Genomic DNA, 110,601 nt, shown 5'->3' on the forward strand with positions numbered 1-110,601 from the left:
ATCGAGGCCCAGCACCTCTGCGGCACCGTTCTCGCGCGCCCAGCGGGCAAACCAGCCAAAACCGCAACCAAGATCCACGGCGCGCAGGCCGTGAAGGTCTGGCATCAGCGCCTGCAGGGCAGGCCATTCGGCAGCGCTCGCAAGACCGCCCACCGAGCGGCCCAACTGGCTGTAGCCTTCGAAGAAGGCCGGCGTGTCATAGATATTCTGTGTCATCGTGTTCTCCATCTTGATGCCGATGGACGGCGCGCACCATAAAAAAGCCCCGTCCGTTGCCGGCGGGGTTTGCTGGTGACGCGTTGCGCTTTTGGATCAGCGTGCACGAAGTCCCTGCATCCCGCCTGTTGGGATGCCGGCAACCCGCGCAACAATCAAAACGTCATGCTCGATCATGGAACCGATATCCCATGCTGGCGGTGATGATGTCAAGAATGGCAAGTTTCCGCGCATCGGATGATTGATCGCAGCGGGACGATTCAGCTAGAACTGCGGCGCAACCAGCTTGGGAGAGAATGATGAGTGGCGTTGAGCCCGATTACACCCTTCACGGGGAAGCACCATCCGTTGACGACTATTGCCGGTTGCGGGTGATTTCCGGTTTGAGTCCGAAGAGCCGTGAGGCGGCTCTCATCGGTCTTCCCAACACGGTCTGCGGCGTGACGGTGACACTGGACGGCAAGGCAGTCGGCATGGGCCGCATCGTCGGGGATCGCGGCTGCTTCTATCAGGTAGTGGACATTGCGGTTGATCCCGCCCATCAGGCGCGCGGGCTTGGCAAGAAGATCATGGCTGCGCTGATGGACCATGTGGCGGCGGAAGCGCCTGATGGCGCCTATGTCAGCCTCATCGCCGATGGCCCGGCCAAACATCTCTATGCAAAATTCGGCTTCGAGCCGGTGACGCCGGATTCCATCGGCATGGCGTTCCGAGTGTCGCGCACCTGACGTCAGGCGATCGTCTTCAACACCAGATCGAGCGCCGTTTCGACGGCGTTTTGCCGGATGCCCGCGCGCCCCTGATCGGGAAAAACATGCCGCACAGCCTGCGGCGCCTGACCCTTGAGAGCGACGCCGAACCAGACGAGACCAACCGGCTTGGCCGCCGATCCGCCGCCCGGACCTGCAACACCCGTCACCGCCACGGCAATGCCGGCGCGGGAGTGTTGCAATGCGCCCGCGGCCATGGCCAGCGCCACTTCCTCCGATACGGCGCCATGGGCAGCGATCACTTCCATGGGAATGCCGAGCATCGCGTGTTTGGCTTCGTTGGAATAGGTGATGAAGCCGCGATCCACCACATCGGATGACCCGCCGATATCGGTGAGCGATGCCACAATCAGCCCCCCGGTGCAGGATTCCGCCGTGGCCAGCAGAATGCCCCTGGCGCGGCAGGCTTGCAGAACCGCGATGGCTTTTGCCTCTGCAATCAGTCCGCTCATTCCGGCAATCCTCCCGGATAGATCACCGATGCCGTGGCGATGGCGGCGATGCCTTCCTTGCGGCCGATAAAGCCCATCTTTTCATTGGTCGTCGCCTTGACCGACACGCGATCGGGCGTAATCCCGAGCATTTTCGACAGGGCCGCGGTCATCGCCTCGCGGTGCGGGCCGACTTTCGGTTCCTCGCAGATCAGGGTGATATCTGCATTGGCGATGCGCCCGCCCGCCGCCTTGACGATTTTCACGGCATGCTCGACGAAAATATGCGAGGCGGCACCCTTCCATTGCGGGTCGGACGGCGGGAAATGCGTGCCGATATCCCCCGCGCCGCGCGTGGCCAGCAAAGCATCGGTCAGTGCATGCAAGGCAACATCCGCATCGGAGTGGCCATTGAGCTTGCGGTCATGTTCGATGAAGACGCCGGCGAGCGTCACGCCATTGCCGGGCTCGAAAGAATGCACGTCATAGCCGTTGCCCGTGCGCACATCCGGGAAGGCGGCATGCCTTTGCGACAGACGGTCATCAGCCATATCGATATCCTTTGCCCAGGTGAGTTTGGTATTGTCAGCCGATCCCTCGACAATCCGCACCGGCAGGCCCTGCCACTCGGCAATGGCGGAATCATCGGTGAAATCGGAACGGCCGATGGCAAACGCCGCATCATGCGCCGCCATGATCGGCCCATAGGGGAAGGCCTGCGGCGTCTGTGCCGCATAAAGCCCGGCGCGCGGCACCGTGGCGCTGACCATGGCATCATGGCCCGCTGCTTTCAGCGTATCGGAGACGGCAAGCACCGGCAGGACACCGATATGCGGCGTCAGGTTGAAAATAACCCGCTCGAGCAGGTCGGCGGAGATGAACGGCCGCACGCCGTCATGGATGAGCACGTGGTCCGGCGCCTGGTCCTTCAGGGCGAGCAGGCCAAGCCGGGTTGATTCCTGCCGCGTCGGCCCTCCGGTTACGCATGTGACCCGTGCCGCATAGTCTCCTGCCGCCTGGGCGAAGAGGGATTCGTCTTCCTTGTGGATGACCACGACGACATCGTCGATGAACGGGCAGCCGAGAAAGGCCCGCAGCGTATGCGCCAGAACCGCTTCACCGCCGATCTTGCGGTATTGCTTTGGTCCTTCAACGCTTTGGCCCGCGCGTTCCCCGCGACCAGCCGCCACAATGACGGCTGCCACCCGCATCTGCTTGTCGTTTGTACCTGCCGCCACACTTCTCTCCGTAACTCCAGACTGCGTTACCTCTTGCCGAGGCGAAAGACCAGAGGTTTAAACGAAATCTCGTCCATTCGAGGTGCTCTTTGCCTTGCCTAGTCCGGTGTTCCTGTCTAAAGGATAGGCGATTGGAAAATTGCATACGAAACAGGCAATAGTGACGTGATCGATCTGAATCAACCACTCGAGATAGGCGGCGTGCAGCTGCGTAACCGGGTGTTCCTTGCGCCGATGTCCGGTGTGTCCGACCTGCCGTTCCGCCAGCTGGCGTGGAAGGCCGGCGCAGGCATGGTCGTGTCCGAAATGGTTGCCAGCGCCGAGCTGTGCACGCGCGAGCGCGGCAACCTGCTGCGGCTGCGCGGAGACGGTCTCGGCACCCATGTGGTGCAGATCGCCGGACGCGAAACGAAGTGGATGGCGGAAGCCGCGCGCATTGCCGAAGGCGAGGGCGCGCATATCATCGATATCAATATGGGCTGCCCGGCCAAGAAGGTGACGGGCGGTTTTTCCGGTTCAGCCCTGATGCGCGATCTCGACCATGCCCTGACGCTGATCGAGGCGACCATTGGTGCGGTAAATATTCCCGTGACGCTGAAAATGCGCCTGGGCTGGGATGACGACACGATCAATGCGCCGGAACTTGCCGCCCGTGCCGAACAGGCAGGTGTGCAGATGGTGACGGTGCATGGGCGCACGCGCTGCCAGTTCTATGAGGGCAAGGCGGACTGGCATGCCATCCGTGCCGTCAAGGCGGCCGTCTCCATCCCGCTTGTTGCCAATGGTGATGTGTTGAACCGCGACGATGCCAATGGCATTCTCGAGGCGTCGGGAGCCGATGCGGTCATGGTCGGACGTGGCTCCTATGGGCAGCCCTGGCTGCCCGGGACGATCGTTCATGGCGTGCAGACCGGGCAGAACACAGGCTTGATCGCCGATTATGCGGTCGCGCATTACGAGGCGATGCTGGCCCATTACGGCGAGCCGACCGGCATTCGCCATGCGCGCAAGCATCTCGGCTGGTATCTGGAAAAGCACGGTGTCGATATCAGCGCGGCTGAACGCGCGTCGATCATGACCGAAACCAATCCGCGTCTGGTTGCCGGGCGCCTGCATGCCGCACTCGCGCGGCCGGACGAACATGACATGAAGAAGGTTGCATGATGACATCGGCAGACAATGTTGCGATGGACGACAAACTGGCCGGGATCGTTCTCAATGCGATCCGCCATCCGGTGATCATGCTCGATGAAAGCGGGCATATTTCCTATGCCAATTCCGATGCGGAAGCGTTTTTCCGCTCCAGCGCCAGCATATTGAGCCGTAACACGCTGGAAATGCTGCTGCCATTCGGCAGCCCGTTGCTGGCTCTGGTCAAGCAGGTGCGGGAAAGCCCGTCGCCCGTCAATGAATATCGCGTCGATGTTTCGTCGCCGCGCCTCGGACAGGATCGCATTGTCGATCTCTACGTCACGCCGGTCAGCGAAGCGCCGGGATCGATCGTCATCCTGTTCAAGGAGCGGTCAATGGCGGAAAAGCTCGACCGGCAGATGACCCATCGCGGCGCTGCCCGCTCGGTGACCGGCCTTGCATCCATGCTGGCGCACGAAATCAAGAACCCGCTGTCGGGTATTCGCGGTGCGGCGCAGCTGCTGGAAACCGGTCTCAACGATGATGACCGCGCGCTGACGCGGCTGATCACCGACGAGACCGACCGGATCGTCTCGCTTGTCGACCGCATGGAAGTGTTTTCCGACGAGCGCCCGATCGAGCGTGAGGCCGTGAACATCCATGTCGTGCTGGATCACGTCAAAGCCATCGCCAGAAACGGTTTTGCCAGCCACATCAAGTTCCATGAGGATTATGATCCGTCGCTGCCTTATGTTTTTGCCAATCGTGATCAGCTGGTACAGGTGTTCCTGAATCTGGTGAAGAATGCGGCGGAATCCATCGGCACGAGCGAGCCGGGCGAGATCACGCTGTCGACCGCCTTTCGCCCCGGTATCCGCCTGTCGATTCCGGGCATCCGCAACCGGGTATCCCTGCCACTCGAATTCTGCGTGCAGGATACCGGTTCAGGCGTTTCACCGGATATCATGCCGCATCTCTTTGATCCGTTCATCACGACCAAGCCGAACGGCTCGGGTCTCGGCCTGGCGCTCGTTGCAAAAATCGTTGGCGATCATGGCGGTGTCATCGAATGCGATTCCGTACCGCGCAAGACGACATTCCGCATTCTGATGCCCGCATGGCAGAGCGATCCGTCGGACGACGACCATGCGGATGAAATGATTATATCGAAAAAGGCAGGATTCTGATCATGAGCTTGGGCAGCATTCTCGTTGCGGATGACGACGCGGCAATCAGAACAGTCCTCAATCAGGCGCTGTCACGTGCCGGTTACGATGTGCGCATCACCTCCAATGCAGCCACCCTGTGGCGCTGGATTTCCGCCGGTGACGGCGATCTTGTCATCACCGATGTGGTGATGCCCGATGAAAATGCTTTCGACCTTCTGCCACGCATCAAGAAATCGCGCCCCGATCTGCCTGTTATCGTCATGAGCGCGCAGAACACTTTCATGACGGCGATCCGCGCTTCCGAGGCGGGGGCCTATGAATATCTGCCAAAGCCATTCGATCTGACCGAGCTTGTCAGCATTGTCGGCCGTGCCTTGGCTGAACCGAAGAAAAAGCCGGAAAAATGGGCCAATGAAGAACAGCCGGATACCATGCCTCTGGTGGGCCGCTCCCCTGCCATGCAGGATATCTACCGCGTTCTTGCCCGCATGATGCAGACCGACCTGACCGTAATGATTTCAGGTGAATCCGGCACGGGCAAGGAGTTGGTGGCGCGGGCGCTGCATGAGTATGGCCGTCGCCGCAAGGGGCCGTTCGTCGCCATCAACATGGCTGCCATTCCGCGCGACCTGATCGAATCCGAACTGTTCGGCCATGAACGGGGCGCGTTCACCGGTGCGCAGAACCGGTCGAGCGGCCGCTTCGAACAGGCGGATGGCGGCACGCTGTTCCTCGATGAAATCGGCGATATGCCGATGGAAGCACAGACACGCCTGCTGCGCGTACTGCAGCAGGGCGAATATATGACGGTGGGCGGGCGGACGCCGATCAAGACCGATGTACGCATCGTGGCCGCGACAAACAAGGATCTGCGGACGCTGATCAATCAGGGCATGTTCCGCGAGGACCTCTATTATCGTCTGAACGTGGTGCCGCTGCGCCTGCCGCCGCTGCGTGAGCGCGGCGAGGATATTCCCGATCTCGTCCGGCATTTCTTCAAGATGGCGGCAAAGGACGGCCTGCCGGAAAAACGCATCACCGCCGATGGCCTCGACCTGATGCGCCGCTATCCCTGGGCCGGCAATGTGCGCGAGCTGGAAAATCTGGTGCGCCGTCTCGCCGCGCTTTATCCGCAGGAAGAAATCAATGCGGATGTAATCGAGGCGGAACTCAAGGCCGACCTGCGGCCGGCGGAACCGTCCTCGACGTCGATGTCCAACGAGGACATCACTATCGCTCAGGCGGTGGAACTCAACATGCAGCGCTACTTCCTCTCCTATGGCGATGATCTGCCGCCGGTCGGGCTCTACCAGCGCGTGCTGGAGGAAGTGGAATACCCGCTCATCCTCTCATGCCTGACCGCTACCCATGGCAACCAGATCAAAGCAGCGGAACTGCTCGGGCTCAACCGCAACACGCTGCGCAAGAAAATCCGCGAGCTGGGTGTGAACATCTACAAGAACACCAAGAACGATCTGGGCCGTTGATTCATCAGTTCGCTGATTGAGCGGCGGATTTAAATGTTGGTTTTCCCAGAGCTTGCTATTTTGTACAAACGGGATCGTACGCGTGTACGATCCCGTTTTTGCATTTATTCAGCCTTGAATGTCTGATCAACTGAAAGCTCTACTCTTTCATCGCAGGCCATTGTGGCGAAGTATCGTCCTATGCGCTTGCCATCACTTTTAACGTAAACCGTGACTTCCCAGCCGCGGATGCCAGAATTGTATCCAAAATCCTCATCCAGTTCGAGATCATCGTACTGAAAGCCATTTTTTGCAATTTTAGTGACGTAAGAAAGTATGCCGTACTTAACTGTTGCGGTTGGCATCTCCGGGCATTGCGTTGTTCTGTCCCTGAGCAATGGGATGCCATAGACGACAAATACGGCAAACAAGAACACCACCGCCACGATGGTCCCCGTTACGCCCAGGACCCATTTCAATAGTTTCCGCATCAATGCCCCTCCCAGGAGATGGGAATGGAGCCTGGCATTGATATGTCATAGTTCGTGCCCGGCAAGAGATTTACTGTTCTTGTGAACAACTCTTGCATCATCCTGTGGTGCGTGAATCATACGTGTCGTTCCACGCGCGAACTTCCCCCTGTCTACTCCCCGCCCAACCGGTGAATGAATTGCCGGGACTACTGTCTTCCCAAGCTTTAATGATGATTGGTTTCAAGACTATCGTTTCAGGCATGCTCAAATCTCCTTGTTAAAAATAAAATCATCAAAATGAAAATCCACTTCGCCAATTCATACGGGACAGACGCAAAAAACAAAGGACGTCATCACGTTTGAATCAGGCCGGGAGAATGGGATTCTGCGTATTAAATGCTCTAAATATCACACATTATTGATAAATATGATTATAATAGTCAAGAAATAAATGCGGCGCGTTGTTGATGACTTCCTTTGTGGGGAAGAATGCCGGCCGAGGCGATCGGCGGGCTTCCGTGAATCCGGTTGAAATCGGTTCTATCCTCGCTCCGCATTTCCAGAAAATAGCCGCAATCGCACGCCGCACCACGGATAGCAAGTGGTCTTTGCCCGTTATCGATCGTATAATTATCTGACTAACTATACTTCCTGCTTGAGCCATCAAGCCCAGCACGGCCACTTGATCCTAGAGCGGCCCCTTGAACACGAAGAATGCGCCGCCGCAGATCATGGCGAAGCCGACGAGGTGGTTGATCGTGATTTTTTCACCAAGATACATCACTGAAAACCCGGCAAAGACCAGAAGCGTGATCACTTCCTGGATGGTCTTCAACTGGGCGGCCGAATAGATCTCGTGACCGTAGCGGTTCGCCGGTACCGCAAGGCAGTATTCGGCAAAGGCGATCATCCAGCTGATGAAGATGACCAGGAAAAGCGGCCGGTCCGCGAATTTGAGATGGCCATACCAGGCAAATGTCATGAAAACATTTGAGCCGAGCAGCAGCAGGATGGGGCGGATATAATCAAAGGAGGGCATGAAGTGTCCTTGGTTCTCAGCGTCTTTGGGCAGGGAATGCAGTAACGTTCAAACGGTCAAAACGATCTGGACAGCAGGCTTACGTCAAGTCGCGCACAGCGGAAAGGGCGATCTGGGGTTTGGCGGCAAGACATGCGCGGTGTGACCTAAAGGCCATAGCCTTGATCAGGCGTTGACGGGCTGTCGTGGCGGGCGTGTCAGACGGATGAGGGCAAAAACCGCCGAAGCAAGCAGCATCGCGAATCCCAGGAAGGAAAACAGGCTGGTCAGGTGTCCAGGCACATCGCCCCAACGCGGTCTGATGATGTCAGCCGTGTTGTAGGGATCGCCGCTATACTGGCACATGACGAAAGAGCCGCCATTGTGCACAAGTGTGGCATCGAGATCGGAGACCAGGGTACTGACGGCGTCCCGGTGTTCAGGCATGTCACGCATATACACAAGCACAGCCTTCGTCGCAGCAAGATAGGCGTGCGAACAGGCATTGAACGGGCTTTGCTCATCCGCAATGCTGCCGGGGACAATGCCCCAGAGACAATAGCTGTATTGGATATTGGTGTAGTTCAGCAGCCGCCGGAATTTCTCATCGGTGCGGGTCATGCGGGCCGCCAGATCGAGGATCGGCTTGCGGTAGTCGGCGATAACCGCCATTTCACCATGGGACAGGCTTGGAATGGAAATGCCCGACGTATCGGTACCGGCGCTGCTGCGGTGCGCCCATCCGCTTGCGGTTTGCAGCATGAACAGGCATGCGACCAGAGCCAGAAGCCAGCCTGCCGGGCATCCCATGGGGATATCGAAGCGTTGCGGTCTCATGACAGTCCCATCGGCAGCGGAAGCCTGAACGCCCGCGGGCGTTCAGAAATGGCGCGACTGCGCTCAGCGTGCCGCATGCAGGCGATAGCGCGGACGCTGTCCGGCCAGAACCCGTTCAGCCAAAGCGCCGAAGAGCAGACCAAGCGTTGTCCAGACGATCACATGGATGCCCAGCGATGCGACGCGGAAATTCCAGAGAACGGTCGGTGAGAACTGTTCGGGAACTTCATTGATGGCGGGAAGCGCGTATTGCACCAGCGCAATGAACACGACATAGGCTGCACCGGCCATCAATGTCGCGTTCCATGCGCCGTGCTGGGCATAAAGGCGCTTTGCCAGACCCACAGCCGCCGCAAGGGCACCGAGCGAAACCACCAGCATGACGAAGAACAGTTCCGTTCTGGCCCCGATGGTATCCGGGCTGCCAACCGCAGGCGGATTCATCGGGTACTTGATGCAGGGAACGAGAACAATTGCCACAAAACCTGCGAGCGCCAGCAGGGCCGCCGTACTACGCGGGCTGAGGGAACTGACCCGGCCATGCACGAAGGCAAAGACCAGGGAGAACAATCCGCCAAGTGCGGCACTGTAGACGACAATGCCGGTAAACAGGCCGATGCCGGCCTGTGTCGCCCGTGTGACAAGCTCCGGTTCAGCCGCTGCGCCGGCCGCCTGGCTCATCTTTTCCTCGAAGGCAATGGCATGATCAACCTGCGGTTCGCCGAATACCCGGGCAAACCCGAACGCCAACAACCCGGCGATGACCCCTGCGATCATGCCGCGGATCAAAAGATCTCTTGTCATTGTTTCGTTTCCTCAGTGGCAGGGAAAACCGAGGAGATGGCGGCCGTCATGAACGAATTCGTGCACATACATGCCCGAGAAGAGCGACATCGCACCTTCTTCCGCACCAATGAAATAGATTGCGAGCAGCATGATCAGCCCGCCGAAAATGGCCCAGGGCAAGACTTCGCCAAGAGGAATGGGCGTGACGCCTGCTGACGGCGTAAGAGCGATATCGGACATGAATTTTCTCCCAGAATGACGCGTTCACTAACGGAATAAATGATGTTGCGGCCAGGGTCTGGCTTTCAATCAGTGAAAAAGGACTGATTAATTACAGTGGCGCGACCGCTCCGGAATTTCACCGGCTTCCAAACTCGCAACAGCACGGTTATATCTGTGCGCGCCGCAGACTGTCAATGAACGGTCTGCAGGCTGTTTACGGTTTTCTCCTGAGGGTTTTGAGGGATATTTTGGCCAGAGCCACGCGGTTGACCCTTGTTTGCCATGGCGCCACACCGGCGGTCCGCACAGGTGCTTTCCCCGCCGACGAAGCGCTTGAACCCGGGGAAGCCCAAAACCTGCAGGCCATTGCCGGGCATTTGCGCCGCGCGCACCATGTTTTGACCAGTCCGGCGCTGCGCGCCCGGCAAACCGCCGATGCCCTGGGTCTGGAATCCGTTGTCGATGCGGCGTTGGCGGATATCGATTACGGGAAATGGGCGGGGAGGACACTCGCCGCTGTCCACGAAGCTCACCCGGACGATGTGACGGACTGGATGAACAATCCCGCCTCGGCCCCGCATGGCGGCGAATCCATCCATGATTTTCTCGTCAGGATTGCAGATTGGATGAGCGCGCATATGCATGATGGCGGTCACACAGTCGTGGTAACACACGCTTCCGTCATTCGCGCCGCTGTTCTGAGCGTGTTGCAGGCACCGGATTCCGCATTCTGGCGCATCGATGTCGAGCCGCGCAGCTGTACGGAAATGAGCAGCGACGGCCGCCGGTGGATGCTACGCGCTGCCGCCTGCGTGCCGTCGCGCCCCACAGGGATTCTGCCATGATCCCGGCAAAAATCAGGCTTAGCTTTCGCCGCGCGGTCGCACCCTTTCTCCGGATCCGTCAAATCCGCCCGCTCACAGGAGTTCTCATGTCACGGCTCATTCGTATTTTTGCTGTCGCAACGGTCCTTAATGCCGGCCTGTTGGGGCAGGTATTGGCGCACGCCCATCTTGAATCGGCAGTTCCGGCCGAAAACGCCATCATGAAGGTCTCGCCCGTCGAGATCGATCTGACGTTTTCCGAGGGTTTGAACCTGAAATTCTCAGGTGCAACGATCACCGGCCCGGGCAAGGCGACCATATCGACGGGGCAGGCCAAACTGTCGATCAACAACCACAAGACACTGGTCATTCCGCTGTCGGCACCCCTCGCGTCGGGGGAATATACCGTGAACTGGACCGCACTTTCCACCGACGGTCACAAGACCAAGGGCAGCTATACATTCACCGTCAAACCCTGATGGGGTTGGAGACCACGCTTGTTCTGTGCAGGTTCGTGCACAATACGTCCACGATGTTCCTGTGGGGCGCGTTTGCCTACCTCGCACTGCTTGTGCCCAAACCCCTGGCGCTGGAGATCGGGGAGCGCCTGCGTCCTGCGAGCGGGATCGCGGTCTTTCTGGCTATCGGAACGATCTTTGCCGCGCTGCCGCTGCAGGCTGGAATGATCGGGCAGGGCTGGAGCGATGCCGTCGATCTCGGAACCATCCGGGACGTGCTGCTTGAGACAAGTGTCGGCCGCGGCTGGGCGATACAGGTCGCGGCGGCGCTGCTTTTGTTGCCCGCATTGGCTCTGTCGCCACCCCGCGCGCGCATCGCTCTTGCCATGGCTTCGGGGCTGCTCCTGGCAAGCCTGGCATTTTCCGGCCATGCCACAATGCGGGAGGGTTGGATCGGCGCGGCCCACCGTTTCAACGATATGGTGCATGTGCTCTCGGGCGGCGCGTGGATCGGAGCGCTGATACCGGTCGTGCTGATCCTTGGCCGGTTGCGCCAGGTGGAATGGCGTGGGGCCGCGCGAACGGCGCTCATGCGGTTTTCGTCGGCCGGTCATGCGGCCGTCGCATTGGTGATCGCATCCGGCGTGGTCAATACCACGCTTGTCCTTCGACGTCTGCCGGCTGATTGGACATCCCCCTATCAGGCCTTGCTGGTGCTGAAGATCATTCTGGTTGTGGTGCTGACCGGACTGGCCCTGATCAACCGGTATGTTTTCGTGCCGCGCATGCGCACCAGCGAGGCAGGTTCCATACGCGCCATACGGCTCGGAACCCTGACGGAGATCGCACTGGGCATTGTCGTGCTCGGGCTGGTTGCCTGGTTTGGCATGCTCGAACCCGTCTAGGTCGAAAAGTGTGAGGGGCATGTCACGTTCGATTGGGCTGTCTCGTCTTGGTGGCGCAAGACGAATTGCAGGCAATGACAGGAGACAGACACATGATCAGGAAAATCTTTCTCGCAGGCGCCAGCGGCGCGGTTGGCAGGCGGCTTGCACCGCTGTTGGTGGAGGCCGGATATGTGGTGACCGGCACCACGCGAAGCGCCGAGAAGGCCGCTTCCTTGCGCCAGATCGGGGTTGAGCCGGCCATTGTCGATGTTTTTGACGCCGAAAAACTCAAATCCGTTGTTGCTGAGGCCGAGCCCGATGTGATCATACATCAGCTCACGGATTTGCCGCATGGTGTCAGTCCAGCGGCGATGAAGGATTTCATCAGCCGCAATGCCCGCATCCGCAGCGAGGGAACCGCCAATCTCGTACAGGCGGCAAAAGCCGCGGGTGTCGGGCGTATCATCGCGCAGAGTATCGCCTGGGCCTACGCGCCGAAACCCGGTGTGTTCATCGAGACGGATCCGCTTGATCTGCACGCGGAAGAACCCCGTGCAACGACTGTCGCCGGTGTCGCGGCCATGGAACAGGCTGTGTTGAACGAGCCCGGCATGGAGGGCATTGTCCTGCGCTACGGCTTTTTCTACGGGCCGGGGACCGGCGTCGACATGCCGGCCAATCCGGATTTGCGCGTCCATGTCGATGCGGCCGCCAGCGCAGCACTCAAGGCTATCGAGCGCGGAGCAAGCGGTGCCTACAATGTTACCGAGACGGACGTTGTCGCCAACAGCGGGAAAGCCCGCCATGCGCTCGGTTGGGACGCCGCATTTCGCATTGACCGCCGCCCATAGACCCTCGCGATGACAGGCGCGAGGCGAATCGACAGACCGCCTCCCACAGAGTTGGGAGACGGGCAAAGCGCAATCTGGTTCTAGCACAGGTGGCAGAACCGGAATCCGGTGCCCGTTTTGACGGGAGTTTTAACCGTGCTTTCGTTTCAGCATGGGGTGCCATGCCCTATGCTGTGGCCAATCGTCAAAGAATGGCCCATGAAAAACGTGTCCGACCTGAACAGCAAATCTGCCGGCCGCGCCGGCAAGAATACGTTGGAAGAGCAGAGCAGGCAGGCTTTGCTCTCCAGCGCAGCCGGGCGTTCATCGAAAGCGGTAAAGCGCACAATGAGCCAGTATTTCAAGAGCTTGTCGGATGTTGATGCGGCCAGACATCACGTGGAGAAGGCCAGGCGCACCGCCGATGACAGCTTGAACCGGGCTAAAGCTGCACCAAAACCGCATGAAATCACCAACCCGGCCTTTGTTGCGCTGTTCGAGGCGCACCAGCATGATCGGGAGGTGCTTTTTGCCGCCATGCGCGCGCTTGACCGGGCTCAGGAAGTGCTGCAATCAGAGGCAGAAAAGACGGCATTTTTTGCCAGGGATGACGATCAGCCACGCTGAAAGTTGCAATCTATAGGTGAATAAACACACCACAAGATTGTATTTTACAGACTTTTGCTTTCCGCCGGCCTATCAATCCGCTGTTCGATGTCATCAACAACGGAAAATCTGCGTGAAAAAACTCATTTCCCTGATCATGGCGGCAAGTTTTGCCTGCTTCGCTTTTTCAGCAGCAGCGCGGGCGGACAATGCCGCGACCGAGCTGTTCCAGAAATATCTTGCCAATGGCCGTATCGGCGAGGCCGATGAGCAACTGCTGGCCTTGGCGGCGAAAGCGACGAACAATGCCGATGCGCAGCTGGGCCTGGGCCTTGTGCGCACCGCCCGCGCGTTCGAAAAGCTGGCGCAATCGCTTTTCAAACATGGATTTGGTTCGAAATCGGATGGCTATGAATTGTATCTGGGGCTGGGCGCCAGCCAAATCGCCAGAAACGGCAATCCGGAACCCATCACCTATGAGCAATTCCGCGGTATTCTCGCAACGTTCATTGCCGATCTCGATTCTGCCGACAAGGCACTTGCCGCCGTTGGCGACAAGCCGGCAAAGTTGAAGGTCGATCTTTCTGTTGCCCGGTTTGACTGGAACGGCGATGGCAAGGTTGGGCCGGAAGACCATATCGGCCGTGCCATTTCGGATACCAATGAAAACGGCGATCCCCTGCCTTTCATTGTCGGCTTCGACACCGCCGATGCGAAATGGCTGCAAGGTTATGACAATCTGCTGATGGCCGTCGCCAAGGCATGGCTTTCCCATGATTTTTCCGAAAGCTGGAACAGCAGCTTCAGCGTGGTGTTTCCCCGTGCTGTCTCGACCATGTCGGCCGTCAATGGCAGGGGCGCGGACGAATATACGATGTTCGGGGTGAACAAGGCACAGGCCGATGACATCGCTGATTTCATAACCCTCATTCACACCATCCGCTGGCCGGTTGCCGACAAGGCGATGTGGAGCGAGGTGCGCGTTCATCTGAAGAAGGTGATTGCACTCAACCGGGAAACCTGGGCCCTCATCGACAAGGAAACCGACGACGACCACGAATGGCTGCCCGGCCCGAAGCAGAAGAGCGGTGTGCTGCCATCCTTCAATGTCACGCAGGAGCGCATCCAGGCCTGGCTCGCGGTATTGTCGCAATTCGAGGCGGCCCTGGATGGCAAGATCCTCGTTCCCCATTGGCGCTTTGACAAAGGCATCAATCTGGCCAAGGTTTTCGACGATCCAGGGCCGTTTGATTTCATCCTCTGGCTCACCGGTCCGGCTGCCGTGCCGTATCTTCAGGACGGCCCGGTGATGAGCAGCGGCGAATGGAACCAGATCACGGCGATCTTCGAGGGAAATTTCGCCTCTTACGCCTTCTATTTCAATTAGAATGAAGCCGTTCGGGTGTCGGCCAATGGCAATTGTTGGCCGATCTCGTGACGAGTAAAGAGAGCGGGCGCTTCTTCAAACCTTAAACTTTTGCCGTTGCGGTCTATATGTATCAAGGACGCACCGTGGCGTGCGTTCACGATCTTGCGCGCATTCCGTGCGCAACCGACGTTCCTGACTTTCATCGAATACTCCAATTCAAACGAAAGAACTGTGACAATGTCCCAATCCATTGCATCCCAATCCGGTACATTCAGAATTGGCGGTGATATCGAAATCAATCGTCTTGGCTTTGGCGCCATGCGCGTCACTGGCCGTGGTATCTGGGGGGAGCCTGCCGACAAGCCGGAAGCCATTCGCACCTTGCAGCGCCTGCCGGAACTTGGCGTGAACTTCATCGATACGGCAAATTCCTATGGTCCGGATGTTTCAGAACTTCTGATCAAGGAAGCCCTTCATCCCTATGGCGACATTCTCGTTGCCACGAAGGCTGGTCTTACGCGCGAGGGACCGGACCGTTGGACGCCGAAGGGCGATCCGAAATACCTGATCGACGAGGCGCATAAGAGCCTTCGCCAGCTTGGTGTTGATCAGATCGGTCTCTGGCAATTGCACCGGATCGACTCGAAAGTACCGCGTGACGAACAGTTCGGCGCTGTGAAATCGCTGCTCGACACGGGTGTGATCCGCCACGCCGGACTGAGCGAGGTGTCCGTTGAAGAGATCAAGGCCGCTTCGAAATTCTTCAAAGTGGCAACGGTGCAGAACCGCTACAATCTCGTTGATCGCGCAAGCGAGGATGTCGTGGAATACTGCACGCAGAACGGAATCGGCTTCATACCCTGGTTCCCGCTGGCTGCGGGTGACCTGGCAAAGCCAGGCTCGTTGCTGGACACCATCGCTGCCCGTCACAAGGCGACGCCGGGCCAGATCGCCCTGGCATGGGTGCTCAAGCGCAGCCCGGTCATTTTGCCCATACCGGGAACATCCAAGGTCAAACACCTTGAGGAAAACGTCGATGCCGCAAGGATCAGCCTTTCCGATGAGGAATTCAGCGCGCTTGACCGGGAAGGCAAGGCACTCGCCGGACGATGAATTTTCTTGGGAGAACGCAGAAAAGGCCCGGTTTTCCGGGCCTTTTTCCTTTGCTTCTTGTAAACAGCATTCGCCCGTCTAAAGTGCGGCAAACAACAGGAGAAACGCCATGAAGATCAGTGCACGCAATCGGCTGAAAGGGACAGTTGTCGAAGTGACCAAGGGAGCAACGACGGCCCATGTCCGCATCGATGTCGGCGGTTCAATCGTCACGGCATCAATCACCAACGAAGCCGTTGACGAGTTGCAGCTGAAGGTTGGCGACAATGCCTATGCCGTCGTCAAGGCTTCCGACGTCATGGTCGCCGTTGACTGATTGACCAGTCACGCCGGCAATGAAGGTGCCCGTTCGCGGGCACTTTCCGTTTGTGCACGACAACCGCTTGCCTTTTAATGTTGACTGAGTCAATACTAAAGCCAGTCAACAGCAAAGGAATGGGCCGATGTCGGAACCGGTCGCAGAAATACGCACGTTCAATCGCTTCTATACCCACATTATCGGCCTGCTGGATGAGCATCTGACCGACAGTCCGTTTTCGCTTCCCGAAGCGCGCATTCTCTATGAACTTGCCAACAATGACACCGTCAAAACGGCTGCCGACCTCTCGCGGATACTCGATATGGACACCGCGCAGATCAGCCGGATACTGGCACGGTTCAAAGCGCGCCAGCTTGTCAGCAGCACGGTGAGCACCGATCACGCCAAGCTGCGTATCCTCTCGCTGACGCCGGAGGGGCAGGCTGCCTTCGCAGCGCTGGACCGAAGCGCTATCGAGAGGGCCAATGCCGTGCTTGCGCCGCTCGATACAGCCCGTGTCAGCCGCTTGACCCAATCCATGCGCGAGATCCGCTCCATACTGGGCAATCGATCCGAAACGGTCAGCCCGGCGCCGGCCTACACGTTGCGGGCTCCCAGGGCAGGTGATCTTGGCCTGGTCGTTCACAGGCAGGCCTATCTTTACAACAAGGAATACAATCTGGATTGGACGTTTGAAGGTCTGATTGCCGGCATCATGTCCGGGTTCATCGCAAATTTCGATCCGGCGCGGGAGCAGGCGTGGATTGCCGACCGGAATGGTGAAATTGCCGGGTCTGTCTTTCTCATGCGCACGGACGACCCGCAGGTCGGCAAATTGCGCATGCTCTATGTGGAACCGTCAGCGCGGGGATTGGGCATCGGCTCGGCGCTTGTTGCCGCCTGCATCGAGCGGGCGCGGGCGGTCGGCTATCACAAGCTAACCCTCTGGACAAATGACTTTCTGCTTTCAGCCCGGCGCATTTATCAGGAAGCCGGATTCAAGCTCGTGGAGGAAGAACGGCACCATTCTTTCGGCCACGACCTTGTTGGACAGACGTGGACACTTGATCTGCGACCGGAGTGAAGCCGTCTAGGACTTGACACGGCGCAGAAGCTCGCGGGCAATCTGCAGCACGTCCTTTTCCCGGATGCCCACCGTAACATCTTCGACATCATCGATGGTTTCGCCGGCAACCAGCCGGATCGGGTTATGGCCCTTGGCAACAATCATTGTCTGCACCCGGCGCGGAATGGCCGGCAGCAGGAAGCGTTTGACGCATTCGACCAGCACCTCGCGCTTGTTGGGCGCCAGCTTGCCGAGTTTTTCGCGCAGCAGCGCGCCGAACATATTGCCGTCAGCAAAACCAAATTTGCTATCAAGATCAAAGGCATGCAATTGATATTCAAAGTGAGCCATGTTGCTCTCCCATGGGCGTCCGTCCGTGGTGCCAGATTGTGACGCCTGATCGTTTCCAGAGATATGGTGCGTGACCCGAAGGTTTTCACGTTCTTTTTGCCAATCGACACCAGATATTACAATGAGCCGGAAATCTTGATAATTCAATTGGTCTTTAGACGGGGCTTTCATTGTCACGGCGAGCCGGGTAGGTTACAGGAAGTCTATCTGCGGCGCTGCGTGATGCGGTGCGTTGTAGCGTAAACGGCAGGTGCCGGGCGCGCCTCCGGCAGATCCAAAACGACCCATACAAGGACTACCCCGGTTTGAAACATCTCAATGAATTCGCTGATCGCCGCAAAGCGGCGGCCGAGGCCAAGCAACTGCTTCTCAAAAAGTTCGAAAAAGCACCAAAGCCCACTGATCCCGAGGTGCAGGCAAAACGTGCGGAACGGGAAGCCATTGCGGCGGCACGTGCGGCACGGCAGGCAGAGCGCGAGCGCGTAAAGCAGGAAGAACGGGACCGCAAGCTTGCGGAAGCGGCAGCCGTGGCAGAAGCAGCAGAAGCCGCCGCAAAGGCGCTTCAGGCCGAGTCAAGCAACCGGATCGCCCGCGTCGTTGCCGATGAGGCCGAGCGCAAGGCGGAACGCGATCGCCGCTACGCTGCCCGCAAGGCAAGACAGCGCTAACGGCTTCTCTTTTAGTTGCTGTAGGCGCCCAGATAATCCAGCTTGCCGATGGGAACCCCATTGTGCCGCAGGATGTCATGGGCGGTGGTGACGTGGAAAAAGAAGTTCGGCAACGCGAACTGCAGCATGTAGTCATGGCCGCCCAGATGCGCCTTGTGCGGACCAAAGCTCAGGATAACCTCGCGGTTTTCGCTGTCATCGAGCACTGATGTGTCCAGGCCTTCCAGAAAGGCGACGGTCTTGTCTATCCGCGCCTTCAGATCGGCAAAGCTCACTTCATCGTCGGGGAAGCTTGGCACTTTGACGTCGGTCAGTCGGGCAATGGTCGCCTTGGACGTGTCACTGGCCCGTTGGATCTGTCCCGAAAAGGGCAGCATGTCGGGGGCCAGGCGCGCGCTGACAAGCACGGAAGGGTCGATCTTCTTTTCCTGCGCATAGGATTCGGCCTTGGCAATCAGCGCCGAGACGATCGAAAACCCGCGGATAAAGACCGGGACTGAAATCTGGTACATGGAGAGCGGCATGGGTGTTCCTTCCGGGAGCATGCTTGTTTAAGCAGTTGCGCTTTCCGATTCCGGAACAGCAACCGCATCAAGCAAATATATGCGGCTCGCCAAGGACTTCAATGCGCACATGATCCCCGGTTGCAGGAAGATTGACTGCGGAACATCTTATCAGCACCGGCGCGGCCCTCTGGCCATTGCAAGAACCGTGGTCTCCCATGATGGCAAGCGTCACCGTGCACACCGCCCCGCCGAATTCGATGTCAACGACCTTGCCATACCCGGCATTCCCGTCAGGGGCGGCCACGGCGTCGCTCTCGGTGACGGAGACAAGTTTCAGCTGTTCCGGGCGCAGCATGATTTCCGCTGTGCCCAGCCGTTCGGCTGTCCGCGCCTTCAACCGGCCAAACGCGCAATCGATCCAGCCGTTGCCGATCTGCGCCGGAAGCAGAATTGCATCGCCGAGAAACGAGGCCGTCGTGCGGTCCGACGGGTTTAGATAGAGCGAGCGCGGCGGTCCGGCCTGAACCAGTTTGCCCTGCCGCATCACGGCGACCTGATCGGCAAAGGACAGGGCTTCCGCCTGATCGTGGGTGACCAGAATGGTGGTAATGCCGGCTTTTTTCAGAACCGCAGCAACAGCCTTGCGCATGTTTTCGCGCAGACCGGTGTCGAGCGCGGAAAACGGCTCGTCCAGCAGCATCAGCTTGGGCTGGCGTGCCAAAGCCCGGGCAAGCGAGACCCGTTGCTGCTGTCCGCCGGAAAGCTGATGCGGCCGGCGGTTCAGCATGACGGGGTCGAGCTCGACCATATCCATGAGGGCAAGGATACGCTGGCTGCGGTCGGGACTGCGCTTGTCCAAGCCAAAGCCGATATTGTCGGCGACGGTCAGGTGCGGGAAAAGCGAGCCATCCTGGGTCACGAACCCGACACTGCGGCGATGCGCCGGAACGATCGCCGCGCCCTCGGCCAATACGTCGCCATTCAAAGTCACCTGGCCGCTGTCCGGGGCTTCGAACCCGCCGATGAGACGCAGCAGGGTGGTCTTGCCCGATCCCGATGGTCCGACAACCGCCGTGCGGCTGCCCGCCGGGACTGACAGCGTGACGTCATCGACGGCGGTGGTGACACCGTATCGTTTTGTTACACCGCGAATGTCGAGAAAGGTCATCGTCCAATTATCCGTTTCGATTGGGCATGCAGCAGGAGCGTGAGGGGCAGGGACAGCACCACCATCATCAGTGCATAGGGCGCGGCCGCCGCGTAATCAATCTCGCTGGTCAACGACCAGAATTCCGTCGCCAATGTACGCGTGCCATTGGGCGCAAGCATCAGCGTGGCCGTCAATTCGTTGGTAATGCCGAGTGCCACCAACGCTACGCTGGCGGCGGCGCCGGGCGCGGCCAGCCGCATGGTAATGCGCGTGACCGCCTGCACCGGCGTGCGCCCGAGCGCCATGGCGGCCCGCTCCAGTTCGACAGGCGCCTGCGCGATGCTGGCCCGCAGTCCGACGAGGGCGCGCGGCAGGAAGAGCAGCCCGTAGGCAAGCAGCAATGTCGCCGCCGTCTGATAGAGCGGCAGGACAACACGCACTGTGATCGTCACAAGCGCCAGCGCGACCACGACCCCGGGCAGGGAGCCGACATAATAATGGCAGGCCTCGAGGGCTCGCTGCATGCGGCCGGGAGCCCGCACCGAAAGCCATGCCATGGGCGTCGCTGCAACGGTGGCCAGCAAGGCCCCGGCAACGGCCAGCAGCAGTGTTGTCCCGAAGGCAGTGCCGATTTCGTTCAGCTGCCACACCGACGTGCCGCCGGCAATCAGCCAGCGGCCAAGGGTCACGAACGGAACGCCCAGCGCCAGCGCCGTGGTCATCAGCGGAATGAGCAGGCAGGGCAGGGCAAGCCAGCCCAGCCGGTACTTTGTGATCGGACGGGCTGATCCCGAGCCGACGCGGGCATAGCGTTCATTGCCGCGGATCAACGCTTCCAGCGCCAGCAAACCGGCGCAGCACAGCACCAGAACACCGGCCAGCATGTTGGCTGCAGGGCCGTTGAAGGTTGACTGGAACTGGTCGACGATGGCTGTCGCAAACGTATCGAAGCGGATCATGACGAAAAGGCCGTATTCCGCCAGAAGATGCAGGCCGATCAGCAAGGAGCCGCCGCAAATGGCAAAGCGCAGCTGCGGCAGGAGCACCCGGAAGAAGACCCGCCATGGCCCGAGGCCAAGCGATGCCCCGACATCTTCCATGGCCGGATCGACACGCCGCATCTGCGCCGCGACCGGAAGATAGAGAAACGGGAAATAAGCCAGAACGGAAACCAGCACGCCGCCGAACAGGCCGTGCAGGCTGGGGGCCATGCTGATCCAGGCATAGCTGTGGACAAATGCCGGGACGGCAAGCGGCGCAACCGCCAGCCACGCCCACAGGCGGGCGCCGGGCAGGTCGGTGCGCTCGGTCAGCCAGGCAAGGCTGACCGCCAGAACGATGGAAAGCGGGATTGTCCAGACTTCCAGCAGCACCGTATTGATCAGGAGTTCGCCGACGCGGGCGCGGAACACCAGGGTGACGACCGTATCCCAGCCGGTCTGGATGGTCACCCAGATGACGAAGCCGAGCGGCAGAAGGCTGAGCAGGGCAACAAGCCCCGCAAGGCCGAAAACGGATAAAAACGGCAGGCGACGCACGGCATGATGCGGGACCAAGGCCAGCTGCGCAGCAGCTGCATCGGGACGTTGGCCGTTCATTGATCCGGTAGACAACAATTCACATTTGCTTTCATATGCACGAACACCCGCCGGCGGCCAGATTGGCCTTCATACCCGAAGGGGAATCGAACAACACCCCCTGCAAGATCAAATGTCTGTGCAGGAGGTGTCCAGAGTTATTTCATTGCCGGCTAACCGGCATTGTGGTTACAGCAGGCCCGCTGCCGTCATCAGGTCCGTCACCTTCTTGCTGTTCAGCTTCGAAGGTTCGACCTTCGGCGCCTGCAGATCGGCCAGAGGCACCAGAGCGGCATTGGATGCTGCATCCTTGCCAACGGCATATTCAAAGGAATCCCCGTCCTTCAATACTGCCTGGCCAGCCTTGCCGGTGACCCACTTCAGGAACGCCTGGGCATCTTCCTTGTGCTTGCTCGAAGCGAGAACACCGCCGCCGGAAATGCTGACGAATGCGCCCGGATCCTCATGCTTGAAGTAGTGCAGGGACACGTTCTTGGTGTTTTCGCCGGTTTTGGCCTTATCGCCGAAATAGTAATAGTGATAAATCACCGCGCCTTCGATTTCTCCGGCATTGACGGCCTTCATGGCAACGCTGTTGCCCTTGTAGGCCGTCGCATTTTCCTTGAGTGCCTTCAACCACTTGGCAGTGGTTTCCTCGCCCTTGAGTTCCAGAAGCGCGCTGACGATCGCCTGGAAATCCGCGCCAGCCGGTGCGGCGCCCCAGCGGCCCTTCCAGCTTGCATCGGCAAGGTCGAGCAGCGACTTCGGCAGCTTGTCTTCCGTCAGCTTGTTCTTGTCATAGGCGAACACGGTGGAACGGGCGGCAACGCCGGTCCAGCGGCCATGTTCCGGGCGGTAATTGGCCGGCACCTGATCGAGCACTGCCTTGTCAAGCGGTGCGAACAGCTTGGCATTGTCGACCAGAACCACTCCCGGGGAATTTTCCGTCAGGAATGCGTCAGCCGGGGAAGCAGCGCCTTCCTGCACGATCTGGTTGGCCAGTTCCATGTCCTTGCCGTTGCGGATCGTCACCTTGATGCCGGTTTCCTTGGTGAAACCGTCGGCCCACGCCTTGGTGAGGCTTTCATGCTGCGCATTATAAACAACGATGCCATCGGCGTTCTGCGCCATCGCCGGCGCGGCGATCAAGGCAACAGCGAGCGCCGCGGCACTTGCAAAAGTCGGAAAGTTGATTTTCATGAAAACCTCTTTGATTTGTATGGCTTGCAGAGCAAATTTCGGTTGCGCCAGCAATGGACCCCGGAACAAGTGAGCCATACAAAACATGAGCGCTCTGGTCAACAAAAAATGGTTGGCGCTTCTAACCCAAAATACCTATCACAAAATAGTTATCACCAGCTTTGTCGGGTGTGATTTGCGTTCCGGCGCAAAGAGGAATCTACTCGTTTTGTCCGCGATTTTGGCGTGCCTCAGGCACGGAAGTGCGGCATTGCAAAACTTCAGTCATATCCAGGGAGTGTGTCATGCCTTTTTCAAGCAGGGACCAACGTATTCACTCCACGACGGATTGGGATATCATGCAGCAGGCCCATGACCGGGCTTCCAAAATGCTCGATCGCTGCCCGAAAACCCACGCTCGCTGCAACCAGCTCGCCCGGATTGTCATTGCGATCTATGAAAGCGGTGTGCGCGATGTGGATGAGTTGGCCGTCATGGCGGCAAATCGCGAACTGAACGTCTTGGCGGAGAGAGGGCATTTTCAGAAGCCGTTCCGCTTCACGCCAGCCGATGAACGGCCGCAAACACTGCATTCGTGAGACTTTGCTCCGTTAATACGACATGAGTATGCGTGAATCACGAAAGCCATCGCGCGCGACGGCTTTTCGAGGCATCGATGAAAATGTTGCCGCTCTTATCGCGCATCTCGACTTTCAGTGACCGTAAGATCAGAAATCGGCACGTTTCAGCACCTGCCACAATCTGCTACACCGCATCTGCCGTTTGAGGCCGGATTCGCGTGTGGAGAGAGTGATGACTGATGCGTTCAACTGGCTCAATGCGCCGCCGTCCCATCACGGCGATGCCCGTCTGCTCATGCTTGCGACGGCTGAGAACACCGATTTCTGGCAGCACACCTTTTATGGTTTCGAGCGCGACAACGGCCATGCCTATCTGACGCCGGTCAGCGGCGATTTCAGCGCCCGCGTGACGGTGCGCGGCGATTACCGGGAACTCTATGATCAGGCCGGTCTGATGCTGCGGATCGACGCCCGCAACTGGATCAAGACCGGCATCGAATATACCGACGGCCTCATGCATTTCAGCGTTGTCGTGACCAACCGCATATCCGATTGGTCCGTCATTCCCCTGCACAGCGCCCGCGTCGACGACGCGGTGCACATCCGGCTCACCCGCCATGATGATGCGGTGCGGGTCCAGTATGCCATCAATGATGCGCCATGGCAGCTGGCAAGGCTCGCGCCATTTCCCAAAGACGATGCGTCGGTCGGTATCATGGCCTGTTCGCCGCAGCGGGATGGCTTTGCGGCGGAATTCCGCGATCTCGAGGTCGGTCCGGCAATCCCGCGCGACCTGCATACGGACTAGGCCGCGGCGAGGGGCGGTTTGCTAATCGGCAAACAGCTCCGGCCGTTTGGTCTGCAGCTGCAGCAGCATTTTGCCCATCTTGGAAATATGCTCTTCCATCGCCGCCGCCGCGCGCTCGACGCTGTTTTCGGCAATGGCATCAACAATAGCCTGGTGCTCTTTCAGCGTTTCGACCATGCGCGTTTCGTAGTGCAGGAGCAGCCGGCGCACGCGGTCAATCTGGCTGCGCTCCTTGGCGGCAATTTCGCGCAATCCGACCAAACCCGCCGCATCGCAGATCATGTCGTGCAATTCCTCGTCGAGCGCATAAAACCCTTCGAAATCCCTGGAGTCCGCCGCCTTGCGCTGCCGGTCGAGATTATCGCGCAGGCGCTGCACGATATCAGCCGAGCTGCGCTCCGCCGCCCGCCGGATGGCGGCCGTTTCCAGGGCAATGCGCACGAACTGGGCGGTCTCGATCTTGTCGAGGCGCAGCCGGGCAACGAAGGTGCCGGTTTGCGGGTAAATCTCGACCAGGCCTTCGTCGGCGAGGCGGTTGATGGCATCGCTGACCGGGGTGCGCGATACACCGAGTTGCAGCGCCACCAGTTCCTTGCGGATGGCTTCGCCGGGCGCGAGCTGCGATGAAATGATGGCTTGACGCAGGATGGAATAGACCTGGTCTTTGCGTGTGACCGCAACGACTTTCTGTTCCTTGAAGCTCTTGCCGCCTGACCCCAATTGCACGTCCAAAGCTCCCCGATAGGCCCTGTTGCATGGCGGGAGGCTGAATTCCATTTCTCCGAATGAAGCATTTGACTCCTGCCCAATAACATCTAACATGTTACATATTAACTTGAAAGAATGTTTTGGGAGGAACATTTTGGATAGTCAGCTGCCGATCGTCTCGATGCGCGGCATCAGCAAGTCATTCGCTCATATTGTTGCCCTGCGAAGTATCGATCTCGACATCTATCCGGGCGAGATTCATGCCATCATGGGGGAGAACGGTGCGGGCAAGTCGACGCTGGTGAAAATCCTCAGCGGCGTGCATCGCCGCAGCGGCGGTGACATGCTTGTCCGGGGGCGGGCGGTCGACTTCGCCTCGCCGCGGGAAGCCGAGCATAACGGCATCGCCATCATCCACCAGGAACTCAATCTCATTCCAAGCCTCAGCGTGTCCGAGAATATTTTTCTGGGGCGCGAGCCGCTGATCGGCGGCCTGTTCATCGATCGCAGGAGCATCGAGACGAGGAGCGCGGAACTGCTCGACCGCTTCGGCATCGATATCGATCCGCGTGCCGATGTGGAGAATTTGCGTGTCGGCGAGCAGCAGCTTGTCGAGATTGCCCGCGCATTGTCCCTGAATGCCGATGTGCTGGTTCTGGACGAGCCGACCTCGGCGCTGTCGGAGGCCGAAGCCCAGAGACTGGCCAGTTTTGTGCGGGAACTCGCCCGTAACGGCGTTGCCATTATCTACATTTCCCACCGGATGAATGAAATATTCTCGCTGGCCGACAAGATCACCGTGTTGCGCGACGGCAGCTTCATCGCCACGCGCCGGGCGCAGGATGTAAGCGAGCGTGATCTCATCCGCATGATGGTGGGGCGCGATCTGGCAGCCCCGGAACCCAAGGCGGATAGATCGGGCAGGCCGATTGTGCTTGAAGCGCGCCATCTCGGCCTGCGCCGCCCGAATTCGCGCGGCAGCATGCACAATGTCGTTGACGATGTGAGCTTCGATCTCCACGCCGGTGAAATTCTCGGGATCGGCGGGCTGCTCGGTTCCGGGCGCACTGAAGTGCTCGAACTGATTTTTGGCGCAGCGACTGGAGAACGCTCTGGTACGATCACCCGCAACGGCACCCGCCTTGCCGCCGCTTCCCTGACCCCGCGCCGGTCGGTGGCGAAGGGCATTGCCTTCCTCACCGAGGACCGCAAGGGAACGGGTCTTCTTATGGATGCGGATATCCGGGCCAATGCCGTGCTGCCGTCCTTGCCCTGGCTCGCGCCATTCGGCTGGATCAGCCGCCGGCGCGAGGACCCCGTTGCGGGCCGGATCATCAAAGCGATGCACGTGCGCTGCGATGGGCCGGATCAGAAGATCGATCAGCTGAGCGGCGGCAACCAGCAAAAGATCGTGCTGGGCAAATGGCTGGAAACCCGGCCCAGCGTCGTCCTCTTGGATGAACCGACCCGGGGGATCGACGTCGGCGCCAAGGATGAGATCTACGAGCTCCTGAAAAAGCTCGCCCTGTCCGGCGTTGCGGTGATCATGGTGAGTTCCGAATTGCCGGAACTCCTTGCGCTGTCGAGCCGCATCCTCGTGATGTGCGAGGGCAGGGCGGCGGGCATTCTTGAGAGCACAGCGTTTTCCGAAGAACAGGTGATGGAACTGGCGACACCCCTTGGCACGGCTCTGACAAGGGACGCGGCATGACACGAACGAGCGAGCAGACCATGCAGTCACCCCAAGGCAATCTTAGCCGGATCAAGCTCCTGCTGAATGCAACCAAGCTCTACTGGGGATTGGTGCTGCTCTTTCTGATCGGCATTTTCTCATCGCCGATCTCGTCCAAGGGGCACAATATTTTCCTGTCCTATGGCAATCTGTCCGATGTTTTCCGGCAGATTTCGGTTACCGGCATTACTGCCGTGGGCATGACGCTGGTGATCCTCATTGCCGGAATTGACCTGTCGGTCGGGTCCGTGCTTGCGCTGGGTTCCGTCGTCTGCGCCATGCTTCTGACCAATGAGGGCTGGTCGGCGGCCTATACCATCGGCGTTCCCGCCATTTTCGTGCTGGCATTCCTTGTTGTGCTGGGGGCAGGGCTGTTCCTTGCCAAGGTGCCCGGCCGCTCGGTTGGCGAGCCCGAAAATGACCGGACGCAACTGAACCGCATCATCGCCCTTGTGGCTGTGGTCGCCGCGGCTGCTGTCGCCTGGTGGGTCGCCTCCGGCGCTGATGCAAAGGCCGGCGTGCTGCTGGTGCTCGTGGTGGTTCCGGCCGTCGGCTTCATGCTCGGCATGGTCAACGGCCTCGTCATCGTCGGCGGTCGCCTGCAGCCCTTCATCGTGACACTTGCCATGATGGTAGCAGGATTGGGGATTGCCCGCCTGACGGCGGGCCAGAACACGGCGGTCTGGCCGGTCTATACCGGCAGCAACGCAACGGCGAATTTCGAATTCCTGCGCGCGCTCATTTTCGGGCTGATTCCGGTGCCGGGTCTGATTTTCGCCGGCATCATTCTCCTGTTCTGGGTGATCCTGAAATACACCAAGTTCGGACGGTACATCTATGCCATCGGCGGCAATGAAGAGGCGGCGCGGCTCGCCGGTGTGCCGGTCTGGCGGGTAAAGATCAGCGTCTATGCCATATCGGGATATCTCGCCGCGCTGGCGGGCATTCTCTACGTCGCGCAATACAGGCAGGGAAAGCCCGATGCGGGCATGGGGCTTGAACTCGATGCCATTGCTGCCGTGGTGATCGGCGGCACCAGCCTGATGGGCGGTCGCGGCTCGATGATCGGCACCCTTGTCGGCGTCCTCATCTTCGGCTTTCTCAGCAATATCCTGCAGCTCAACAATATCGACAGCAACACGCAGCTGGTGCTCAAGGGCATCATCATCATCGTGGCGGTGCTGCTGCAGGAGCGGCGCTCCAGCGGATGGCTGTTTTTTCTCTCCCAGCTCATGACAGCCACGCCGTCCAAGAAATCCATGCCCGGCAAGCCAGAAAACCGGCAAGGGCAGGGGGGAATGAACTGACAACAAGCAATATCAGGGAGGATATGATGAATCTGACACGCAGACATTTTGCCAGATTGGCAATGGCAACCGCTTTCATCGCGCCGCTGGCGCTGCACATGCCGGGCGCATGGGCCAAGGATAAGTATGTCATCGGCTTCAGCCAGACCACGACCGTCGAGCCTTGGCGCGTCCAGTTCAACAAGGATCTGGTTGCCGAAGCCAAAAACCATCCGAATGTGGAGCTGCTTGTCGCCGATGGCCAGGACAAGACGGAAAAGCAGGTGGCCGATGTTGAAAACTTCATCCGGCAGGAGGTGGACGCAATCCTGATTTCACCCAAGGAATCCGCAGGCCTGACCGGTGTCGTGGAAAAAGCGATGGATGCCGGCATTCCGGTGATCGTGCTTGACCGCAACGTCGATACCGACAAGTTCACCCAGTGGATCGGCGGCGACAATGTGGTGATCGGCGAAGCGGCGGGACAACATGCCGTGGAACTCCTCGGCGGCAAGGGCAAGGCCAAGGGCACCGTGGTCGAAATCTGGGGTGGCCTCGGCACGCAGGCAAGCCATGACCGCAGCAATGGTTTCCACAAATACACCGACGCGGAGAAGGGCATCACCTATCTCCTGGACAAGCAGTCCGGCGACTGGAAGCAGGATCAGGCCTACAACATCATGGCAACCGCGCTGCGCAACCATGAGGACATCAAGCTGGTCTACGGCCACAATGATCCGATGGCCTATGGTGCCTATCTCGCCGCCAAGGATGCGGGGCGCGAGAAGGACATCCTGTTCCTTGGTGTCGACGGACTGCCGAATGAAGGCGTCCAGTGGGTCAACAAGGGGGAGCTTGCCGCAACATTCCTCTACCCGACACCCGGAGCGGAGGGATTGCGCCAGGCGCTGAAAGTTCTGGCGGGTGAAAAGGTGGAAAAGAAGATCGTTCTCGGCACTGAAACCATCACCAAGGCGAATGCGCCGGAGATTCTCAAAAAGAACGGTCTTTGACCACTGAGAGCAAAGAAGTGGAGTAACCGCTTTAGAAAGAGCGGTTACTCCATTGTTATTTTGTCAGTATTTCATTTTCAAGTTTTGATGCATGGCTGTTGCACAGGGTGTGCAATCCAGCGGTATCGCGCAATGATTTGACATGCAACCAAAAGGTTGCATAATGTGGATATGACCATAGACGCGACATTCCGGGCCCTTGCCGACGTGAGCCGGCGCCAATTGCTGGACAATCTCTTTGCCAGGAACGGCCAGACGCTGGGCGAACTCTGCGAGGGCATCGACATGACGCGTCAGGCCGTAACCAAGCATCTTGCAATATTGGAAGAGGCCAATCTCATCGCAACGGTCTGGCGGGGCAGGGAAAAGCTGCACTACCTCAACCCGGTGCCGATCCATGAAATTTCCACGCGCTGGATCCACAAGTATGAACAGGGTCCGCTGCGCACCCTCGATGAACTCAAGAAAACCCTGGAGGAAGACGGCCATGACTAAACCCAGATTTGTGTACGTGACCTATATCCGCACAACGCCGCAAAAGCTCTGGCACGCGCTGATCGATCCGGAATTTACCCGGCAGTATTGGGCGGGAACCTGGCAGGATTGCGATTGGCAGCCGGGTTCCTCGTGGAAACTCATGATTCCGGACGGGCGGGTCGGCGATGCCGGAGAGGTTGTTGAAATCGATCCGCCCAAACGCCTCGTTCTATCCTGGCGCAACGAATTCATGCCGGAATTGAAGCAGGAGGGATTTTCGCGCCTCACCTATGAGCTTGATCCGATGGGCGATATGGTGAAACTGACTGTAGTCCATGAGATGGACCGGCCGGAATCCAAGCTGATCGAACAGGTTTCCACCGGATGGCCCGGCCTTCTCTCAAGCCTCAAGAGCCTGCTTGAGACAGGTGAATCGCTTGAAGCGACGCGCCATTGGCCGAAAGATATGTAAGCGCCCGAATAAAAACGGGAACGATGTAGAATGTCGGCCCGTTCAATCGTCCTAGGGCCGTTGAACCGAATGAGGAGGATATGATGACCTATGTTGATGGATTTGTGCTTGCCGTGCCGAAGGACAAGATCGATGCCTACAAGGCCATGGCGCGCGTGGCTGGTGACGTCTGGAAGGAACATGGCGCGCTGGCCTATGTAGAATGCCTTGGCGATGATGTTCCCTATGGCGAACTCACCTCGTTTCCGCGCGCCGTGCAGGCGAAGGACGATGAAATCGTCATCTTTTCGTGGATTGTTCATGCGTCGCGAAAGCAGCGGGACGAAACCAACAAGAAAGCCATGGCGGATCCCCGACTTGCCAGCGATAAATGGGAGATGCCCTTCGATGGCAAGCGCATGATCTATGGCGGATTCGAGTCCTTTATGGAACTCTGACAACCATAAAAGGGATTTCAGCGCAATCGGGGTGACCTACCGCGCGACGTGCTTTTGAACCAGTCGATACTCGTGCCAGATGAGCAGCATGACAAACAGGTCGAAAACCGTCAGCACGATGAGCGCCGGACTCTGCGTGTAGGAGTAGCGATAAAGCTGATAGGCGATGAACAGCCCCAGAACCACGAGGGACAGCGGATAGGCCCACAGCTTGTTGCGCAGCAGCGCAATGACAAGCAGGGCTTTGACGAGGCCGTGGCTCAGCAGATAAAAGGCATAGAAATGCTGGCTGCTGACGGAGAAATCGCCGGCAAGCCTTGCAAGGTGCGTGGCGATATAATCATCGGGATCGTCCAGGAGTCTCGTCTGTGTGAAGGTGTTCACCATCAACCGGATGGAGGCCGTGTTGACAAAAACCAGGATCAGACCGCCGATACACTCGATGAGCGCATGTGCGCCCTTCAACAGGATGCTGATCTCGAAAATCCGGTGAATGCGCTTCTCGTTCATCAAGGCTTCCCGTTTCGCCGCTACGCCAGGATATTGACGGCGCGTGCTGCGACAAGGGCGATGGTCAGCAGGGAGAGCGACGCTTCCGCCATCATGAGCAGTTTTGCCCGTGGTGACAGGGGCATCGTGTCGGTCGGCGAGAAAGCCGTCGCGTTGGTGAATGACAGAAAGAGGTAATCGATGAAGCCGGGTGACCAATTCTTCAGCCGTTCATCCTGAATGACCATTTGCGGGAACTGGAAATCGCCATAGGTTTTCGATGTCAGCCCGCGGCTGGCGGGGCCGCCGCGGTCGATGCTCCAGTACCAAAGCGTGAAGGCGATGACGTTCGTCACCCATATGTTGACCGCATCGATCAGCAGTGTCTGCGCCGATCCGGCGTGACCGCCGAGAAGGGCTCGTACAAGAAAGTACAGCGCGACAAAGTTCATGAACGTGATCAGGATTGTCAGGCCGAGGGCGGCGCGGCGGATCAGGCGCCGCGAACGCCCGACCAGATGAAAATGCTCGTCTGTCATTGCCTGCCTTGCCCGCGTCTGCACCCATGCGGTTGCCATGGACAGCGGCGCCAGCAGCAAAAGCTCGATCACCGGCGCAAGCCAGCGCGGCCCCCACGAAAAATCATTCACCAGCAGGAACTGCAATCCGGCAACGACGAGGACGGCGGCGCGCGCCATCCAGAAGTCCAGTGCATGGGTCCGCACCGCCATATGCTTCTGACGGATATCCGTGTGAGCTGTCTGCACTTGTTTTCACCCCGTTGCTGAAAGACCGCTGCATCCACTGCCGCGCCGAAACAGTGCGCGGACAATTATGTCCCTGAAGCGGCGGCGACTGTCAAACGCCTGCGATTTCGGGCACGGGAGTTCTGGAACAAATGCGAGGGATAGTGCACTGTCCACAGGCTCAAACCGGAGTAACACCCTCTCATGCCGTTCAGTCCCGTTGAAACAACCCGCCTTTACCACGCTGCCATCAATGCCCTCGACTTTGAGGCACTTGCCGGTTTTTTCGCCACCGATGCCGTCTATGCATCGAGCGGTATCGGTGAGATTGCCGGGCAGGAGGCTATCCTGGACGCATTCAAGGTCTATTTTGCAAGCTATCCCGATCAGGTTGCCGAAGACGATCTGATCGAAGAACTGTCGCCCCGATCAGCGAGGTCTGTTTGGCGTCTGGTCGCAACGCACCGCGAGACGGGTGAAGTGTCCCGGCGTTCCGGCGAGGAAGTCATTCTGTTCGATGAAGCCGGGAAAATTCTGCGCGTGACGGTTCAAGACCGCGATGCCTCCTGAGAAGTTCCGGGAAGCACCGCGGCAAACCGCATTTATGGCTGTCACCAGACAGCCTGATCGGATCAGGCTGTCTTCTCTTCAGCCGTGTTCGGTCGCCATTTGATCAGCCGGTTCTCCACAACGTCGAGCACGCGGTCGATGACGAGAACAAAGACGGCCAGGATGATGATACCGGCAAAAACGCCGACTGCATCGAAATTGCCTTCCGCCTGCGCAATCAGATAGCCAAGGCCTGCCGACGCGCCAAGGTATTCACCGATGATGGCGCCAACGACCGCGAAGCCGACGGAGGTGCGCAGGGAGGAAAGAATCCAGCTGGCGGCAGCAGGAAAGTAAACGTGGCGCAGGAGTTCCGATCGCTTTGCACCGAGAATACGGGCATTGGCCAGAACCACCGGATTGACTTCGCGCACGCCCTGCATGGCGTTGAAGAACGTGATGAAGAACACCAGGGTGACGGCGAGCGCCACCTTCGACCACAAACCAAGCCCGAGCCACAGCACGAAAATCGGCGCAAGCACCACGCGCGGAATGGCATTGAGGCCCTTGATGAACGGATCGAGAATGCGCGCGGCACTGCGGCTGAGGCCGAGCCAGACGCCGGCGGCAACGCCCAGTCCTGTTCCGATGACATAGCCAAGAACGGTTTCCGTCAGCGTGATCGTGACGTGGCGATAAAAATTGGGATCGATGACCCAGTTGACGATCTGGTTGAAAATGTCGACGGGTGCCGGAAAAAAGAACACGTCGATGACACCGGTCGATACGCCAAGCTGCCAGCCGCCGAGGATGGCAACAAGCAGGCCCAGTTGGATAAGTCGTTCAGTCGCGACGTTCATAGCTCTTCTCCACTTCGCCGCGCAGCGACGCCCAGATATTGCGGTACAGATCCATAAAACGCGGATCCAGTTTGATTTCAGCGACGTCGCGCGGTCTTGCAAGGTCCACGTCGAAGCTGTCGATAACTCGGCTGCGCGGTCCGGCGGCAAGCACTGCCACCCGGTCGCCGAGCGCTATCGCTTCCTCCAGGTCATGGGTGATCATCACCACGGCGCGGCGCTCCTCCTGCCACAGGCGCAGGAGCTCATTCTGCATCAGATGCCGGGTATGGATATCAAGCGCCGAAAACGGCTCGTCCATTAGAATGACTTTCGGGCCGGTAATCAGCGCCTGCGCCATCTGCACACGTTTGCGCTGGCCGCCGGACAGCTGGTGCGGGTATCGCTGCTCAAAACCCTTCAAGCCCACCTTGGCCAGCCACATCATAGACCGCTCGCGACGTTCCGCCGTTGCGACACCTTTGAACAGCAGCCCGAGTTCAACATTCTCGATAGCGGTTTTCCAGGGCAGCAGGGCGTCCTGCTGGAACAGGTAACCGATATCGTTCTGGATGCCCGATACCGGATTGCCGTCAATCGAGACGCGGCCGCCGGACGGCTTGAGCAGTCCGGCAATGGCGTTCAATATCGTGCTCTTGCCGCATCCGGTGGGACCGACGATGGCAAGAAACTCCCCATCGGCCACCGTCAGATTGACGTTCTCCACCGCAACGAACGTGCCGAATGACATCGTTACCGAATCGATGGACACCATCGCTTTTCGCGGTTGTTCAATGGTTGCGGCCGCAACCGGTTTTACCATTGCCAAGGCCATGGTTCTCTCCCTCAGTTCGTGCCTTCGTGTGGCGCTTTGTCGACGAAATTGTTGGTGTATGTCTTCTTCAGGTCGATATCCGTTGCTGCCACCTTGTCGTTGAAGCTTCTCAGGACTGCCAGCGGCGTTTCGACTTCGGCCTCGTTGAAGCGGCCATCGATGGAGAAGATGGGCTTGGCGTTTGCCACGGCCTTTATGTAGGTTTCCTTGTCTCCGGAAATGAAGGCTTCAGGAAGTTTTTGAACGATTTCCTCCGGAGCGCTCTTGTTCATCCACTCCAGGGCCTTGACTGTTGCATTGACGACCTTCTGGATCGTCTCCGGATTCTTGTCGATGTAGGTCTGCGTGGCGTAGAGAACCGAGGTCGGATAGATGCCGCCGTAGATCTCCTTGGCGCCGTCGTCGCTGCGGGCGTCGATCAGAATTTTGCCGACGCCCTTGGCTTCAATGAAGGTCGCCGCCGGATCGTAGTTCACCAGGAGGTCCACCTTTCCCTGTTCGAGAGCGGCGACGGCTGCCGAGCCGGAACCGACGCCGATGAGCGAAACGTCATCCGCCGAAAGCTGGTGGCGCTGCAGATAGTAGCGAACGAAGAAATCCGACGAGGAGCCGGGGGCGGTAATGCCGATCTTGGCGCCCTTGATGGTTTCGGGCTTTGCGGGATCGAATGTGCTGTTCTTGCCGCCTGCAAGCACCAGCCCCGAATTGCGCGCCAGCAGCACAATGCCCACAACGTTCTTCTTTTGCGCCTGCATCTGGATCGTGTGATCGTAGAAGCCGACGGCTATGTCGGTCGAACCGGCGACGAGCGCCTGCAGCGTCTTCGAACCGCCCGAGGCAAAATTCTCGACGGTGACATCAAGCCCTTCCTTTTCATAAAGGCCCAGACCCGAGGCGACCGGAAACGGCAGGTTGTTGAGATTGTAAGAGCCGACGCTGATGCGGACAGGTTCGGCAAACGCCGATCCTGCGAATGCAACCGTCGCCGCCAGCGCGAGCATGAGTTTATGCATGGTATTTCCTCCCAGATGTGCGATGCCCTCCCGGCAACCGCGTTCAATTATGCTGCGCAAACCATTTGCGCTACAGGTTTGGCAAAGACTTGACCCTCGAACAGGCGACGGGCGGTCCGCAGTATGCCGGCGACCGTTGTGCCATTGCGGGATTCCAGCTTGACTTCCAGACGGCCGCTCGGATGTTCGAGAACAAGATTGACCGGAAGCTTGCGTCCTCCGATCAGGCGTGATGCAACCGTGGCATCGCTGATGCACGCCGTGGCGATGCCGACTGCTCCCGTCGTGGCGAGGGAGGGATGGCACTGGTGCGGCATGAAATAACGCACATTCAGGTCACCGCCGGCTTTCGGTTTTGAGATGAGGACGGGTTTGGGCGTGACCTGCATCCGCACGTCGCCCATGCCCATGCGCTGGCCCGCCTGCAGCCGCAGCCTTTCCAGCCGCTCGAGGAGGGCATGGTCGGCGTTGAGTTCGGCAGCACTCTCATAGCCTGTTGCCCCGATGGCTGCGGCCTCGACTATCATCATCGGCATGGCACAATCGATGCAGGTGACGTCGATACCGTCGATGATTTCGCGTGGATGGCCCGTTGGAAACAGCCTGCCCGTCCGTGCGCCGGCGGCGTCCATGAATGTCAAGGCAATCGGCGCGGCGTGCCCTGGCACCCCGTCAATCGACGCATCGCCGAGATAGGCCACACGGCCATCCGGCGTCGGTACCTCCGCCTCGATAAGCTTGCCGGTGTTGACATTGTGTATCCGTACCCGCGTTACCGGTCCTGTCGTTTTGATCAAACCGGCTTCGATGGCAAACGGGCCAACGGCAGCAAGCATGTTGCCGCAATTGGGTGATGTGTCGACCATCTGCTGATCGATCCGCACCTGGGCAAAGAGATAGTCGACGTCGGCACCTGTTACCGTGGACGGGCCAACGATGGCAACCTTGCTGGTGACCGGGTTGCCGCCGCCGATACCGTCGATCTGCAGGGGATGACCGGACCCCATCACCGACAACAGGATCTGGTCGCGTTGGCGTGGATCGGAGGGAAGATCCGATGCCAGAAAGAACGGTCCCTTGGATGTACCGCCTCTCATGAGGACGCAAGGTATGCGAAGGAGGTCATTCATGGCGCAGCGCTCTTTATTCATGCGTTCAACAGAACAATCTGTCGGTTTCTTGCATTTTGCGGTAAGGTGATTGATATGTGAAATGCAAAGTTTGCGAGGATTGATGTGATATGAGCATTAATTGTGAGATTCTGGATCTGCGGGCTTTTCTCTCGGTGGTGGAGCTGGAAAGTTTTCACCGGGCGGCGGAAGCCTTGAATCTCTCGCAACCGGCGTTGAGCCGGCGCATCCAGAAGCTGGAGGCAACCATCGGAGCGCCGCTTCTGGAGCGGACCACGCGCCATGTCTCGGCCACGGCGGTGGGAAGCGAACTCATTCCGCTCGTTCAGCGGATGCTGGAGGAATTTGACGGCTCGCTCTTTGCAGTGCGGGATATCGGCGCCCAGCGCAGCGGGCTCGTGACCATCGCGTGCCTGCCCACCGCCGCCTTCTATTTCCTGCCGACGGTGATCAAGCAGTTCAATGCCGAATACCCGCACATCCGCTTTCGCATCCTGGATCTTCCCGCCACCGACGGGCTTTTGGCCGTTGCCCGCGGCGAGGTGGAATTCGGCATCAACATCATGGGTGCCGCCGACCCCGATCTGATTTTCGACCGGCTGATCGAGGACCCGTTCGTGCTTGCGGCACGCAAGGATCACCCGCTTGCCGCCAAAAGCGAACTCGGATGGGAAGACCTGACGCCCTATCCGCTGATCACCGTGCACCGCTCCAGCGGCAACCGGACCCTGCTCGACGCGGCACTGGCAAAATCCAACCTGAAATTGCGCTGGTTCTACGAGGTGACGCACCTGTCGACGTCGCTCGGCCTCGTCGAGGCGGGACTGGGGATTTCCGTGCTGCCCAAGTTGGCAACGCCGCAGGAGGAGCATCCGTTTCTTGTCACCCGGCCGATCCGCAATCCGGAAATTTCACGAACCATCGGTGTTGTACGGCGACGGGGAGGAACATTGTCACCCGCTGCCGAGCGATTTCTCAACATGCTGATTGGCACATGGTCGGAAGGTTAGGGCGGCGCGAAAACTGCTTCTTCAAGGGAAGCTGTGATCTGCAATATGCTGACCATTGACCGGGTCAACCCGAAGGGATCAACCGTGCCAAACGTGCGGTGTTGAACCAATTCTGCACAGGTTTCGACGAGAGGGCGTTGCATTTCCGCCACAATGTGTTGCATGAGTGCAACTTGGTTGGGATGACGTAAGCAATGCTCTTATCAAATTCGGTCAATCAGTTGGGAAACTCGCTCACGGCTGCCGCTGGCGGCAACACGCAGCGTTTTTACTCCCGTATCGGCGTTGTCACGGTTGTTCTGGCGCTTTTGACGACGGGCATAACGTTTTTCATCCTCACGGGAATGACCCCGGTTCAGCCCGAGAGCAATCTTACATTCATCCTGACCGGTCTCAATGCGCTGCTGATTCTCGCCCTGATCGTGCTCATTGGCCGGGAAGTCTACCGCATCAGCCAGGCCAGGAACCGCGGGAAGGCCGCTTCCCGCCTGCATGTGCGCCTCGTCGTGCTGTTTTCGCTTGTCGCTGCGGTACCGGCCATGCTGGTGGCCATCGTTGCATCGGTCACGCTCGATCTCGGGCTCGATCGCTGGTTCGAAATGCGGACCACGACGATCGTCAACTCGTCGATCAGCCTGGCCAATTCCTACATTCAGGAAAGTGCGCGCAACCTGCAGGGCACGACGCTTGAAATGGTCAGCGATGTCGACGCACAACGCTCGCTGTACAATCTGGACCGCACGAGCTTCACGCGCTTCCTGACCCAGCAGGCGCTCGGCCGCGGCCTGATCGGCGCATTCATCATCCGCTCCAACGGTGACACCTCCGTTCGCGCCGACATACGCACGAATTTTTCAATTCCGCCGGTCGCGAAATCCATTCTCAACACGGCACAGGACGGCAAGCCGGTGCTCATCCCGCCGGAACGGACCAATCTGCTCAGTGCCGTCGTGAAACTCCAGCAGATACCGGATATGTTCCTCTATACGGTCCGCCCGGTCGACGGGGATATTCTCAATTCCATGCGCGCCATCGAGGGCAACAATCTCGATGCGGGTAAACCGGTTGCCAATGGTGTGGACACGCAGATTCTGTTTGCTCTGCTCTACTTCGGCCTGACTCTGACTTTGCTTCTGTCGGCCATCTGGACCGGTATCGCGGTCGCGGACCGGCTAGTGCGCCCCATCCGGCTGCTGATCGGTGCAGCGGATGATGTTGCAACCGGCAATCTGGATGTTGCGGTGCCGGTGCGCCGTTCCGACGGCGATGTCGGGTCGCTGTCCCAGACATTCAACACCATGGTGCGCCAGCTGGGAACGCAGCGCCGTGACCTCGTTGCCGCCAAGGACCAGATCGACGAACGCCGCCGTTTTTCCGAAGCGGTGCTCTCCGGCGTGACGGCAGGGGTCATCAGCGTGGATGCTGATGGGGCAATCGGCATCATGAACCGTTCCGCCGAAGCAATGTTCGATCTGGACCCCGTCACGACCGTCGGCAAGAATCTGACGGCGCTCGTCCCGGAAATCGGGCTGGTGTTCGAGGTTGCCCATGCCACGGGCCGGTCGGTTTACCGCGAACAGGTATCGATGTCGCGCCGCGGCAGCGCCCGGACGTTCAATGTCCAGATTACCGTGGAGGACGCGGAATCCGCTGACCACTCCTATGTGGTCACCGTCGATGACATCACCGATCTGGTGGAGGCGCAGCGTTCGTCCGCCTGGGCCGATGTCGCGCGGCGTATCGCCCACGAAATCAAAAATCCGCTCACGCCCATTCAGTTGTCGGCGGAACGCATCCGCCGGCGCTATGGCAAGGTGATTACCGAAGATCGCGAAGTCTTCGACCAGTGCACGGAAACCATCATCCGGCAGGTGGGTGACATCGGGCGCATGGTCGATGAGTTTTCATCCTTCGCGCGCATGCCGAAACCGGAAATCAAGGCGATGGATTTGCGTGAGGCGTTGCGCGAAGCCTCGTTCCTGGTCGAAGTCAGCCGCAGCGATATCCGCTTCGAGCGGGATTTCGGCAACGTGCCGCTCATCGGGCAATTCGACGGCCGGCTTATCGGGCAGGCGTTCGGAAACGTTATCAAAAATGCTGCAGAAGCAATTGAATCCGTTGTGAAAGATGGACTGGGTGATGGACATATCCGTATCCGGTCGAGGCAGGAGGGAGACGCTCTGATTGTCGAAATTTCCGACAATGGCAAAGGCTTGCCGCGTGAACACCGGCAGCGTTTGCTTGAACCCTACATGACGACGCGCGAGAAAGGCACGGGCCTTGGCCTCGCAATTGTCAAAAAGATCGTTGAAGAACATGACGGTCAAATTGAACTGCACGACGCCCCCGCGGACTTCCACGGCGGGCGGGGTGCAATGATCCGCATGGTTTTTCCCACGACCCATACCAATACACAGACAGCCGACAATTCCGATCCATCGGCGAAACAGGTGAATTCAAATGGCATCTGACATTCTTGTCGTCGACGATGAAGTCGACATCCGCGAGCTTGTTGCAGGAATATTGAGCGACGAGGGGCACGAAACCCGCGTAGCCTCGGACGCGGACAGCGCATTGGCGGCGATTGATGATCGCATTCCCCGCCTGATCTTTCTGGACATCTGGATGCAGGGCAGCCGGCTCGACGGTCTTGCCCTTTTGGACGAGATCAAGAGCCGCCATCCCGATATTCCCGTGGTCATGATTTCCGGTCACGGCAACATCGAAACCGCGGTTTCGGCCATCCGGCGCGGCGCCTATGATTTCATCGAGAAGCCGTTCAAGGCTGACCGTCTGATTCTCATCGCCGAACGGGCGCTCGAAACATCCAAGCTGCGGCGCGAAGTTTCCGACCTGCGCAAGCGCTCGACGGAAAGCTCGGAACTGCTCGGCACGTCGCTGTCGATGAACCACCTGCGCCAGACCATCGAGCGTGTCGCGCCGACCAACAGCCGCATCATGATCACCGGTCCGTCCGGTGCAGGCAAGGAACTCACGGCACGGGCCATCCACGCCTTGTCGACCCGTTCCAAAGGACCATTCGTCAACCTGAACGCTGCGACGATCACGCCGGAACGCATGGAAGTGGAGCTTTTCGGCACGGAATCCGATGGCGGCGAGCGCAAGGTGGGGGCGCTGGAGGAAGCCCATGGCGGCATTCTCTATCTCAATGAAATCGCCGATATGCCGCGCGAAACGCAGAACAAGATCCTGCGTGTGCTCGTCGATCAGCAGTTTGAACGGGTAGGCGGCACCAAGCGCATCAAGGTGGATGTACGGATCATCTCCTCGACCGCGCAGAACCTCGAAGCGATGATTGCCGAGGGCCGGTTCCGCGAAGACCTGTTCCACCGGCTGGCAGTGGTTCCCGTGATTGTTCCGCCCTTGGCGGACCGGCGCGATGACATTCCTGCGCTTGTCGAATTCTTCATGACGCAGATTGCCGAACAGGCGGGCATCAAGCCACGCAAGATCGGCCCGGATGCCATGGCTGTGCTGCAGTCCCATTCCTGGCCGGGCAATATCCGCCAGCTGCGCAACAATATCGAGCGCCTGATTATCCTGGCGCGCGGCGATGATCCGGAAGCGGTCATCACCGCCGATTTGCTGCCGGCTGAAATCGGCGACACGCTGCCGAAGGCTCCAACCGAATCCGACCAGCACATCATGGCCCTGCCGCTGCGCGAGGCACGTGAGCGCTTCGAGAAGGAGTATCTCATCGCGCAGATCAACCGGTTCGGCGGCAATATTTCCCGCACGGCGGAGTTTGTCGGCATGGAGCGTTCGGCCCTGCACCGGAAGCTGAAATCGCTCGGGGTCTAACCGCTTCACGCAATCTCCAAGGCTTCGGAGGAATACGTTGGTAGCCGACAGTATTCGGTTGCGACTCTCCGGATTTTACGGGAAAGTCGGCGGCCTTTGCCCTGCGGCATCGGTCTTCATCATGGGAGTGAGGAATGTTTCGCGCTGTCAATCCGCAAGGCCCGCCGGCCAGCAGTCTCGTTGACGTGGACGCAATGGTTGTGATTGCCGAAGGCAAAGCCAGCTGATGCGTGTGATCATCTGCGGCGCAGGGCAGGTTGGATATGGCATCGCCGAACGCCTGGCCGCCGAAGACAACGATATTTCGGTCATCGACACGTCGGCCGAGCTCATTCAGGTCATACGCGATACGCTCGATGTGCGCGGTTTTGTCGGTCACGGCGCCCATCCGGATGTTCTGGCGGCCGCCGGTGCCGAGCAGGCGGACATGATCATTGCCGCGACACTGTACGACGAAGTGAACATCGTCGCCTGTGAAGTGGCGCATGCGCTGTTCAACGTGCCGACCAAGATCGCCCGCATCCGCGCGCAGGCCTATCTGCAGCCGCACTACCAGGACCTGTTTTCCCGCGATCACATGCCGATCGACGTCATCATTTCGCCCGAGCTTGAGGTCGGGGAAATGGTGCTGCGCCGCATCGCCTTGCCGGGCGTGAGCGACGTTGTCCGCTTTGCCGACGAGACTATCGTGGTGATGGCGATCGAATGCCTGGAAGACTGTCCCGTCATCAACACGCCGCTCATTCAATTGAGCAATCTCTTCCCCGACCTGCCGTCGACCGTGATGGCCATCATCCGCAGTGACACGTTGCTCATTCCGCGCTCCGCCGATCATCTCTTGGCCGGTGACATCGCTTATGTCGCGACAACCAAGTCACAGGTGCGCCGTACGCTGGCGCTGTTCGGTCACGAGGAACCCGAGGCAACACGCATTGTCATTGCCGGCGGCGGCAATGTCGGGCTCTACGTCGCCCAGACGATCGAAGCCAAGCAGCCCAAGACCAAGGTCAAGCTGATCGAACCCAATTTGACCCGCGCCAATGCCATCGCAGACGGGCTTCGGCGGTCCATGGTGCTGCATGGCAGTGCGCTGGATCAGAAACTGCTGCTGGAAGCGGAAATCCAGGATGCGGACCTTCTGGTCGCGCTGACCAATGACGACCAGGTCAACATGCTCGCTGGCGTCATGGCCAAACGCCTCGGCTGCAAATCCAGTCTCGTCCTCATCAACAACCCGGACTATCTCGACCTCAGCAAATCCCTCGGCATCGATGCCCATATCAGCCCGCGCAGCGTCACCATTTCGCGCGTGCTGCAGCATGTGCGGCGTGGCCGTATCCGGGCCGTACACAGCGTCCAGAAGGGCCGGGCGGAGATTATCGAGGCTGAGGCGCTCGAAACCTCGCCGCTTGTCGGCGCCCCGCTGCGCGACCTCGACCTGCCGGACGGACTGCGGATCGGCGCGATCTACCGCAACGGCGAAGTCATCCGCCCTGACGGTTCGGTCCGCATCAAACCGCAGGACCGGGTGGTCATCTTTGCCACGGCCGAAGCGGTCAAACAGGTCGAGCAGATGTTCCGCGTCAGTCTCGAATTCTTCTGATCAGCAGAAAGATGCACCGACATGAAACTGCAACTTCTCCGCAATGCCACGCTGAAACTCGATTATGCCGGTTCAACCGTCCTGATCGATCCATTTTTCGCTCCCAAACACAGCCGTCCGTCCTTTACCGGCCGTTCGCCGAATCCCATGACGGATCTGCCGGTTTCAACCGACGAGATCCTTGATGGCGTCGAGCTTGTACTCGTCTCGCATCTGCATGCGGATCATTTCGACCCCGTGGCGCAGGAACTTGTTCCCAAGCATCTGCCGCTGATCTGCCAGCCGGGCGATGAAGAGAAAATCCGCTCCTTCGGTTTCACCGACGTCACGCCACTGACCGGGGATCTGACGTGGAAGAATATTCGCCTGACCCGCCGCGATGGCAATCACGGCACCGGGGCCGTGCTTCAGCTGATGGGCAATGTCATCGGTTTTACCATCGAAGCGGATGGCGAACCCTCGATCTATTGGGCAGGGGATACGATCCTCTATCCGCCGGTGCGCGAAACAATCGAAGCGACGCAGCCCGATATCATCGTCACCCATTCCTGCGGTGCCAAATGGGACGGTGTTCTCATCGTCATGGATGCGGAGCAGACTGTCGAGGTCTGCCGCATTTCACCCCTGAAGACAAAAGTCATCGCGACGCATATGGAAGCCCTTGACCATGCAACGGTCACCCGCGACGATCTGAAGGCCCATGCGCAGGCAGCGGCTATCGATTCCCACAAGCTGATCATCCCTTCCGATGGAGAAACCCTCCATCTCACAGCCCCCAACCCATGAGACCAACCATGCCAAAGACCTATGCTTTTGTCGGCAACCTGAATCGCAACGCTCTGCCCAATGCAGGAAAGGGGATCAGTGTCTTCCGCTTTGACGACAATACAGGTGATCTCACACTCGTCAGCGAATACCTCGCAATCGACAATCCCGGTTATATCGCCATCGACGAAAAGCGCCGGCGTCTTTACGCGGCAATGGAAATCCCCGAATGGAACGAGGGGATGGCTGTCGCCTTTGATATCGATCCGGCCTCGGGAGCCTTGTCCTATATCAACATGCAGCCGACCCTTGGCAACACCACCTGCCATCTCGGCTTCGATCAGTCGGGCGAGACGATCTTTGCCTCCAATTATACCGTTGCCGCGCTGGGCGAACGCCCCGGCAATGCCGTTGCTGCCTTCGCCATCCGCGCCGACGGCGGGCTGGAACCGGCGTTTGCCGCTGCCATTCACGAGGGCAAGAATGCGGTCCTGCCGACGGACAAGCGGCAGCATGGTCACTGCGCCGTCGTCAGCCCGGATAATCGGACCGTGTTTGTCTGCGATCTCGGCCTGGACCGGATCATGGCCTATAAGCTGCCGTCAGAGGGCGGGAAACTGGAGCTGGCGGCTACGCCCTTCACGACCTTGCCTGATGGTGCTGGACCGCGCCATATGACATTCCATCCGAATGGGAAGATTGCTTATGTTATCAATGAATTGAACAGCACTGTTTCAGTTCTGCATTACAATGCCGAAACCGCCGAGTTGGCGCTTGGCCAGACGCTTCCGTCCATCCCTGCGGACTTCACCGCGACCAATACCTGCGCAGAAATCGCCGTCAGTGCCGACGGCCGGTTCCTTTATGGCTCCAACCGTGGCCACAACAGCATCGTCAGCTATGCCATTGCCGCAGACGGCAGCCTCGCGCTGATCGGCTGGACGCCGTCGCAGGGTCTCGGCCCACGCAACTTTGTCATCGATCCCACGGGTAGGTTCATGCTCGTTGCCAATCAGAAAGGCGGAGGCATCGCCGTGCTCAAACGCGATATCGAAACGGGTGCATTGGAAGATACCGGCAAGCGGGTGGATCTGCCAACGCCCATGCGCATGGTCTTCGGCCAGTTCGAATAGGAGGCTCTACCGATGTCCCGTATCGCCTATGTCAACGGCCAGTACATTCCCCATGCCAATGCCGGTGTTCACATTGAAGACCGCGGCTACCAGTTTGCCGATGGCGTTTATGAAGTCTGCGAGGTTGCCCGCGGCAACATCATGGACATGACGCGCCATCTCAACCGCCTCGACCGCTCGCTTTCGGAGCTGCGGATCGGCTGGCCGATGAACCGGAAGGCGCTGCAGAGCGTGATCGCCGAGGTGGTCCGGCGCAATCGTGTGTACAATGGCATGGTCTATCTGCAGGTGACGCGCGGTGTCGCCAAGCGCGACCACGTCTTTCCCGCGGCCGATACACCGCCTTCCATCGTCATCACTGCCAAGCGCACGGATCCCGTCATGTTCGCTGCCCGGGCGGCAAAGGGTGTGAAGGTCATCACGGTGCCGGAAAACCGCTGGGAGCGGGTGGACATCAAATCTATCGGCCTTTTACCAAATGTTATGGCGCGCCAGCTGGCCAAGGAGCAGGGCGCTCAGGAAGCCTGGTTCATCGATCCGGATGGCACCGTTAGGGAAGGTGCGGCAACAAATGCGTGGATTGTCACCATGGACGGCGTTCTGGTGACCAGACAGGCGGAAACCGGCATTTTGCGCGGTATTACCCGCACAACCATCTTCGATGTGGCCAAAAAGCTGGGATTGACCATCGAGGAACGCGGCTTTTCTGTCGAGGAAGCCAAGCGGGCGCGTGAAGTTTTCATGACCGCAGCCACAACTGTTGTGATGCCAATCGTTGCGATTGACGGCGAATCGGTGGCAAATGGGCACCCGGGAACGATCGCACTTTCGTTACGGGAAGCGTTTTTTGACATTGCGGAAAAAACGCCATCCTGTTAACCGGAGTATGAGGGGACTAACAGAAACTATTTTTCACCTCCTGCAGGAGCAGGTTTTCTGCTCCCGTTGCCGAAATTTGTATGAGACACGTTTGCTGATCGCATAAAAGGACAAAAACAATGGCTGAACGATCGCAGAATCTTCAGGACCTATTTCTGAATTCAGTCAGAAAACAGAAGATTTCTCTGACAATTTTCCTCATCAATGGCGTCAAACTGACCGGTATTGTCACCTCGTTCGACAATTTCTGCGTCCTGTTGCGCCGCGACGGCCATTCTCAGCTCGTCTACAAACATGCCATCTCGACCATCATGCCGAGCCAGCCTGTGCAAATGTTCGAAGCTGAGGCCGAAGACAGCGACTGAGATAACATTTGACCAAAGAAACAAGGCGTAACGCGCAAAACCCTGGCGGATCAACCGATAATGGTGAGACCGCCAGAGAAGCCACGCGCGCAATCGTCATTGTGCCGGTTTTGCCGACGCGCTTTTCCGATGGCGGCAAGGCCGACGATCACGGCCGCATGAAGCACCAGCCCGAATTCCAGCGCAGCGACGATGCGCGGCTGGAAGAGGCCGAAGGCTTGGCCCGCGCCATCGATCTGGACATTGTCCATTCCGATATCGTGCAGGTTTCTGCGCCGCGCCCGGCAACCTTGCTGGGGACGGGCAAGGTTGAAACGATTCATGAGCTCATCGAGGCTTCCCATGCGGAGCTCGTGATCGTCGATCATTCCCTGACACCGGTGCAGCAGCGCAATCTCGAAAAGGCATGGAACGCCAAGGTTCTTGACAGGACCGGGCTCATTCTTGAGATTTTCGGACGGCGAGCCCAGACGAAAGAGGGCGCCCTGCAGGTGGAACTTGCGCACCTCACCTATCAGAAGGGGCGGCTGGTCCGCAGCTGGACCCACCTTGAGCGCCAGCGCGGCGGCGGCGGCTTCCTCGGCGGTCCCGGTGAAACGCAGATCGAGGCCGACAGGCGCGCACTGCAGGAAAAGATCCTGCGCATCAAGCGCGAACTGGAAACGGTGGTGCGCACCCGCACCCTGCACCGCAGCAAGCGCAAGAAGGTGCCGCATCCGGTCGTGGCGCTCGTCGGCTATACCAATGCGGGCAAATCAACACTGTTCAACCGGCTGACCGGAGCAGGGGTCGTAGCCGAAGACATGCTCTTTGCCACGCTTGATCCCACCTTGCGCCGTATCCGGCTGGAGCACGGTGAGACGATCATCCTCTCCGACACGGTGGGTTTCATCTCCAACCTGCCTACGCATCTCGTTGCCGCCTTCCGGGCGACGCTGGAAGAGGTGGTCGAAGCCGACCTCATCCTGCATATCCGCGATATCTCCGATCCCGATACCGCAGCCCAGTCGGAAGACGTCCATGCGATCATGACCAGCCTCGGCATCGAGCGCGGCGATACGAAGCGCATTCTCGAAGTGTGGAACAAGATCGACAGGCTTGACGATGCGGGCCGCGAGTCGGCGCAGCGTCTCAGCGCGGCGGTGAAGGGCGACGAACATCCGATTCCGGTGTCGGCGATCACGGGCGAGGGCGTCGACGCCCTGCTGAAGGAAATCGAGAACCGCATTGCCGGCAAGCTGAAGCATGTCAAAATCACCCTGCGGCCGGACCAGATGCGGCTGATGGACTGGATCTACCAGCACTCCAGCAATGTGAAACGCAAGGATCTGGACGACGGGTCGGTATCCCTCACCATGGACATGACCGTCGCGTCCCACGCCAATCTTGACGAGAAATTGCTGCGCCGGACCAACGGCTAAGACGGGTTACTTCGCGGTTTTGGCTTCCTGCCAAAGTGCTTCCATTTCATCGAGTGTCGCCGCGTCGAGCGTCTGTTTCTGCTCGTTCAGCTTTCGCTCGATATAGTGGAAGCGTGACCGGAACTTTTCATTGGTGCCGCGCAGGGCGCTTTCCGGTTCAAGCTTCAAATGGCGGCCGAGATTGACCATGGCAAACAACAGGTCGCCATATTCTTCTTGCGTATTTTCGCGATCACCATTGGCAATGGCCTGTTTCAACTCGCCGATTTCTTCCTCGATCTTGTCGAGAATGGGCGCGGCTTCCGACCAGTCAAAGCCAACCTTGGCCGCTTTCTGCTGCAGTTTGAGAGCGCGCATCAGGGCAGGAAAGCCGTGCGGAATGTCGTCGAGGAAACCGGTCGGTTCCACGGCGCCGAGATTGAGCGCAGCACGGCGCTCGCGCCGCTCCGCCTTTTCCTCGGCCTTGATCTTGTCCCACATGCCCTTGGCCATGCCAGCGCCACGGGCGGACTCCTCGCCAAACACATGCGGATGGCGGCGGATCATCTTGTGGGTGATCGCCTGGACCACGTCACCGAAATCGAATGCCTTCATCTCTTCCGCCATCCGCGCGTGAAACACCACCTGCAGGAGCAGATCGCCCAATTCTTCGCGCAGATCGTCGATATCATCGCGTTCGATGGCATCGATCACCTCGAAGGCTTCCTCAAGTGTATAGGGGGCGATGGATTTGAAATCCTGCTCAAGATCCCACGGACAGCCGGTCACCGGCGTGCGCAGGGCCTGCATGATCTCAAGAAGGCGGGTGATGTCGCGTGATGGTTTCATAAGAAATATACTAAGACAGGAGCAGGGCGGCTGATATGACCGAGCTGAAATGCCGGTGGCTTGTCCACAGGATCGGTCAGCGTTTCCCGGCCGCCTGCAGCGATATGGGCCCGATCACGTCATATACCACCCTGACGCCATCCACCGTTTCCGGAAGTTCGGTCGTTTCGGGGACCTGATCGCGCAGATTGATCTTGATGGCGTAGGAGTCACCGATGCGGATCAGGCCGACACCAATGACGGTGCCGCATGATCCGGCCAGTTCCCTGGCTTTCGGTTTGGCAAGTCGCGCCTGTTCGATGGAGGTGCTCATGGCTTTAATTTAGTGCATCCCGGCCAGTCCCGCTAGTGGTCCGAATTTGACATTCGCTTGGTGCGCGTGATGTGAAACGGAATACGAATGTCAAATTCGTTCCACTAGGGTCAAACCGGCATCGTCAGCCCCATTTTCTCCAGCACGATGGAAAGGTCGTTGGCAAAGGTGACACCCTTGCCATTGGTGCCGCCCTGGTCGCTGCCGGCAAACAGCAGGGCGCAGGCATAGCCCTTTTCGTCCATGATCATCGATCCGCTGTCGCCGCCGGAGCTGAAAGGACCGCTGCCTGTGGTCTGGATCTCGATCTGGCTGTCAAAACCGATATCGCCGAATTCATAGCTGACCACCACGTCATCGACTTCGATTGCCGTGACAACACCTTGCGTCACGCCGGTTGTCCTGCCGATCTTGAACACCTTGTCGCCGGGACGGAGCGGGGTCTTGCGCAGGCCCTTCAATTTCCCCGCACCCATCAGGGTCACCGCGTCGAAGTCGATATCCGCATCGATCGAGGCGATGGCCGCGTCGACCAGATTGTTTGCGCCTGATACTACCGGCTCGAAAGCCAGCAGTTCGCCGACCTTGTCCTTGCTTTTCCTGCCGCCGTCATAGGCGGCGGGCTGCAGGATCGCATCGCCGATCTTCGCCTTGTTTTCATTGGCCAGCACATGATTGTTGCTCAGAATGACGGCCTTGCCGCTGGCTGTGTGCTGCGCAAAGCCGCCAAGCGTGCCCGCCGTAATCGAATAATGCCCGACCGACGCGCCGATCAGCAGCGGCCTCTGACGCAGCTGATGCCAGGGCAAGACTGCCGGCGCTGCCACAGCGCCGCCTTTGAACACGGTGCCGATATAGGTGATATCAGCCTTGTTGCGGGCTGCTTCCTCGATCTGCTGGCGCAGATTGGCATTTGTTTCGAGCGCACGGCGCTGGACGCGGACGGCGAGCCGGTAATCGTTCTTTCCGTCGCCGGCGGCAATGCCAAGCGCGATACCGCCTTCGACGCCGGTCAGACGCCGTATTGCGGTGGAGCGGACAATGCGGCGCTCGGCGCGGATTTCAGTGACAAGCGGTCGAATGATCTGTTCTGCGATTTCGTTTTTCAGCGCGCGTACAGTTTTCAAATCCACGGTGGTCATCCTTCTTGTATCTACAAGTTCAGGGCACGTGTGCGACTCGATGATGAGCTTAGCGGTGGAGATATGGTTTGGCGAGCGATGACGGAGAGGCCCGTCGGTTCATACGAGAAAGGGGCCGTTGCTGTTGAAAATAGAATGTAGCCTACAGCAATATAAAGATCGCATAAGATAGATTATGGAACCAGAAGATGGACCGGAATGGCTCGATCAGCCCGTAATATCGGCTATTTCAGCCTTTGCGGCCGTCATCAAAGCATGTGGCTCTGCCGGGAAAACAAAGTTGGTGCCGCCTGCTGCGGCCCAGACGACATCGAACTGCATCAGTGTTTCATCCGCATAAGCCTTGATGTGGATCAGATGCCCCAATGGCGATACGCCGCCAATGGCAAAGCCGGTCTCCTTGCGGATGTGCTTTGGATCAGCCCGGTGCAGCGTTTCTCCGGTCAGCCGCGCAGCCTTGGCAAGATCAAGCTGGCGCGGTCCGGAAACCAGAAACAGATAGAGCTGCTGCGTATCGGTGCCTTGAAAAATCAGCGACTTGACGATCTGTGCGACTGTGACACCGCATTGAACCGCTGCATCTTCCGCCGTGTGGGTTGAATCGGCCATCTGGCGGATTTCGATCTCCAGCCCAGCCGCATGAGCTGCATGACGGACACGTTCAACGCTCTTGCTCATGCTTCAACCTCAAAGGACAGGCCGTCAAAGGCCGGTTCGACATGTTCCGGCGTATCGCGCAGGACAGTTCCATAATCCAGTGGCACATGCATATGGGTCAGAATGGCTCGACGCGGCTTCAGCTTTCCGATCCACTCCATTGATTCATCGAGAGAAAAATGGCTTGGGTGCGGACGGTACTGCAACGCGTCGATGATGAGTATATCGAGCCCATGCAGCTTGGCCGCTGTTGTTTCCGGAAACGCGCTGACATCGGAACAATAGCCCACATCGCCGATGCGGAAGCCCAGCGACAGGATATCGCCATGCACCTGCGGCAGCGGCAGAAAGCGGATCGGACCGCCCGCGCCGTCAACCTCAAAAGCCTCGTGATGCACGATCTCATGCGGCCGCAGGATCGGCGGATAGCTCGAACCTTCCGGCGTCTTGAAACAATAACCGAAGCCTTCGACGAGCCTGCGCTGGGTCGCCTGATCGGCATAGATGTCCACCAGATCGCGCCGGTCGATGACAAAGGTCCGGAGATCATCGAGGCCGTGAATATGGTCCGCATGCGCATGGGTATAAACGACGGCATCAAGCCGACCGGAGCCGAAATCGATCATCTGCGAGCGGAAATCCGGTCCCGTATCGATCACAACAGTGGTCACGCCGCCGTGCGCGGCAATGCGTTCCACCAGCATGGACGCCCGGCGGCGGCGGTTTTTCGGATTGTCCGGATCGCAATTGCCCCAGTCACCATTGATGCGCGGCACGCCCGGAGACGAGCCGCAGCCCAGAATGGTAAAGCGCAGGCGATCAGGCATGGGCGGGCCTTGGCATCTTGGTGAACAGGCGGAATACATTGTCGGTGGTCAAAGTGCCGATTTCCTCGACGCTGACACCGATGGTCTCCGCCAGCACGGCGGCCGTATGGGTGACAAAGCTCGGCTCGTTGCGCTTGCCGCGATGCGGCATCGGCGCAAGATAAGGCGCGTCGGTTTCAACCAGCAGCCGGTCGCGCGGCACGTTTCTGGCGATGTCGCGGATTTCCGGCGAATTCTTGAATGTCAGAATACCGGAAAACGAGATGTAACCGCCAAGCTCGACGCCAACCCGCGCCAGTTCGGCGCCGGAGGAGAAGCAATGCAGGATGAAGGGGAAGGCCCCCTTCCCTGATTCCTCGCGCAGGATCGCAATCATGTCCTCATCGGCACTGCGCGCGTGAATGACCAGCGGCAGGCCGGTGACGCGTGCTGCGGCGATATGGGTGCGAAATCCCTGCTGCTGTGCTTCCGGCGGCGCATAATCATAGTGATAGTCGAGCCCGGCTTCACCGATTGCCACCACCTTCGGGTGTTCGGCCAGCTTGATCAGGTCATCGGCGGTGACGTCGAGTTCCTCATGCGCATTGTTCGGGTGCGTCCCGACCGAGGCAAAGACGCTGTCATAGCGTTCGGCAATGCCGATAATGCCGTCAAACTTGCGAACGCGCGTGCAGATGGTGACCAGCCGCACGACACCAAGATCCAGCGCGCGCTGGACAATGGCGTCACGTTCTTCGGCAAAATCCGGAAAATCCAGATGGCAATGGCTATCGACAAGCATGAAAAAGATCCGGGTTCCTGATCAGGCGCCTTTGTCTGCCTCGACATAGCGCGGGAAGATCGGCTGCGGCGCGGGCAAATCGGCGCCGGGCACCAGTTCGCTGCCGCCGAGAAGATCGGTGAAGTTGCGCTTGTCCGCGGGCACGGCCAGGATATCGAGCAGTTTGGCCGCCGATCCCGGTATGAACGGCAGGCAGAGAATGCCGACACGCCGGATCACTTCCGCCGTCACGTAGAGAACCGTTTCCATCCGCGCGGGATCGGTCTTTTTCAGCGCCCATGGCTCCTGCGATGCAAAATAGCGGTTGGCTTCCGCCACCACGGCAAAGATCGCCCCAAGCGCCAGATGCATGGCCTGCGTGCCGACGGCCTTGCGGGCTGTCTCCAGCGCTGCGACCGCCTGATCGAGGATTGCCTTGTCGACATCGGTCAATGCGCCGGGTTGCGGAACCTTGGCCTCGCAGTTCTTGTTGATCATCGACAGCGAGCGCTGCGCCAGATTGCCAAGGTCGTTGGCAAGATCCGCATTGGTGCGGTTGACGATCGCCTCATGGCTGTAATTGCCGTCCTGACCGAAAGGCACTTCGCGCAGCAGGAAGTAACGCACCTGATCCAGGCCGTAATGCTCGACCAGGGAGAACGGATCGATGACGTTGCCGACCGATTTCGACATTTTCTCGCCGCGGTTGAACACGAAGCCGTGGCCGAAGACGCGCTTCGGAAGTTCGATTCCAGCGGACAAAAGGAAGGCCGGCCAATAGACGGCGTGGAAGCGAATGATATCCTTGCCGATGATGTGCACGTCGGCGGGCCAATAGCGCCAGCGCTCGGCCTTCTCATCGGGATAACCGGCCGCCGTGATGTAGTTGGTCAAGGCGTCGACCCAGACATACATGACGTGCTTCTCGTCGCCGGGAACCGGAATGCCCCAGTCGAAAGTCGTGCGCGATACGGACAGGTCCTTCAGGCCGGACTTGACGAAGGAGATGACCTCGTTGCGGCGCTCGTCCGGCCCGATAAAACCGGGATTGTCCGCATAAAGCTTGAGCAGGCGATCCTGATAGGCGGACAGGCGGAAGAAATAACTTTCCTCTTCCAGCCATTCGACGGGCGAGCCCTGCGGGCCGTAGCGCACGCCATCGGCACGCACTTCCGTCTCGTCTTCCTGATAGTAGGCTTCATCGCGCACGGAGTACCAGCCGGCATAGGAATCCTTGTAGATATCCCCGGCCTCGACCATTTTTTTCCAGATCGCCTGCGACGACGCGTAATGCCGCTCCTCGGTGGTGCGGATGAAGTCGTCATAGGACGCGTTCAGGAGATGGCCCATGTCACGGAAAAGCTTGGCATTTCTGTCGGCAAGCTCGCGCGGCGTGATGCCTTCCTTGCGTGCTGTTTGAAGCATCTTGATGCCATGTTCGTCCGTACCGCTGAGGAAAAACACATCCTTGCCGTCATGGCGGTTGAAACGGGCAATCGCATCCGTCGCGATCAGCTCGTACGCGTGACCGATATGCGGGCTGCCGTTCGGATAGGAAATGGCTGTGGTGATGTAAAATGTTTCGCGGCTCATACGTAACCTGATTTGCTTCGGAATTGGCATCTTGGGAAGGCGTCAGGCTGACATAACCCATGTCCGGCCTGATTGCTATACCGGTCGTAAACGCATGAATTCAATTGAAATACTATTCCGCATTCATGTGGTGTGACCGGGTGGCGGATCAAGATGCACGCAGGGCGCGGTGCATCCTGTCAAGAAAGATAAGAACGGACTGTTTGCGGTCAAGATTAAAGGCATCGGCTTCACGGGCTTCGCCCTGCATTTCCTGCCACAGCGTTGACCAGTGATTGGCCTCGGCCACGGCACCCTTCTCCGCAGCCTCCCCTGCCTTTGCCGCGATCCGCGAAAAAATGTCCTCAAGGAAGAGATCAAACTGAATTTCCGAATCGCGTCCCGACAAGGCTGTGCCAAGCGCCTGCGCCTTGGGGACATCGAATACCGCCTTTGTCAGAATAGCGTCGATGGTCTGCGATATCTCCAATCCGCCAAACGCCACAAGCAGTGCCGCCTTGCGCACGCTGCCGTCCGCATGCGTAACAAGTGCTTCGGTATCAGGCATCTGCTCCGCACCAAGGCCGATGGTTGCCAGTGCCGACAGGAGGTCGCTGCGCTGCAGCCCCTCGAAACGGATGGACTGGCAGCGCGAGCGGATCGTTGGCAGCAAGCGCCCGGAAGAATGCGAGATCAAAATAAACAGCGTTCGCTGCGGCGGTTCTTCAAGAGTCTTCAGTAACGCATTGGCAGCATTGCGATTCATGTCATCTGCCGGGTCAACGATAACAATGCGCCACGCGCCGTCATGTGCCGTCCGATTGAGAAAATGCGTCACGCGGCGAATCTCATCGACCGTGATCCCGGTCTTGAATTTTCCCGTCTTGGCATCGAGCGGGCGGCTGATATGCAGCACGGCCAGATGTGTCCCGGTGGCAATCTGCCGGTACGGCGCGACGGAAAAATCGGGCACGGCCAGTTCCAGCGGCGCATCGCGCTGCACCGGATGCTTGAGCATGTGTCCGGCGAGGTGAAAGGCCAGCGTGGTCTTGCCCACCCCCTGCGGCCCCTCGAGCAGAAGTGCATGGTGCATGTGGCCGGATTGATAGGCCTGCGCCAGAAATGAACGGATGGACGGGTGGCCGAACAGCGCGGGATTGGCCGACGGAGCGGGAATGCCGTCAATCGTATCGTGCGTGGCTGGCACGTCGGGAAGCGTATCGCTCATTGTGCCGCTCCCGCTCTGGCCGTTTCCTTTATCGCCCGCCGCGCCTTCAGGCGATCGACGAGGCGGGCAATATCCGCCGCGATATCGTCAACCGGCCGGTCCGCAGGCACCACCTTGCACCGCCCCGGCTCAGCCTTGGCGATGGCCAGATAGGCATCCCGGCGCTTGCGGTGCATCTCGATGGTTTCCTTTTCGAAGCGATCGGCGGTGCCTGTTCCGCGGCGCGCGTTTGCGCGCTCCAGACCGATTTCCGCCGGCAGATCGAGAATGATGGTCAGATCAGGCATCAGTCCGTTGACGGCTGCCCTCTCAATGGCGCGCATCAGACCGGCATCGAGATCGCCGGTGACCCCCTGATAAACCCGGCTGGAGTCGATATAGCGGTCGCAGAGCACCATGCTGCCCGTGTTGAGCGCGGGGCGCATGACCTGCTCGACGTGATCATTGCGCGCGGCGGCAAACAGCATGGCTTCCATGGCAGGACCGAAGGATTCGGCAGCGCCGCTCAGGATGACATGCCGCACTGCCTCGGCACCGGGCGAGCCGCCCGGCTCGCGGGTCACCACCACATCATCGCCGGCTGCACGCATATGCGCTGCCAGACGGGTGATCTGGGTGGATTTGCCAGCGCCCTCGCCGCCTTCAAAGGTAATGAACAGTCCTTGTTGCACGCCGTCAGCCGTCTTTCGATAAAGAGTCGCTTTTGATCTCTAGACGAGGTTCTAACGGGCGGGACTGAAAAGGTCGAGCCGGGAAAAGCTTAAAGCTTCAGGCGGCGCGTCCAGCCGGTGGTGAGTTCCAGGACCGCATCGAGCGTGCGCTTCTGCAGATCACCGGGTTCAACGGCTTCGCCCGTGTAAACCGGCGTTTCCTGCGCCAGGGCATCGCCGATCCAGATCCGCAGCACGCCGACCTGCTCGTCCGCCTTGACCGGGGCCAGCAGTGGGCCCTTATACACGACATGGGCCTTGAGGCGATCCTTGTTGGCCGTCGGGACGAGAAGGCTGATCCTTTCGTGTGCCTTGAGCGGGACGCTGGATTTGACACCGCCGAACACGCTGGCTTCCGCGATGGTCTCGCCTTCGGCAAAGATATTGACTTCCTCGAAGGCGCTGTAGGCCCATTCAAAGATTTTCTTGGCTTCTTCCGCCCGCTCCTTGTCTGTCGCCAGACCGCTCAGGGCGGCGATGTAACGGCGCCCGTTATGTTCGGCCGAACCGACAAGACCATAGCCGGATTGTTCGGTGTAGCCGGTACCCATGCCGTCAGCGCCAATATCCAGCTTCAGCAAGGGATTGCGGTTGCGCTGGAAAATATTGTTCCAGGTGAAGCTCTCCTGCGCATAGGTGCGATAATATTCCGGATATTCGTGCTTGATGTAGCGGGCCAGCGTGACAAGGTCCGTCAGCGACACCTTTTGCTCCGGATCGGGCAAGCCGGTCGAATTACGGAACGTCGAATTCTTCAGGCCGATTTCCTTCGCCCGTGCGTTCATCATCTCGGCGAATTTTTGTTCCGACCCGGCAATGCCCTCGGCCAGAATGATGCAACCGTCATTGGCTGACTGTACGATAACGCCCTGGATGAGGTCACCGACGCTGATCGACGACTTGAGCTTGGCAAACATGGTGGAGCCGCCGGACGGCGCCCCGCCCGTGCGCCAGGCATTTTCGCTGACGGTATACTGGGTATCGATCTTGATCTGGCCGGTCTTGAGCGCATGAAAGACCAGTTCCATGGTCATCAGCTTGGCCAGCGCGGCTGGTTCGATCAGCGTATCGGGTGTTTTGGCGTAGAGAATGGTGCCTGTCTGGTCTTCAAGCATCAGGGCCTGCTTGGCCTTGGTGTCGAACAATGCTTCCTGCGCGTGGACCGGCGACGCGGCAAGCAGCACGACGGCAAGACTGGCGGCAAGCTTACGGAATGGCTGTAACGGCAATGTTCTTTGACGCGGGAAATCAGTTTCCGTCATCGCGTACGACAAACGCATCACCCGCTCCCGCTTTCCAGGCAGCCTGCAGCAAGGCATCGGTGTTCTTTCCCGCGCTGGTCCGTGCAATCAGAGCAATGCGCAGGCCATCCGGGCTGTTGACCTCGGACAGATCGACCTTGCCCAATGGCGCCAAGGCGCTCATGACACGGCCCGCTTCGGACCTGTCGGCAAAAAGGCCGACATCGACATATTCACCCGCCGGTGCCGCTGCGGATTCACGCAGCTTGTTTTCATTCTTCCACGCGTCGGAAATGGCCTTCGGCGATATCAGACTGTTCATCGCCACCGCCGTGGCATTGGCACTTGCCACACGCTCGCTGGCGTAGGAACTGACGAATGGCGATGCGCGCCGTGGGCCGCCCTTCAGCGATCCGAGCAGGATCGCCGGCTTGTCGTCGATATAGGGACCAACAAGCGGCAGAACCGGCTGTATATCATAGCCGAACGGCATTGCACCCATGGCGGCATTCATCTGCGGCTGCGCGGGCGCACCAAGACTGACCGCCTGATCATTGAACGATACCGGCGCCACATTCAGGCTCGCCACCTGAACGCCCTGCACCTTCGGCTGCCGCATGCCGGGAATGGAAAGGGCATTGCGCTGGGTGGGTGTCGGTCCATTCATGGCAATCATGGTGCCTGAATCCGGCTGCATCAGACGATCACGCGTGCCGGGCGCACGATACGACGCGAGCAAAAAGCCGTCATCGCGCCCTTCGAGCGGCGCGCGGCCCACATATTCCACCTTCACGTCGGCCGTACCCGTATGCTGATAGTCCAGCATCGTCGCAGCCTTTTGCGACAGATCGATCACGCGATCGCTGTGATACGGCCCGCGGTCGTTGACGCGCACGATCACGGAACTGCCATTGGCAAGATTGGTCACGCGCGCATAGCTCGGCAGCGGCATGGTCGGGTGTGCCGCCGACAGGTGGTTCATGTCGTATACTTCGCCATTGGCGGTCAGGCGGCCATGAAAGGCCGAGCCGTACCAGGATGCCCGCCCCTGACGCTTGTAGCCCAGCTCTTCCCTGGGATAATACCACTTGCCGCGAACCTGATAGGGCCTGCCGATCTGGTTGCGCCCGCCGCCGCGCGGCATGTTGCGGAAATCGGTGACGACGCGGGGGCTGGCTTTGACGCCATACTCCGATTCAGCGAAATATTCCTTGCCGTGGCTTCGTTTAGCAACCTTTGCCGTGGGTGACGCGCAGGCTGCCATCAGGGCGCCCATCGCAACAACTCCCGCAATTCGAAAAGCTTTGGCTTTTGACAATGCAAACTACCGGCTGGATGCCGTCCCCACACTTTTTACGCAACGATACCGAACAGAACACGGTGCAGCCCCAGAACCCATCATGGAGTATTGCACCAGAATTATAACTCGCACCGATAGGTTGACAGCAGCTTAACAGAGCGGGGAGACATTGCCTGTCATGGCTAACTTTGGTTAACGGGCGCCTTATCCGCAAAGGAAGGTTTGATGCGGAGACGTGAAGCGCGTTCGGCGCAAGCGCCGTTAGAGCCAACCGCCGAAGATGTAGGTCAGAAGCGCCGCGGCGGCCACGCCCCCGATGAATATGGCGATATACCAGACATTCGAGCTGTAGCTTGGCCAGACCTCTTCGTCATCGTCATCAAAATCGTCGATCATTCTCCTTGCATCCTCCTGTGGGCCCGGCTTGTCAGAAGCTGCACACGTCCTCCAGGCCGAGCCCTGCCAACGGGGTTTCGCCAGCGTTCTTCAACTCGGATTGCCGATGAAAGTTCCAATCAAGGCGCCCAGTCTCGCTGGCGATGGACCTTCAGAGCATGCCGGGACACGCCGAACGCGATATGCAGCAGCGAAACAACTGCGCGGTGCTTTCTTTTCGCGGCCCGGTTGTATTCCGGCTTCATACAACTAAGTATATCTCAAAGAATTTCGGGGGTCTTCAAGTATGTATATAATCAAGCACGGTGTGCGAAACACGCTTGGTGATGTTTTATGGGACGAACCCCTTCCCCTGCAATTTGAAACAATTGAAGATTGCAAGCTTACTATCAGCTCGCTGATCGAGCGCTATGATCATAGTGAGTTTGAACAAGAAAACGACCGGTGGTGCACGTGGAACGATAGCAAGCAGAACGAGTTTCACTATTGGTGGATCGTTGCAGTGGCGCCATTGTCTTAGGAAAAGCCAATGCATTACCATGGCACCTTACGCATTCCTGCCAGTCATCATGCTTGAATTGTCCGCATGCGGTAGGTGCCGCGATGATACCTATTTTTCGCGAGACGAGCCTGTTAAAACCCCACGCATGGACCACGCGAATGTAAAAATTTCCAAAGTTCTGATCATCGAAGATGATTATTTTTATGCGGATTCGCTGAAGCGGCACTTCAAGACAGCAGGTCAGCACGTGGCGACCGCCGAGACCTTCCATGCGGCGCAGATGGCTATCGAGGCCGATGAATTTGACCTGATCATCATCGATCCGGGGCTTCCAGACTATGGAAGCGAGATGGAATCCCGCGATGTGCGCCTGAAAATCATCGAGTCCATCATCAATTCCACTCCCGCAGCCGTTCACCTGGTCATTACCGGCCGGTATTCGACCGATGAGGCGGAAACATGCAGGAACCTCGGCGCGAAGGGATACCTGGGCAAAAATCGGCTCAATGCTCCCACCCTCGCCAGCATTCTAGAACTCATGACCCGTTCTGAATTTGTCGTGCATCGGGGGAGCGAGACGATCAGCGATGCTTTTCCGGGCTATTATTATCCGTTCCTGTCATTGTCGGAGGAAGAATGCCTCCAATGGGTGGAAGACCGCCCGAAGGGCATGAAACGCAATGAACTGTTTGTGCTTATGGCAAAGCACTTTAAGATGAAAAGTGCCGAGATGGCCGAGCAGAAATACAAACGGGCGCGAAGCAAAGTCCTGGCTCATGGCCGCAAAATCACTGCCGACAATGATGATCCTGCAACCGATTGAGGAAAAGGCCGTGGAAATATACAGCGGTTGGCGTGCCTGCTTCTTGGGCCTTGTGCTCTTATGCGCGGTTCCCGCCGCTTCCGCCGGCATAGTCGACCCGTATGTTCTCCAGATCGAACGCCAGAGCGGAAAACCCATCGTCTCCTACAAGGAGGACGATCTGGCAAAATCATTTTCCTACCGGGAGATCCAAACCAAGACGCCTTGGACCAACGACGTACAGCGCACCTATCGCGGTTTTTCGCTGATCGAGATTTTGGCAAAGAACGGATTGGCCAATGCGAAGGTTATAAAGGGCATAGCGCCCAACGATTATTCCGCCAGAATCGATATGGACGAAATCAAACGCTACAATCCGATCGTTGCCTCACAGATTGCCTGCAATAACGTCGAAGCCAAGGCAGGAAAATGCCATGAGGGCGAATTCCGCCCGCTTGAGGCCGACGATTTTGGGCCATTCTACATTGTCTGGCCTTTTGACAGCATGCCCAAGGCCTATGACCCGGGAGATCATTCAAGATGGATCTGGTTTCTCACCGAGCTGCAATTTGAGCAATAATTTTTGATCGCGTATCAAGCCGCGTGATCCTTAGACGATGAGTGGGATTGATTTCAGACACGTGGTGGACAGGTGAGACAGATACTCCGCGCAAACGGTACGTACATCCTTGCCATTTCCTTTGGTCTCTTTGTGCTGATCGGCCTCGCCTCGTTTCTGCAAACGGACAAGTATCGCAGTCAGGCCTATGACATCATCGGGGAAGTCAACGAGGTTCAGTGGCGTTCAACCCAAGCGCGCGAGAAGATGGTCAGCATCATGGGATGGGCCCGGCTGGCTACACTCACCAAATCCCAGGAGTACCGCGCCAAAATCCTGTCTGAAAGCACCTATCTCGCCATCAATGCCAAGACGCTGATCGCTTTGCCCTATACCGAGAAGATCATGCCTAAAGTGGATATCGATCTGATCAAGACACTGCTCGATTACATAAACAATGAGCTGATGCCGCAGCTTGCGCTAGCCGATCCAGACTACAATCTGATTGTGGCCCGGTTTGAAGACTTCTGGCCGGCCATTGTCTTGACGACGACGGGTAACCTCGGAAACACCCAGAAGCGCACCGCCGATCTCGAGCAAAAAGCGCTCTACGACAATTTCCTGTACGCCTTCGTGTTTGCGACCGCGATCATGGTCGTTCTGTTTGCCATGGTCGCCTACAGGAGCAAGGCGCTCTACAACAATCAGGTCCGTCAGTTCGCGCTGCTCTTCTCCCACATGACCTTCACGCGAATCAACGGACTGTCCATGTGGATGCACGAGACACTTTCGCCCGAGGAAAACCCCGATCCAAAACTGCTCGACATGGCCCGCAAGCGGATCACTGATCTGTCGGTTGTGACCGATTGGCTGGCCCGGATCGCCTATCCCAAATTTGATCAGGACAATACGCCGATCGTGACGCTGGGAACGATCCTCGATCAGATCACGCGTCCCGACGGATCGACCATTCCCATCGTGCGCGCCGATGTGAAAGCAATGCAGCTGCTTGTACCGCAGGGCCAGTTCCATCTCATGCTCCACGAGCTTTTGCGCAACGCCAAGGACGCCGTCGAGGATGAGCAGCACCCGCACATTGTGATCAAGGTGAATATCGCCAGGCGCTGGCCGATTGGAAAAGACCTGATTGTCGCCATCGAGGATTCCGGCGTCGGCATGTCACGGGAACAGATCAAGAAGGCCACGACACCGTTCTTCTCGACGAAGGGCGAGTCGCGCGGCCATAGCGGACTGGGCTTGACGGGTTGTGCGCGTCTTATTCAGACAATGGGCGGCTCTCTTGCGATTCAATCATCAAAAGGCAATGGTACGACTGTTACACTTGCCTGCCCGCTATCGAATCTCCCAGTTATAAAGTGGAACCACGCATGACCAGTTTGCCGCAACAGGAACGAAGCTACGGACTAGACCAGGTGATCGCCGAACTGCAGGACCGGCTGGATCGGTATGAGCAAACGAATGTCGCTCTTGCCCAACAGGTCGAGTATCTGCAAACGCGTCTCCTTGCACCGAACAGGTTCAGGTGGGACGTCATCGACAAGGTCACCGATTACTTCAGGGGCGCTCAAATCAAGGGAGACTATCTCGAATTCGGCGTCTATCAGGGCGAGACCTTTGCCTATGCGTGCAACGTGATAGGGCGGGAAAATCCGGAGATGCGCTTTGTCGCCCTGGATTCGTTCGAGGGCTTGCCGCAACCAAAGAAGGGAATCGACGAGTCCGGCGGCTACAGCGGCGGCTTCTTCGAAGGCCAGTTCTCGTGCAACGAGGCGCAGTTCAAGGAAAATCTCAAGCTGCGCAATGTTGATCTGGCGCGGGTTACAACCATCAAGGGCTGGTACGACCAGACGCTGCAACCAGGACATGCGCAGTCATCGCCTATCCAGACCGTTGCGTTCGCATGGGTCGATTGTGATCTCTACGAGTCCACAGTGCCTGTGCTGGATTACCTCACCTCCCGTTTGACGGTCGGGTCTGTCATGCTGTTCGATGACTGGCGTTGTTTCAGGAATCTCCCGGAATTCGGCCAGCAAAGAGCATGCAGGGAGTGGCTGGAGAGAAACCCCCAGATCAAGCTGAATCTGCTTATCGACAACGACTATCACGGTTACGTCTTCTCCGTGGCCGCCTGTTAGTAATACCCGTGATGTGAAGTAAAAAATCGACGAATTTATTTAACGAATATTTTGGTTCAGCGTTGTTGCTTGCGGGGCTGTCGAAGCGTATTCTCTCCCCCATAGTGCCGAAGAGCACGGGGGAGAAAAAATGAGTAAATTGGGCCGTGATCCAGAACTCAATAAACTTGCAAAATATCTCATTCACCAATCGCTTCCTCTTGCCATAAGTACCTCCGGTTACAATCCGACCACGAGGGACCTGGACATGATCGAAGAAGCATTGAAGGCCCGCTACGGTACGGATCTTGCCAGTGTCTCCGTTCGGGAAATCGACGAGTTTCTGCATCGGCGCTTCAGCAGGCTGAGCGAACGGCCGAATCGGCGCACAATTCACCGTTTCCTCAAGATACTGGCAGGTAAAGACCGGAAACGAAGCTGAATGGCTGTTCGGTTGTCTCAGAAAGACACACGAAGGTCATTCAGTTGCATTTGACGTAGCATCCCATTGGGGCAGAACTATTATTCCTGAAACAGCAATGGAGAGTTGAATATGCGTGCACTTATAGCGATCGCACTTCTGGCGTTGGCAGCAAGTCCGGCCTTGGCGGATGGCACCTGTAAAAGCCAGGCCGAGGCCAAAAAGCTTTCCGGCGCTGCTTTGACCAATTTCACGAAGAAATGCGCGGCAGATGCGGCAACAACCTGCGATACGCAGGCCGCCGCCAAGAAGCTTGCCGGCGCCGCAAAAAACAGTTTCGTCAAGAAATGCGTGAGCGACACAACGGGCTAGGTCAGGCAGCTCTATTCAACGCGGAAGACCGCAAGCCGGCTGAGCCGGTTTTCATCGCCGGACAGCCGGATTGTGTCACCGGCTGTCGGAGTCGTCACCGGTGTGCGTCTGGGGGTTGAGATTGTGATCGCCCGCATTTCTGAAATCGGCCCCCATTCTGCCGAGAAACAGCACCATCATCGAAACCGCCACGAATGCAAATAGAACCGGCCAAACCGACATCACATAGGGTTGGTAGTCTATTTTTGTATTTTCGCCATCCTGATCCACAGAGCCCCCTGCCCGTAAACGACGTCATTCCCACCTTAACGCCGGCACAAAGATGCTACCTGCAGATTAATATCATCTGAACAAATGAATGCTTTGCATTGTGTTTGTACAAGCGATCCGGCCCGCGCGCGCAAGCGCTGGCGCTTCATGAAAAAGCCCAACTCCGGTGCTCATGATATCCCTGTTGCTACTCTCCATGAGGCAATGGGAGGCTCGGTGATATTCTTCCCCCGTCAATGCCCCAACCGAGCCTCACCCGCCCTCCCATTCAAATGCTGCGCAAAGAAGCGCGGGATTTCGCACAGCCCCCATTCGCCGATCAAGGTTGCAATACTGGTTATTGTCCGTGAGATGGATTACGACTCGCTGATCGAACGATCGGAGTAACAAGTGTGACGGCCATCCGATGGACTCGCTGATCAACGCCGCAGCGCACGCCCTTGCGACAGGTGATACTCTCGGCGCCTTGAAACGGGTGGCGCTGCGTGATGACGCGCCCGCCCTTGCATTGCGCGGCATCGCCATGGCGCAACTTGGCGAATTCCCGCGCGCCAGGACCCTGTTGCAGAGCGCGGCACGGGCATTCGGCACAAAAGAGGAAAAAGCCCGCGCGCGATGCATCGTCGCCGAAGCGGAAATTGCACTTGTCTCGCGCGATCTGGGCTGGCGCGTAAAGGCACTGGACATGGCGCGGGCAACACTCGAAGCCCATGGCGATCACGTCAATGCCGCCCATGCACGGACCGTGGATATTCGGCGGCTGCTTCTGGTCGGTCATGTCGACGCGGCCGAGCGCGCCCTCGCCAAGCTTGATCCCGCGCCGCTGCCGGCAACGTCGAGAGCGGCGCTCGCCCTCGTGGCTGCCGGAATTGCCATCCGGCGCCTCAACACGTCTGCAGCGCGCGAGGCACTCAGGCAGGCCGAGAAAGCCGCGGCTGAAGCGAAGATCCCCGCCCTCATCGCGGAGGTCGAGCAAGCCTCCCATGTCCTGAAAACACCCGCCGCCCGTCTGATCCAGCGCGGCGAGGAACGTCCGCTCTTGCTGGAGCAGATCGAAACGCTGCTCGCATCCGGAGTGCTGGTCGTCGATGCGTGCCGGCATGTCGTTCGGGTCGGGGATCGGGTGATATCACTGGCCACGCGCCCGGTTTTGTTCGCGCTGGCCCGCGCGCTGGGCGAAGCCGCGCCCGGTGACGTGCCAAGAGCCGCGCTTCTCGCCCGTGCATTCGGGGCAAAGCATGCCGATGAATCGCATCGCGCCCGCCTGCGGGTCGAAGTCGGCCGGTTGCGCGAGGAACTGCGAATGTTGGCAGATGTGTCCGCAACAGCGCGGGGCTTTTGCATGACACCGCTCGACGCCAGCGGCATCGTTGTCCTTGCGCCGCCTATGGAGGAAGCGCATGGCGCGGTTCTCGCCTTTCTTGCCGATGGCGAGTCATGGTCAAGTTCCGCTCTGGCAATTGCCCTGGGGGCCAGTTCCCGGACCGTGCAGCGTGCCCTTCTGATACTTGCGGAAGCGGGCAAGGTGCAATCGTTCGGTCGCGGACGCGCCCGCCGCTGGATCAGTCCGCCCGTGCCGGGTTTCCCGACAATCTTGTTACTCCCCGATCTCCTGCCAAGTGAGTAGGGTCAGGAGGAAATGTTCAGCAGTCAGGTGACAAGGATGAAATCATGAAACAATCGGCAAAAATTCTCCGCGAATATGGCCCGTTTCCCGGCACCGACCAGGTGGCCGGGGTTACCTTCGATGGCCGGAATGTCTGGTTTGCATCGGGAGAACGGCTGAATGCCCTTGATCCGGCGAGCGGTACGGTGCTGCGCTCCTTGGACATCGCTGCGCATGCCGGAACCGCTTTCGATGGCCAATATCTCTTCCAGATTGCCGAAGATCGCATCCAGAAGGTCGACCCGGAGACAGGCCGCGTACTCTCGACAATCCCGGCGCCCGGCGGCGGCGGCGATTCAGGGCTTGCATGGGCAGAAGGGACGCTTTGGGTCGGGCAGCATCAGGGCCGGAAAATCCACCAGATCGATCCGCAGACAGGCGCTATTCTGCGCACCATCGAGTCCAAGCGCATGGTCACCGGGGTGACCTGGGTTGACGGCGAACTCTGGCACGGCACGTGGGAACAGGATCAAAGTGATGTCAGGCGCATCGATCCCGCGACCGGCAATGTCCTGACCATTCTCGACATGCCCGCAGGCACCGGCGTGTCGGGGCTCGAGTCCGACGGCGGCGATCAGTTTTTCTGTGGCGGCGGCAAGAGCGGTAAAGTGCGCGTTGTCGCGCGGCCCAGATAACACGGCGGGGCGAACACCGGCTTGCACGGCCTGCATGGCAAGGGCTTTCGGCAACAGCCAGTAAAATGGAGAGAGCAATGAGCAATGCTTCGTATCGCTGGGTAATCGTTGCAGCCGGCGGCTTGCTGGGCTGCATGGCCATCGGCGCCATGTTTTCCCTCCCGGTTTTCCTCCAGCCCATTGCCCGGGACACGGGCTGGTCCGTCACCGGCGTGTCCGGCGCCATGACGATCGGGTTCATCGCCATGGCATCGGCTAGCATGCTGTGGGGGAACCTGTCCGACCGCTTCGGCGCCCGTCCCGTGGTGCTGACGGGATCGGTGCTGCTGACCGCAAGTCTGGCGCTGGCCAGCCGGGCTACGTCGCTTGCCGAGTTTCAACTGGTCTTCGGCCTGCTCGTCGGCGCCGCGACCGCGGCGATCTTCGCGCCGATGATGGCATGCGTCACCGGCTGGTTCGACACCCAGCGCAGCCTTGCCGTGTCTCTTGTTTCGGCGGGCATGGGAATGGCGCCGATGACCATGTCGCCGCTGGCGGCATGGCTTGTTTCGATCCATGGCTGGCGGACATCCATGCTGATCATCGCTGCGGTTGCCGCCGCCGTGATGATTCCCGCCGCCCTCCTGGTGCGCCGCCCGCCGGCCGCCGAGATGGGCAATACCCCGGCACTGCAGGACGCAGAGCCGCAGTCATCCATGTCGATCGGGCAAGCCATCCGGTCTCCCCAATTCATCATCCTGCTGCTGACCAATTTCTTTTGCTGCGCCACCCACTCCGGCCCCATTTTCCACACGGTGAGTTACGCGGTCAGCTGCGGAATCCCGTTGATCGCAGCGGTTACGATCTACAGCCTGGAAGGGCTGGCAGGCCTTGGCGGCCGGGTTGTCTTCGGTGTTCTGGGTGATCGCCTGGGCGCCAAGCGCGTGCTGGTCGGCGGGCTGCTGCTCCAGGCATTCGGGGCGCTGGCCTACGTCTTCGTGCGGGAACTTGCCGGGTTTTATGCGGTGGCCGCATTGTTCGGTTTCATCTATGCCGGTGTCATGCCGCTCTATGCCGTACTGGCGCGCGAGAATTTCCCGATGCGCATGATGGGCACCATCATCGGCGGAACGGCCATGGCCGCCAGCTTGGGCATGGCAACGGGTCCGTTGGCCGGAGGTTTGATCTATGACACATTCGCCAGCTACGAATGGCTCTATATCGGAGCCTGGGCTATCGGTATCGGCGCATTCCTGATCGCCCTGACGTTCAGGCCGTTTCCGCAAGCCCAGCCTGTTTCCGGGTTTCAAACCAGCTAACGTTCGCATAGAAAGCTCACACGGGTCCCATGGAGATGTAGGGCATGCGAATCATGAGCCTCAACGGCTGGGGCGGCAAGCTGCACGAACCGTTGATATCCTATCTCCAAACGGATCAGCCGGATGTTCTATGCCTGCAGGAGGTGGTCCACAGTCCCGAGGCCAGGGTCGATTGGCTCCTGTATCGCGACGGGGATCATGTCCTGCCCCAGCGCGCGAATTTTTTCCGCGATGTTGCGGCCGCACTCGCCAACCATACGGCCATATTCTGTCCGGCAGCCCAGGGCGTATTGTGGAACGGTGATCAGCCAGTGCCCTCGCAGTGGGGGCTCGCGACCTTCGTGCGGAACTCCCTGCCGGTTACGGCGCAGGCACAGGACTTCGTGCACAAGGGGTTTTCGCCGTACGGCTATGGCGATCATCCGAGGTCGCGATCTGCGCACGCAATCCGGGTTTACGACTATGCACGGGACCGGATGGTCGCCATTGCCCATATGCACGGGCTGCGCGATGTCAACGGGAAGATGGATACGCCAGAACGGCTGGCGCAGGCCCGCAGGCTTAAGGAACTGGCGGCACGGATTGCCGCGCCGGGTGACCCACTGATCGTGTGCGGCGATTTCAATGTCGAACCCGGAAGTGAGACCTTTGCGGTGCTCGCCGAGATAGGGCTGACGGATCTGGTCACGGCCGGAGGGTTCAACGGTACCCGCAGTTCGCATTATCGCAAGCAGGGACGGTTCGCCGATTACATGCTGGTGAACCAGAACGTCGAGGTTCGGGCGTTCACGGTGGTGACGGCACCGGAAGTGTCGGACCACTGTCCCTTGATCCTTGAGATATGAGCGGCGATGCCACCCCCTCCCCAGGCACCGTGATCCAGAACACGGCTCCATTGTCATTACGGGCATGGAGCATACCGCCCGACCGCTCAAGCAGCCGCGCGCACAGCGAAAGACCCAAGCCCATGCCGTTTTGCTTGGTCGTGAAGAACGGATGGAACAGGTTTTTCAGGACCTCGCCGGACATTCCCGGACCGTTATCAGCAATTTCGATGATGTTGACCGTATCCTGACTGAACGTCCTGATGGCGATCCTCTTGCGGTCATGACTGCATTCGGACAAGGCATCGATGGCGTTCCGCAGAAGGTTGTGAATGACCTGTTCGAGCTCAATGGCACCCACAACCGATTTTGGCGAGGGAGCGGCAAAATCCATCGACACCTCGATATTCTGTTCCCTAAGTTTCACCCGCAGCAGCTCGACCATGTTCACGATGATCGGGTTGAGCTCCTGCAACACCGGTTGAATATCATTCCCGACAATGTAATCGCGCATTCTGTGGAGGATTTTGCCGGCACGTTGAGCCTCGCGAACATTGGCGGCGAGCGCTTGCTTGAGGCTGCCGTCCCTGTTCCCGGCGTCCCCCTTCTCCACGAGAATGAGCCCCGCCTGGCTCTGGCTGAGCAAAGCGGTAAGGGGCTGTGCGAGTTCATGGGCAATGCCTGATGCCAATTCGCCGACAGCATTAACGCGCGAGGCCTGGAACAAGCGGTTTTCATGCCGGAGCAACTCCATTTGCCTGCGGGCGGACTGCTCAGCCTCTTGCGCTTGCGTCAATGCCGCGCGCTGGTTCACCAGCAGATGAAATGCATACAATACCGCGAGACCAAGCAGCGATAGGGGGACAATCAACCGCCAATCGAACACCTGGCCAAATGTAACGCGCTTTTCGTAACGGCTGTGAAACCGAGTATCATCATCGGGATTCTCGGATGTTCTCCGCATATCCACAAGAAACCATGGCAGGATTCTCTGCAAAAACCCGCGCGGTTGCGGGTTCGCCGTATAAATCAGCCTATTCCCCATGTAGAGTTGGTATTCTATGTTTCCAGGCACGTGGATCGATTGTATCGCCTTGGCGGCATCATAGACCACCATGACGGCGGCCGGTCTCTGCCGGTTCATGAACTTCATTGCAAACACGACATGCTCGGCAAAGTGAGGCAGTGGATAGGCGACAATGTCCCCGTCGGGCTGGCGCGCAACGGCACTTATGATGGTTTGCAAATCCGTCTCTTCCGGCGCTGCGCTCATGGCGGGCACGCTGAGCGTTTCGCTCCACTCCGATTGGCCAGGCTTGATCTCATAAAGACGGATGCTGTTGCAATAGGGGTAAGCTTTGAGGACAGCCGCGGCGATTTGAACGAATGACAGGTGGGAATCGTTGTCAGGCAATTGCAGGACAGGTTGCAACAACCCGATGCTTGAGCGCATCTCCACCGCTCGCGTCGAAAGCTGACTCGTCATTACCAAGCGTTCAAATGCAAAATCGTCGCGAATCTGGATCACGGATATGGCGGCAACGATCGCCATAACCACAAGCTCGATCGCAACCCATTGAACGAGAAAGGCCCTGATCGAATATGGTTTCACCATCGCCGCACCGGAATTTCCGTTGTCCCAATCGGATGCCTTGAACCGGCAACCTCATCTCAATGAATTCATAGCACGCTGAGACCAGCAATGCGTCAGGTTGATTTGCCGCCTTCTATCCCCGCCATTTTTTCCGGCTCGATGGAACGATATGCGATGAAACGTTTCAGCAAGCGTAAAATGACTCAGTGCTCGCGCGAATATGATTCGCGCAAACAACCGCGGTGCGATATTGCAAAATCGGTTGTCCGGGACAGGATCGACGGCATGACATCGCGCTATCCCATCTATCTGATCGATGATGACGATACGGTAAGAGAAGGTCTATCGCTGCTCTTTCGGGCCAGCGACATGGCCGTCCGGACCTTCGTTGACGCCAATTCTTTCCTGGAAAAAGTCGATCGGAACAAGCCGGGATTCCTGCTGGTGGATTTGAAAATGCCGCAGGTAAATGGCCTTGAACTGCATCAACAGCTCGTTGCACGAGGAATCCGCTGGCCATTGGTCATTTTGACCGGACACGGTGATGTTGCGGCCTGCCGCGCGGCCTTTCAGGTCGGTGTCATGGATTTTCTCTCCAAGCCCGTTGATGCCGATACCCTGTTTGCAACCATCCATGCGATGGAACGATCGCTCGACACCGTGCTCGAGCGGCAACAGGACGAGGCCTTGCTTGCGACACTGACGCCGCGCGAAAGCGAGATCCTCAACATGATCTGCCGCGGCTTCGACACGAAGGGCATTGCCAATGCCCTCGGCATATCGCCCCGGACTGTCGACGCCCACCGCGTGAATATCTCGACAAAACTCGGCACGACGTCCGTTGTCGAATTCGTTCGCATGACGATGGGTGGATGATCGCAATGGGATATGGCGGAGGGGGTGGGATTCGAACCCACGGTAGGCTCTCACCTACGCCGGTTTTCAAGACCGGTGCCTTAAACCGCTCGGCCACCCCTCCTTAACCGCACTCGGTATTCCATCGCTGCGGGCCGGTTATCCCGCTGCCTGTACTCAAGCTGGTCGGAGGCCTTTATAGCCATTCGCATTGCTGCGTCAACCGGCTCCCGGGCAGTGTTGCACTTTCATTGCAACGCATATCGGTGCAGGTGATTTTGCCCGCTGCAGCGAAAGGCCGTCGGCGGCGCTGGATGAAGGTCAGCGCCACCGACGAAGCAAGCCCTGGTCAGGAGCTCGCTTTTGGGGAAATTCTGCTGTTTGCCGGATCGCCGTGCACCGCCAGACCCATCAACGAAAATGATCGGAAAACCTCAAAGCCCGCATCGCGTTGCGGATTCTCACTGGAAACGGCATGAAACGGAATAATATGTGTTCCCGTTGCGATGATCGGGTTTTGTTCCAAGCCTATGCCAAGGCATTCCTGGAATCGGGTCAGGCAGCGTTTCAAATCCACCTGGTTGTTTCTCTCCACCTGTTTCGAACCGGCTCTTGCGGCGTTACGGGAAGAGTTACTCAATATTTACAGTGTGTCAGCCCCGTCCGCTTATGTGCAAACTCGATCTGTCGCAGTTTTGCGACAAATCAAGGCAAAAAAATCAACTGCCGTTCAGGAAAGGCCGAGGCGCTTCAGTTTGCGGTGCAGGGTCGCCCGGCTGATACCCATATCTGCCGCGGCAGCGGATACGTTGCCGCCGCTCCGGGCCAGCGCCCTTTGAATCGCACCGCGTTCGGCCATGGCAAAATCGCGCGCCGCCGACTGGTGCTGCCCCAACAGATCAGCCGCCGGCAACGGAGCGGCGAGCGAGTCGTCGGTCAGACCAAGCAGTTGGCGCGCCGAGCGCGATGCACCGATCACCAGATCATCCTCGTCGACGGCGATCAGCGCGTTCAAAGCCCGTTCGCTCATCCAGTTGTCACCGGGCGGCGCCAGGACAATGCGGGCCTTGGGGAAAGCAAGCCGGAAATTTTCCGCCTCCACGCGTCTGGCCGCGTCAGTCACGGCGATCGCTATCAGCTTGACGAAATCGTCCGTCAGGTCGTGGCGGGCGGAGGATACATCGATAACGGCGGCCAGACGGCCGCGATGATCGAAGATGGGGGCAACCGTGCAGGATAAAGCCGTGTTTCGACTGCGGAAATGCTGGTCGCGATGGATGGTCAAAGCCCGCTGCTCGGCAATGGCCGTACCGATGCCATTGGTGCCTTCGGATTCCTCGCTCCACACCGCGCCGGTCCAAAGCCCCATCCGGTAAAAGGCTTCGTCGTCCGCCACACAGCCGCGCCGGTCAACAGGGATGCTGTTCTTGTCGGCCAGCAGAATGCAGCAGCCTGCACCGCCGACGGCGGCATAAAGCCGGTCGAGACTGGTCTGGGCCGTCATGATGAGGGAGCCGAGCCGTTCCCGCGCCTGGTTGAGCTCATGTTCGGTCAACACGTTCGGCCCCTTTCCTTCGACAGGATTGAGGCCATACAGCCGCATGGACCGCCGCCATGACGCGATAAGTGCCGATTGTGCAGCAGCGCTGCCCGACGAAAGCGCTGATTCAATGTATTCAGCGTGCAAACCGCTCTGGAGCGTTACCATGGTCCCCTCCGAGGCCGAGTAGTGTGGTCCAGACTATTGTTGAGTGACGACCACGGTCAAGCCCACGCGGTCACCTATTACAGAACGACCTTTCCAGCAACAATGCGGGCAAACGACACGGTGCCTGCCCCGTCAGGCGTTCGCCGCCTGCAGGATTTTGGCTTTGCTTTGCTCGTGCTCGCGAATGTAATTGCGTGTCAGGGGAACGACGTCGTTTTTCTTCGCAAGCTGGAACTGGAAAATCACGAGGTCCTCATAGCGGAACGCCGACTCCGCCGCCGCGAGATAGAACTCCCACATCCGGCAGAAACGCTCGTCATAGAGCTGCGCCGCATCCTGCCAATGGGCCATGAACCGTTCGCGCCAGGCGGCCAATGTCGACGCATAGTGCAGCCGCAGAATTTCAATATCCGTGACCATCAATCCGGCTTTTTCGATTTCGGGCAATATCTCTGACATGGACGGTATGTAGCCGCCGGGGAAAATATACTTGTCGAGCCACGGCGTTGTGAATCCCGGCACGGCCGAACAACCGATCGTATGCAGCACCATGACACCGTTTTCGTCCAGAAGCTCTGCGCATTTGCGGAAAAACTGGCCGTAGGATGCGACGCCGACATGTTCGAACATGCCCACCGAGACAATCCGGTCAAATGTTCCGTTCAGGCTGCGGTAATCCTGCAGGGCGAAATTGACCCGGTCGGGCTGGCTCTTTGTTCCCGGCCGATTTCTGGCGAATTCGAGCTGTTCCTCCGAAAGCGTCACGCCCAGCACGTTGCCCGTGGGCGCTTCAGCGGCCAGATGCAGCGCCAATCCGCCCCAGCCGCAGCCGATATCAAGAACCCGGCTGTCGGGCCGCAGCAGAAGCTTGGCGGCCAGATGCCGTTTCTTGGCCAGCTGCGCGTCTTCCAGGCTTTGCTCCGGATGTTCGAAATAGGCACAGGAATACTGGCGGTCGGCATCCAGAAACAGGCCATACAACCGGCCGTCCAAATCATAGTGATGGGCAACATTGCGCTTTGACCGCGCCGGCAGGTTGCGGTGACGGAAACCCCGGAAGCGTGCGCGTAAAGCATCGATCACGCGTGTCGGCAGCGGATGCGTTTCATTTTGCGCCTCGCGCAGCACCAGGCAGAGAAAATCGTAGATCGTCCCCTGCTCGACGATAAAGCGTTCGTCCATGAACAGCTCGCCCAGCTGCATATCGGCGTCCATGAGAAAGGCCCATTGGGCGCGCCTGTCGGTAAAACGCACAATCACGGGATCGCCGCTGCCGTCGCCGAAGATCAGGCGGGCGCCGCTTGCCGTCAGGATTGTCAATGACCCCCGGGTGACGATGCGGGAGAAAGCGAAGCGAAGAATCCGGTCCACGGGCGAAAGAGGCATTCAGACTCTCCTGAGACAAAGGTTTTCGGCTCGTAGCATGTGCCGATGATCACAGGATTACGCGAACCTGAAGCCAAAATGAAATGGAAACGGTTTCAGTGCCGCCTCCGAACCGCGTTGTCACAGGGGGAGCGGCACTATACGGCCAGGCTTTGATGCAGCCTGTCGCTCATTGTCTTGATGGCATCCAGTGATTCGTGCCCGATCAGCAAGAACGCGTGGGTGTCGCTCGACCAGTACACGACATTCATCCCGTGGCGCCGTTCGGTATCCGCGGCCCTTGGTCCCTTGGAGGACTGGACAATACACAGTGCCATCGGCGCCTGTGCCGCGTCCAGATAGGTAATCTGCCCCAGGGCCCTGCCCTCATAGGCCAGAATCTGAGCCCGCTTCAATACGGCGCCCGGCAGCTGCACGCGATCAGGCGTCAGCGAAAGGCCAAGTTGCGACCCGACATCCCGCAATTGCGCCGACTGTACCGCAACATCCACGGGTCCATTGCCCAATGTCTCGCGGGTATAGAGCGACATGTATTGCGCGACGACCGCGCGCCAGTCACTGCCGTCCTGATCGCCGTGCAGACTGGACCGGAGGCCGAGGAAGGTCCGGTCGACTGCCACACCGACGGCAATGAAACCGATTGCCGCTGCCAGGAAACTCCGGCGATTCCAGCCGTTGACCTGTGGTCTGACCGGCTCGGGCGGCGAAATGCCGGCCAGCATGGATTGCAGTTTTTCCGCCGGTGCCTTGTCAAGCAGCGGATCAAAGGCATTCTTGAAGGGCAAGTTGCTCGAGGCGAGAAAATGCAGACGGTCGGCAACGGCCCCGTCGCTCTCGATCAGACCTTCGACCTGCCGGCGTGTATCCGGATCAAGTTCGCCATCGAGATAGGCCACCAGCATTTCATCGTTTTTCATCGTGTTGTGATTGGGATCGGTCATTGCGCGCTCCCCTCCTGCCTGCCCTGACCGGCGGATGCTGCAAGCTTCGCGCGCGCAGCTGCCAGCCGGCTCATGACCGTACCGATGGGAATATCCAGGAGTTCGGCCACCTCACGATAGGAAAGCTCCTCGACATAGGCGAGGAAGACCACCGTCCTTTGCGCCTCCGGCAGGGCCTGGACCTGGCGCAGAACCTGATTGGCAAAGATATGCGTCTCGGTGTCCCTTGCCCCGTCGAAAACCAGGGTTTCATCGGCATCGACAAAGCCCTGCCCCATCCGCACGCGGCGCGACCGGACTTCGTTGAGCCAGATGGAATGAAGAATGGAAAACAGCCAGCGATCAAGCCGCGTGCCATGCGCAAACTGGTTTGCCCGCTCCAACGCCCGCACACAGGTTGCCTGCACCAGATCGTCGGCCACATCACGCTGGTGAGACAGCACCACCGCATAGCGCCAAAGCCGCGTCAGGTGTTGGGAAAGTCCCGTCCGGATTTCCTGCTCGTTTGCGATGGTCGCCTCCGCATCGGACCGGGCAACACGGTCCGATGACTCCTTGCTACGCTTTGACTGACTATAAGCAGGAACCGTTGGATATGCGACAGGCATGATGAATCCGCTTTGAATTGTCATGATTGCTCGCCGGTTCGCTGGTTCGCGGCGCTCACTTCCCTACAGCTTGGACGGATTCTCGATGGCTTCCGCCAGATCGCGATATTCCTCGCAACCGGTTCCGCAAATACCTCTGATCTTGGCCAGCTGATCCTTGGCAAGATCAAGATGACCTTTGATGACGTAGGCTTCGCCGAGATATTCGCGCACTTTGGCGTATTGGGGGTCGAGCTCAACGGATTTCATGTAATAGCCGATCCCTTCATCCGTGCGGCCCAGCTTGCGGGTGGCATAACCACGGTAATTCAGGGCGACGGCGGTATTGGGATTCTTCAGCGTATCGAGGACGCCAAGCGCTTCTTCATAACGGCCGGCCTCTGCCAGTGCGAAGGCATAATTTGTCAGATCGGAATCCGGAAGCAGGCTGCCCTGCTGCTTGACGCATTTTTGCGCTTTCGAGCTCCAGACTTCGCCCTTCGGGCAGGTCGGCGTCGCGTTCGAGTCGCCACCGCCGCCTCCAGCCGCATATACAGGACCGGAAATGACTGCACCTGCAAGGCATGCGCCGAGCAGGACGACCGGATAAATCCGGCCAACGGACGGGAATTTTCCTATGTTGAACATCACGTTTTCTCCTGAAGCAAAGGGACTGCGATGGGAGAACACGCGGGATATCCGCTTTATTCGGCACACCGGGAAATATTCTTTAAAATCCAACGGTCGGAAAGCAAAAAATCCACCCAGAATTGTCCGTTTTATCCTGGTCGGCACTTAAAATTGCCGGCACCGCTTTCTATATGCGGGTGGCGCGCTGAAAATTGGCTGGTGCGTAACAGGAGAAATCTATGTCCGGTACTGCTTCCCGCATCATTCGCATCGTTGTGTTGCTCGTTCTGGCCTTGGCTGTCACGCTGAGTGCATTTGATATCGCCGACGCAAGGCGGGCGAGCGGCGGATTTGGCAGCCGCGGCACGCGCACGTTCGATGCGCCCGCAGCCACCCGGACAGCACCGTCGCCTGCCGCGCCGATTGAACGGACAATGACCCCGCGCCCGCAAACGAACCAACCCTCGGCCATGCAGCCGCAGGCAGCCGCCCCGCGCCCCGGTTTCTTCAGCGGTTTTGGCGGTTCCATGCTGGGCGGGCTGCTGGTCGGCGGTTTGATCGGTACGCTGCTCGGTCACGGTTTCGGCGGCGGCTTCGGTTTCCTCGGCATGCTGCTGCAGATCGGCCTGGTGATTGGCGCGATCATGCTGGCCATGCGGTTTTTCGCCCAGCGCCGGCAGTCGCCTCTTGCCGCTTCGGGTCCGGTATCCGGCCAGGGTTTCGGCCGGCAGGCTGACCCGTCCGCATCCCCGTCATTCCGTATTCCGACCGTTGGAGCGGCGATGGGTTCCGGTTCTTCCCAGCCTTCCCAGAACGCGAGGCCGGCACAAGCCTCCGCATCGACGGATGAACTCGGCCTGACGCAGTCGGACCTCAATCAGTTCGAGCAGCTTCTGACCAAGGTGCAGACCGCCTACGGGACGGAAAATTACGCCGAACTGCGGTCCCTCACCACGCCGGAAGCCATGTCCTATCTGGCGGAAGAACTCGGGGAGAATGCAACCAAGGGCGTGCGCAACAGCGTTTCCGACGTCAAGCTGCTCCAGGGCGATATCGCTGAATCGTGGCACGAGAACAATGCCGATTACGCCACGCTGGCAATGCATTATTCCAGCATCGATGCGATGCTCGACCGGACGACGGGCCGTCTTGTCGATGGCGACAACACCAGGCCAACCGAAACCACGGAGGTGTGGACCTTTGTGCGCAAGGATGGCTCGGAATGGAAGCTGTCAGCCATTCAGGCGGCTTGATCCGGTCACCCCTATTTGATCTGAACAACGGCGCAGAAGCGGGGCTTCTGCGCCGTTGTTGATTCCGGGGACTGTTGCCGCTTTTACTGTTTTACGACGTGCCAGACGCTGCCGACGCCGTCACCGCCGGTCTCGCCTTCCTTTGTATCCTTGGCAAAGGTGTAAAGCGGCTTTCCATCGTAAGCCCACATGTCCTTGCCATCGGCGGCTTTGACGAGCGACCACTTGCCTGCGGCCTTCGCTTTGGCATCGGCGTGGAAAGCCGGCCATTTTTTCAGGCAGTCCGCATCGCAATTGGATTTGCCCTTGGCATCCTTGTCGAACGTATAAAGCGTCATGCCTTTTTCGGTGGCGAGCACCTTTCCGGCCTTTGTTTCAACCATCTTTGCCGGCTCAGCGGCAAATGCTGTCAGGGTCGTGGCAGCCAGAAGACTCATTGCTATCAGCAGTGTTTTCATCGATTTCACTCCCTCATTGGTTTGACCGGCGACACGCCAGCAATACCCATTTTACGCGAATGTACTTCGCCGTTCATGACGGTGCGACCCATTCTGATCCGAATTGAGGCACAAGAGAAGAACCCGCGAACAACAATTGAGACGATTGGTAACGAAGCGAAAACAGCGTAATGATTGTTTCAATCCAGTGTAGGCTGGAACATGGTCGCCTGCAAAAAACCGAGATTCCGTCCTATCTGCCACCCGTTACTGCCCCAAATGCTGCTTTCCAGCATTCAAACGATGATCTGAACAATGCGATTGCTGCTTATTGAAGATGACACGATGCTCGGCTCCTCGTTGAAGAAGGCGCTGGAAAAGCATGCCTATGGCGTCGACTGGATGCAGGACGGTGAAACCGGGCTCGCCGCCATGCAGGATTCGAGCTTTGCTGTTGTCGTTCTTGACGTCAACTTGCCCAGGATGAGCGGACTTGAAGTGCTCAGGGCGACCCGGCGCGACAAGAATCTTGTTCCCATTCTGCTCTTGACCGCCCGCGATACCCCGCTGCACAAAGTGGAAGGCCTCGACAGCGGCGCCGATGACTATCTGGTGAAGCCCTTTGATCTCGATGAACTGCTCGCCCGCTTGCGCGCCCTGGTTCGCCGCAGCGAGGGCCGTGTCGACACGATCCTGAAATGTGCCGATGTCGAAGTCGATCCCGCAGCCAAGGTCGTGCGCAAGGCTTCAAACCAGGTGATGATGACCGCCAAGGAGTTCCAGCTGCTGAAGCTCCTGATGGAACGCGCCGGCAAATACGTCACAAAAAGCGATATCGAGTATGCGCTGTACAGCGCAGAGAGTGCGGTCGAGAGCAATACGACGGAAGTCACGATCTATAATCTGCGCAAGAAACTCGGCAGCGACTTCATCAAGTCCATCCGGGGCGTGGGCTATATGGTGGACGCATGAGCAGGCCTACCCTTACCCGCAATCTGTTCTTTCGCGTTACGCCGACGATCCTCATCACCATGGCTATCATCGGCGGTTTTGCATTCAACAGCGCCACGCGTGAAATCAATAATGTCTACGACGCACAATTAATCAATGATGCCAATGTCCTGTGGATGCTTCTTCACAATCAGTTTGATGAAACGGGAGACACCCCACCCAAGCAGATCGCCGATATCGATTTCAGCATGGGCAACCAGCTCGCGCTGAACGAGGACGCGGATGATTATGCCGACGCGCATATGTTCAGGGCCTGGAAGGACAACAAGATCGTCCTTTTCTCCGGATCGACATTTCCGGCTGAAATCCCCTTGCAGCGCGCCGGCTTCACCAACGTTCCCTTTGACAGCGAACTTTGGCGGATTTACTCCCTGCCGATCCCCGATACGCATGTTGTGATCGAGGTGGCGGAAAAGGTAGCCATGCGCCAGACGCTGGTGTCGAACATCCTGCTCAATCTGATCTTCCCTCTGCTGATCCTGATCCCGTTGATCGCGCTGCTGATATGGTTTGGCATCAACAGCGGCCTCAGCACCATCCGCATGCTGGTGCAGCAGATCCGCAGCCGCTCTCCGGACGACCTTTCGGCCATTCCGGTCGATACACTGCCAAGGGATCTGTCCCCCCTCGGCCGCTCGATCAACCAGCTGCTCGAGGATCTCGATGATTCGCTCAAGGCGGAACGGCGCTTTGCCGATCATGCTGCCCATCAGTTGCGCACGCCGCAGGCGGCATTGAAGCTTCTGCTGCAAATGCTGGCCCAGGCTGACAACGAGAAGGAGCGGCAGGCCATCATCGCCGACCTTATCATCAGCAATGAAAGGGCCACCTATCTGATCGAGCAATTGCTGCGTGCCGCCCGCGTGGGTCATCAGCCCATGCAATTGCAGGCCGTACCGCTGTACAGCAGCGTGGCATCCGTCGTTGCCGAAATGGGAAATCTGATAACGGCAAAGCAGCTGGACATGTCGCTCGATGGTGACGAAAAAGCGCTGGTGCGGGCCGATGAGCCCCTGCTTCGTCTCATGATCAGCAATCTCATCGAAAATGCGGTGAAATATACGCCCGCTTCCGGCAAGATACGCGTGGCGATCACGGCGGCCAACAACTACTGGCGCCTGTCCATTTCAGACAGCGGGCCGGGTATCGCCGAACACCACCGGGAGGCCGTATTCCAGCGATTCTATCGTGTTGATACGCCGCAGATCGAGGGAACCGGGCTGGGCCTGACGATCGTTGCCGATATCGTCAAGCGCCTGTCCGGCACGATTGCATTGAAATCCCCGGCTTCCGGAAAGGGTCTTCTCGTAGAAGTGCTTCTACCAAAAGCATAATTTCGCTTCCACACGACTGCTCTGTCCGCCCTCCCTCGATTTCAGTTTGGCATCATCTTCGCATAATTTAGCGATCATCCATCGATGCTAGAAGCTCCTCACGTTCGCACGAGGAGTGTCTGCATGCATGTATTTTGTGATTTTGATGGGACCATTTCGCTTGAGGACGCTACCGATTTCATTCTTGAACGATTAGCCAGCCCTGCCTGGGAAGATATCGAACAGCAATGGAAGCAGGGCCTCATTGGTTCCGCTGAATGCATGGCACGCCAGATTGCCCTGATCGAAGCAACACATCAGGAACTGGATAGCGCGCTTGATGACATCGCCATTGATCCAACCTTCCCTGCCTTCATCGACTTCTGCTGGGCGCAGGGCATTCCGGTCACGATCATCAGCGACGGTGTCGATTATTTCATCAAGCGCATCCTTGCCCGGCACAAGCTCGATTATCTCCCGGTCATCGCCAACAAGCTGACGATCTCCGGCGTGAATGGTCATACCCGCTATGAACTCAGTTCACCGTACAGCGATATCGATTGTTCGTCGGCCGCCGGTGTCTGCAAATGCCGTTCCGTCGAGGCCTTCGATACGCGGGTCTATATCGGCGACGGCCGCTCCGATTTCTGCGTCTCCGACAAGCCGGAACTGGTCTTCGCCAAGGACAAGCTGGCCGAGTTCTGCACGGAACAAGCCATTCCGTTTGTCGGCTACGAGAACTTTTCCGATCTTACCCAGAGCCTGAAGAATGCGCTCCCCGGCTTCAACCGCCATCACAAGAGCGCTCCCCGTTACGCCACGGCGTAAAAATGCAACAGAAGAGAATCTTCATGAAAACCAACCTTGCCATCGAGCAGAATGACAATGCTGCCCCCAAGCAGATCTCCGAAGCTGAACTTCGCGCCCTTGAGCAGGAATATTGCTCGCACGGCGATACGGTTCACTATACCGATCATCCGATGTTCTTCGACCGGTGCGAAGGCTCCTACGTCTACGACGCCAAGGACACCCCGTTCCTCGACCTGCAGATGTGGTATTCGGCGGTCAATTTCGGCTACCGCAATCCGCGCCTGAACGCCGCGGCGCATCGCCAGCTGGATACGCTTCCTCAGGTTGCCTCGCAGTACCTGCATCGCGAAAAGGTTGAACTGGCCGCCATGATTGCCAGGGATGCCGAGCGCAAGTTCGGTGCCAAGGGCCGTGTTCATTTCAACGTCGGTGGTTCGCAGGCCGTTGAAGACTCGCTCAAGCTGGTTCGCAACTATTCCGGCGGCAAGAGCCTGATGTTCGCCTTCGAGGGCGGGTACCACGGCCGTACGCTCGGTGCATCCGCGATCACCTCGAGCTATCGCTATCGCCGCCGCTATGGTCATTTCGGCGACCGCGCCCAGTTCATCGAATTCCCCTACCACTTCCGCGGCCCCAAGGGCATGAGCAAGGAAGAGTACGGTCATTACTGCGTTCAGAAATTCGCCCGCCTGTTCGAAAGCGAATATAATGGCGTGTGGGACCCGAAGACCGGCAAGGCCGAATACGCCGCATTCTATGTCGAGCCGATCCAGGGCACCGGCGGCTATGTCATTCCGCCGATGAACTTCTTCAAGGAACTCAAGAAGGTCCTCGATGATCATGGCATTCTGCTTGTGGTCGACGAAATCCAGATGGGCGTCTACCGCACGGGCAAGCTGTGGTCGATCGAGCATTTCGGCGTAACACCCGATGCACTCGTGTTCGGCAAGGCAATCACCAACGGACTTAACCCGCTGTCCGGTGTTTGGGCCAAGGAAGAATTGATCAATCCCGGCATTTTCCCGCCCGGCTCCACCCATTCGACCTTCGCCAGCAACCCGATGGGTACCGCTGTCGCCCTCGAAACCATGAAAATGCTCGAAGAAGAAGACTTCGGCGCAGCCGTCATGGAAAAGGGTGCCTATTTCCTCGATGGTCTGAAAGAGTTGCAGAAGCGTCATCCCACCATTGGCGACGTGGACGGACTCGGCCTCGCACTGCGTGTCGAAATCTGCAAGGAAGACGGCTTCACGCCCGACAAGGCAGCGCTCGACTGGATGGCCGATGAAGGCATGAAGGGCGATCTGGTCGTCGGCAACAAGAAGTACGGTCTCGTGCTCGATGTTGGCGGCTACTACAAGAACGTCATCACCTTGGCACCAAACCTGCTGATTACCCGTGAGGAAATCGATCTGGCGCTCACCCTGCTCGATCAGCTTTTCACGCGCGCCGCCAAGAGATAATCGGATGCAACTCCTCCTTCTTCACCTTGATGATGCGCTGGAGTTGCAACCCGACTTCGTGCGCGCCTGTATGCGAACCGGCGCGCGCCAGATCCACGCGGAAGACCATGGCCTGATGGTTCGTCTGTGGGGCCACCAGACGGCCATCGATGCCCTCGACGGCTGTCTTTCCCGGCAAATGGCTGGCGATCAGAAGCAGCCGCATCTGTGTTTCATGGGATCGGGCGATTTCCACCATGTCAGCGCCCTGCTGGTCGCGGCCGCCCTTGAAAACAATCCGGGCCCGGCAACGCTCATTCACTTCGACAATCATCCGGACTGGGTGCATTTCGGCAACGGAATGCACTGCGGCTCGTGGATCAACCGCGCCCTGCAGCATCCCGGCCTTGAAAAGATCGTGACAATCGGTGTGTGCAGCGACGATCTGACCAATCCCGAACGCAAGGGTGCCAACCTGTCCCTGCTGCAGCAGGGACAGCTGGAACTTTATCCCTACAGCCATGCGCCAAGCCGGGTGCGCAAGAACTATGGCAGTGGTGCCAGCTATGAGCAGAAAAACGGTGTCTTGAGCTGGAAGACAATCGCGGAGATCGGTGAAGACAATTTCATCGGTCAGCTGTTGTCGCGCATCAAGACCGAGGCGGTGTACCTCACCATCGACAAGGATGTGCTGGTGCACGATGATGCCATCACCAATTGGGACCAGGGAAACATGCGTCTGCCCTATGTGCTGTCTCTCATCACCGAGATCAGCAAGCGTCACCGGATTATCGGTGCCGACGTGACCGGTGACTATTCGACGCCGTCCTATGCCGGGAACTTGTGGACGCGCTTCACCAAGCGTGCGGAAATCTTCATCGACCAGCCGCACACGACGCCCGACCCGGTGCTCACAACCAATATCAACAGTGCTGCCAACCATGCATTGCTGGAAGTTCTGTCGGAGGCCATGGGATGACCGGCACCCTCACCCCTGCCATGCTGGCCCTGATCGCGTTCTGCGTGCTGACGGAGACTGCACGGGAAGTCTGCTTCAAACATTCCGCCGACAACGAAACGCTGTCCGCAGCCCTGGTCAAACCCATGACCTGGCTCGGCGTCCTCTTCTGGGCTCTCGAACTGGTCGGCTGGACGATCGTGCTCGAACACGTGCCGCTGTCGATTGCCTTTCCGCTCATGGCCTTGAGCTATGTCGTCATCGTGCTCGCCGGAGCATGGATATTCAAAGAACAAATCAACCTTCGCCACGCAGCCGGTGTGCTGTTCATCACAGCCGGTGTGGCTTGTGTAGGAGCAACAGGATTATGAAACTCTTCGCTCATACAAGGTGGGATATCGCGCCTGTTCTGGCAGCCATCGCTCACCTTCTCTTCAATATCTATCTGGTTGTCGGCTTCGAAAGCCGCCCACTGTGGCTGTCGCTCGTTCTCGGCGGGTTCTATGCAGTATCGATCTCGTGGAACATCAACAGCATTTCGCACAACTTCATCCACACGCCCTACTTCAAGCCGCGTGCGATGAATTATGCCTTCAGCCTGCTCGAATCGATCACGATCGGTTTCTCGCAGACCTATTATCATTGGATTCACATGCGCCATCACTCGGGCAACAGCGACCGTCCGAACGAAAAGGGTGAAACCATCGACTGGCTGTCGATTTATCGCCATGGCAAGAATGGCGAGCCGGAAAATGTTTGGAGCTATACGTTCCTGAGCTTCTTCCGCGACAGCCTCGGCGACATTCACAAGGCCATCTCGAAGAACCGCCCGTTTGACGCCAAATGGGGCCGTTTCGAACTCTATGCCTTCCTGGGTCTGGCGGCGATCGGCTTCCTCTATGACTGGAAGGCAATGCTGTTCTTCGTTCCCTTCTACTATCTGGGGAATTGCCTCTCCTCGCTCAACGGCTATTACGAGCACCTCAACGGCGATCCGGAAGAACCCATCGCCTGGGGCGTCAGCAGCCATAACCGCTTCTACAACTGGCTGTGGTTCGGCAACGGCTACCATGCCGAGCACCACTATCGTCCGAAGACCCATTGGACCGAACTGCGCACCTTCCACGAGAAGATCAAGGAAGACCAGGACAAGGCTGGCGTCCACGTCATCAGCACCTGCCATGCGCTGGGCTTCATGGCCAAGGAAAACAGAAACCCGGATATGATCGATGCAGATGTCTGATGGATTGAGCTATTTCCTCGAAGGCTCGAATGGCAAAGGTGTATTGCTTGTTCATGGACTGACGGGTGCCCCGGCAGAAATGAAAATGCTGGCGCGACAGCTGAATCGCAAGGGATACAGCGTCTATGCTCCGCTTCTGGCGGGGCATGGCGTTGACATGGCGACCTTGACGCAAACGCGCTGGCAGGACTGGCTGCACAGCGTCGAGGAAGCGACGGAAAAATTCGCGCCCTACAACAATGAAACATTTGCGGCCGGTATCTGCATCGGCGGCAAATTGTCGATGATGGCGGCACACCGCAATCCGAACAGCATCAAGGCGGTGGCGATCTATTCGCCCTGCTTCCATTATGACGGCTGGAACGTGCCGCACTATTACTGGCTGCTGTCGCCGTTCATCGAGCTTCTGTCGTATATCCCCTCCGTTGCCCGGCTCAATTTCAGCGAAACATCGGCGCTCGGTATCAAGGATGAACGCATCCGCCGCATGATGGAAAGCATGGAAGCGGAAGGCGTCATCGACAAATTCCCCGGCAAGGGCATCGTCGAGATGTACCGTCTGGGCAAAGAGCTGAAAAAGACCCTGCCGCAGATGCAGACACCAACACTGATCCTGCATGCGACGGAAGACGATCTGAGCAGCCCGAAACATGCGCGCTACATCAGCCGCCATATTGGCGGGCCGCATCAGCTGAAATGGATCGAAGACAGCTACCATATGATCCACGTGGACCGGCAGCGTCAAAAGGTCGGTGACTACACGGCGGAATTCTTCGAGGCAAACAATGCACCAGCCTATGCATGATCAGTTCCTGCCTCAGACGGCCGCATCGCCGGCAATCCCGGCGGTGGCGCAGACGCGCGTGTTCGATTCCATCCGCGATATCGGCCACGAAGCATGGAACATGTGCTTTGCCGGGGAAGTCGAGGATTATGACTGCCTGCTCGCCATCGAGGAAGCCGGCATCGCCGGTTTTGCCTTCCGCTATGTCACGGTCGTCGAGAACGGGCGGCTGCTGGCGGCCATGCCGGCGTTCCTGACCGATTATCAGCTGGATACGACATTGGAAGAAGGCCGCCTGCGCCAGTTTCTGCGCCGCATACGGCAAACCTATTCGCGCTTCCTGACGCTGAAGCTCGCCTGTCTTGGCTCTCCATGCACCGAGAATGGCGTCACGGGCTTTCATCCCGATCTGCCGGACCAACGCAAGGCCGAGCTGTTTTCGCTGGTCTTGTCTGGATTTGAGCAATACGCCAAGGCGAATGGCTGTTCGCTGATCGGTATCAAGGATGTACCGGAGCCAACCACGGCGGCCTTTGGTGCTGTCTTCTCCGACCGTGCCTTCGCGGGCATTCCGGGGTTGCCGACGGCCTGGCTCGACATCAATTTTGACTCCATCGAAACCTATATGGCGCGTCTTTCCTCCGGCACCCGCAAGGATATGCGCCGGAAGATGAAGTCATTCGAAAAGATCCGGATTGAAAACCGATCCGACTTCGGAACGATGCTGCCGCAGGTCATGGCGCTCTACCATGACACCCGCAACCGCAGTGAATGGCAGTTTGAAGAACTGACCGCAGATTATTTCGACGGCGTCCTGCGCCGCATGCAGGGACGGTCGTTCTGCACCTTCTACTATGCCGGTGACCAGCTCCTGGCCGCCAATCTGCTCGTGCATGACGGCAACACGCTGATCGACAAGTTCTTCTGCATGAACAGCGCCGAAGGCCGCGCCTACAACCTGTACTACCTGAGCTGGTTCACCAATCTGCGCCATTGCCTGGAACATGGGATGACCCGGTATCAGAGCGGGCAGGCCTATTACGAGAACAAGATTCGTCTCGGCAGCCAGCTCACGCGCAACACCATGTATTTCAAGCACCGCAATCCGGTCGTTCAATGGGCATTGCGACTGGCTTCGCCGCTCTTCGCTGCGGATGAAACGCTGAAGGACAGCGCATGAAGCCGATCAATCTCGTCTGGTTTGCCATTCCCCTCTTCAACACCCTGTTTCAGGTTTTCATCAAGCTTGCGGCGGAACAGATGACCGGGCTTGGCTTTAATATGGCCTGGCTGATCCACGCCGCCACGTCGCCCTGGATGCTTGCAGCCATTGCCGCCGAAGTCATCTGCTTCGTTTTCTGGCTGCAAGCGCTGGCCCAGCTCGACCTGAGCAAGGCATTTCCCCTGACCGGTATCAGCTATGTGATGATCCTGGCGACCAGCTGGCTGATCTTCCAGGAGGACATCACGCCGCTGCAGATTATCGGCAGCACACTGATTCTGATCGGGGTCTGGCTGATTGGAACAGCATCGGGGGAGCGAAAGGACACGGAACCGTCACTGTCCGGCGCTATACCCCATAAATTGCGTTAGGCGGATGATGTTTGACTGCGTGTCCATATTTCGATGTAATCTGCCATGACAAGACCGCATGCACCGCGAAGGTCAGGACCTATGGATCGCTACGAAACTTTTGCAACCTGGATCTTCATAGCATTTGGCGTGCTGGTTCTTGCCGGATTGATGGCGTTTTCGATCACAAGCAACGACCAGCCGGCATTTCTGTTTGCACTCGGCGCGTCCTGCACCGGGTTTTTTCTGGGCTTTGCTGTCGTTTTCAATCAGCCCAAACTGTACGGCTTGATTCTCCTGGCCACGATAGTCCTCGTGGGCTGCTCGATTGCCGCCATTGTCACCTGACTGATCACTCGACCGGCTGGGTGATGTGCCGGTATGCACCATGCCAGTAGAGCAGCGGTTCGGCATTCCGGCGTAACGTGACAGCACGCACCCGGCCGATGAGAATGCCGTGCGAATGCCGTTCGATGGCATCGTCGAGCTCGCAGTCAAGCACTGTCAGGGCATTCTTCAGCGCCAGGGTTCCCGTGGCGAGTTCCTGCCATTCCGCGTCCAGATAACGGTCTATCCCCTTGCGCCCGCCACGCCCCGCAAAGCTGTCAGCCACGTGCCGCTGGTCATGCGCCAGAACATTCACGCAGAAACTGCCATGGCGCTGCAGGACCGGCCAGGATGACGAATCCCGGTTGAGACTGACAATCACCGAGGGCGGGTCAATGGCCAGGGATGAAACAGACGTAGCGGTAAACCCCGTGCGGTCGTTGCCGCGTCCGACGGTGACAACGCTCACGGCACCCGCAAGGTGGCGCATGGAATCCTTGAACAAGTCAGCTTCCACGGTCAATTCATGCTGGGCGGCGCGCGCCCCGGTCTGAAAGACGGACATTTTTTCCTCATTCATTGGATCATCTTGGGGATCACCCTGGGGATCACTCTGGCAGGCGGGTCGTTCGATCGGACGGCCATTCACCCCTGCATTGCAGCACATACGTATAGCGACAAACCAGATTGTGCTTTGCTCAACCTGCGACCATTCGGCAATTTTGTTTTGCGTTTTTTGGCTATTTCGAGAAACCAAATCTAAAACGTCTGCAATGACGACCGGAGAGCTGGGGATTGATGGTGCTACGCGCGCCGGAATGGCTCAGTCGTGAGTCCCCGGAACCGGCGCCAAGCCACCGCGCAGGCAGCACTGCCATTTTGTCCGCGAATGACGAAAACAGACGGAGAGGAGAACTTATTTCCAGTCATTGGCATTTTGAGACAAAATCATACCCAGGAGGCCATCAAAATAGTAATCTCTATCGTGTTAATCGTCTATCGAATGCCCGATGATTGGCACCACCCGCATGGAGAGAACGAATCTGATGGCGTCCACTGACTACACGACCACCCGCGTTGCGCCAGCTCAGGCATTCCGGCGCCTCTTCAAAAACAGAGACCGCATGACTGTCGCAGTAATTTTCGCCGTTGCCTTTGCATTCCATCTGGCCGCGTTGTTTAATCTCCTGCCGGCATGATCCAAGATCGGGATGCCGTTCAGGCGATTATCCCCATACCTTCCCGCATGATCCAGATGAGCGGACGATCCCCATGGCTTCCCTGTTCTCTTCGCTGACAATCGGTGATCTCACGCTGCCAAGCCGGATCGTCATGGCCCCGATGACGCGCCACCGCGCGCAGCACGGGAAAATACCGGGCAACCTCAATGCTCTCTATTATGCGCAGCGCGCCAGCGCCGGGCTTGTCATCACGGAGTCGACGGAAATCGATCCGCACAGCAGCGTCGAGGTGCCAACCCGCCCGGGCCTTTACAACGACGCGCAGCAAGCCGGCTGGCGCCTGGTAACAGACGCTGTGCACGCAGCGGGCGGGCGGATTTTTGTCCAGCTGTCGCATATGGGCAGAGCCGCCCTTCCCTCGCAATTGCGGGATGGCCGTTGGCCCGTCGGTCCTTCAGCCCTGGCGGCTGCCGGAAAAATCTATACGGCGAACGGCCCCGAACCCTATGTCGAACCGCAGGCGCTCTCTCCCGATGACATCGCCGGGATTGTCGGTGAATTCGCCGATGCTGCGGCGCGTGCAAAAAATGCCGGGTTTGACGGCATCGAAATTCACGGTGCCAATGGTTATCTCGTCGATCAGTTTCTGCGCGATGGCAGCAATGTCCGCGCCGACGGCTATGGCGGTTCGGTGGAAAACCGCTTCCGCTTCCTGCGTGAAATCATCGAGGCGGCGAAGGCGTTTTGGCCGGCGGGCCGCATCGGCGTTCGGCTCTCGCCGACCAATCCCTTTCAGGGCATGAGCGACAGCGATCCCGTTGCGCATTTTGCCGCGATAGCCGCCCTGCTCCAGCCTCTTGGCCTTGCCTATCTGCACATTGTGGCACCGGCCGTTGTGCCCGATGGACAAGCCGATGCTGCGCCTGCCATCCGGGCGGCATTTCATGGTCCGCTGATCGTCGCAGGCGGCTACAGGCGCGAACACGCGGAAGCCGTGCTGGCCAATGGCGGCGCCGATCTGGTTGCCTTTGGCGAAGCCTACATCGCCAATCCGGATCTTCCGCAGCGCTGGCGTATCGATGCCACGCTCAATGCGGCCGACAAATCGACGTTCTATACCACCGACGCCAAGGGCTATACGGATTATCCGAGCCTTGAACTTGTTGACGATTGAAAGCGCCAGCAGGAACCGGAATATTTTTCGCTCCGCGTGGAACCAATCCTTCGCTGACGCATTGTGTGGGTACTGGTAACCCCAACCAGTCTTGGCTTTCCCCCACAAGCCAACACAGCCCAATCCTCATACCCCTTGAGGATTGGGCTTTTTTCTTTAGCATTGCGGTTCACACAATCGAAACGGAGGAAGCAATGTCCATTGATAGCGCCAAGCAAGCCATCGAGACTGCAATCCATCGCGGTGATTTCAAGAGCATGGGGATTGCCGTCTTCAAGGCAATCAATGCCTTGGAGGAGCGCATCCGGGAAATGGAAGAAGAGATCGCCCGCCTGAAAGCAAAAGTGAACTGAGCTCCGGCCATTCTTTCTTTGAAATGAAAGCTGGCTATGTTAAACTTTTGCCAAGTTGAGTGTAGCGGTACCTTGAGCCTGCGCCGCACTGAAACGATGCGTGATATTTTTATCCAGAGTCCAGTTTGTTAGAGCCAAATCAAGCCTCAACCCGTGAAACCCCTTCCGTTTAGGCAGGGGTTTTGCTTGTAAGGATGACCGCTATGAAAATCGTTCTGACGATTGTCGCCTTGCTTCTGATCATCATGGGCACCGTCTGGGCGTTGCAGGGCCTGAGCATCCTCGGCGGCAGTTTTATGGTCGGCCAGACGCGCTGGCTGTATATTGGTCTCGTCACAATCGTGATCGGTGCCATTCTCCTGGTCTCCGCCACCGTGCGGCGATAGCAGGCAGCCTTCCGCCATTCCATCCCGTCCAAATCCAGACTTTACAATGCCTTGGCTATGCTTCTGTCTGGATTTGTCAGGAGGCCGCTGATAAAACGGCAGAATGAACGCGGGAGGCGAAGTTTCATGACCGAACTGACAATTATCGTAGAATTCGAGACCCATGAGGGTCGCGAAGAGGAATTCATCACGCTCATTCGCGAGCATGCGCGCAAAACACTGGATGAGGAACCGGGCTGCCTGCGGTTCGAGGTCATCAAGCCCATTGCGCGGGACGGCACCCCCATTGCCAACAAGGTCATGGTCAACGAACTCTATGCCAATGAAGCGGCGGTTACCGCCCACGAAAACAATCCGCGCATGGCGAAAGTGCGTGCCGCCAATGCACCATTGCTCAAATCCAGCCGGCTGATCCTGGCCAAGTCGCTGAGCCCCAAGCCGGCCGATGGCATGACCACCATGGAACTGAATGCCAGCAATGATGATTGAGGAGCTATGCCTAACGTCGAATGTCGTTGGGCATCGAAATATGCGATGAATAATTCCAGCACTTTTTCATTCTCTGTCCTTGCCGCGGCTACAAGAAGGTTTCCTGTGAAAAACAAACTGGCACTGGCCATGCTTTTGCCCTGTCTTTTGACCATCAGCAATTGCGGTGCCATGCGCTGGATGGATGAGACCTCGAAAGCGTCCGGTCCAACCAGTTGTGCCGGCTGGAACAAGATCCGCATCAAGCCGGAAACAGCCGTCTACCTCGCCCGCAATGATTTCTCGGCCGGAATAGACATCGATTCTCATAATCTCAATGGACAATCGCACGGCTGCTGGAACTGACAGGCCTCGCCTGTCTGTCTGCCGGGCGGGCGTTCTGGAACCAAATGCTGCCGCCACCGTTATCCCCCTGTATCGATGAAAGGAATTCCGGAATGGCAACGAATATATCCAAAGCCCGTGACGCAGCCGAAGAGGATCTGGAAAGCCAGATCGCTGCATTGCGCAAGGAGCTTTCAGGGATAACCCAATCCCTGTCCGACCAGGGTTATGATCTGCTCGACCAGGCGAACACGACCTACCATTCGGTCAGGCGGCATGGCCGCAAGGCCGCGCGGTTCGTCGGTGATGAAGCACAGGTCGTGGCAGACAAGGCCAAGGAAAATCCCCTGATCACGGTTGCAGTTATCTCAGCAATTGCCGGGATCGGTCTGCTCGCTGGTTTGAGCGCCTATCGCCGGTAAATGCCCCTGCCCTTGAAATGGGCAATGCGGCCACCTACATCAGCTGCAGAAATTCGGCTCCGTCTTTGACCACGGATGTACTGGCACTGGTGTCGAGCCGAATTCGGAAAGGTCGGGAATTCCCGGCCTTTTTTATTGTCTTTTTGCATCAGCCGCACCTTATGGCGAGACTTTAGCGTGTCATCTGTTGCACCCGTGGGACGGAACATCTATGAAAGACAGGAATACAGCCTTGATCGGGTTGGATGAGGTTTTACATTGAGACTGAGCCCCTTCGATTCCAGGATGGGGTGTTGAGAGCGAGCTGCCTGAATGGACAATTTCGAGAAATACGCACTGGCGTTGATGGTCGTATTCGGTGCCCTTATCATTGGCGGCCTGATGGCCGTCCATATTGCTTGGGTCCATAAAGCCGGATTTCTCTACGCATTGGCCGCTGCCATCGTTGTCTGGGCCGCCGGATTTGCCGTCCTGTTTGACAAGCCGCGTGTCTATGGTTTCCTGCTGCTTGTGGCTGCTGCTTTCATTACGGCATCGATCGTCGTTCTGGTTCGCTGATCACGCCTGACCCGGCCTTCCAACGCACCATTGGAAAATATGAAACTTAGGTTCATATTATTATTTACTTTATCAAGAATAATTCTAAAGTAGCGTCTTGTTCCCATAGCATGACCTGATTTCGGGTTGAGAGAGATATTCCCATGCGACTGACCAGACAGACCAATTATGCCATTCGTATTCTGATGTATTGTGCCGCCAATGATGGCAATCTGAGCCGGATCGCCGAAATTGCGCACGCCTACACAGTCTCCGAGCTTTTCCTGTTCAAGATCCTGCAGCCGCTTGTTGAAAACGGTTTCATTGAAACCGTGCGCGGTCGCAATGGCGGCGTGAAACTCGGCAAGCCTGCCAAGGACATCACCCTTTTCGACGTGGTGCGCGTGACCGAAGAAAACTTTGCCATGGCAGAGTGCTTTGAGAACGATGCGGCGGAATGCCCCTTGATTGACAGCTGCGGCCTGAACGCAGCCCTGCGCAAGGCATTGAATGCCTTCTTCGAGGTACTCGCCCAGTATTCCATCGATGATATCGTCAAGACGAGAGATGTGCGCGCCCTCCTCGGCATCGACAATCTGGCACCCCGCCTCGCTACGGTGAGCTGACAGAATTCTCTTGGGGTGACCGGCCCGGGGATCGCTCGCCAACCACAATCCGCATGAATGGAGTTGCGCCATGTACATCGCCATGAATCGTTTCAAGGTTCAGTCGGGCTCCGAAGACGCGTTTGAAACCGTGTGGAAGTCACGCGACTCCCGGCTGTCCTCGGTGCCCGGCTTTGTCGAATTCCACCTGCTGCGCGGTGCCCGGAACGAGGAAGAGAATTACACCCTCTATGCATCGCACACCGTGTGGCGGACCCAGGCGGATTTCACCGCATGGACTCAGTCCGAACATTTCCGCGCAGCCCATCGCAATGCGGGCGATACCAAGCCGAGTTACATCGGACACCCGCAATTCGAGGGGTTTTCCGTGGTCGAGGGCGCCTGATTTAGTCTTTTTGCGACAAATGAGACGTTTTGACACATGCGTAGCCGGCGATGCATTTTGCCGGTCAGGACGGCAAAATCGACGAAATATGATTGAATTGGTTATGTTATTTTCCCAGTTTAGAATTATTCCAAGCTATTGATATCACGGCATATTCAGCGGCCGGCATTTGACAGAATTCGGACAAACCAGTCTTATAGGATCAGTATCGCGAATAACGCATGACCTTTAATGTTAGGGCCTTGAACCCTTGCGATTGGAGGAACCCTTGTCTGGTTCGAAAGTATTTCCAGGTTGCGGAACAATGTTTCCGGGCCAATTTCTGCAAAGCGCCACCCATCCTGTCACCAGGAGAAGTTCTGACATCGTAAAACTGTCAGGATTTGCGGGTATTTATTCTTATGAATATGGCGCTTAGACAACATGCTCGTATGTCATTGCAATATCATCACCCAGAAAGAAATCGAGAATACTATCACTGAACTTCTCGATGCTGACCCGTGGCAACTGATTGTCCCGGCAAAAGTCTACCATGCCATGCAGAAGCGTGGCCGCTGCTGTGGCTGCTTCCCAAACGTCGTTGAAACCATCATAAAGGTGACGGAAGAATATCACCTCCGCCACGGTTCAAACGATTCTGATGCTGTCTCGTTTATCGATCGTGTGCGGGCATTGCGTCACGAATACGGGAGTTCACGGCATGAAAGGCGACAAAAAGGTCATCGAGCGGCTTAACGAGGCACTTTTCCTCGAATTGGGAGCGGTCAACCAGTATTGGTTGCATTATCGCCTGCTGGACGATTGGGGTTACAAGCTGCTCGCCAAGAAGGAGCGCGCCGAATCCATCGAGGAAATGCAGCACGCTGACAAGATCATCGAGCGCATCATCTTCCTTGAAGGCCATCCAAACCTGCAGTCCATCGGCGCCCTGCGCATCGGCCAGAACATCAAGGAAGTTCTGGAAGCCGACCTGGCCGGCGAATATGACGCTGTGAAGTCGTACAAGAAGTCGCGTGAGATCTGCGCGGAAGTGGGCGACTACGTCACCAAGGAACTCTTTGACGAGCTTCTGAAGGACGAGGAAGGCCACATCGATTTCCTCGAGACCCAGCTCGACCTTCTCAAGCGCATCGGCGTCGAGAATTATGGTCAGCTCAATGCGGCGCCAGCCGACTCCGCTGAATAAGCGGCCGATCGCATTCACAAAAAAGGGCGCCCATGGGCGCCCTTTTCTTTTGTATCGCGGCAAACCTTATTTCGGCAGCTTGTCGTCCACGCCGGCAACGTAGAAGTTCATGCCGAGAATGGTCTTGTCGTCGGCGGTTTCACCAGCCTTCAGCCATTCGGAGCCGTCCTGCTTCTTGACCGGACCGGTGAAGGGCTTCAGCGCACCGGATGTAATCTTGGCCTGGGTTTCCTCGGCCAGCTTCTTCACATCGTCAGGCATGTTGGTGTAGGGCGCCATGACCACGAGGTTTTCATGCATGCCGTGGAAAACATTGTGGGTCTTCCATGTGCCATCGATCACGGCCTTGGCCCGTTCGATGTAGTAAGGGCCCCAATTGTCGACGATGGCGGTCAGCTGGGTTTCCGGGCCGAACTTGATCATGTCGGAAGCCTGGCCGAATGCCTTGATCTTGCGTTCCGCGGCAACCTGCATCGGCGCGGTCGAATCCGTATGCTGGGTGATGATATCGACGCCCTGGTCGACCAGAGCCTTGGCCGCATCGGCTTCCTTGCCCGGATCGAACCAGGCATTGGCCCAGATCACCTTGACCTTGAAGTTCGGGTTGACCGACTGCGCACCCAGCATGAAGGAGTTGATGCCCTGCACCACTTCGGGGATCGGGAATGAACCGATATAGCCGGCAACGCCAACCTTGGACAGCTTGGCGGCAATCACACCCTGTACGTAGCGGCCTTCATAGAAGCGCGAATTGTACACGGCAACATTGTCGGCCGTCTTGTAGCCGGTCGCGTGTTCGAACTTCACATTCGGGAACTTCTGCGCAACCTTGATCGTCGCATCCATGTAGCCGAATGAGGTCGTGAAGATCAGCTTGTTGCCGGCACGCGCCAGACGCTCGATCGAACGCTCCGCATCCGCCCCCTCAGGCACGCTTTCGAGGAAGGTTGTCTCGACCTTGTCGCCAAGCGCCTTTTCCATCTCCTTGCGGCCCTGATCGTGCTGGTAGGTCCAGCCGAAATCACCGGGCGGTCCGATATAGATGAAGCCGACCTTCAGTTTCTCTTCGGCATGGGCCGCGCCCGCAACGGCAAAGCTGGCAGCCATGGACAGCGCCATAAGCAGTTTTTTCATTCGTGTTCACCTCTCTGTTAAACCAAAAGCCTTGTCTTTTATTCTCGCCCGGCTGCTCAGCGGTCGGGCACGAAGGGTTTGCCGAGGGATGTCGGCGTATTCATCAGGGTCAGCCGCTTGTTCCGCGAAATCAGAACAAGCACGATAATCGTTGCCAGATAAGGCAGCGACGACATGAACTGCGAGGGTATGCCGATGCCAAGCGCCTGGGCGTGCAGCTGGCCGATGGTGACCGCGCCGAAGAGGTAGGCGCCCGCCAGAATCCGCCATGGCCGCCACGAGGCGAACACCACCAGTGCAAGCGCGATCCATCCCCGGCCCGACGTCATGTTTTCCACCCATTGCGGCACATAGACGAGCGATAGTTGCGCACCGGCGAGCCCGGCGCAAGCGCCCCCGAACATCACGGCGAGATAACGCACCCGAATAACCCGCACGCCAAGCGCATGCGCCGAGGTATGATTGTCACCGACAGCGCGCAATGTCAGGCCGGCACGGGTGCGGAACAGGAACCATGTGACGCCGATGGTCAGAAGGATCGACATATAGAAAATCGGATCCTGTCCGAACAGGAATTTCCCGACGACCGGCAAATCCGTCAGCACCGGAATATTCAGGGACTGCATCCGCACGCCGGGCAGCCCGACAAAACTTTCGCCGATCATGGCGGAAGCGCCCAGCCCCAGCAGCGTCAAAGCCAGTCCCGTTGCCACCTGATTGGTCAACAGCGTCAACGTCAGGAAACCGAACAGCAGCGAAAAGGCAGCGCCGGCCAGAATGGCTGCGAACATGCCGAGCCATGCCGATCCGGTGAGCTGCGCAACGCCGAAGCCGGCAACAGCACCCATGATCATCATGCCTTCGACGCCGAGATTGAGTACGCCGGAGCGTTCCACGACCAGTTCGCCCATGGCAGCGATCAGCAAGGGCGTTGCGGCTGTGGCAACCGTCAGGAGAATGGCTTCGAACATGCCCATGTCATGCCCCCTTTGCTGCGGCGTCGCTGTGCCGGGTGACGAAGCGGATGCGGTAATAAATGAGCGTGTCGCTCGCCAGCACGAAGAACAGGATGATGCCCTGGAAGATGCGCGCCGATTTCTCGGAAATGCCGAGCGAAACCTGTGCCGCTTCACCGCCCAGATAAGACAGCGCCAGAACCAGCCCTGCGGCAACGATGCCGAGCGGATTGAGGCGGCCAAGGAAGGCAACGATGATGGCGGTGAAGCCGTAGCCGGGAGAAATCGTCGTGCGCAATTGGCCGACAGCGCCGGAAACCTCGGCAATCCCGGCCAGCCCAGCCAGCGCCCCGGAGACGAGGAACGCAAAGAATGTCAGGCGCCCGGCACTGAAGCCGGCAAAACGCCCTGCCCGCGCGCTGCGTCCCAGCACCTTGATTTCAAAGCCGTTCAGCGTGCGCGACAGCATGAACCAGACAAGGAGCGCGGCGACAATCGCCAGAACAAATCCCCAATGCGCCCGCCCCGACGAAGCCCATATCTCGGGAAGGATGGCACTGGAATTGAACTGCACCGTTTCAGGGAAGTTGAAACCCTGCGGGTTGCGCCAAGGGCCGCGCACGATCCAGTCGAGGAACAACTGCGCCACATAGACCAGCATCAGGCTCGTCAGAATCTCGTTGGTGTTGAACCGCACCTTGAGGAACGCCGGAATGGTCGCGTAGGCCATCCCGCCTGCCATGCCCAGCAGCAGCATCATCGGCAGGACATACCAGCCCTGAAAACCCGGAAAAACCACCGGCAGTATCGATCCGGCGATCCCGCCCATGATCAATTGCCCCTCCGCGCCGATATTCCAGTTGTTGGAAAGGAAGCAGACGGACAGCCCCACGGCGATCAGGATCAGCGGTGCTGCCTTCACCAGCAGCTCATGCCAGGACCAGATCTCGGTCAGCGGCTCAACGAAATAGGAATAGAGCGCCGAAACCGGGTTCTTGCCGAGCAGCGCAAACAGGATGGCGCCGGCAATCAGCGTAAGGAACAAGGCGATGAACGGCGACAGCGCACTGAACAGCGCTGAATGTTGCGGACGTCTGACCAATTCGACACGCATCAGGCCGCCCCTGCACTTGCATGGGCCGACGCGGCATCGGCACCGCCCATCATCAAACCGACACGTTCCATGTTCATCGCTTCAATCGGGACCGATTGCGACAGGCGCCCATGCACCATGGCCGCAATCCGGTCGGAGATTTCAAAAAGTTCATCGAGATCCTGGCTGATCACGATCACGGCGGAACCGCTGCGGGCTAGATCGACGAGCGCCTGCCGGATATGGGCGGCAGCGCCTGCGTCGACGCCCCAGGTCGGCTGGTTGACCACCAGAACGGCTGGATTGCGGTCCAGCTCGCGCCCGATCAGAAACTTCTGGAGGTTTCCGCCGGAAAGCGCTGATGCATCTGGGTTTTCCGCACTTTTACGAACGTCCATCTGTGCGACGATCCGCTTTGCCGCAAGGGCAAGGCTGGATTGCTGGAGCAGCCGCAGCAGGCCGCCGCCGAGAAAGACTTTTCCATCGGTAGCGTAGCGCGACAACAGCAGATTGTCGGTCAGCGACATATTGGGAACCGCACCATGCCCAAGACGCTCCTCCGGCACAAAGGCAGCGCCCAGCCTGCGGCGCGCGGAGATACCGGATCGCCCGGTGTCTTTGCCGCGAATACGGACAATGTCCGGCCGTTCCTGCAGCACTTCGCCGGATATCGCTTCGAACAGTTCGCCCTGTCCGTTGCCTGCGACACCGGCAATGCCAAGAATTTCACCCGGATTGACGGCCAGCCGGATATCATGCAGCGGCACGGAAAACGGGCCGCGCGGCTTCTGAGACAGGCCATTGACTTCAATCAGTGCCGATTGGGTTGCTGGCGCCGCGTTCGGACGGCGCTCTATGACATGGATGTCGCTGCCAACCATCATGCGTGCCAGAGAACTTGCGGTTTCCTGGCGCGGATCGCACTGGCCGACAACCTTGCCGTGGCGCAGCACCGTGGCCCGGTCGCACAGGCGCCGTACTTCCTCGAGCCTGTGGCTGATATAGAGGATCGATTTTCCCTCCGACTTCAACCGCTCCAGCGTGACAAACAACAGGTCGGCTTCCTGCGGCGTCAGCACCGATGTCGGTTCGTCGAGAATGATCAGGTCGGGATTTTGCAGCAGGCAGCGGATGATCTCGATACGCTGGCGTTCGCCCACGGAGAGATCACCGACCAGCGCATCGGGATCAACCGGCAGACCATAGGTCCGGCCGATGTCCCGCGCCTTTGCGGCGATGGTATTGAGGTCGGTTTTCTCGTCGAGCGACAGCGCGATGTTTTCGGCGGCAGTCAAGGCATCGAAAAGCGAAAAGTGCTGGAAAACCATGCCGATGCCGAGCGATCTTGCCATCGCCGGATTGGCGACGGCAACCGCTTTGCCCTTCCAGCCGATCTCACCCGAAGTCGGCTGCAGCGCGCCGAACAGCATTTTGACCAGCGTGGATTTGCCAGCGCCGTTTTCCCCCAGAAGGGCGTGAATTTCTCCGGTGCCGATTGTCAGGTCGATCCCGTCGCAGGCTTTCAGAGAGCCGAAAATTTTGGTGAGCCCGGTTGCTTCCAGAAGTGGATGCCCAGCCCCGTTCTTATCGCTTATGCTTGTCATAGTTCCCCACGGCCCAGGACGATTATTCTGAGGTGCCCCTAACCATTTCCGATCCTATGTCGGGCAGCATCGATTTGGGAAGTGCAAAACCAGAGGTTGCGGCCTTTTGCGCACATTATTCGAGCATCATTTTCAGGGGCTTAAGGAATAAGCACTGTTGTTCCGGTCGTTTTGCGCGCTTCGAGATCGCGATGCGCCGTCGCCGCGTCCTTGAGGGCATAGGTCTGACCGATATCGATGCGCACCACACCGCTTTCCACCTGGTCAAAAAGCGCACGCGCTGCATTTTCAAGCGCAGCCCGCGCCGCGACGTAGACGAACAATGTCGGCCGCGTCAGGTAGAGGGAGCCCTTGCGCGACAGGATGCCGAGATCGAATGGCGCAACCGGACCGGATGACTGGCCGAAGCAGACGAGCATGCCGCGCGGACGCAGGCAGTCCAGCGATCCGTCGAATGTGTCCTTGCCGACGGAATCGTAGACCACGTCGACACCCTTGCCGCCGGTAATTTCCTTCACCCGTTCGACAAAACTCTCGGTGCGATAGTTGATGACATGGTCGAAACCGTTCTCGAGCGCCAGCTTCACCTTCTCGTCCGAACCGGCGGTGCCGATGACGGTCGCGCCGAGATGCTTGGCCCATTGGCCGGCTATGAGCCCGACACCGCCGGCAGCCGCGTGAAACAGGATCGTGTCGCCCTTCTTGACCGGAAAGGTTTCCCGCAGGAGGTAATAGGCCGTCATGCCCTTCAGCATCATCGAACCGGCCTGCTGGAAGGAAATGGAGTCCGGGACCTTGACCAGGCGGTCCGCCGGCATGATGCGTTCCTCCGCATAGGCGCCGATCGGATTGACATAGGCGACGCGATCGCCCGGTTTCACGTCGGTAACACCAGGACCGACGCTGAGCACGACGCCCGCGCCTTCATTGCCCGGAATGAGCGGCAGACCGCCGGGCGACGGATAGAGGCCGGTGCGGAAATAGACATCGATGAAATTCAGGCCGATGGCCTCATTGCGCATACGCACTTCGCCGGGGCCTGGCTCACCGACGGTAACATCTTCATAGACCAGCGCTTCAGGACCACCCGTCTGATGAATGCGAATTGCCTTGACCATCATGCCTTCTCCGTCCGTCCAAGATTGGGAAATGCCTGCATCACCGCACCGATGAGGAAGAGGTAGATGCCTGTGACCGAAATACCGACCCGCACCCAGAGGGGCGAATCCAGATGCTGGTACAGCGAAAGTACGCCGAAAGCGCACCACAGGAAGAAAATCGTGAGATTCAGCGGCCGCAGGCGCTGCACGCGCACCGGGTGCAGGAAATAGATCGGCAGGAATGAAACGACGGCGGCGCCAAGGACAATGGCAAATGCCACCCATTCGCCGGGCTTGACGATGAACAGGGTGAACACCAGCATGTTCCAGACGACCGGAAAGCCCTTGAAGAAGTTTTCCTTCGTCTTCATGCCCGTATCGGCATAGTAGATCGCACTGGATACGACGATGATCGCCGCCGCCAGAAAGGACAGGCCCTCGCCCATGAAGCCGCGCTGATACAGCGCAAAGGCCGGGATGAGCACATAGGTCATGTAGTCGATGATGTTGTCGAGCAGCTCGCCCGACCAGTTGGGCAGCACATATTTGACTTCGAGCTTGCGGGCGATCGGCCCATCGATGCCGTCGACGAACAGCGCCAGCCCCAGCCACCAGAACATAGCCGTCCAGCTTCCTTCGCTGGCCGCGACCACCGAGAGGAACGCCAGGAAGGAACCGGAGGCGGTCAGCAAATGCACTGAGAAGGCCTTGGCTTGTGGCGCCGTCACTTTTTTGGGTTTAACGCCCCGGGGCAAAGTTGGTTTTTTCACGGTCCGCGCCAATCTGCTGCATGATACTGATCCGCTTGTCGCTATATGTTACCAAGGACAAACGATTTGCGAGCAGCTTTTCTTGAAAACGACCCAAAGCGCAAGCAATGTTCCTGATATAAACTGTTGAAAGCCAAAACGGCTTGGAAGCGGAGACAGATGATGACCAGCACCCGAACGGATCCCATTGTTGTTGCAGGAACCGGTCATGTCGGCCTGATTGCCGCCATTGCCCTTGGTCAGCACCTTGAAAACGTCGTCAGTCTCGGCGTTATCCCCACCGGCACGGACAAGCGCACGACGGCTCTGATGATGCCCGCCATCCGTTTTCTCCAGCGGATCGGTCTCTGGGACAGCATTGCGCCGCATGCCGCGCCCATCGGATCCATGCGCATTCTCGATGGCACCAACCGGCTGGTCAGAAGCCCCGTGGTGACATTCGAAGCCTCCGAGATCGACGAAGACGCCTTTGGCTACAACATTCCCAATGCCGCGCTCACCAAAACGCTCAGCAATGCGCTGAAGCAATCGCCGGTCCGCCATGTCGCCGCGTCGGCAACCCACTATCATCCGGTGGACAATGCCATGGCGGTCGAAGCCAGTGATGGTTCGGTGTTCACCGCCAACATCGTAATTGCCGCCGATGGCCGCTCGTCCCTGGCCCGGGAAGCGGCCGGTATCTCCGCGCGCACCTGGCAGTACAACCAGACTGCGGTGGTGCTCAGCTTCAGCCACACGCGCGATCATCATGATATTTCAACGGAATTTCACACCGAGCATGGCCCGTTCACGCAGGTGCCGCTGGCAGGGAAACGGTCAAGCCTCGTCTGGGTGACAACACCTGCCCATGCGGCGGAACTTCTGGACCTGAACGCGGAACAACTGGCGGTCCGCGTCGAGGAACGCATGCAGTCCATGCTCGGCGCTGTCACCATCGATGTCGAAGCCCAGGCCTGGCCGCTGTCCGGCCTCGTCCCGAACGCCTTTGCCCGCAACCGCGTGTTTCTGGCGGGCGAATCGGCGCATGTATTTCCGCCCATCGGGGCGCAGGGACTGAATCTCGGCGTCCGGGACGTGGAAACACTGCTTGATACCCTGCCGTCCGATGGCAGCGATCTTGGCGCTGCACCGGTTGTTTCAGCCTATAACCGCAAGCGCAGCCCGGATATCATCGCCCGCACCGGCGCGGTCGACGCGCTGAACCGGTCATTGCTGTCGGATTTCCTGCCCGTGCAGATGGTCCGCAGCGGCGGCCTGGAACTGCTCCGCACCTTCTCGCCGCTGCGCAGTTTTCTCATGCGTGAGGGTCTGCGCCCCGGCAGCGGCTTTCGCTGGCCGCGCCGGGAAGGAAAGCGCGCCTAAACGAGGACAAAATCCAGCAGCAGCTTGATGTTCAGCACGGCAATCACCACCGCAATGACCATGGCAAGCACGGTGAGCCATTTCGGCGAGACCAGCACACCCATTTTGGTCTTGCTGGCGGTGAACATGACCAGAGGGAATACGGCAAAGGAAAGCTGAAGGCTGAGCACGACCTGTGTCAGGATCAAAAGCTTGGCCGTTCCGCTGTCGCCGTACCAGACGGTCACCGCGCCCGCTGGAACAATGGCAATGGCTCGGGTGATCAACCGGCGCAGCCAGGGCGCCAGCCTGATTTTCAAAAAGCCTTCCATCACGATCTGTCCGGCCAGCGTCGCCGTCACCGTCGAGTTGATGCCGCAGCACAGCAAGGCGATACCGAACAGGGTCGGGGCGAAACCCCAGCCGAGGAGCGGCGCGAGCAGCGAATGCGCCTCGCCGAGTTCCGCCACTTCGGTCCGCCCCGTCTTGTTGAAGGTCGCGGCAGCAAGGATCAGGATCGCCGCGTTGATGACCAGGGCAAAGGTCAGCGCAATGGTGGAGTCCCACGTAGCATACTTCAGCGCCTGACGCTTTTCAGGCGTGGTGTGGCCGTAGTCGCGCGTCTGGATGATGCCGGAGTGCAGATAGAGATTGTGCGGCATCACCGTCGCGCCGAGAATACCAAGCGCGAGATAGAGCATTTCCGGGTTGGTGACGATTTCCGTTGTCGGGGCAAAACCCTTGATCACGGCGGCCCAATCGGGATCCGCGAGGAAAATCTGGATGCCGAAGCACAGCGCAATCACGCCCAGCAGCGTGATGATCAGCGCTTCCACCCAGCGGAAGCCAAGCTTTTGCAGATAGAGGATCAGAAAGACATCAAGCGCGGTGATGAGGACGCCGAGTTCGAGCGGAATGCCGAAAATCAGGTTGAGACCGATCGCGGTGCCGATGACTTCGGCAATGTCGGTGGCGATGATGGCAAGCTCCGCCATGAACCAGAGCGTATAGGCAACCGGTCGTGGAAAGGCATCGCGGCAGGCCTGCGCCAGGTCCCTGCCCGATCCGATCGCCAGACGCGCGCAAAGCGCCTGCAGGACCACGGCCATGATGTTGGAGACCAACGCGACGACAAGCAGCGTGTAGCCGAACTTCGACCCGCCGGCGAGCGATGTCGCCCAGTTTCCCGGATCCATGTAGCCCACGGCAACCAGATAGCCCGGTCCCACAAAGGCTGCGGCCCTGCGCCAACCCGGTCCCGCTGTCCTGACAGCGACCGAGCGATGCACATCCGAAAGCGATGCATCACCCCGTTCGCGCCGCCAGCCTTCGTCCGTATCGGCTGCCTGCCGCAAGGAATCCATGAAATACCTCTAATCGCAATTGCAAATCATTCGCAATAGTACACAGAAAGCCTTTGCCTACAAGGGCCGCCTTCCTGCGACGAAACAGCCCACATTGGGAGGGAAAGACGCCGTCATGTCCGGGAGCGCTCGAAAAGCCTGCAGCACGTTTGTGCGTGGTTCGACAAGCTCACCATGAGGGAAAGTGAGGATTGCAGGGAGCCATGTTCTGCAACGTTCACGATTGGCGTGCAGCCCGCACCTCCCTCATGGTGAGCTTGTCGAACCACGCACAAAGGTCACGCCTTCGTTGTCTGGAAAACACAGGCGCTGCGACAGACAAAACCTGCAGGCATCACCTCAGATCAGTGCAAAAACACCGGCATTCACTTTTGCGTCCGTCACTTGCCCGAAATCCGGCACCGCATATTCGGCAACGAGCCGGAGCCGGTCGTGCGGAAGATGTGCCCGGCCGGGATCGCCGATAAGGACCTTGGCGCCCGCCAGAAGACAACGATCGAGGAAAAGCAGAACACGCCGCGCGAGATCGGGCGCGTAAAACAGATCGCCAACAGCAACCAGATCGACATCCATTGCCGGGCCAGCCGTCAGATCCGCATGCATCGATGTCAAGCTGACGCCATTGAGATCGGCATTGAGCTGTTGCGCGGCAATGGCATTCCCGTCTGTTTCAGCAGCGGTAACATGGATCGCACCTGCCTTTGCCGCCGCTATGCCAACAATCCCTGAACCCGATCCAAGATCCAGCACCCGCTGCCCTTTCACGACCTCCGGGTGATCGAGAAAATAACGGGCGAGCACTGCACCGCCCGCCCAATGGTAGGCCCAGTATGGCGGTTCGGGATCGGGATTGGCATCCGAGGCGATAAGGCGGCGCAATCCGCTCGCCGGCGTGGCGCTGTGAAGCACAATTTCCGGAACTGCCGGGACAGCCATGACAGGCATATGCGCCTGAATGAATTCCGCACGATCTATGGTCAAAAGCGCTCCGGCAACACGGCCACGGCCCGGCCGTTCGCCGGGTGACCTGCAGTTCCTTATCAGGGAATGAAGCCGTGCGTCATCACGTAAAGCCACAGGGTCAGGGTCACGACCGAAAACAGCGTGGTTGCCAGGATGCTGCTCGAAGCCCGTTCGACCCAGACACCGTACTGCTGGGCAATGACGAATACATTGGTTGCCGTCGGCAGCGCCGCCAGCAGCATGGCGGTGTACACCCAGACCGGCGGGAAATCGCCGGCAAGGTGAAGGATGACGTAGATAAGCAATGGCTGGAAAACCAGCTTGATCGGGACAATCAGATAGAGTTCCGGCGGCACCCGCTTCAGGGGACGCAAGGCAAGGGTGACGCCCATGGCAAAGAGCGCACAGGGTGCGGCGGCCTTGGCCAGCAGATCAATGAGCCTGTCGATGGACGCGGGCGGTTCGAACCCGGTGACAGCAGCGGCGACGCCCAGAATGGTTGCGATGATGAAGGGGTGCAGGAAGATCTTCTTGAGCACACTGACCGCCAGCTCATGCGGGCGGCGCTTGTCTTTGCCGGACAACGCCATCATGAGGGGCGCCATGACAAAATGCAGTGTGTTGTCAAAACAGAAGATCAGGGCAACCGGTACGGCAGCGGGTGCGCCGAAAGCCATGATGGCCAATCCCGGCCCCATATAGCCGATATTGCCATAGGCGGCGGCGAGCCCCTGAATGGTGCTTTCGTCTATTTTGCGCGTTCTGAAAAAAGCAAAGCCGAACATCACCAGAAAAACACAAAGTGTTGATGCGGTGCAGCCAATAATAAAGGCCCACTGAGTCAGCTCAGCGACAGGTGTCTTTGAAAGGATCTGGAAAAACAGTGCCGGCAACGCCACATAGACAATGAAAACGTTCATCCATCCCAATGCCTCCAGCGGCTGACGACTGATGCGGGCAACCAGGAATCCCAGAAAGATCAGGCCGAAAAATGGGAGAACGAGATTGAAAACGCTGAGCATGACGAGCTTTGACTGTTGGGAACGCGACCGGAAATGGCAGGACGCCATCGATGCTCGCACGATTTGATGGAGACAGGTATGTCTCTGATATCTATAATGAATGATGATGATGAAACAAATACGCCACGCAAAATTTCAGATCGGGCAGGTTGTAAGCCACCGGATATTCGCTTTTCGCGGCGTAATTTTCGATGTCGATCCTGAATTCAACAACACCGAAGAATGGTATCAATCCATTCCCGAAGATATCCGGCCAAGCCGCGACCAGCCCTTTTACCATCTCTTTGCCGAGAACGCCGACAGCGAGTATGTGGCCTATGTCTCCGAGCAGAACCTCGTCGCCGATACATCCGGCGTTCCCCTGCGGCATCCGCAGATCAAGGACATGTTCGACAAGCCGCTAAACGGTGTCTACCGGGTCAAAAGTCCGCATATCAACTGAGAAACAGCCCAATAAAAAAGGGACGCCAAAGCGTCCCTTTTTCGTGTCGATGGTTCGGTCAGTTTCCGGCCTTGGCCTTCGCCTGCTCGGCCTTCATCTTGTCTTCGAATTCCTTCTGGCGCTTCTGGACTTCTTCCTGAAGCGTCTTCTGGCGATCTTCGATTTCCGACTGCTGCAGGCCGGGGCCGTCAAATGCCTGGCTGAAACCGGTCAGCGCAACGGTGATCGGATTTGGCTTGTTCTGGAAGTTGACCGAAGTCAGCGTCAGCTGATTGCCCTTCTTGAAGGCAGCGACGAGTTCATCCGACATGGCGACTTCCGAAATGCAGCGATCCGGGAAGCAGATGGCGAAATCGATCTTCTGCGTCTTGCCGCCATTGATCTGCAGTCCAACGCCTGGACCGATCAGACGGCCGGTCGGCACGGAAACCTGGAAAATCTTGCGATTGACCTTGCCCTTGATTTCGATGAGGTTGACGGCAGTCAGAAGCTGGCCGCTGTCGGCGGTCACGATGTTCTGCGTGTTGCAGATGTCGTTTTCTTCCTGCTTGGAGCAAACCTTGAACCAACCCTGCGGCGTTCTCTGCTGCTGGGCTGATGCTGGTACTGCCGCGGCGGCGAGTAATGCAATTGCACCCGCGATGGATGCGGTTGCAGCGAATGTCTTCGGGTTGGACATGGTCAACTGGTTCCTTTCAGCGCACTTATCCGAAGTGTAACTTGATCACTTAGAATTGCTTTCTCTGGATTGGTTACCAAATGAGGCAACAGAGTGACCCTTCGTCTCGAACGCCGTGTTACACTGCATGTTAATGCAAATCCAGACTACTTTTAGGGTCAAGCCCCATTAACATGATCGAAATGGCGCCTGAAACGGCAAGAAGATGCGAGGAGAGACGCGAAGGGCGGGGTCTTTCCCCCGGCCGAGCGGCTCGACACAGCAGCTTGCAGCCGTTTCGGCGTCCGGAGGATATGGTCCACTTGTCCGGCTTCATCGTCGCAAAGGCTTGACAATGAACCACATTGCCTTCGCCTTTGCTCCTTGTAACCGAACAAATGGCCTCATACCATTTCGACCAGATTAATGGGTCTTGACCCTAGCTCTGTTGTCATTTCAGGAAGATGATTACACCCCTTTGGCCGCAGAATCGTCATGAGATGGTAATCTCGTGGGCGAATCAAAGGAAAATCCCGCCAAAGGGATCATAAGGTTGAGACGATGCTGAAGAAAAGTTTCCAGATTCTGGCCCTGCTGACCATGACTTGTTCGATGACAAGCGTGGTTCTTGCCGAGCCAAAACATGGAATCGCCATGCGCGGCGAGCCTGCCCTGCCCGCTGATTACCCCTATTTCCCCTATGTGAATCCCGATGCGCCCAAGGGCGGCTCGATAACCTATGGTGTCGTCGGCACATTCGACAGTCTCAATCCCTTTCTGATCAAGAGCATGCGCACCTATGCGCGCGGCACGTTCGGCGATGCCGAATTTGGTAATCTGGTCTATGAAACGCTGATGCAGCGCAGCGCCGACGAGCCGTTCACCATGTATGGCTTGCTGGCGGAAAAGGTGGAGACCAACGAGGAACGCACATTCGTTGAATTCACGCTGAACCCCAAGGCCAAATGGTCCGATGGCCAGCCCGTCACGCCGGACGACGTGATCTTCACCTTCAATCTCCTGACGGAGAAAGGGCGCCCGCCCTTCAACACGCGGACGAAACTGATCTCGAAGATCGAACAGGTCGGCGAGCACGGCGTCCGCATCACGTTCAATGATCAGGCCAACCGGGAATTCCCCCTCATTCTCGCGCTGATGCCGGTTTTGCCGAAGCATGCAATCGATGCTGAAAATTTTGACCGGTCGCCGCTAGCCATCCCGGTTGGCAGCGGGCCCTATGTTGTGTCGCAGGTGCAGCCGGGGCAGCGTATCGTCTTCAAGCGCGATCCCAACTACTGGGCGGCGGATTTGCCGAGCCGACGCGGCTTCAACAATTACGACGTGATCACGGTCGAATATTTCCGCAATCTGCAGGCGCAGTTCGAAGCGTTCAAGAAGGGTGTTTTTGACGTGTTCATGGAAGGCGACCCGAACAAGTGGGCGTCGTCCTATGGCTTTCCCGCTTTCAATGACGGACGTGTCGTCAAAAAGACGTTTGAGACCCATTCGCCCGCCAATGTCTATGGGTTTGTCTTCAACACCCGCCGCGACGAGTTCAAGGACAGATATGTCCGCGAGGCACTCGCCCTGATGTTCGATTTCGAGTGGACCAACCGCAACCTCTATGCCGGACGCTATCAGCGTCTGGCCAGCTATTGGCAGGGCTCGGAATTGTCGGCGCTCGGAAAGCCCGCCGATGCAGCCGAACGCGCCATTCTTGCCCCGTACCCCGACGCAGTTCTTCCCGAAGTCATGGATGGCACCTATACGCCGGCCACGACGGACGGCTCGGGCCGCGACCGCAAGGAAATGAAGCGCGCCTACGATCTGCTGGTCAGCCGCGGTTACGCGATCAAGGACGAGCAGATGCTCGATCCGAACGGCAATCCGCTGAGTTTCGAAATTTTGACGCGCTCCGTGGCCGAGGAGCGTCTGGGTATCGCCTACAAGCGCACGCTGGAGCGCCTGGGTATCGCTGTCACGATCCGCACGGTCGATGACGCGCAGTATCAGAAACGCCTGCAAACCTTTGATTATGATGTGATTCTTGGCGCCTATTCCGGGTCGCTCTCACCGGGATATGAACAATATGCCCGATGGGGCAGCCAATCGAAGGACATTGAGGGCAGCTTCAACTATGCCGGCGTTGCCGACCCGGTTGTCGACGCGCTGATTGACAAGATGCTTGCCGTCCACGGCCAGGCGGAGTTTGTCAGCATCGTGCGCGCCCTCGACAGAGTGCTGATCTCCGGCCATTATATGGTGCCGATTTACTACCAGCCCGAGCAATGGATTGCCTATTGGGCGCATCTGCAACACCCGGACAAGACATCTCTCAACGGCTACCAGCTTCAGACGTGGTGGTCTGACAAACGATAGGTTGAACATCATGACCGAAAAGAAATTTACCATCGACGTTGTGTCGGATGTTGTCTGCCCCTGGTGCTTTGTCGGCCGCAAGCGGCTGGAGAGCGCCCTCGCCCTCAATCCAGATCTGGACGTGACGGTCAACTGGCGTCCGTTTCAGCTGGACCCGACGCTGCCGAAACAGGGCAAGGACCGCAACCGCTACATGACGGAGAAATTCGGCAGCTCGGACCGGATTTTTGAAGTGCATCAGCAATTGATCGAGCTCGGCAAGGAAGAAGGCATCGAGTTCGACTTCGAGGCCATCGAGATTGCCCCCAATACACTGGACGCGCATCGCCTGATCCGCTGGGCCTCGCAGGCCGGTCCCGATATCCAGGACAAGATCGTCGGCATTCTCTTTTCCTATTATTTTGAACAGGGAAAGAACATCGGCGACCATCAGGTGCTGATCGAGGCGGCTGAAGAAGGTGGCATGGACAGCGCCATCGTCGCCAGCCTGCTGCCGACCGATGCGGACAGCGTCGGCGTGCGCCAGGAAATCGACACTGCCAACCAGATCGGCGTGCGCGGTGTGCCCTGCTTCATCCTGGACCAGAAATACGCGGTCATGGGCGCACAGTCCGCCGATGCGCTGGCCGATGCCATCCGCCAGACCGCCGACGGTTTCGAACCCCGCCCGACCTGATATGAAGCGCCGGTGGAGGCTGGCCGCTACGCTGCGGCCAGTTTCGCCAGCTGGGTCATCACGACGGCCGCGCCATTCAGGCGCTTTTCCGCGGTTGGCCAATCGCGCACGAACACGATGCTCTGGTCCGGGCGGATTTTCGCCATCGAGCCCTGCTCGCCGATCATCTTCACCAATGCCGCCGGATTGCTGAACGTCTTGTTGCGGAACTGGATGACGATGCCCTTCGGCCCGGCATCGAGCTTGTCGACATTGGCACGGCGGCACAGCGCCTTGATGTAGACGATCTTGAGCAGATGCTGAACTTCATCAGGCAAAGGTCCGAAACGGTCGATAAGCTCGGCGCCAAAGCCGTCGATATCCTGCAGTTCCTCCAGATCGGCGAGACGGCGATACAGCCCCAGCCGCAATTGCAGGTCCGGCACATAGGTTTCCGGAATCATCACCGCCGTACCGACCGCAATCTGCGGCGACCAGTGACCATCCTCGACCTCACCCGTGCCCTTGATCTCCGCGACCGCCTCTTCCAGCATCTGCTGATAGAGCTCGAAGCCGACTTCCTTGATATGGCCGGACTGTTCTTCGCCGAGCAGATTGCCCGCACCGCGAATATCCATGTCATGGCTCGCCAGCTGGAAACCGGCGCCAAGCGTATCGAGCGATTGCAATACTTTCAGCCGCCGGTCGGCCATCTGCGTCAGCATCTTGTTGGCCGGCAGCGTGAACAGCGCAAAGGCGCGCTGCTTCGACCGGCCGACACGGCCGCGCAGCTGGTAGAGCTGGGCAAGGCCGAACATGTCGGCACGGTGGATGATCAGCGTGTTGGCCGTCGGGATATCAAGACCGGATTCAACGATGGTCGTCGACAACAGCACATCATACTGCCCGTCATAGAAGGCGTTCATGATGTCATCGAGCTCACCGGGCGGCATCTGCCCGTGCGCGACGGCAACTTTTAGCTCCGGCACCTGTGAATCCAGAAAATCCTTGATCTCGCTGAGATCCGAAATGCGCGGGCAGACATAGAAGCTCTGACCGCCGCGATAACGCTCGCGCAGCAATGTTTCGCGGATAACCAGCGGATCGAATGGCGAGACGAACGTGCGCACGGCCATGCGGTCGACCGGTGGCGTGGTGATGAGCGACAATTCGCGAACGCCGGTCAGCGCCAGCTGCAGTGTGCGCGGGATCGGCGTGGCCGACAGGGTCAGCACGTGGACGTCTGATTTGAGATCCTTCAGCCGTTCCTTGTGCTTGACGCCGAAGTGCTGCTCTTCATCGATGATCAGAAGACCGAGATTCTTGAACTTGATGCCCTGCCCGAGCAAGGCATGGGTGCCGACGACAATATCGACCTGTCCCTCAGCAATACCCTTCTTGTTTTCGGCCAGTTCCTTGGCGCCCACCAGCCGCGATGCCTGCGCCACATTGACCGGCAATCCCTGGAAGCGCGTCGAAAAGGTCTTGTAGTGCTGGCGCGACAACAGTGTGGTTGGCACGACCACGGCCACCTGAACCCCGTTGAGCGCCGCGACGAAGGCTGCACGCAGGGCCACTTCCGTCTTGCCGAAGCCGACATCGCCGCAGATCAGCCGGTCCATCGGCTTGCCAAGCGAGAGATCGTCAATGACGGCCTCAATGGCCCGGTCCTGATCTTCCGTCTCCTCATAGGGGAAACGCGCGGCAAACTCGCCGTAGAGACCATCAGGCGGCGTAAGCACGGGGGCGCCGCGCATCTGCCGTTCGGCGGCAATGCGGATGAGGTGGCCGGCAATCTCCAACAGGCGTTTCTTCAGCTTGGCCTTGCGCGCCTGCCAGGCCCCGCCGCCCAGTTTGTCGAGGACTGCCGTCGAGCTTTCCGAGCCAAACCGGGACAGGAGTTCGATGTTTTCAACCGGCAGGAACAGACGGTCATCGCCTGCATAGTGGATTTCCAGGCAATCATGCGGCGCACCGGCCGCCGTGATCGTCCGCA

Annotated in this window: 123 protein-coding genes, 1 tRNA gene, 1 pseudogene and 1 riboswitch (2 of these 126 only partly in view); of the genes and pseudogenes, 71 read left to right on the forward strand and 54 right to left on the reverse strand. The window is 58.4% G+C overall.

The genetic code is table 11. The features are described 5' to 3' along the window. Positions 1–216: the beginning of a class I SAM-dependent methyltransferase gene (locus AC1Q5O_RS05410; protein ID WP_492562058.1), read on the reverse strand. The gene continues 513 nt to the left of window position 1, outside the view; 216 of the gene's 729 nt are visible here — the first part of the coding sequence; the start codon lies at positions 214–216; its stop codon lies beyond the left edge, outside the window. Between the two features lie 299 nt (positions 217–515). Between AC1Q5O_RS05410 and AC1Q5O_RS05415 the strand changes: the two genes are divergently transcribed. After that, positions 516–944, forward strand: a complete 429-nt coding sequence (locus AC1Q5O_RS05415; protein WP_492562059.1) for a GNAT family N-acetyltransferase — start codon at positions 516–518, stop codon at positions 942–944. 2 nt (positions 945–946) lie between these two features. Here the strand turns inward: AC1Q5O_RS05415 and AC1Q5O_RS05420 are convergent, their stop codons facing one another. Continuing rightward, on the reverse strand, positions 947–1,438 hold the full coding sequence (locus AC1Q5O_RS05420) for a CinA family protein (RefSeq protein WP_492562060.1): 492 nt from the start codon (positions 1,436–1,438) through the stop codon (positions 947–949). Next, positions 1,435–2,628, reverse strand: a complete 1,194-nt coding sequence (locus AC1Q5O_RS05425) for a bifunctional 2-C-methyl-D-erythritol 4-phosphate cytidylyltransferase/2-C-methyl-D-erythritol 2,4-cyclodiphosphate synthase (RefSeq protein WP_223615209.1) — start codon at positions 2,626–2,628, stop codon at positions 1,435–1,437. The genes AC1Q5O_RS05420 and AC1Q5O_RS05425 overlap by 4 nt, the downstream gene beginning before the upstream one ends. A gap of 192 nt (positions 2,629–2,820) precedes the next feature. On the opposite strand from AC1Q5O_RS05425, the gene dusB reads away from it, so the two are divergent. Genes dusB through ntrC form a run of 3 tightly spaced genes read left to right on the forward strand, consistent with a single transcriptional unit; the run spans position 2,821 to position 6,442 of the window. Next, a complete protein-coding gene (gene dusB, locus AC1Q5O_RS05430; protein ID WP_492562061.1) occupies positions 2,821–3,819 on the forward strand; it encodes a tRNA dihydrouridine synthase DusB in 999 nt (332 codons plus the stop codon). Next, complete coding sequence (locus AC1Q5O_RS05435) at positions 3,816–4,973, forward strand: two-component system sensor histidine kinase NtrB (RefSeq protein WP_492562062.1); 1,158 nt, start codon at positions 3,816–3,818, stop codon at positions 4,971–4,973. The genes dusB and AC1Q5O_RS05435 overlap by 4 nt, the downstream gene beginning before the upstream one ends. Positions 4,974–4,975: 2 nt before the next feature. Next, entirely contained in the window at positions 4,976–6,442 is a 1,467-nt protein-coding gene (ntrC, locus tag AC1Q5O_RS05440; protein WP_223614990.1) for a nitrogen regulation protein NR(I), read from the forward strand. A 104-nt stretch (positions 6,443–6,546) separates the two neighbouring features. On the opposite strand, the gene AC1Q5O_RS05445 is transcribed toward ntrC, so the two are convergent. From AC1Q5O_RS05445 to AC1Q5O_RS05465, 5 genes are all read right to left on the reverse strand, one after another. Further along, a complete protein-coding gene (locus tag AC1Q5O_RS05445) occupies positions 6,547–6,912 on the reverse strand; it encodes a hypothetical protein (RefSeq protein WP_492562063.1) in 366 nt (121 codons plus the stop codon). A 670-nt stretch (positions 6,913–7,582) separates the two neighbouring features. Then, complete coding sequence (locus AC1Q5O_RS05450) at positions 7,583–7,933, reverse strand: DMT family protein (protein WP_463012938.1); 351 nt, start codon at positions 7,931–7,933, stop codon at positions 7,583–7,585. A 165-nt stretch (positions 7,934–8,098) separates the two neighbouring features. Next, on the reverse strand, positions 8,099–8,749 hold the full coding sequence (locus tag AC1Q5O_RS05455) for a hypothetical protein (RefSeq protein WP_492562064.1): 651 nt from the start codon (positions 8,747–8,749) through the stop codon (positions 8,099–8,101). A 63-nt stretch (positions 8,750–8,812) separates the two neighbouring features. Then, positions 8,813–9,553, reverse strand: coding sequence for a CbtA family protein (locus AC1Q5O_RS05460; RefSeq protein WP_492562065.1), 741 nt, complete (start codon positions 9,551–9,553; stop codon positions 8,813–8,815). A 12-nt stretch (positions 9,554–9,565) separates the two neighbouring features. Then, positions 9,566–9,775 (reverse strand): CbtB domain-containing protein, encoded by a 210-nt coding sequence (locus AC1Q5O_RS05465; protein ID WP_130269314.1) that lies wholly within the window; start codon positions 9,773–9,775, stop codon positions 9,566–9,568. A gap of 32 nt (positions 9,776–9,807) precedes the next feature. Beyond that, positions 9,808–9,958: riboswitch (cobalamin riboswitch) on the reverse strand. On the opposite strand from AC1Q5O_RS05465, the gene AC1Q5O_RS05470 reads away from it, so the two are divergent. The 9 genes from AC1Q5O_RS05470 to AC1Q5O_RS05510 all read left to right on the forward strand — a co-directional run bounded on the left by AC1Q5O_RS05470 (position 9,952) and on the right by AC1Q5O_RS05510 (position 17,226). Beyond that, on the forward strand, positions 9,952–10,602 hold the full coding sequence (locus AC1Q5O_RS05470; RefSeq protein WP_492562066.1) for a histidine phosphatase family protein: 651 nt from the start codon (positions 9,952–9,954) through the stop codon (positions 10,600–10,602). (Overlaps the previous riboswitch by 7 nt.) Positions 10,603–10,688: 86 nt before the next feature. Continuing rightward, entirely contained in the window at positions 10,689–11,060 is a 372-nt protein-coding gene (gene copC, locus AC1Q5O_RS05475; protein WP_492562067.1) for a copper homeostasis periplasmic binding protein CopC, read from the forward strand. Further along, positions 11,060–11,944, forward strand: coding sequence for a copper homeostasis membrane protein CopD (gene copD, locus AC1Q5O_RS05480; protein WP_492562068.1), 885 nt, complete (start codon positions 11,060–11,062; stop codon positions 11,942–11,944). Before copC ends, copD begins: the two co-directional genes overlap by 1 nt. 92 nt (positions 11,945–12,036) lie before the next feature. Continuing rightward, positions 12,037–12,777, forward strand: coding sequence for an NAD-dependent epimerase/dehydratase family protein (locus AC1Q5O_RS05485; protein ID WP_492562069.1), 741 nt, complete (start codon positions 12,037–12,039; stop codon positions 12,775–12,777). Positions 12,778–12,885: 108 nt separating this feature from the next. Beyond that, positions 12,886–13,383 (forward strand): hypothetical protein, encoded by a 498-nt coding sequence (locus tag AC1Q5O_RS05490; RefSeq protein ID WP_492562070.1) that lies wholly within the window; start codon positions 12,886–12,888, stop codon positions 13,381–13,383. A 112-nt stretch (positions 13,384–13,495) separates the two neighbouring features. Continuing rightward, positions 13,496–14,749: a hypothetical protein gene (locus tag AC1Q5O_RS05495; RefSeq protein ID WP_492562071.1), complete on the forward strand. Its 1,254-nt coding sequence runs from the start codon at positions 13,496–13,498 to the stop codon at positions 14,747–14,749. A 219-nt stretch (positions 14,750–14,968) separates the two neighbouring features. Then, positions 14,969–15,844: an aldo/keto reductase gene (locus AC1Q5O_RS05500; RefSeq protein ID WP_492562072.1), complete on the forward strand. Its 876-nt coding sequence runs from the start codon at positions 14,969–14,971 to the stop codon at positions 15,842–15,844. Between the two features lie 109 nt (positions 15,845–15,953). Further along, positions 15,954–16,160 (forward strand): TOBE domain-containing protein, encoded by a 207-nt coding sequence (locus tag AC1Q5O_RS05505; protein ID WP_492562073.1) that lies wholly within the window; start codon positions 15,954–15,956, stop codon positions 16,158–16,160. A gap of 127 nt (positions 16,161–16,287) precedes the next feature. Continuing rightward, positions 16,288–17,226, forward strand: coding sequence for a bifunctional helix-turn-helix transcriptional regulator/GNAT family N-acetyltransferase (locus AC1Q5O_RS05510; protein ID WP_492562074.1), 939 nt, complete (start codon positions 16,288–16,290; stop codon positions 17,224–17,226). A gap of 6 nt (positions 17,227–17,232) precedes the next feature. Here AC1Q5O_RS05510 and AC1Q5O_RS05515 read toward each other — a convergent pair whose 3' ends face one another. Then, positions 17,233–17,730, reverse strand: a complete 498-nt coding sequence (locus AC1Q5O_RS05515; RefSeq protein WP_492562075.1) for a hypothetical protein — start codon at positions 17,728–17,730, stop codon at positions 17,233–17,235. A gap of 134 nt (positions 17,731–17,864) precedes the next feature. Between AC1Q5O_RS05515 and AC1Q5O_RS05520 the strand changes: the two genes are divergently transcribed. After that, complete coding sequence (locus tag AC1Q5O_RS05520; RefSeq protein ID WP_464660290.1) at positions 17,865–18,227, forward strand: DUF6481 family protein; 363 nt, start codon at positions 17,865–17,867, stop codon at positions 18,225–18,227. Positions 18,228–18,238: 11 nt separating this feature from the next. Here AC1Q5O_RS05520 and AC1Q5O_RS05525 read toward each other — a convergent pair whose 3' ends face one another. The 4 genes from AC1Q5O_RS05525 to AC1Q5O_RS05540 form a co-directional block, all read right to left on the reverse strand. After that, on the reverse strand, positions 18,239–18,751 hold the full coding sequence (locus AC1Q5O_RS05525; RefSeq protein WP_492562076.1) for a DUF1993 domain-containing protein: 513 nt from the start codon (positions 18,749–18,751) through the stop codon (positions 18,239–18,241). Positions 18,752–18,818: 67 nt separating this feature from the next. Then, the gene (locus AC1Q5O_RS05530) at positions 18,819–19,901 is read right to left on the reverse strand and encodes an ABC transporter ATP-binding protein (protein WP_492562077.1); all 1,083 of its coding nucleotides are present in this window, start codon (positions 19,899–19,901) and stop codon (positions 18,819–18,821) included. After that, complete coding sequence (locus AC1Q5O_RS05535) at positions 19,898–21,481, reverse strand: ABC transporter permease (protein ID WP_492562078.1); 1,584 nt, start codon at positions 21,479–21,481, stop codon at positions 19,898–19,900. Before AC1Q5O_RS05535 ends, AC1Q5O_RS05530 begins: the two co-directional genes overlap by 4 nt. 168 nt (positions 21,482–21,649) lie before the next feature. Then, positions 21,650–22,660, reverse strand: a complete 1,011-nt coding sequence (locus tag AC1Q5O_RS05540; protein ID WP_464660296.1) for an iron ABC transporter substrate-binding protein — start codon at positions 22,658–22,660, stop codon at positions 21,650–21,652. 284 nt (positions 22,661–22,944) lie between these two features. Here AC1Q5O_RS05540 and AC1Q5O_RS05545 point away from each other — a divergent pair, with 284 nt between their 5' ends. Together AC1Q5O_RS05545 and AC1Q5O_RS05550 are read left to right on the forward strand one after the other, a co-directional pair. Then, complete coding sequence (locus tag AC1Q5O_RS05545) at positions 22,945–23,238, forward strand: hypothetical protein (protein ID WP_223614969.1); 294 nt, start codon at positions 22,945–22,947, stop codon at positions 23,236–23,238. Between the two features lie 214 nt (positions 23,239–23,452). Beyond that, positions 23,453–24,028, forward strand: a complete 576-nt coding sequence (locus AC1Q5O_RS05550) for a DUF1349 domain-containing protein (protein WP_492562079.1) — start codon at positions 23,453–23,455, stop codon at positions 24,026–24,028. A 21-nt stretch (positions 24,029–24,049) separates the two neighbouring features. Here the strand turns inward: AC1Q5O_RS05550 and AC1Q5O_RS05555 are convergent, their stop codons facing one another. Beyond that, complete coding sequence (locus tag AC1Q5O_RS05555) at positions 24,050–24,754, reverse strand: GntR family transcriptional regulator (RefSeq protein WP_492562080.1); 705 nt, start codon at positions 24,752–24,754, stop codon at positions 24,050–24,052. Positions 24,755–24,890: 136 nt separating this feature from the next. On the opposite strand from AC1Q5O_RS05555, the gene AC1Q5O_RS05560 reads away from it, so the two are divergent. The 6 genes from AC1Q5O_RS05560 (at position 24,891) to AC1Q5O_RS05585 (ending at position 30,153) form a co-directional block, all read left to right on the forward strand. Further along, positions 24,891–26,447, forward strand: a complete 1,557-nt coding sequence (locus AC1Q5O_RS05560; RefSeq protein ID WP_492562081.1) for a sugar ABC transporter ATP-binding protein — start codon at positions 24,891–24,893, stop codon at positions 26,445–26,447. Between the two features lie 20 nt (positions 26,448–26,467). Further along, on the forward strand, positions 26,468–27,775 hold the full coding sequence (locus AC1Q5O_RS05565; protein ID WP_492563087.1) for an ABC transporter permease: 1,308 nt from the start codon (positions 26,468–26,470) through the stop codon (positions 27,773–27,775). Positions 27,776–27,837: 62 nt separating this feature from the next. Further along, positions 27,838–28,767, forward strand: a complete 930-nt coding sequence (locus AC1Q5O_RS05570; RefSeq protein WP_223615208.1) for a substrate-binding domain-containing protein — start codon at positions 27,838–27,840, stop codon at positions 28,765–28,767. Between the two features lie 177 nt (positions 28,768–28,944). Continuing rightward, positions 28,945–29,262: an ArsR/SmtB family transcription factor gene (locus AC1Q5O_RS05575; protein ID WP_288193807.1), complete on the forward strand. Its 318-nt coding sequence runs from the start codon at positions 28,945–28,947 to the stop codon at positions 29,260–29,262. Then, the gene (locus AC1Q5O_RS05580) at positions 29,255–29,716 is read left to right on the forward strand and encodes an SRPBCC family protein (protein ID WP_492562082.1); all 462 of its coding nucleotides are present in this window, start codon (positions 29,255–29,257) and stop codon (positions 29,714–29,716) included. The genes AC1Q5O_RS05575 and AC1Q5O_RS05580 overlap by 8 nt, the downstream gene beginning before the upstream one ends. An 83-nt stretch (positions 29,717–29,799) precedes the next feature. Then, positions 29,800–30,153: a DUF1428 domain-containing protein gene (locus tag AC1Q5O_RS05585; RefSeq protein WP_346308302.1), complete on the forward strand. Its 354-nt coding sequence runs from the start codon at positions 29,800–29,802 to the stop codon at positions 30,151–30,153. 36 nt (positions 30,154–30,189) lie between these two features. Here the strand turns inward: AC1Q5O_RS05585 and AC1Q5O_RS05590 are convergent, their stop codons facing one another. Together AC1Q5O_RS05590 and AC1Q5O_RS05595 are read right to left on the reverse strand one after the other, a co-directional pair. Beyond that, the gene (locus tag AC1Q5O_RS05590) at positions 30,190–30,663 is read right to left on the reverse strand and encodes a DUF2127 domain-containing protein (protein ID WP_492562083.1); all 474 of its coding nucleotides are present in this window, start codon (positions 30,661–30,663) and stop codon (positions 30,190–30,192) included. A gap of 20 nt (positions 30,664–30,683) precedes the next feature. Next, positions 30,684–31,388, reverse strand: a complete 705-nt coding sequence (locus AC1Q5O_RS05595) for a hypothetical protein (protein ID WP_492563090.1) — start codon at positions 31,386–31,388, stop codon at positions 30,684–30,686. Between the two features lie 204 nt (positions 31,389–31,592). On the opposite strand from AC1Q5O_RS05595, the gene AC1Q5O_RS05600 reads away from it, so the two are divergent. After that, on the forward strand, positions 31,593–31,958 hold the full coding sequence (locus AC1Q5O_RS05600) for a nuclear transport factor 2 family protein (protein WP_492562084.1): 366 nt from the start codon (positions 31,593–31,595) through the stop codon (positions 31,956–31,958). A 62-nt stretch (positions 31,959–32,020) separates the two neighbouring features. Here the strand turns inward: AC1Q5O_RS05600 and AC1Q5O_RS05605 are convergent, their stop codons facing one another. From AC1Q5O_RS05605 to AC1Q5O_RS05620, 4 genes are read right to left on the reverse strand one after another with little or no spacing between them, the layout of a single operon-like run. Then, complete coding sequence (locus AC1Q5O_RS05605) at positions 32,021–32,797, reverse strand: ABC transporter permease (RefSeq protein WP_346308300.1); 777 nt, start codon at positions 32,795–32,797, stop codon at positions 32,021–32,023. Then, a complete protein-coding gene (locus AC1Q5O_RS05610; protein ID WP_492562085.1) occupies positions 32,781–33,611 on the reverse strand; it encodes an ABC transporter ATP-binding protein in 831 nt (276 codons plus the stop codon). The genes AC1Q5O_RS05605 and AC1Q5O_RS05610 overlap by 17 nt, the downstream gene beginning before the upstream one ends. 11 nt (positions 33,612–33,622) lie before the next feature. Beyond that, on the reverse strand, positions 33,623–34,624 hold the full coding sequence (locus tag AC1Q5O_RS05615; protein ID WP_492562086.1) for an ABC transporter substrate-binding protein: 1,002 nt from the start codon (positions 34,622–34,624) through the stop codon (positions 33,623–33,625). A 47-nt stretch (positions 34,625–34,671) separates the two neighbouring features. After that, a complete protein-coding gene (locus tag AC1Q5O_RS05620; protein WP_492562087.1) occupies positions 34,672–35,754 on the reverse strand; it encodes a 4-oxalomesaconate tautomerase in 1,083 nt (360 codons plus the stop codon). 110 nt (positions 35,755–35,864) lie between these two features. Here AC1Q5O_RS05620 and AC1Q5O_RS05625 point away from each other — a divergent pair, with 110 nt between their 5' ends. The 9 genes from AC1Q5O_RS05625 (at position 35,865) to hflX (ending at position 46,752) form a co-directional block, all read left to right on the forward strand. Next, the gene (locus AC1Q5O_RS05625; RefSeq protein WP_188346345.1) at positions 35,865–36,764 is read left to right on the forward strand and encodes a LysR family transcriptional regulator; all 900 of its coding nucleotides are present in this window, start codon (positions 35,865–35,867) and stop codon (positions 36,762–36,764) included. A 194-nt stretch (positions 36,765–36,958) separates the two neighbouring features. After that, entirely contained in the window at positions 36,959–39,235 is a 2,277-nt protein-coding gene (locus AC1Q5O_RS05630) for a sensor histidine kinase NtrY-like (protein ID WP_492562088.1), read from the forward strand. After that, positions 39,225–40,586, forward strand: coding sequence for a nitrogen assimilation response regulator NtrX (gene ntrX / locus AC1Q5O_RS05635; protein WP_223614954.1), 1,362 nt, complete (start codon positions 39,225–39,227; stop codon positions 40,584–40,586). The genes AC1Q5O_RS05630 and ntrX overlap by 11 nt, the downstream gene beginning before the upstream one ends. Positions 40,587–40,812: 226 nt before the next feature. Further along, positions 40,813–42,189, forward strand: coding sequence for a Trk system potassium transporter TrkA (gene trkA, locus AC1Q5O_RS05640; protein ID WP_463012963.1), 1,377 nt, complete (start codon positions 40,813–40,815; stop codon positions 42,187–42,189). 21 nt (positions 42,190–42,210) lie between these two features. Continuing rightward, positions 42,211–42,975 carry an MBL fold metallo-hydrolase gene (locus AC1Q5O_RS05645; protein WP_492562089.1) on the forward strand — a complete coding sequence of 255 codons (765 nt, stop codon included), beginning with the start codon at positions 42,211–42,213 and terminating at the stop codon, positions 42,973–42,975. A gap of 8 nt (positions 42,976–42,983) precedes the next feature. Further along, positions 42,984–44,087, forward strand: coding sequence for a lactonase family protein (locus tag AC1Q5O_RS05650; protein WP_492562090.1), 1,104 nt, complete (start codon positions 42,984–42,986; stop codon positions 44,085–44,087). Positions 44,088–44,099: 12 nt separating this feature from the next. Then, a complete protein-coding gene (locus tag AC1Q5O_RS05655; protein WP_492562091.1) occupies positions 44,100–44,966 on the forward strand; it encodes a D-amino-acid transaminase in 867 nt (288 codons plus the stop codon). A 119-nt stretch (positions 44,967–45,085) separates the two neighbouring features. Further along, positions 45,086–45,331, forward strand: coding sequence for an RNA chaperone Hfq (hfq, locus tag AC1Q5O_RS05660; RefSeq protein ID WP_091885912.1), 246 nt, complete (start codon positions 45,086–45,088; stop codon positions 45,329–45,331). An 8-nt stretch (positions 45,332–45,339) separates the two neighbouring features. After that, positions 45,340–46,752 carry a GTPase HflX gene (gene hflX / locus AC1Q5O_RS05665; RefSeq protein WP_319025570.1) on the forward strand — a complete coding sequence of 471 codons (1,413 nt, stop codon included), beginning with the start codon at positions 45,340–45,342 and terminating at the stop codon, positions 46,750–46,752. A gap of 6 nt (positions 46,753–46,758) precedes the next feature. Here the strand turns inward: hflX and mazG are convergent, their stop codons facing one another. From mazG to AC1Q5O_RS05725, 12 genes and pseudogenes are all read right to left on the reverse strand, one after another. Next, a complete protein-coding gene (gene mazG, locus AC1Q5O_RS05670; RefSeq protein ID WP_492562092.1) occupies positions 46,759–47,580 on the reverse strand; it encodes a nucleoside triphosphate pyrophosphohydrolase in 822 nt (273 codons plus the stop codon). Positions 47,581–47,656: 76 nt separating this feature from the next. Beyond that, a complete protein-coding gene (locus tag AC1Q5O_RS05675; RefSeq protein ID WP_492562093.1) occupies positions 47,657–47,893 on the reverse strand; it encodes a hypothetical protein in 237 nt (78 codons plus the stop codon). A 110-nt stretch (positions 47,894–48,003) separates the two neighbouring features. After that, entirely contained in the window at positions 48,004–49,026 is a 1,023-nt protein-coding gene (locus tag AC1Q5O_RS05680; RefSeq protein WP_492562094.1) for a hypothetical protein, read from the reverse strand. Positions 49,027–49,242: 216 nt separating this feature from the next. Then, entirely contained in the window at positions 49,243–49,713 is a 471-nt protein-coding gene (locus AC1Q5O_RS05685; RefSeq protein WP_492562095.1) for a YbaK/EbsC family protein, read from the reverse strand. Continuing rightward, on the reverse strand, positions 49,710–50,519 hold the full coding sequence (locus tag AC1Q5O_RS05690) for an MBL fold metallo-hydrolase (protein WP_492562096.1): 810 nt from the start codon (positions 50,517–50,519) through the stop codon (positions 49,710–49,712). Before AC1Q5O_RS05690 ends, AC1Q5O_RS05685 begins: the two co-directional genes overlap by 4 nt. Further along, the gene (locus tag AC1Q5O_RS05695; RefSeq protein WP_492562097.1) at positions 50,512–51,300 is read right to left on the reverse strand and encodes a TatD family hydrolase; all 789 of its coding nucleotides are present in this window, start codon (positions 51,298–51,300) and stop codon (positions 50,512–50,514) included. The genes AC1Q5O_RS05690 and AC1Q5O_RS05695 overlap by 8 nt, the downstream gene beginning before the upstream one ends. Before the next feature lie 21 nt (positions 51,301–51,321). Continuing rightward, entirely contained in the window at positions 51,322–52,872 is a 1,551-nt protein-coding gene (gene metG, locus AC1Q5O_RS05700) for a methionine--tRNA ligase (protein WP_492562098.1), read from the reverse strand. Positions 52,873–53,020: 148 nt separating this feature from the next. After that, positions 53,021–54,079 carry a DNA polymerase III subunit delta' gene (locus AC1Q5O_RS05705; RefSeq protein ID WP_492562099.1) on the reverse strand — a complete coding sequence of 353 codons (1,059 nt, stop codon included), beginning with the start codon at positions 54,077–54,079 and terminating at the stop codon, positions 53,021–53,023. Continuing rightward, positions 54,076–54,750: a dTMP kinase gene (gene tmk, locus AC1Q5O_RS05710; RefSeq protein ID WP_492562100.1), complete on the reverse strand. Its 675-nt coding sequence runs from the start codon at positions 54,748–54,750 to the stop codon at positions 54,076–54,078. Before tmk ends, AC1Q5O_RS05705 begins: the two co-directional genes overlap by 4 nt. A gap of 89 nt (positions 54,751–54,839) precedes the next feature. Next, on the reverse strand, positions 54,840–56,069 hold the full coding sequence (locus AC1Q5O_RS05715; protein WP_492562101.1) for a D-alanyl-D-alanine carboxypeptidase family protein: 1,230 nt from the start codon (positions 56,067–56,069) through the stop codon (positions 54,840–54,842). A 562-nt stretch (positions 56,070–56,631) separates the two neighbouring features. Continuing rightward, positions 56,632–57,306: pseudogene (locus tag AC1Q5O_RS05720) on the reverse strand (septal ring lytic transglycosylase RlpA family protein); the annotation flags it as partial. Positions 57,307–57,591: 285 nt separating this feature from the next. Further along, the gene (locus AC1Q5O_RS05725; RefSeq protein ID WP_464660359.1) at positions 57,592–57,726 is read right to left on the reverse strand and encodes a hypothetical protein; all 135 of its coding nucleotides are present in this window, start codon (positions 57,724–57,726) and stop codon (positions 57,592–57,594) included. A gap of 539 nt (positions 57,727–58,265) precedes the next feature. Between AC1Q5O_RS05725 and AC1Q5O_RS05730 the strand changes: the two genes are divergently transcribed. The 6 genes from AC1Q5O_RS05730 to AC1Q5O_RS05755 all read left to right on the forward strand — a co-directional run bounded on the left by AC1Q5O_RS05730 (position 58,266) and on the right by AC1Q5O_RS05755 (position 62,517). After that, the gene (locus AC1Q5O_RS05730; protein ID WP_492562102.1) at positions 58,266–59,051 is read left to right on the forward strand and encodes a response regulator; all 786 of its coding nucleotides are present in this window, start codon (positions 58,266–58,268) and stop codon (positions 59,049–59,051) included. A gap of 10 nt (positions 59,052–59,061) precedes the next feature. Continuing rightward, a complete protein-coding gene (locus AC1Q5O_RS05735) occupies positions 59,062–59,610 on the forward strand; it encodes a putative pterin-binding protein (RefSeq protein ID WP_492562103.1) in 549 nt (182 codons plus the stop codon). A 72-nt stretch (positions 59,611–59,682) separates the two neighbouring features. Beyond that, entirely contained in the window at positions 59,683–60,981 is a 1,299-nt protein-coding gene (locus AC1Q5O_RS05740) for a sensor histidine kinase (RefSeq protein ID WP_492562104.1), read from the forward strand. Next, on the forward strand, positions 60,978–61,745 hold the full coding sequence (locus AC1Q5O_RS05745; RefSeq protein ID WP_492562105.1) for a TylF/MycF/NovP-related O-methyltransferase: 768 nt from the start codon (positions 60,978–60,980) through the stop codon (positions 61,743–61,745). Before AC1Q5O_RS05740 ends, AC1Q5O_RS05745 begins: the two co-directional genes overlap by 4 nt. A 130-nt stretch (positions 61,746–61,875) precedes the next feature. Beyond that, positions 61,876–62,166 carry a hypothetical protein gene (locus tag AC1Q5O_RS05750; RefSeq protein ID WP_464660369.1) on the forward strand — a complete coding sequence of 97 codons (291 nt, stop codon included), beginning with the start codon at positions 61,876–61,878 and terminating at the stop codon, positions 62,164–62,166. Positions 62,167–62,277: 111 nt separating this feature from the next. Next, positions 62,278–62,517, forward strand: a complete 240-nt coding sequence (locus tag AC1Q5O_RS05755) for a hypothetical protein (RefSeq protein ID WP_492562106.1) — start codon at positions 62,278–62,280, stop codon at positions 62,515–62,517. Positions 62,518–62,592: 75 nt separating this feature from the next. Here AC1Q5O_RS05755 and AC1Q5O_RS05760 read toward each other — a convergent pair whose 3' ends face one another. Continuing rightward, the gene (locus AC1Q5O_RS05760; protein ID WP_492562107.1) at positions 62,593–62,787 is read right to left on the reverse strand and encodes a hypothetical protein; all 195 of its coding nucleotides are present in this window, start codon (positions 62,785–62,787) and stop codon (positions 62,593–62,595) included. 406 nt (positions 62,788–63,193) lie between these two features. Between AC1Q5O_RS05760 and AC1Q5O_RS05765 the strand changes: the two genes are divergently transcribed. From AC1Q5O_RS05765 to AC1Q5O_RS05780, 4 genes are all read left to right on the forward strand, one after another. Beyond that, positions 63,194–64,414 carry a helix-turn-helix domain-containing protein gene (locus AC1Q5O_RS05765; RefSeq protein ID WP_492562108.1) on the forward strand — a complete coding sequence of 407 codons (1,221 nt, stop codon included), beginning with the start codon at positions 63,194–63,196 and terminating at the stop codon, positions 64,412–64,414. Between the two features lie 44 nt (positions 64,415–64,458). Further along, positions 64,459–65,088 carry a Vgb family protein gene (locus tag AC1Q5O_RS05770; protein WP_463012978.1) on the forward strand — a complete coding sequence of 210 codons (630 nt, stop codon included), beginning with the start codon at positions 64,459–64,461 and terminating at the stop codon, positions 65,086–65,088. A gap of 77 nt (positions 65,089–65,165) precedes the next feature. Next, entirely contained in the window at positions 65,166–66,386 is a 1,221-nt protein-coding gene (locus AC1Q5O_RS05775) for an MFS transporter (protein ID WP_492562109.1), read from the forward strand. 44 nt (positions 66,387–66,430) lie between these two features. Further along, on the forward strand, positions 66,431–67,231 hold the full coding sequence (locus AC1Q5O_RS05780; protein WP_492562110.1) for an endonuclease/exonuclease/phosphatase family protein: 801 nt from the start codon (positions 66,431–66,433) through the stop codon (positions 67,229–67,231). On the opposite strand, the gene AC1Q5O_RS05785 is transcribed toward AC1Q5O_RS05780, so the two are convergent. Then, a complete protein-coding gene (locus tag AC1Q5O_RS05785; RefSeq protein WP_492562111.1) occupies positions 67,173–68,825 on the reverse strand; it encodes a sensor histidine kinase in 1,653 nt (550 codons plus the stop codon). The two genes, AC1Q5O_RS05780 and AC1Q5O_RS05785, sit on opposite strands and share 59 nt — an antisense overlap. 264 nt (positions 68,826–69,089) lie before the next feature. Here AC1Q5O_RS05785 and AC1Q5O_RS05790 point away from each other — a divergent pair, with 264 nt between their 5' ends. Next, positions 69,090–69,680, forward strand: coding sequence for a response regulator transcription factor (locus AC1Q5O_RS05790; RefSeq protein ID WP_492562112.1), 591 nt, complete (start codon positions 69,090–69,092; stop codon positions 69,678–69,680). A gap of 13 nt (positions 69,681–69,693) precedes the next feature. Here the strand turns inward: AC1Q5O_RS05790 and AC1Q5O_RS05795 are convergent. The 7 genes from AC1Q5O_RS05795 to AC1Q5O_RS05825 form a co-directional block, all read right to left on the reverse strand. Beyond that, positions 69,694–69,783 (reverse strand) — tRNA-Ser (locus tag AC1Q5O_RS05795). A 225-nt stretch (positions 69,784–70,008) separates the two neighbouring features. Continuing rightward, positions 70,009–70,236: a hypothetical protein gene (locus AC1Q5O_RS05800; protein ID WP_492562113.1), complete on the reverse strand. Its 228-nt coding sequence runs from the start codon at positions 70,234–70,236 to the stop codon at positions 70,009–70,011. Between the two features lie 153 nt (positions 70,237–70,389). Continuing rightward, on the reverse strand, positions 70,390–71,367 hold the full coding sequence (locus AC1Q5O_RS05805) for a GAF domain-containing protein (RefSeq protein WP_464660417.1): 978 nt from the start codon (positions 71,365–71,367) through the stop codon (positions 70,390–70,392). A gap of 132 nt (positions 71,368–71,499) precedes the next feature. Beyond that, positions 71,500–72,753, reverse strand: coding sequence for a cyclopropane fatty acid synthase (locus tag AC1Q5O_RS05810; RefSeq protein WP_492562114.1), 1,254 nt, complete (start codon positions 72,751–72,753; stop codon positions 71,500–71,502). 137 nt (positions 72,754–72,890) lie between these two features. Then, positions 72,891–73,694, reverse strand: coding sequence for an anti-sigma factor family protein (locus AC1Q5O_RS05815; protein WP_492562115.1), 804 nt, complete (start codon positions 73,692–73,694; stop codon positions 72,891–72,893). Beyond that, positions 73,691–74,302: an RNA polymerase sigma factor gene (locus tag AC1Q5O_RS05820; RefSeq protein ID WP_223613350.1), complete on the reverse strand. Its 612-nt coding sequence runs from the start codon at positions 74,300–74,302 to the stop codon at positions 73,691–73,693. The genes AC1Q5O_RS05815 and AC1Q5O_RS05820 overlap by 4 nt, the downstream gene beginning before the upstream one ends. Positions 74,303–74,365: 63 nt before the next feature. Then, positions 74,366–74,929, reverse strand: coding sequence for a tetratricopeptide repeat protein (locus tag AC1Q5O_RS05825; protein WP_346307043.1), 564 nt, complete (start codon positions 74,927–74,929; stop codon positions 74,366–74,368). A 221-nt stretch (positions 74,930–75,150) separates the two neighbouring features. Between AC1Q5O_RS05825 and AC1Q5O_RS05830 the strand changes: the two genes are divergently transcribed. Beyond that, a complete protein-coding gene (locus tag AC1Q5O_RS05830; protein WP_463012985.1) occupies positions 75,151–76,164 on the forward strand; it encodes a Tim44 domain-containing protein in 1,014 nt (337 codons plus the stop codon). 83 nt (positions 76,165–76,247) lie between these two features. On the opposite strand, the gene AC1Q5O_RS05835 is transcribed toward AC1Q5O_RS05830, so the two are convergent. Further along, positions 76,248–76,622 carry a COG4315 family predicted lipoprotein gene (locus AC1Q5O_RS05835; RefSeq protein ID WP_492562116.1) on the reverse strand — a complete coding sequence of 125 codons (375 nt, stop codon included), beginning with the start codon at positions 76,620–76,622 and terminating at the stop codon, positions 76,248–76,250. 294 nt (positions 76,623–76,916) lie between these two features. Between AC1Q5O_RS05835 and AC1Q5O_RS05840 the strand changes: the two genes are divergently transcribed. The 11 genes from AC1Q5O_RS05840 to AC1Q5O_RS05890 all read left to right on the forward strand — a co-directional run bounded on the left by AC1Q5O_RS05840 (position 76,917) and on the right by AC1Q5O_RS05890 (position 86,082). Beyond that, complete coding sequence (locus AC1Q5O_RS05840; protein WP_472461137.1) at positions 76,917–77,573, forward strand: response regulator transcription factor; 657 nt, start codon at positions 76,917–76,919, stop codon at positions 77,571–77,573. After that, entirely contained in the window at positions 77,570–78,946 is a 1,377-nt protein-coding gene (locus AC1Q5O_RS05845; protein WP_464660431.1) for a sensor histidine kinase, read from the forward strand. The genes AC1Q5O_RS05840 and AC1Q5O_RS05845 overlap by 4 nt, the downstream gene beginning before the upstream one ends. 123 nt (positions 78,947–79,069) lie before the next feature. Then, positions 79,070–79,753 (forward strand): MtnX-like HAD-IB family phosphatase, encoded by a 684-nt coding sequence (locus tag AC1Q5O_RS05850; protein WP_472461136.1) that lies wholly within the window; start codon positions 79,070–79,072, stop codon positions 79,751–79,753. A gap of 23 nt (positions 79,754–79,776) precedes the next feature. Further along, a complete protein-coding gene (locus AC1Q5O_RS05855) occupies positions 79,777–81,198 on the forward strand; it encodes an aspartate aminotransferase family protein (protein ID WP_464660435.1) in 1,422 nt (473 codons plus the stop codon). Between the two features lie 4 nt (positions 81,199–81,202). Further along, complete coding sequence (locus AC1Q5O_RS05860; RefSeq protein ID WP_492562117.1) at positions 81,203–82,156, forward strand: arginase family protein; 954 nt, start codon at positions 81,203–81,205, stop codon at positions 82,154–82,156. After that, on the forward strand, positions 82,153–82,506 hold the full coding sequence (locus AC1Q5O_RS05865) for a DMT family transporter (RefSeq protein ID WP_464660438.1): 354 nt from the start codon (positions 82,153–82,155) through the stop codon (positions 82,504–82,506). Before AC1Q5O_RS05860 ends, AC1Q5O_RS05865 begins: the two co-directional genes overlap by 4 nt. Then, the gene (locus tag AC1Q5O_RS05870) at positions 82,503–83,378 is read left to right on the forward strand and encodes a fatty acid desaturase family protein (RefSeq protein WP_464660439.1); all 876 of its coding nucleotides are present in this window, start codon (positions 82,503–82,505) and stop codon (positions 83,376–83,378) included. The genes AC1Q5O_RS05865 and AC1Q5O_RS05870 overlap by 4 nt, the downstream gene beginning before the upstream one ends. Then, on the forward strand, positions 83,365–84,183 hold the full coding sequence (locus tag AC1Q5O_RS05875; RefSeq protein ID WP_472461134.1) for an alpha/beta hydrolase: 819 nt from the start codon (positions 83,365–83,367) through the stop codon (positions 84,181–84,183). The genes AC1Q5O_RS05870 and AC1Q5O_RS05875 overlap by 14 nt, the downstream gene beginning before the upstream one ends. Then, positions 84,164–85,342: a GNAT family N-acetyltransferase gene (locus AC1Q5O_RS05880; protein WP_492562118.1), complete on the forward strand. Its 1,179-nt coding sequence runs from the start codon at positions 84,164–84,166 to the stop codon at positions 85,340–85,342. Before AC1Q5O_RS05875 ends, AC1Q5O_RS05880 begins: the two co-directional genes overlap by 20 nt. Next, entirely contained in the window at positions 85,339–85,755 is a 417-nt protein-coding gene (locus AC1Q5O_RS05885) for an EamA family transporter (RefSeq protein ID WP_346307033.1), read from the forward strand. The genes AC1Q5O_RS05880 and AC1Q5O_RS05885 overlap by 4 nt, the downstream gene beginning before the upstream one ends. An 81-nt stretch (positions 85,756–85,836) precedes the next feature. Next, a complete protein-coding gene (locus AC1Q5O_RS05890) occupies positions 85,837–86,082 on the forward strand; it encodes a hypothetical protein (protein ID WP_223613335.1) in 246 nt (81 codons plus the stop codon). 4 nt (positions 86,083–86,086) lie between these two features. Here the strand turns inward: AC1Q5O_RS05890 and AC1Q5O_RS05895 are convergent, their stop codons facing one another. Continuing rightward, the gene (locus AC1Q5O_RS05895) at positions 86,087–86,626 is read right to left on the reverse strand and encodes a flavin reductase family protein (RefSeq protein ID WP_223613334.1); all 540 of its coding nucleotides are present in this window, start codon (positions 86,624–86,626) and stop codon (positions 86,087–86,089) included. 445 nt (positions 86,627–87,071) lie between these two features. On the opposite strand from AC1Q5O_RS05895, the gene AC1Q5O_RS05900 reads away from it, so the two are divergent. The 12 genes from AC1Q5O_RS05900 (at position 87,072) to bfr (ending at position 93,124) form a co-directional block, all read left to right on the forward strand. Continuing rightward, positions 87,072–87,260 carry a hypothetical protein gene (locus tag AC1Q5O_RS05900; RefSeq protein WP_492562119.1) on the forward strand — a complete coding sequence of 63 codons (189 nt, stop codon included), beginning with the start codon at positions 87,072–87,074 and terminating at the stop codon, positions 87,258–87,260. A gap of 73 nt (positions 87,261–87,333) precedes the next feature. Then, the gene (locus AC1Q5O_RS05905; protein ID WP_492562120.1) at positions 87,334–88,416 is read left to right on the forward strand and encodes an alkene reductase; all 1,083 of its coding nucleotides are present in this window, start codon (positions 87,334–87,336) and stop codon (positions 88,414–88,416) included. Between the two features lie 194 nt (positions 88,417–88,610). Further along, positions 88,611–88,769 (forward strand): hypothetical protein, encoded by a 159-nt coding sequence (locus AC1Q5O_RS05910; RefSeq protein WP_464660447.1) that lies wholly within the window; start codon positions 88,611–88,613, stop codon positions 88,767–88,769. A 203-nt stretch (positions 88,770–88,972) separates the two neighbouring features. Beyond that, positions 88,973–89,155, forward strand: coding sequence for a hypothetical protein (locus AC1Q5O_RS05915; RefSeq protein ID WP_464660449.1), 183 nt, complete (start codon positions 88,973–88,975; stop codon positions 89,153–89,155). Between the two features lie 126 nt (positions 89,156–89,281). After that, positions 89,282–89,644: a putative quinol monooxygenase gene (locus tag AC1Q5O_RS05920; RefSeq protein ID WP_463012992.1), complete on the forward strand. Its 363-nt coding sequence runs from the start codon at positions 89,282–89,284 to the stop codon at positions 89,642–89,644. A gap of 6 nt (positions 89,645–89,650) precedes the next feature. Next, positions 89,651–89,989, forward strand: coding sequence for a hypothetical protein (locus AC1Q5O_RS05925; RefSeq protein WP_492562121.1), 339 nt, complete (start codon positions 89,651–89,653; stop codon positions 89,987–89,989). Positions 89,990–90,081: 92 nt separating this feature from the next. Beyond that, complete coding sequence (locus tag AC1Q5O_RS05930; RefSeq protein ID WP_492562122.1) at positions 90,082–90,390, forward strand: hypothetical protein; 309 nt, start codon at positions 90,082–90,084, stop codon at positions 90,388–90,390. Between the two features lie 312 nt (positions 90,391–90,702). Next, on the forward strand, positions 90,703–90,948 hold the full coding sequence (locus AC1Q5O_RS05935; protein ID WP_105732755.1) for a hypothetical protein: 246 nt from the start codon (positions 90,703–90,705) through the stop codon (positions 90,946–90,948). A gap of 143 nt (positions 90,949–91,091) precedes the next feature. Then, positions 91,092–91,553, forward strand: coding sequence for an iron-responsive transcriptional regulator RirA (gene rirA, locus AC1Q5O_RS05940; RefSeq protein ID WP_492562123.1), 462 nt, complete (start codon positions 91,092–91,094; stop codon positions 91,551–91,553). A gap of 70 nt (positions 91,554–91,623) precedes the next feature. Next, entirely contained in the window at positions 91,624–91,938 is a 315-nt protein-coding gene (gene hmuQ, locus AC1Q5O_RS05945) for a heme-degrading protein HmuQ (protein WP_288191552.1), read from the forward strand. Between the two features lie 423 nt (positions 91,939–92,361). After that, entirely contained in the window at positions 92,362–92,673 is a 312-nt protein-coding gene (locus tag AC1Q5O_RS05950) for a (2Fe-2S)-binding protein (protein WP_223613323.1), read from the forward strand. Then, positions 92,639–93,124: a bacterioferritin gene (bfr, locus tag AC1Q5O_RS05955; protein ID WP_346307026.1), complete on the forward strand. Its 486-nt coding sequence runs from the start codon at positions 92,639–92,641 to the stop codon at positions 93,122–93,124. The genes AC1Q5O_RS05950 and bfr overlap by 35 nt, the downstream gene beginning before the upstream one ends. A 66-nt stretch (positions 93,125–93,190) precedes the next feature. Here the strand turns inward: bfr and AC1Q5O_RS05960 are convergent, their stop codons facing one another. The 6 genes from AC1Q5O_RS05960 to pcsA form a co-directional block, all read right to left on the reverse strand. Further along, positions 93,191–94,258, reverse strand: a complete 1,068-nt coding sequence (locus AC1Q5O_RS05960; RefSeq protein WP_472461130.1) for a BMP family ABC transporter substrate-binding protein — start codon at positions 94,256–94,258, stop codon at positions 93,191–93,193. 56 nt (positions 94,259–94,314) lie between these two features. Further along, positions 94,315–95,235 (reverse strand): ABC transporter permease, encoded by a 921-nt coding sequence (locus AC1Q5O_RS05965; protein ID WP_492562124.1) that lies wholly within the window; start codon positions 95,233–95,235, stop codon positions 94,315–94,317. A gap of 1 nt (position 95,236) precedes the next feature. Then, the gene (locus tag AC1Q5O_RS05970) at positions 95,237–96,328 is read right to left on the reverse strand and encodes an ABC transporter permease (protein WP_492562125.1); all 1,092 of its coding nucleotides are present in this window, start codon (positions 96,326–96,328) and stop codon (positions 95,237–95,239) included. After that, entirely contained in the window at positions 96,328–97,911 is a 1,584-nt protein-coding gene (locus tag AC1Q5O_RS05975; RefSeq protein WP_492562126.1) for an ABC transporter ATP-binding protein, read from the reverse strand. The genes AC1Q5O_RS05970 and AC1Q5O_RS05975 overlap by 1 nt, the downstream gene beginning before the upstream one ends. Positions 97,912–98,051: 140 nt before the next feature. Continuing rightward, positions 98,052–99,029: a quinone oxidoreductase family protein gene (locus tag AC1Q5O_RS05980; RefSeq protein WP_492563092.1), complete on the reverse strand. Its 978-nt coding sequence runs from the start codon at positions 99,027–99,029 to the stop codon at positions 98,052–98,054. Continuing rightward, a complete protein-coding gene (gene pcsA / locus AC1Q5O_RS05985) occupies positions 99,029–99,781 on the reverse strand; it encodes a phosphatidylcholine synthase (protein ID WP_492562127.1) in 753 nt (250 codons plus the stop codon). Before pcsA ends, AC1Q5O_RS05980 begins: the two co-directional genes overlap by 1 nt. Positions 99,782–99,943: 162 nt before the next feature. Here pcsA and AC1Q5O_RS05990 point away from each other — a divergent pair, with 162 nt between their 5' ends. After that, complete coding sequence (locus AC1Q5O_RS05990) at positions 99,944–101,143, forward strand: UbiH/UbiF family hydroxylase (protein ID WP_463012996.1); 1,200 nt, start codon at positions 99,944–99,946, stop codon at positions 101,141–101,143. Here the strand turns inward: AC1Q5O_RS05990 and AC1Q5O_RS05995 are convergent. The 3 genes from AC1Q5O_RS05995 to AC1Q5O_RS06005 all read right to left on the reverse strand — a co-directional run bounded on the left by AC1Q5O_RS05995 (position 101,140) and on the right by AC1Q5O_RS06005 (position 104,471). Next, on the reverse strand, positions 101,140–102,486 hold the full coding sequence (locus tag AC1Q5O_RS05995; protein ID WP_492562128.1) for an Nramp family divalent metal transporter: 1,347 nt from the start codon (positions 102,484–102,486) through the stop codon (positions 101,140–101,142). The two genes, AC1Q5O_RS05990 and AC1Q5O_RS05995, sit on opposite strands and share 4 nt — an antisense overlap. A 339-nt stretch (positions 102,487–102,825) precedes the next feature. Beyond that, the gene (locus AC1Q5O_RS06000; protein ID WP_492562129.1) at positions 102,826–103,467 is read right to left on the reverse strand and encodes a class I SAM-dependent methyltransferase; all 642 of its coding nucleotides are present in this window, start codon (positions 103,465–103,467) and stop codon (positions 102,826–102,828) included. Between the two features lie 59 nt (positions 103,468–103,526). After that, entirely contained in the window at positions 103,527–104,471 is a 945-nt protein-coding gene (locus AC1Q5O_RS06005; protein ID WP_492562130.1) for an AEC family transporter, read from the reverse strand. A gap of 103 nt (positions 104,472–104,574) precedes the next feature. On the opposite strand from AC1Q5O_RS06005, the gene hspQ reads away from it, so the two are divergent. Beyond that, complete coding sequence (gene hspQ, locus AC1Q5O_RS06010; protein ID WP_165401825.1) at positions 104,575–104,913, forward strand: heat shock protein HspQ; 339 nt, start codon at positions 104,575–104,577, stop codon at positions 104,911–104,913. A 58-nt stretch (positions 104,914–104,971) separates the two neighbouring features. Here the strand turns inward: hspQ and AC1Q5O_RS06015 are convergent, their stop codons facing one another. Next, positions 104,972–105,592 (reverse strand): invasion associated locus B family protein, encoded by a 621-nt coding sequence (locus tag AC1Q5O_RS06015; protein WP_223613314.1) that lies wholly within the window; start codon positions 105,590–105,592, stop codon positions 104,972–104,974. Between the two features lie 579 nt (positions 105,593–106,171). On the opposite strand from AC1Q5O_RS06015, the gene AC1Q5O_RS06020 reads away from it, so the two are divergent. Both AC1Q5O_RS06020 and AC1Q5O_RS06025 read left to right on the forward strand, forming a co-directional pair. Further along, positions 106,172–107,950, forward strand: a complete 1,779-nt coding sequence (locus tag AC1Q5O_RS06020; RefSeq protein ID WP_492563094.1) for an extracellular solute-binding protein — start codon at positions 106,172–106,174, stop codon at positions 107,948–107,950. A gap of 10 nt (positions 107,951–107,960) precedes the next feature. Further along, entirely contained in the window at positions 107,961–108,626 is a 666-nt protein-coding gene (locus AC1Q5O_RS06025) for a DsbA family oxidoreductase (protein ID WP_105733124.1), read from the forward strand. A 26-nt stretch (positions 108,627–108,652) separates the two neighbouring features. Here the strand turns inward: AC1Q5O_RS06025 and mfd are convergent, their stop codons facing one another. Beyond that, positions 108,653–110,601, reverse strand: partial view of a transcription-repair coupling factor gene (gene mfd, locus AC1Q5O_RS06030; protein ID WP_492562131.1) — the 3' portion only. Its footprint extends 1,549 nt past the window's final position; 1,949 of the gene's 3,498 nt are visible here — the last part of the coding sequence; its start codon lies off the right edge, out of view — the gene reads right to left on this strand; its stop codon occupies positions 108,653–108,655.

The organism is Phyllobacterium sp. MT110, assembly GCF_058792715.1.

Bases quoted from the DNA above. Each gene is read 5' to 3' on its own strand.
- AC1Q5O_RS05425 (WP_223615209.1), bottom strand. From the start codon at position 2,628: ATGCGGGTGGCAGCCGTCATTGTGGCGGCTGGTCGCGGGGAACGCGCG.
- AC1Q5O_RS05905 (WP_492562120.1), top strand. From the start codon at position 87,334: ATGGCTTCCCTGTTCTCTTCGCTGACAATCGGTGATCTCACGCTGCCA.
- AC1Q5O_RS05935 (WP_105732755.1), top strand. From the start codon at position 90,703: ATGGACAATTTCGAGAAATACGCACTGGCGTTGATGGTCGTATTCGGT.
- hmuQ (WP_288191552.1), top strand. From the start codon at position 91,624: ATGTACATCGCCATGAATCGTTTCAAGGTTCAGTCGGGCTCCGAAGAC.
- ntrC (WP_223614990.1), top strand. From the start codon at position 4,976: ATGAGCTTGGGCAGCATTCTCGTTGCGGATGACGACGCGGCAATCAGA.
- AC1Q5O_RS05460 (WP_492562065.1), bottom strand. From the start codon at position 9,553: ATGACAAGAGATCTTTTGATCCGCGGCATGATCGCAGGGGTCATCGCC.
- AC1Q5O_RS05485 (WP_492562069.1), top strand. From the start codon at position 12,037: ATGATCAGGAAAATCTTTCTCGCAGGCGCCAGCGGCGCGGTTGGCAGG.
- AC1Q5O_RS05970 (WP_492562125.1), bottom strand. From the start codon at position 96,328: ATGCGTGTCGAATTGGTCAGACGTCCGCAACATTCAGCGCTGTTCAGT.
- AC1Q5O_RS05750 (WP_464660369.1), top strand. From the start codon at position 61,876: ATGAGTAAATTGGGCCGTGATCCAGAACTCAATAAACTTGCAAAATAT.
- hfq (WP_091885912.1), top strand. From the start codon at position 45,086: ATGGCTGAACGATCGCAGAATCTTCAGGACCTATTTCTGAATTCAGTC.
- ntrX (WP_223614954.1), top strand. From the start codon at position 39,225: ATGGCATCTGACATTCTTGTCGTCGACGATGAAGTCGACATCCGCGAG.
- AC1Q5O_RS05855 (WP_464660435.1), top strand. From the start codon at position 79,777: ATGAAAACCAACCTTGCCATCGAGCAGAATGACAATGCTGCCCCCAAG.
- AC1Q5O_RS05885 (WP_346307033.1), top strand. From the start codon at position 85,339: ATGAAGCCGATCAATCTCGTCTGGTTTGCCATTCCCCTCTTCAACACC.
- AC1Q5O_RS05655 (WP_492562091.1), top strand. From the start codon at position 44,100: ATGTCCCGTATCGCCTATGTCAACGGCCAGTACATTCCCCATGCCAAT.
- AC1Q5O_RS05810 (WP_492562114.1), bottom strand. From the start codon at position 72,753: ATGCCTCTTTCGCCCGTGGACCGGATTCTTCGCTTCGCTTTCTCCCGC.
- AC1Q5O_RS05570 (WP_223615208.1), top strand. From the start codon at position 27,838: ATGGCAACCGCTTTCATCGCGCCGCTGGCGCTGCACATGCCGGGCGCA.
- AC1Q5O_RS05565 (WP_492563087.1), top strand. From the start codon at position 26,468: ATGCAGTCACCCCAAGGCAATCTTAGCCGGATCAAGCTCCTGCTGAAT.
- AC1Q5O_RS05755 (WP_492562106.1), top strand. From the start codon at position 62,278: ATGCGTGCACTTATAGCGATCGCACTTCTGGCGTTGGCAGCAAGTCCG.
- AC1Q5O_RS05995 (WP_492562128.1), bottom strand. From the start codon at position 102,486: ATGGATTCCTTGCGGCAGGCAGCCGATACGGACGAAGGCTGGCGGCGC.
- rirA (WP_492562123.1), top strand. From the start codon at position 91,092: ATGCGACTGACCAGACAGACCAATTATGCCATTCGTATTCTGATGTAT.
- AC1Q5O_RS05615 (WP_492562086.1), bottom strand. From the start codon at position 34,624: ATGCATAAACTCATGCTCGCGCTGGCGGCGACGGTTGCATTCGCAGGA.
- AC1Q5O_RS05675 (WP_492562093.1), bottom strand. From the start codon at position 47,893: ATGAGCACCTCCATCGAACAGGCGCGACTTGCCAAACCGAAAGCCAGG.
- AC1Q5O_RS06020 (WP_492563094.1), top strand. From the start codon at position 106,172: ATGACTTGTTCGATGACAAGCGTGGTTCTTGCCGAGCCAAAACATGGA.
- AC1Q5O_RS05545 (WP_223614969.1), top strand. From the start codon at position 22,945: ATGCCTTTTTCAAGCAGGGACCAACGTATTCACTCCACGACGGATTGG.
- AC1Q5O_RS05500 (WP_492562072.1), top strand. From the start codon at position 14,969: ATGTCCCAATCCATTGCATCCCAATCCGGTACATTCAGAATTGGCGGT.
- AC1Q5O_RS05975 (WP_492562126.1), bottom strand. From the start codon at position 97,911: ATGACAAGCATAAGCGATAAGAACGGGGCTGGGCATCCACTTCTGGAA.
- AC1Q5O_RS05895 (WP_223613334.1), bottom strand. From the start codon at position 86,626: ATGTCCGTCTTTCAGACCGGGGCGCGCGCCGCCCAGCATGAATTGACC.
- AC1Q5O_RS05590 (WP_492562083.1), bottom strand. From the start codon at position 30,663: ATGAACGAGAAGCGCATTCACCGGATTTTCGAGATCAGCATCCTGTTG.
- AC1Q5O_RS05435 (WP_492562062.1), top strand. From the start codon at position 3,816: ATGATGACATCGGCAGACAATGTTGCGATGGACGACAAACTGGCCGGG.
- AC1Q5O_RS05465 (WP_130269314.1), bottom strand. From the start codon at position 9,775: ATGTCCGATATCGCTCTTACGCCGTCAGCAGGCGTCACGCCCATTCCT.
- AC1Q5O_RS05875 (WP_472461134.1), top strand. From the start codon at position 83,365: ATGCAGATGTCTGATGGATTGAGCTATTTCCTCGAAGGCTCGAATGGC.
- AC1Q5O_RS05645 (WP_492562089.1), top strand. From the start codon at position 42,211: ATGAAACTGCAACTTCTCCGCAATGCCACGCTGAAACTCGATTATGCC.
- AC1Q5O_RS05825 (WP_346307043.1), bottom strand. From the start codon at position 74,929: ATGTTCAACATAGGAAAATTCCCGTCCGTTGGCCGGATTTATCCGGTC.
- AC1Q5O_RS05890 (WP_223613335.1), top strand. From the start codon at position 85,837: ATGGATCGCTACGAAACTTTTGCAACCTGGATCTTCATAGCATTTGGC.
- AC1Q5O_RS05850 (WP_472461136.1), top strand. From the start codon at position 79,070: ATGCATGTATTTTGTGATTTTGATGGGACCATTTCGCTTGAGGACGCT.
- AC1Q5O_RS05805 (WP_464660417.1), bottom strand. From the start codon at position 71,367: ATGGTAACGCTCCAGAGCGGTTTGCACGCTGAATACATTGAATCAGCG.
- hspQ (WP_165401825.1), top strand. From the start codon at position 104,575: ATGATGATGAAACAAATACGCCACGCAAAATTTCAGATCGGGCAGGTT.
- AC1Q5O_RS05450 (WP_463012938.1), bottom strand. From the start codon at position 7,933: ATGCCCTCCTTTGATTATATCCGCCCCATCCTGCTGCTGCTCGGCTCA.
- AC1Q5O_RS05835 (WP_492562116.1), bottom strand. From the start codon at position 76,622: ATGAAAACACTGCTGATAGCAATGAGTCTTCTGGCTGCCACGACCCTG.
- AC1Q5O_RS05980 (WP_492563092.1), bottom strand. From the start codon at position 99,029: ATGGTCAAGGCAATTCGCATTCATCAGACGGGTGGTCCTGAAGCGCTG.
- AC1Q5O_RS05790 (WP_492562112.1), top strand. From the start codon at position 69,090: ATGACATCGCGCTATCCCATCTATCTGATCGATGATGACGATACGGTA.
- AC1Q5O_RS05745 (WP_492562105.1), top strand. From the start codon at position 60,978: ATGACCAGTTTGCCGCAACAGGAACGAAGCTACGGACTAGACCAGGTG.
- bfr (WP_346307026.1), top strand. From the start codon at position 92,639: ATGAAAGGCGACAAAAAGGTCATCGAGCGGCTTAACGAGGCACTTTTC.
- AC1Q5O_RS05820 (WP_223613350.1), bottom strand. From the start codon at position 74,302: ATGCCTGTCGCATATCCAACGGTTCCTGCTTATAGTCAGTCAAAGCGT.
- AC1Q5O_RS05870 (WP_464660439.1), top strand. From the start codon at position 82,503: ATGAAACTCTTCGCTCATACAAGGTGGGATATCGCGCCTGTTCTGGCA.
- AC1Q5O_RS05550 (WP_492562079.1), top strand. From the start codon at position 23,453: ATGACTGATGCGTTCAACTGGCTCAATGCGCCGCCGTCCCATCACGGC.
- AC1Q5O_RS06005 (WP_492562130.1), bottom strand. From the start codon at position 104,471: ATGCTCAGCGTTTTCAATCTCGTTCTCCCATTTTTCGGCCTGATCTTT.
- AC1Q5O_RS05690 (WP_492562096.1), bottom strand. From the start codon at position 50,519: ATGCCTGATCGCCTGCGCTTTACCATTCTGGGCTGCGGCTCGTCTCCG.
- AC1Q5O_RS05840 (WP_472461137.1), top strand. From the start codon at position 76,917: ATGCGATTGCTGCTTATTGAAGATGACACGATGCTCGGCTCCTCGTTG.
- trkA (WP_463012963.1), top strand. From the start codon at position 40,813: ATGCGTGTGATCATCTGCGGCGCAGGGCAGGTTGGATATGGCATCGCC.
- AC1Q5O_RS05715 (WP_492562101.1), bottom strand. From the start codon at position 56,069: ATGCGTTTGTCGTACGCGATGACGGAAACTGATTTCCCGCGTCAAAGA.
- AC1Q5O_RS05960 (WP_472461130.1), bottom strand. From the start codon at position 94,258: ATGAAAAAACTGCTTATGGCGCTGTCCATGGCTGCCAGCTTTGCCGTT.
- AC1Q5O_RS05965 (WP_492562124.1), bottom strand. From the start codon at position 95,235: ATGGGCATGTTCGAAGCCATTCTCCTGACGGTTGCCACAGCCGCAACG.
- AC1Q5O_RS05455 (WP_492562064.1), bottom strand. From the start codon at position 8,749: ATGAGACCGCAACGCTTCGATATCCCCATGGGATGCCCGGCAGGCTGG.
- AC1Q5O_RS06015 (WP_223613314.1), bottom strand. From the start codon at position 105,592: ATGTCCAACCCGAAGACATTCGCTGCAACCGCATCCATCGCGGGTGCA.
- AC1Q5O_RS05535 (WP_492562078.1), bottom strand. From the start codon at position 21,481: ATGAACGGCCAACGTCCCGATGCAGCTGCTGCGCAGCTGGCCTTGGTC.
- AC1Q5O_RS05605 (WP_346308300.1), bottom strand. From the start codon at position 32,797: ATGAACGTCGCGACTGAACGACTTATCCAACTGGGCCTGCTTGTTGCC.
- AC1Q5O_RS05650 (WP_492562090.1), top strand. From the start codon at position 42,984: ATGCCAAAGACCTATGCTTTTGTCGGCAACCTGAATCGCAACGCTCTG.
- AC1Q5O_RS05505 (WP_492562073.1), top strand. From the start codon at position 15,954: ATGAAGATCAGTGCACGCAATCGGCTGAAAGGGACAGTTGTCGAAGTG.
- AC1Q5O_RS05785 (WP_492562111.1), bottom strand. From the start codon at position 68,825: ATGGTGAAACCATATTCGATCAGGGCCTTTCTCGTTCAATGGGTTGCG.
- AC1Q5O_RS05600 (WP_492562084.1), top strand. From the start codon at position 31,593: ATGCCGTTCAGTCCCGTTGAAACAACCCGCCTTTACCACGCTGCCATC.
- AC1Q5O_RS05830 (WP_463012985.1), top strand. From the start codon at position 75,151: ATGTCCGGTACTGCTTCCCGCATCATTCGCATCGTTGTGTTGCTCGTT.
- AC1Q5O_RS05815 (WP_492562115.1), bottom strand. From the start codon at position 73,694: ATGACCGATCCCAATCACAACACGATGAAAAACGATGAAATGCTGGTG.
- AC1Q5O_RS05865 (WP_464660438.1), top strand. From the start codon at position 82,153: ATGACCGGCACCCTCACCCCTGCCATGCTGGCCCTGATCGCGTTCTGC.
- copD (WP_492562068.1), top strand. From the start codon at position 11,060: ATGGGGTTGGAGACCACGCTTGTTCTGTGCAGGTTCGTGCACAATACG.
- AC1Q5O_RS05420 (WP_492562060.1), bottom strand. From the start codon at position 1,438: ATGAGCGGACTGATTGCAGAGGCAAAAGCCATCGCGGTTCTGCAAGCC.
- AC1Q5O_RS05580 (WP_492562082.1), top strand. From the start codon at position 29,255: ATGACTAAACCCAGATTTGTGTACGTGACCTATATCCGCACAACGCCG.
- AC1Q5O_RS05900 (WP_492562119.1), top strand. From the start codon at position 87,072: ATGATTGGCACCACCCGCATGGAGAGAACGAATCTGATGGCGTCCACT.
- AC1Q5O_RS05860 (WP_492562117.1), top strand. From the start codon at position 81,203: ATGCAACTCCTCCTTCTTCACCTTGATGATGCGCTGGAGTTGCAACCC.
- AC1Q5O_RS05515 (WP_492562075.1), bottom strand. From the start codon at position 17,730: ATGAAAGCCCCGTCTAAAGACCAATTGAATTATCAAGATTTCCGGCTC.
- AC1Q5O_RS05525 (WP_492562076.1), bottom strand. From the start codon at position 18,751: ATGCCGCTCTCCATGTACCAGATTTCAGTCCCGGTCTTTATCCGCGGG.
- AC1Q5O_RS05540 (WP_464660296.1), bottom strand. From the start codon at position 22,660: ATGAAAATCAACTTTCCGACTTTTGCAAGTGCCGCGGCGCTCGCTGTT.
- AC1Q5O_RS05705 (WP_492562099.1), bottom strand. From the start codon at position 54,079: ATGAGCGATACGCTTCCCGACGTGCCAGCCACGCACGATACGATTGAC.
- AC1Q5O_RS05725 (WP_464660359.1), bottom strand. From the start codon at position 57,726: ATGATCGACGATTTTGATGACGATGACGAAGAGGTCTGGCCAAGCTAC.
- AC1Q5O_RS05880 (WP_492562118.1), top strand. From the start codon at position 84,164: ATGCACCAGCCTATGCATGATCAGTTCCTGCCTCAGACGGCCGCATCG.
- AC1Q5O_RS05620 (WP_492562087.1), bottom strand. From the start codon at position 35,754: ATGAATGACCTCCTTCGCATACCTTGCGTCCTCATGAGAGGCGGTACA.
- AC1Q5O_RS05510 (WP_492562074.1), top strand. From the start codon at position 16,288: ATGTCGGAACCGGTCGCAGAAATACGCACGTTCAATCGCTTCTATACC.
- AC1Q5O_RS05630 (WP_492562088.1), top strand. From the start codon at position 36,959: ATGCTCTTATCAAATTCGGTCAATCAGTTGGGAAACTCGCTCACGGCT.
- AC1Q5O_RS05470 (WP_492562066.1), top strand. From the start codon at position 9,952: ATGAACGGTCTGCAGGCTGTTTACGGTTTTCTCCTGAGGGTTTTGAGG.
- AC1Q5O_RS05610 (WP_492562085.1), bottom strand. From the start codon at position 33,611: ATGGCCTTGGCAATGGTAAAACCGGTTGCGGCCGCAACCATTGAACAA.
- AC1Q5O_RS05445 (WP_492562063.1), bottom strand. From the start codon at position 6,912: ATGCGGAAACTATTGAAATGGGTCCTGGGCGTAACGGGGACCATCGTG.
- mazG (WP_492562092.1), bottom strand. From the start codon at position 47,580: ATGAAACCATCACGCGACATCACCCGCCTTCTTGAGATCATGCAGGCC.
- AC1Q5O_RS05950 (WP_223613323.1), top strand. From the start codon at position 92,362: ATGCTCGTATGTCATTGCAATATCATCACCCAGAAAGAAATCGAGAAT.
- AC1Q5O_RS05845 (WP_464660431.1), top strand. From the start codon at position 77,570: ATGAGCAGGCCTACCCTTACCCGCAATCTGTTCTTTCGCGTTACGCCG.
- AC1Q5O_RS05915 (WP_464660449.1), top strand. From the start codon at position 88,973: ATGAAAATCGTTCTGACGATTGTCGCCTTGCTTCTGATCATCATGGGC.
- copC (WP_492562067.1), top strand. From the start codon at position 10,689: ATGTCACGGCTCATTCGTATTTTTGCTGTCGCAACGGTCCTTAATGCC.
- AC1Q5O_RS05775 (WP_492562109.1), top strand. From the start codon at position 65,166: ATGAGCAATGCTTCGTATCGCTGGGTAATCGTTGCAGCCGGCGGCTTG.
- AC1Q5O_RS05685 (WP_492562095.1), bottom strand. From the start codon at position 49,713: ATGAGCAAGAGCGTTGAACGTGTCCGTCATGCAGCTCATGCGGCTGGG.
- AC1Q5O_RS05780 (WP_492562110.1), top strand. From the start codon at position 66,431: ATGCGAATCATGAGCCTCAACGGCTGGGGCGGCAAGCTGCACGAACCG.
- AC1Q5O_RS05415 (WP_492562059.1), top strand. From the start codon at position 516: ATGAGTGGCGTTGAGCCCGATTACACCCTTCACGGGGAAGCACCATCC.
- AC1Q5O_RS05695 (WP_492562097.1), bottom strand. From the start codon at position 51,300: ATGCTTGTCGATAGCCATTGCCATCTGGATTTTCCGGATTTTGCCGAA.
- AC1Q5O_RS05910 (WP_464660447.1), top strand. From the start codon at position 88,611: ATGTCCATTGATAGCGCCAAGCAAGCCATCGAGACTGCAATCCATCGC.
- AC1Q5O_RS05530 (WP_492562077.1), bottom strand. From the start codon at position 19,901: ATGACCTTTCTCGACATTCGCGGTGTAACAAAACGATACGGTGTCACC.
- AC1Q5O_RS05925 (WP_492562121.1), top strand. From the start codon at position 89,651: ATGCCTAACGTCGAATGTCGTTGGGCATCGAAATATGCGATGAATAAT.
- AC1Q5O_RS05990 (WP_463012996.1), top strand. From the start codon at position 99,944: ATGACCAGCACCCGAACGGATCCCATTGTTGTTGCAGGAACCGGTCAT.
- AC1Q5O_RS05920 (WP_463012992.1), top strand. From the start codon at position 89,282: ATGACCGAACTGACAATTATCGTAGAATTCGAGACCCATGAGGGTCGC.
- AC1Q5O_RS05930 (WP_492562122.1), top strand. From the start codon at position 90,082: ATGGCAACGAATATATCCAAAGCCCGTGACGCAGCCGAAGAGGATCTG.
- metG (WP_492562098.1), bottom strand. From the start codon at position 52,872: ATGAGCCGCGAAACATTTTACATCACCACAGCCATTTCCTATCCGAAC.
- AC1Q5O_RS05625 (WP_188346345.1), top strand. From the start codon at position 35,865: ATGAGCATTAATTGTGAGATTCTGGATCTGCGGGCTTTTCTCTCGGTG.
- AC1Q5O_RS05765 (WP_492562108.1), top strand. From the start codon at position 63,194: ATGGACTCGCTGATCAACGCCGCAGCGCACGCCCTTGCGACAGGTGAT.
- AC1Q5O_RS06025 (WP_105733124.1), top strand. From the start codon at position 107,961: ATGACCGAAAAGAAATTTACCATCGACGTTGTGTCGGATGTTGTCTGC.
- AC1Q5O_RS05730 (WP_492562102.1), top strand. From the start codon at position 58,266: ATGGCACCTTACGCATTCCTGCCAGTCATCATGCTTGAATTGTCCGCA.
- AC1Q5O_RS05770 (WP_463012978.1), top strand. From the start codon at position 64,459: ATGAAACAATCGGCAAAAATTCTCCGCGAATATGGCCCGTTTCCCGGC.
- AC1Q5O_RS05585 (WP_346308302.1), top strand. From the start codon at position 29,800: ATGACCTATGTTGATGGATTTGTGCTTGCCGTGCCGAAGGACAAGATC.